The 115,343-nt window shown below is 73.1% G+C and carries 94 protein-coding genes, 3 tRNA genes and 1 pseudogene (1 of these 98 cut by a window edge); 47 read left to right on the top strand and 51 right to left on the bottom strand.

What is annotated here, in order from left to right; genetic code table 11:
• The first annotated feature begins 7 nt into the window (after nucleotides 1-7).
• On the top strand, nucleotides 8-1,231 hold the full coding sequence (locus tag MCM47_RS09615; protein WP_238860367.1) for a sensor histidine kinase: 1,224 nt from the start codon (nucleotides 8-10) through the stop codon (nucleotides 1,229-1,231).
• Nucleotides 1,232-1,267: 36 nt separating this feature from the next.
• Nucleotides 1,268-1,888, top strand: coding sequence for a response regulator transcription factor (locus tag MCM47_RS09620; RefSeq protein WP_238860369.1), 621 nt, complete (start codon nucleotides 1,268-1,270; stop codon nucleotides 1,886-1,888).
• 94 nt (nucleotides 1,889-1,982) lie between these two features.
• Here MCM47_RS09620 and MCM47_RS09625 read toward each other — a convergent pair whose 3' ends face one another.
• The 4 genes from MCM47_RS09625 to purD form a co-directional block, all read right to left on the bottom strand.
• Entirely contained in the window at nucleotides 1,983-2,882 is a 900-nt protein-coding gene (locus MCM47_RS09625) for a phosphoribosylaminoimidazolesuccinocarboxamide synthase (protein ID WP_238860371.1), read from the bottom strand.
• Nucleotides 2,883-3,086: 204 nt separating this feature from the next.
• On the bottom strand, nucleotides 3,087-4,628 hold the full coding sequence (locus MCM47_RS09630) for a N,N-dimethylformamidase beta subunit family domain-containing protein (RefSeq protein WP_238860372.1): 1,542 nt from the start codon (nucleotides 4,626-4,628) through the stop codon (nucleotides 3,087-3,089).
• A 238-nt stretch (nucleotides 4,629-4,866) separates the two neighbouring features.
• Entirely contained in the window at nucleotides 4,867-6,441 is a 1,575-nt protein-coding gene (locus MCM47_RS09635; RefSeq protein WP_238860374.1) for a hypothetical protein, read from the bottom strand.
• A gap of 543 nt (nucleotides 6,442-6,984) precedes the next feature.
• Nucleotides 6,985-8,262 carry a phosphoribosylamine--glycine ligase gene (gene purD / locus MCM47_RS09640; protein ID WP_238860376.1) on the bottom strand — a complete coding sequence of 426 codons (1,278 nt, stop codon included), beginning with the start codon at nucleotides 8,260-8,262 and terminating at the stop codon, nucleotides 6,985-6,987.
• A 457-nt stretch (nucleotides 8,263-8,719) separates the two neighbouring features.
• Between purD and MCM47_RS09645 the strand changes: the two genes are divergently transcribed.
• Entirely contained in the window at nucleotides 8,720-9,505 is a 786-nt protein-coding gene (locus MCM47_RS09645; protein WP_374209101.1) for an SLATT domain-containing protein, read from the top strand.
• Nucleotides 9,506-9,577: 72 nt separating this feature from the next.
• Here the strand turns inward: MCM47_RS09645 and MCM47_RS09650 are convergent, their stop codons facing one another.
• The 3 genes from MCM47_RS09650 to MCM47_RS09660 all read right to left on the bottom strand — a co-directional run bounded on the left by MCM47_RS09650 (nucleotide 9,578) and on the right by MCM47_RS09660 (nucleotide 12,429).
• Nucleotides 9,578-10,225: a hypothetical protein gene (locus MCM47_RS09650; protein ID WP_238860378.1), complete on the bottom strand. Its 648-nt coding sequence runs from the start codon at nucleotides 10,223-10,225 to the stop codon at nucleotides 9,578-9,580.
• Between the two features lie 180 nt (nucleotides 10,226-10,405).
• Nucleotides 10,406-11,437, bottom strand: a complete 1,032-nt coding sequence (locus MCM47_RS09655; protein ID WP_308222308.1) for a GntR family transcriptional regulator — start codon at nucleotides 11,435-11,437, stop codon at nucleotides 10,406-10,408.
• A gap of 194 nt (nucleotides 11,438-11,631) precedes the next feature.
• Nucleotides 11,632-12,429, bottom strand: coding sequence for a carbon-nitrogen family hydrolase (locus MCM47_RS09660; RefSeq protein WP_238860380.1), 798 nt, complete (start codon nucleotides 12,427-12,429; stop codon nucleotides 11,632-11,634).
• A gap of 172 nt (nucleotides 12,430-12,601) precedes the next feature.
• Here MCM47_RS09660 and MCM47_RS09665 point away from each other — a divergent pair, with 172 nt between their 5' ends.
• Both MCM47_RS09665 and MCM47_RS09670 read left to right on the top strand, forming a co-directional pair.
• Nucleotides 12,602-13,423: a maleylpyruvate isomerase family mycothiol-dependent enzyme gene (locus tag MCM47_RS09665; protein WP_238860382.1), complete on the top strand. Its 822-nt coding sequence runs from the start codon at nucleotides 12,602-12,604 to the stop codon at nucleotides 13,421-13,423.
• A 159-nt stretch (nucleotides 13,424-13,582) separates the two neighbouring features.
• Nucleotides 13,583-14,422 (top strand): Bro-N domain-containing protein, encoded by an 840-nt coding sequence (locus tag MCM47_RS09670; protein ID WP_238860384.1) that lies wholly within the window; start codon nucleotides 13,583-13,585, stop codon nucleotides 14,420-14,422.
• Nucleotides 14,423-14,481: 59 nt separating this feature from the next.
• On the opposite strand, the gene MCM47_RS09675 is transcribed toward MCM47_RS09670, so the two are convergent.
• The 3 genes from MCM47_RS09675 to MCM47_RS09685 all read right to left on the bottom strand — a co-directional run bounded on the left by MCM47_RS09675 (nucleotide 14,482) and on the right by MCM47_RS09685 (nucleotide 18,541).
• Nucleotides 14,482-15,828 (bottom strand): nitrate/nitrite transporter, encoded by a 1,347-nt coding sequence (locus tag MCM47_RS09675; RefSeq protein WP_238860386.1) that lies wholly within the window; start codon nucleotides 15,826-15,828, stop codon nucleotides 14,482-14,484.
• 71 nt (nucleotides 15,829-15,899) lie between these two features.
• Entirely contained in the window at nucleotides 15,900-17,078 is a 1,179-nt protein-coding gene (locus MCM47_RS09680) for a M64 family metallopeptidase (RefSeq protein WP_238860388.1), read from the bottom strand.
• A gap of 236 nt (nucleotides 17,079-17,314) precedes the next feature.
• Entirely contained in the window at nucleotides 17,315-18,541 is a 1,227-nt protein-coding gene (locus MCM47_RS09685; RefSeq protein ID WP_238860390.1) for a benzoate/H(+) symporter BenE family transporter, read from the bottom strand.
• An 88-nt stretch (nucleotides 18,542-18,629) separates the two neighbouring features.
• Between MCM47_RS09685 and MCM47_RS09690 the strand changes: the two genes are divergently transcribed.
• On the top strand, nucleotides 18,630-18,980 hold the full coding sequence (locus tag MCM47_RS09690) for an LAETG motif-containing sortase-dependent surface protein (RefSeq protein ID WP_238860392.1): 351 nt from the start codon (nucleotides 18,630-18,632) through the stop codon (nucleotides 18,978-18,980).
• Nucleotides 18,981-19,057: 77 nt separating this feature from the next.
• Here MCM47_RS09690 and MCM47_RS09695 read toward each other — a convergent pair whose 3' ends face one another.
• The 3 genes from MCM47_RS09695 to pdhA are packed head-to-tail and all read right to left on the bottom strand — an operon-like array spanning nucleotide 19,058 to nucleotide 22,604.
• Nucleotides 19,058-20,461: a dihydrolipoamide acetyltransferase family protein gene (locus MCM47_RS09695; RefSeq protein WP_238860395.1), complete on the bottom strand. Its 1,404-nt coding sequence runs from the start codon at nucleotides 20,459-20,461 to the stop codon at nucleotides 19,058-19,060.
• 14 nt (nucleotides 20,462-20,475) lie between these two features.
• Nucleotides 20,476-21,450 (bottom strand): alpha-ketoacid dehydrogenase subunit beta, encoded by a 975-nt coding sequence (locus MCM47_RS09700; protein ID WP_374209102.1) that lies wholly within the window; start codon nucleotides 21,448-21,450, stop codon nucleotides 20,476-20,478.
• Entirely contained in the window at nucleotides 21,450-22,604 is a 1,155-nt protein-coding gene (gene pdhA, locus MCM47_RS09705) for a pyruvate dehydrogenase (acetyl-transferring) E1 component subunit alpha (protein WP_374209103.1), read from the bottom strand. Before pdhA ends, MCM47_RS09700 begins: the two co-directional genes overlap by 1 nt.
• Nucleotides 22,605-22,983: 379 nt before the next feature.
• On the opposite strand from pdhA, the gene MCM47_RS09710 reads away from it, so the two are divergent.
• On the top strand, nucleotides 22,984-23,643 hold the full coding sequence (locus MCM47_RS09710; RefSeq protein ID WP_238860398.1) for a response regulator transcription factor: 660 nt from the start codon (nucleotides 22,984-22,986) through the stop codon (nucleotides 23,641-23,643).
• A 112-nt stretch (nucleotides 23,644-23,755) separates the two neighbouring features.
• On the top strand, nucleotides 23,756-24,844 hold the full coding sequence (locus MCM47_RS09715) for a phosphotransferase (RefSeq protein ID WP_238860400.1): 1,089 nt from the start codon (nucleotides 23,756-23,758) through the stop codon (nucleotides 24,842-24,844).
• Nucleotides 24,845-24,852: 8 nt separating this feature from the next.
• Here MCM47_RS09715 and MCM47_RS09720 read toward each other — a convergent pair whose 3' ends face one another.
• From MCM47_RS09720 to MCM47_RS09740, 5 genes are all read right to left on the bottom strand, one after another.
• Nucleotides 24,853-26,637 carry a protein kinase gene (locus MCM47_RS09720; protein WP_238860402.1) on the bottom strand — a complete coding sequence of 595 codons (1,785 nt, stop codon included), beginning with the start codon at nucleotides 26,635-26,637 and terminating at the stop codon, nucleotides 24,853-24,855.
• 111 nt (nucleotides 26,638-26,748) lie between these two features.
• On the bottom strand, nucleotides 26,749-28,155 hold the full coding sequence (locus tag MCM47_RS09725) for a protein kinase (protein ID WP_238860405.1): 1,407 nt from the start codon (nucleotides 28,153-28,155) through the stop codon (nucleotides 26,749-26,751).
• Nucleotides 28,156-28,479: 324 nt separating this feature from the next.
• Nucleotides 28,480-29,049 carry a bacterial proteasome activator family protein gene (locus MCM47_RS09730; RefSeq protein ID WP_374209116.1) on the bottom strand — a complete coding sequence of 190 codons (570 nt, stop codon included), beginning with the start codon at nucleotides 29,047-29,049 and terminating at the stop codon, nucleotides 28,480-28,482.
• Between the two features lie 313 nt (nucleotides 29,050-29,362).
• Nucleotides 29,363-30,250 (bottom strand): hypothetical protein, encoded by an 888-nt coding sequence (locus MCM47_RS09735; protein WP_238860409.1) that lies wholly within the window; start codon nucleotides 30,248-30,250, stop codon nucleotides 29,363-29,365.
• Nucleotides 30,251-30,572: 322 nt separating this feature from the next.
• Nucleotides 30,573-31,550 carry an NAD(P)H-quinone oxidoreductase gene (locus MCM47_RS09740; protein WP_238860412.1) on the bottom strand — a complete coding sequence of 326 codons (978 nt, stop codon included), beginning with the start codon at nucleotides 31,548-31,550 and terminating at the stop codon, nucleotides 30,573-30,575.
• Nucleotides 31,551-31,706: 156 nt separating this feature from the next.
• On the opposite strand from MCM47_RS09740, the gene MCM47_RS09745 reads away from it, so the two are divergent.
• Nucleotides 31,707-32,816, top strand: coding sequence for a TrkA family potassium uptake protein (locus tag MCM47_RS09745; protein ID WP_374209104.1), 1,110 nt, complete (start codon nucleotides 31,707-31,709; stop codon nucleotides 32,814-32,816).
• Between the two features lie 33 nt (nucleotides 32,817-32,849).
• Here MCM47_RS09745 and MCM47_RS09750 read toward each other — a convergent pair whose 3' ends face one another.
• From MCM47_RS09750 to MCM47_RS09770, 5 genes and pseudogenes are all read right to left on the bottom strand, one after another.
• The gene (locus tag MCM47_RS09750) at nucleotides 32,850-34,055 is read right to left on the bottom strand and encodes a molybdopterin molybdotransferase MoeA (RefSeq protein ID WP_238860414.1); all 1,206 of its coding nucleotides are present in this window, start codon (nucleotides 34,053-34,055) and stop codon (nucleotides 32,850-32,852) included.
• A pseudogene (locus MCM47_RS09755) lies at nucleotides 34,052-34,309 on the bottom strand (DUF6457 domain-containing protein); the annotation flags it as partial. The gene MCM47_RS09750 and the pseudogene MCM47_RS09755, both read right to left, overlap by 4 nt.
• Nucleotides 34,310-34,476: 167 nt before the next feature.
• A complete protein-coding gene (locus tag MCM47_RS09760; protein WP_374209105.1) occupies nucleotides 34,477-35,058 on the bottom strand; it encodes a molybdenum cofactor guanylyltransferase in 582 nt (193 codons plus the stop codon).
• Between the two features lie 61 nt (nucleotides 35,059-35,119).
• Nucleotides 35,120-36,067, bottom strand: coding sequence for an MBL fold metallo-hydrolase (locus MCM47_RS09765; protein WP_238860416.1), 948 nt, complete (start codon nucleotides 36,065-36,067; stop codon nucleotides 35,120-35,122).
• Between the two features lie 190 nt (nucleotides 36,068-36,257).
• On the bottom strand, nucleotides 36,258-37,019 hold the full coding sequence (locus tag MCM47_RS09770; RefSeq protein WP_238860418.1) for a polyprenol monophosphomannose synthase: 762 nt from the start codon (nucleotides 37,017-37,019) through the stop codon (nucleotides 36,258-36,260).
• A gap of 247 nt (nucleotides 37,020-37,266) precedes the next feature.
• On the opposite strand from MCM47_RS09770, the gene manA reads away from it, so the two are divergent.
• A complete protein-coding gene (gene manA, locus MCM47_RS09775) occupies nucleotides 37,267-38,466 on the top strand; it encodes a mannose-6-phosphate isomerase, class I (protein ID WP_238860420.1) in 1,200 nt (399 codons plus the stop codon).
• Nucleotides 38,467-38,537: 71 nt separating this feature from the next.
• On the opposite strand, the gene MCM47_RS09780 is transcribed toward manA, so the two are convergent.
• Nucleotides 38,538-39,959: an acyltransferase gene (locus tag MCM47_RS09780; protein ID WP_238860422.1), complete on the bottom strand. Its 1,422-nt coding sequence runs from the start codon at nucleotides 39,957-39,959 to the stop codon at nucleotides 38,538-38,540.
• A gap of 274 nt (nucleotides 39,960-40,233) precedes the next feature.
• On the opposite strand from MCM47_RS09780, the gene MCM47_RS09785 reads away from it, so the two are divergent.
• Complete coding sequence (locus tag MCM47_RS09785) at nucleotides 40,234-40,800, top strand: dihydrofolate reductase family protein (protein ID WP_238860423.1); 567 nt, start codon at nucleotides 40,234-40,236, stop codon at nucleotides 40,798-40,800.
• A gap of 84 nt (nucleotides 40,801-40,884) precedes the next feature.
• Here the strand turns inward: MCM47_RS09785 and dnaB are convergent, their stop codons facing one another.
• Entirely contained in the window at nucleotides 40,885-42,429 is a 1,545-nt protein-coding gene (gene dnaB / locus MCM47_RS09790; protein ID WP_238861374.1) for a replicative DNA helicase, read from the bottom strand.
• A gap of 529 nt (nucleotides 42,430-42,958) precedes the next feature.
• On the opposite strand from dnaB, the gene MCM47_RS09795 reads away from it, so the two are divergent.
• Nucleotides 42,959-44,287, top strand: coding sequence for an MATE family efflux transporter (locus MCM47_RS09795; protein WP_238860425.1), 1,329 nt, complete (start codon nucleotides 42,959-42,961; stop codon nucleotides 44,285-44,287).
• A gap of 126 nt (nucleotides 44,288-44,413) precedes the next feature.
• Here MCM47_RS09795 and rplI read toward each other — a convergent pair whose 3' ends face one another.
• From rplI to rpsF, 4 genes are all read right to left on the bottom strand, one after another.
• Nucleotides 44,414-44,860: a 50S ribosomal protein L9 gene (gene rplI, locus MCM47_RS09800; protein WP_238860427.1), complete on the bottom strand. Its 447-nt coding sequence runs from the start codon at nucleotides 44,858-44,860 to the stop codon at nucleotides 44,414-44,416.
• A gap of 17 nt (nucleotides 44,861-44,877) precedes the next feature.
• Nucleotides 44,878-45,114 (bottom strand): 30S ribosomal protein S18, encoded by a 237-nt coding sequence (gene rpsR / locus MCM47_RS09805; protein WP_030304537.1) that lies wholly within the window; start codon nucleotides 45,112-45,114, stop codon nucleotides 44,878-44,880.
• 78 nt (nucleotides 45,115-45,192) lie between these two features.
• Nucleotides 45,193-45,789: a single-stranded DNA-binding protein gene (locus MCM47_RS09810; protein ID WP_238860429.1), complete on the bottom strand. Its 597-nt coding sequence runs from the start codon at nucleotides 45,787-45,789 to the stop codon at nucleotides 45,193-45,195.
• Between the two features lie 97 nt (nucleotides 45,790-45,886).
• Nucleotides 45,887-46,177, bottom strand: coding sequence for a 30S ribosomal protein S6 (gene rpsF, locus MCM47_RS09815; protein ID WP_148643846.1), 291 nt, complete (start codon nucleotides 46,175-46,177; stop codon nucleotides 45,887-45,889).
• A gap of 299 nt (nucleotides 46,178-46,476) precedes the next feature.
• On the opposite strand from rpsF, the gene MCM47_RS09820 reads away from it, so the two are divergent.
• The 3 genes from MCM47_RS09820 to MCM47_RS09830 all read left to right on the top strand — a co-directional run bounded on the left by MCM47_RS09820 (nucleotide 46,477) and on the right by MCM47_RS09830 (nucleotide 49,217).
• Complete coding sequence (locus MCM47_RS09820; RefSeq protein ID WP_238860431.1) at nucleotides 46,477-46,773, top strand: hypothetical protein; 297 nt, start codon at nucleotides 46,477-46,479, stop codon at nucleotides 46,771-46,773.
• Between the two features lie 237 nt (nucleotides 46,774-47,010).
• Nucleotides 47,011-48,129, top strand: a complete 1,119-nt coding sequence (locus tag MCM47_RS09825) for a peptidoglycan bridge formation glycyltransferase FemA/FemB family protein (protein WP_238860433.1) — start codon at nucleotides 47,011-47,013, stop codon at nucleotides 48,127-48,129.
• Between the two features lie 53 nt (nucleotides 48,130-48,182).
• Nucleotides 48,183-49,217: an alanine racemase gene (locus tag MCM47_RS09830; protein WP_238860435.1), complete on the top strand. Its 1,035-nt coding sequence runs from the start codon at nucleotides 48,183-48,185 to the stop codon at nucleotides 49,215-49,217.
• Nucleotides 49,218-49,224: 7 nt separating this feature from the next.
• Here MCM47_RS09830 and MCM47_RS09835 read toward each other — a convergent pair whose 3' ends face one another.
• Nucleotides 49,225-50,880: a glycosyltransferase family 87 protein gene (locus MCM47_RS09835; protein WP_238860437.1), complete on the bottom strand. Its 1,656-nt coding sequence runs from the start codon at nucleotides 50,878-50,880 to the stop codon at nucleotides 49,225-49,227.
• Between the two features lie 146 nt (nucleotides 50,881-51,026).
• Nucleotides 51,027-53,690 (bottom strand): transglycosylase domain-containing protein, encoded by a 2,664-nt coding sequence (locus MCM47_RS09840; protein WP_238860439.1) that lies wholly within the window; start codon nucleotides 53,688-53,690, stop codon nucleotides 51,027-51,029.
• A gap of 352 nt (nucleotides 53,691-54,042) precedes the next feature.
• Here MCM47_RS09840 and MCM47_RS09845 point away from each other — a divergent pair, with 352 nt between their 5' ends.
• The 5 genes from MCM47_RS09845 to MCM47_RS09865 all read left to right on the top strand — a co-directional run bounded on the left by MCM47_RS09845 (nucleotide 54,043) and on the right by MCM47_RS09865 (nucleotide 59,322).
• A complete protein-coding gene (locus MCM47_RS09845) occupies nucleotides 54,043-54,744 on the top strand; it encodes a PadR family transcriptional regulator (protein WP_238860441.1) in 702 nt (233 codons plus the stop codon).
• A gap of 129 nt (nucleotides 54,745-54,873) precedes the next feature.
• A complete protein-coding gene (locus tag MCM47_RS09850; RefSeq protein ID WP_238860443.1) occupies nucleotides 54,874-55,956 on the top strand; it encodes an inositol-3-phosphate synthase in 1,083 nt (360 codons plus the stop codon).
• Between the two features lie 134 nt (nucleotides 55,957-56,090).
• Nucleotides 56,091-57,428: an MFS transporter gene (locus MCM47_RS09855; RefSeq protein ID WP_238860444.1), complete on the top strand. Its 1,338-nt coding sequence runs from the start codon at nucleotides 56,091-56,093 to the stop codon at nucleotides 57,426-57,428.
• A gap of 96 nt (nucleotides 57,429-57,524) precedes the next feature.
• Nucleotides 57,525-58,217 carry a hypothetical protein gene (locus MCM47_RS09860; protein WP_238860446.1) on the top strand — a complete coding sequence of 231 codons (693 nt, stop codon included), beginning with the start codon at nucleotides 57,525-57,527 and terminating at the stop codon, nucleotides 58,215-58,217.
• Nucleotides 58,218-58,254: 37 nt separating this feature from the next.
• Nucleotides 58,255-59,322: a hypothetical protein gene (locus MCM47_RS09865; protein ID WP_238860448.1), complete on the top strand. Its 1,068-nt coding sequence runs from the start codon at nucleotides 58,255-58,257 to the stop codon at nucleotides 59,320-59,322.
• A 112-nt stretch (nucleotides 59,323-59,434) separates the two neighbouring features.
• On the opposite strand, the gene MCM47_RS09870 is transcribed toward MCM47_RS09865, so the two are convergent.
• Complete coding sequence (locus MCM47_RS09870; protein ID WP_238861376.1) at nucleotides 59,435-60,859, bottom strand: CCA tRNA nucleotidyltransferase; 1,425 nt, start codon at nucleotides 60,857-60,859, stop codon at nucleotides 59,435-59,437.
• A 636-nt stretch (nucleotides 60,860-61,495) separates the two neighbouring features.
• Here MCM47_RS09870 and MCM47_RS09875 point away from each other — a divergent pair.
• From MCM47_RS09875 to trxA, 7 genes are all read left to right on the top strand, one after another.
• Complete coding sequence (locus MCM47_RS09875; protein WP_238860450.1) at nucleotides 61,496-63,931, top strand: DUF6049 family protein; 2,436 nt, start codon at nucleotides 61,496-61,498, stop codon at nucleotides 63,929-63,931.
• A gap of 58 nt (nucleotides 63,932-63,989) precedes the next feature.
• Nucleotides 63,990-66,509 (top strand): murein biosynthesis integral membrane protein MurJ, encoded by a 2,520-nt coding sequence (murJ, locus tag MCM47_RS09880; protein ID WP_238860452.1) that lies wholly within the window; start codon nucleotides 63,990-63,992, stop codon nucleotides 66,507-66,509.
• Nucleotides 66,510-66,825: 316 nt separating this feature from the next.
• Entirely contained in the window at nucleotides 66,826-68,727 is a 1,902-nt protein-coding gene (locus MCM47_RS09885) for a protein kinase family protein (RefSeq protein ID WP_238860454.1), read from the top strand.
• A 37-nt stretch (nucleotides 68,728-68,764) separates the two neighbouring features.
• A complete protein-coding gene (gene sigM / locus MCM47_RS09890; RefSeq protein WP_374209106.1) occupies nucleotides 68,765-69,556 on the top strand; it encodes an RNA polymerase sigma factor SigM in 792 nt (263 codons plus the stop codon).
• Complete coding sequence (locus MCM47_RS09895) at nucleotides 69,553-70,716, top strand: hypothetical protein (protein ID WP_238860458.1); 1,164 nt, start codon at nucleotides 69,553-69,555, stop codon at nucleotides 70,714-70,716. The genes sigM and MCM47_RS09895 overlap by 4 nt, the downstream gene beginning before the upstream one ends.
• 303 nt (nucleotides 70,717-71,019) lie before the next feature.
• On the top strand, nucleotides 71,020-71,985 hold the full coding sequence (gene trxB, locus MCM47_RS09900) for a thioredoxin-disulfide reductase (RefSeq protein WP_238860460.1): 966 nt from the start codon (nucleotides 71,020-71,022) through the stop codon (nucleotides 71,983-71,985).
• Nucleotides 71,986-72,121: 136 nt separating this feature from the next.
• The gene (gene trxA / locus MCM47_RS09905; protein ID WP_238860462.1) at nucleotides 72,122-72,448 is read left to right on the top strand and encodes a thioredoxin; all 327 of its coding nucleotides are present in this window, start codon (nucleotides 72,122-72,124) and stop codon (nucleotides 72,446-72,448) included.
• Between the two features lie 106 nt (nucleotides 72,449-72,554).
• On the opposite strand, the gene MCM47_RS09910 is transcribed toward trxA, so the two are convergent.
• From MCM47_RS09910 to rpmH, 9 genes are all read right to left on the bottom strand, one after another.
• On the bottom strand, nucleotides 72,555-73,172 hold the full coding sequence (locus MCM47_RS09910; protein ID WP_238860464.1) for a GNAT family N-acetyltransferase: 618 nt from the start codon (nucleotides 73,170-73,172) through the stop codon (nucleotides 72,555-72,557).
• A 121-nt stretch (nucleotides 73,173-73,293) separates the two neighbouring features.
• On the bottom strand, nucleotides 73,294-74,394 hold the full coding sequence (locus MCM47_RS09915; RefSeq protein ID WP_238860466.1) for a ParB/RepB/Spo0J family partition protein: 1,101 nt from the start codon (nucleotides 74,392-74,394) through the stop codon (nucleotides 73,294-73,296).
• A complete protein-coding gene (locus tag MCM47_RS09920) occupies nucleotides 74,391-75,401 on the bottom strand; it encodes a ParA family protein (RefSeq protein ID WP_238860468.1) in 1,011 nt (336 codons plus the stop codon). Before MCM47_RS09920 ends, MCM47_RS09915 begins: the two co-directional genes overlap by 4 nt.
• Nucleotides 75,402-75,618: 217 nt before the next feature.
• Nucleotides 75,619-76,491, bottom strand: coding sequence for a 16S rRNA (guanine(527)-N(7))-methyltransferase RsmG (gene rsmG, locus MCM47_RS09925; RefSeq protein ID WP_238860470.1), 873 nt, complete (start codon nucleotides 76,489-76,491; stop codon nucleotides 75,619-75,621).
• Nucleotides 76,492-76,669: 178 nt separating this feature from the next.
• Nucleotides 76,670-77,200: a R3H domain-containing nucleic acid-binding protein gene (locus tag MCM47_RS09930; RefSeq protein WP_238860472.1), complete on the bottom strand. Its 531-nt coding sequence runs from the start codon at nucleotides 77,198-77,200 to the stop codon at nucleotides 76,670-76,672.
• A gap of 84 nt (nucleotides 77,201-77,284) precedes the next feature.
• Nucleotides 77,285-78,457 (bottom strand): membrane protein insertase YidC, encoded by a 1,173-nt coding sequence (gene yidC, locus MCM47_RS09935; RefSeq protein ID WP_238860474.1) that lies wholly within the window; start codon nucleotides 78,455-78,457, stop codon nucleotides 77,285-77,287.
• On the bottom strand, nucleotides 78,454-78,825 hold the full coding sequence (gene yidD, locus MCM47_RS09940; protein WP_238860476.1) for a membrane protein insertion efficiency factor YidD: 372 nt from the start codon (nucleotides 78,823-78,825) through the stop codon (nucleotides 78,454-78,456). Before yidD ends, yidC begins: the two co-directional genes overlap by 4 nt.
• Nucleotides 78,822-79,250, bottom strand: a complete 429-nt coding sequence (gene rnpA / locus MCM47_RS09945) for a ribonuclease P protein component (protein ID WP_238860479.1) — start codon at nucleotides 79,248-79,250, stop codon at nucleotides 78,822-78,824. The genes yidD and rnpA overlap by 4 nt, the downstream gene beginning before the upstream one ends.
• 18 nt (nucleotides 79,251-79,268) lie before the next feature.
• On the bottom strand, nucleotides 79,269-79,406 hold the full coding sequence (gene rpmH, locus MCM47_RS09950; RefSeq protein WP_030059672.1) for a 50S ribosomal protein L34: 138 nt from the start codon (nucleotides 79,404-79,406) through the stop codon (nucleotides 79,269-79,271).
• A gap of 441 nt (nucleotides 79,407-79,847) precedes the next feature.
• Between rpmH and dnaA the strand changes: the two genes are divergently transcribed.
• The 12 genes from dnaA to MCM47_RS10010 all read left to right on the top strand — a co-directional run bounded on the left by dnaA (nucleotide 79,848) and on the right by MCM47_RS10010 (nucleotide 95,319).
• Nucleotides 79,848-81,704 carry a chromosomal replication initiator protein DnaA gene (gene dnaA, locus MCM47_RS09955; RefSeq protein ID WP_238860480.1) on the top strand — a complete coding sequence of 619 codons (1,857 nt, stop codon included), beginning with the start codon at nucleotides 79,848-79,850 and terminating at the stop codon, nucleotides 81,702-81,704.
• Nucleotides 81,705-82,656: 952 nt separating this feature from the next.
• Complete coding sequence (dnaN, locus tag MCM47_RS09960) at nucleotides 82,657-83,787, top strand: DNA polymerase III subunit beta (RefSeq protein WP_238860482.1); 1,131 nt, start codon at nucleotides 82,657-82,659, stop codon at nucleotides 83,785-83,787.
• Between the two features lie 104 nt (nucleotides 83,788-83,891).
• Nucleotides 83,892-84,818, top strand: coding sequence for a phosphogluconate dehydrogenase (NAD(+)-dependent, decarboxylating) (gene gnd / locus MCM47_RS09965; protein WP_308222309.1), 927 nt, complete (start codon nucleotides 83,892-83,894; stop codon nucleotides 84,816-84,818).
• Nucleotides 84,819-84,892: 74 nt separating this feature from the next.
• Nucleotides 84,893-86,026: a DNA replication/repair protein RecF gene (gene recF, locus MCM47_RS09970; RefSeq protein WP_238860486.1), complete on the top strand. Its 1,134-nt coding sequence runs from the start codon at nucleotides 84,893-84,895 to the stop codon at nucleotides 86,024-86,026.
• A gap of 150 nt (nucleotides 86,027-86,176) precedes the next feature.
• On the top strand, nucleotides 86,177-86,716 hold the full coding sequence (locus MCM47_RS09975; RefSeq protein WP_238860488.1) for a DUF721 domain-containing protein: 540 nt from the start codon (nucleotides 86,177-86,179) through the stop codon (nucleotides 86,714-86,716).
• A 257-nt stretch (nucleotides 86,717-86,973) separates the two neighbouring features.
• The gene (gyrB, locus tag MCM47_RS09980; protein ID WP_238860490.1) at nucleotides 86,974-88,995 is read left to right on the top strand and encodes a DNA topoisomerase (ATP-hydrolyzing) subunit B; all 2,022 of its coding nucleotides are present in this window, start codon (nucleotides 86,974-86,976) and stop codon (nucleotides 88,993-88,995) included.
• Between the two features lie 124 nt (nucleotides 88,996-89,119).
• The gene (gyrA, locus tag MCM47_RS09985) at nucleotides 89,120-91,660 is read left to right on the top strand and encodes a DNA gyrase subunit A (protein ID WP_238861378.1); all 2,541 of its coding nucleotides are present in this window, start codon (nucleotides 89,120-89,122) and stop codon (nucleotides 91,658-91,660) included.
• Between the two features lie 227 nt (nucleotides 91,661-91,887).
• Entirely contained in the window at nucleotides 91,888-92,556 is a 669-nt protein-coding gene (locus MCM47_RS09990) for a DUF3566 domain-containing protein (protein WP_238860492.1), read from the top strand.
• A gap of 287 nt (nucleotides 92,557-92,843) precedes the next feature.
• Entirely contained in the window at nucleotides 92,844-94,232 is a 1,389-nt protein-coding gene (locus tag MCM47_RS09995; protein ID WP_238860494.1) for a cyclopropane-fatty-acyl-phospholipid synthase family protein, read from the top strand.
• A 16-nt stretch (nucleotides 94,233-94,248) separates the two neighbouring features.
• A tRNA-Ile gene (locus tag MCM47_RS10000) sits at nucleotides 94,249-94,325 on the top strand.
• A 601-nt stretch (nucleotides 94,326-94,926) separates the two neighbouring features.
• Nucleotides 94,927-95,055 carry a DLW-39 family protein gene (locus tag MCM47_RS10005; protein WP_014137031.1) on the top strand — a complete coding sequence of 43 codons (129 nt, stop codon included), beginning with the start codon at nucleotides 94,927-94,929 and terminating at the stop codon, nucleotides 95,053-95,055.
• Nucleotides 95,056-95,246: 191 nt separating this feature from the next.
• A tRNA-Ala gene (locus tag MCM47_RS10010) sits at nucleotides 95,247-95,319 on the top strand.
• 92 nt (nucleotides 95,320-95,411) lie between these two features.
• On the opposite strand, the gene MCM47_RS10015 is transcribed toward MCM47_RS10010, so the two are convergent.
• Complete coding sequence (locus MCM47_RS10015) at nucleotides 95,412-96,287, bottom strand: DUF5324 family protein (protein WP_238860496.1); 876 nt, start codon at nucleotides 96,285-96,287, stop codon at nucleotides 95,412-95,414.
• 296 nt (nucleotides 96,288-96,583) lie between these two features.
• Here MCM47_RS10015 and MCM47_RS10020 point away from each other — a divergent pair, with 296 nt between their 5' ends.
• The gene (locus tag MCM47_RS10020; protein ID WP_238860498.1) at nucleotides 96,584-97,489 is read left to right on the top strand and encodes a rhomboid family intramembrane serine protease; all 906 of its coding nucleotides are present in this window, start codon (nucleotides 96,584-96,586) and stop codon (nucleotides 97,487-97,489) included.
• 357 nt (nucleotides 97,490-97,846) lie between these two features.
• On the opposite strand, the gene crgA is transcribed toward MCM47_RS10020, so the two are convergent.
• On the bottom strand, nucleotides 97,847-98,095 hold the full coding sequence (crgA, locus tag MCM47_RS10025) for a cell division protein CrgA (RefSeq protein WP_238860500.1): 249 nt from the start codon (nucleotides 98,093-98,095) through the stop codon (nucleotides 97,847-97,849).
• A gap of 175 nt (nucleotides 98,096-98,270) precedes the next feature.
• On the opposite strand from crgA, the gene MCM47_RS10030 reads away from it, so the two are divergent.
• From MCM47_RS10030 to MCM47_RS10050, 5 genes are all read left to right on the top strand, one after another.
• Nucleotides 98,271-99,029: a DUF881 domain-containing protein gene (locus MCM47_RS10030; RefSeq protein ID WP_238861380.1), complete on the top strand. Its 759-nt coding sequence runs from the start codon at nucleotides 98,271-98,273 to the stop codon at nucleotides 99,027-99,029.
• Nucleotides 99,030-99,169: 140 nt separating this feature from the next.
• Entirely contained in the window at nucleotides 99,170-99,346 is a 177-nt protein-coding gene (locus tag MCM47_RS10035) for a hypothetical protein (RefSeq protein ID WP_238860502.1), read from the top strand.
• Nucleotides 99,347-99,400: 54 nt separating this feature from the next.
• Nucleotides 99,401-100,063, top strand: coding sequence for an aminodeoxychorismate/anthranilate synthase component II (locus tag MCM47_RS10040; RefSeq protein ID WP_238860505.1), 663 nt, complete (start codon nucleotides 99,401-99,403; stop codon nucleotides 100,061-100,063).
• A 14-nt stretch (nucleotides 100,064-100,077) separates the two neighbouring features.
• The gene (locus MCM47_RS10045) at nucleotides 100,078-101,421 is read left to right on the top strand and encodes a class E sortase (RefSeq protein ID WP_238860507.1); all 1,344 of its coding nucleotides are present in this window, start codon (nucleotides 100,078-100,080) and stop codon (nucleotides 101,419-101,421) included.
• 116 nt (nucleotides 101,422-101,537) lie between these two features.
• Nucleotides 101,538-102,335 carry a class E sortase gene (locus MCM47_RS10050; protein WP_374209107.1) on the top strand — a complete coding sequence of 266 codons (798 nt, stop codon included), beginning with the start codon at nucleotides 101,538-101,540 and terminating at the stop codon, nucleotides 102,333-102,335.
• Nucleotides 102,336-102,787: 452 nt separating this feature from the next.
• Here the strand turns inward: MCM47_RS10050 and pknB are convergent, their stop codons facing one another.
• The 6 genes from pknB to MCM47_RS10080 all read right to left on the bottom strand — a co-directional run bounded on the left by pknB (nucleotide 102,788) and on the right by MCM47_RS10080 (nucleotide 111,371).
• On the bottom strand, nucleotides 102,788-104,917 hold the full coding sequence (gene pknB / locus MCM47_RS10055; protein WP_238860509.1) for a Stk1 family PASTA domain-containing Ser/Thr kinase: 2,130 nt from the start codon (nucleotides 104,915-104,917) through the stop codon (nucleotides 102,788-102,790).
• Nucleotides 104,918-105,179: 262 nt separating this feature from the next.
• Nucleotides 105,180-106,634, bottom strand: a complete 1,455-nt coding sequence (locus MCM47_RS10060) for a penicillin-binding protein 2 (RefSeq protein ID WP_238860511.1) — start codon at nucleotides 106,632-106,634, stop codon at nucleotides 105,180-105,182.
• Complete coding sequence (locus tag MCM47_RS10065) at nucleotides 106,631-108,100, bottom strand: FtsW/RodA/SpoVE family cell cycle protein (protein ID WP_238860513.1); 1,470 nt, start codon at nucleotides 108,098-108,100, stop codon at nucleotides 106,631-106,633. Before MCM47_RS10065 ends, MCM47_RS10060 begins: the two co-directional genes overlap by 4 nt.
• A gap of 159 nt (nucleotides 108,101-108,259) precedes the next feature.
• A complete protein-coding gene (locus MCM47_RS10070; protein ID WP_238860515.1) occupies nucleotides 108,260-109,909 on the bottom strand; it encodes a PP2C family serine/threonine-protein phosphatase in 1,650 nt (549 codons plus the stop codon).
• A gap of 52 nt (nucleotides 109,910-109,961) precedes the next feature.
• Nucleotides 109,962-110,492: an FHA domain-containing protein gene (locus MCM47_RS10075; protein WP_238860517.1), complete on the bottom strand. Its 531-nt coding sequence runs from the start codon at nucleotides 110,490-110,492 to the stop codon at nucleotides 109,962-109,964.
• 12 nt (nucleotides 110,493-110,504) lie between these two features.
• Nucleotides 110,505-111,371 carry a DUF3662 and FHA domain-containing protein gene (locus MCM47_RS10080; protein WP_238860519.1) on the bottom strand — a complete coding sequence of 289 codons (867 nt, stop codon included), beginning with the start codon at nucleotides 111,369-111,371 and terminating at the stop codon, nucleotides 110,505-110,507.
• 417 nt (nucleotides 111,372-111,788) lie between these two features.
• Between MCM47_RS10080 and MCM47_RS10085 the strand changes: the two genes are divergently transcribed.
• Nucleotides 111,789-111,872 (top strand) — tRNA-Leu (locus MCM47_RS10085).
• A 132-nt stretch (nucleotides 111,873-112,004) separates the two neighbouring features.
• Here the strand turns inward: MCM47_RS10085 and MCM47_RS10090 are convergent.
• Together MCM47_RS10090 and MCM47_RS10095 are read right to left on the bottom strand one after the other, a co-directional pair.
• Nucleotides 112,005-113,150 (bottom strand): sensor histidine kinase, encoded by a 1,146-nt coding sequence (locus tag MCM47_RS10090; protein WP_238860521.1) that lies wholly within the window; start codon nucleotides 113,148-113,150, stop codon nucleotides 112,005-112,007.
• Nucleotides 113,147-113,797, bottom strand: a complete 651-nt coding sequence (locus MCM47_RS10095; protein ID WP_238861384.1) for a response regulator transcription factor — start codon at nucleotides 113,795-113,797, stop codon at nucleotides 113,147-113,149. Before MCM47_RS10095 ends, MCM47_RS10090 begins: the two co-directional genes overlap by 4 nt.
• A gap of 365 nt (nucleotides 113,798-114,162) precedes the next feature.
• Between MCM47_RS10095 and MCM47_RS10100 the strand changes: the two genes are divergently transcribed.
• Nucleotides 114,163-115,343 carry the 5' portion of a phosphatidylglycerol lysyltransferase domain-containing protein gene (locus MCM47_RS10100; RefSeq protein ID WP_374209108.1) on the top strand. 649 nt of this gene lie beyond the right edge of the window, so only the first 1,181 of its 1,830 coding nucleotides appear in the window; it begins with the start codon at nucleotides 114,163-114,165; the stop codon falls past the right edge of the window.

The following is a 115,343-nucleotide window of genomic DNA, read 5'->3' on the forward strand; positions in this document are numbered from 1 at the left end:
GGGACAGATGGGCGTCGTGAATCCGGTGCGCAAGTGGCGGGGCTACAGCAAGCCGCAGCGCTCCGAGCTCTACCTCCGCTGGTCGCTCTACCTGATGGCGCTCGCACCGCTGCCGATCAGCCTGCTGAGCAACACCTCCACCGCGGAGAACCAGGGGTACGCGGACGCCGCCCGGGTCGCGCTGGTGATCGGCCTCGTCCTGACGCTGACCACCCTGCGCGCCTACCGCACCTCGCTGGACCACTACCTCGCGCGGCCCTCCGACCACCTCCGCTGGCTCGCCCTGAACAGCGGCGTCGCGGTGGCCGGTGGCTGGGCCGTCCTGCTGCTCGGACCGCGGGGGGACGCCGGGGCGGACCCGCTGCCGTTCAGCGCCGCCTACGCGAGCACCATCCTCTTCTCGGCCTTCGGCCCGGTCGCCGTCGGGCTGCCGCCGCGCTGGTCGGCCACGGCCGGGCTGGCCGGGCTGCTGGCCACCGCGCCGCCCATGTTCCTGGTGGGCATCAACCCGGCCGCCGCCTGCGGGGCGCTCACCTTCACCGCGGTCGTCATGGCCTTCGTCGGTTGCAGCTGCCGCAGCTTCGCCTGGCTGCAGTCGGTGGTCTGGGAGCTGGACGCCGCCCGCGAGGCGCAGGCCCGGCTGGCGGTCGCCGAGGAGCGGCTGCGTTTCTCCCGCGACCTGCACGACGTGATGGGCCGCAACCTCGCCACCATCGCCCTGAAGAGCGAGCTCGCCGTCCAGCTGGCCCGGCGCGGCCGCCCGGAGGCCGCCGAGCAGATGGCCGAGGTGCAGAGGATCGCCCAGGAGTCCCAGCGCGAGGTCCGGGACGTGGTGCGCGGCTACCGCACCGCCGACCTGCACGCCGAGGCGATCGGCGCCCGGGCGGTGCTCCGCTCGGCCGACGTGCAGTGCGAGATCGACCTCGGCGAGGACGCCGACCGGCTGCCGCTGCCGGTGCAGTCCGTACTCGGCTGGGTGATCCGCGAGGCCACCACCAACGTGCTGCGGCACAGCGAGGCCGGCCACTGCGCGATCCGGCTCTCCCGGGCGGGCGACCGGGCGGTGCTGGAGCTGGAGAATGACGGGGTGCCCGCCGTGCCGATCCCCTCCCAGGGCAGCGGCACCGGGTTGCGCGGACTGCGCGAGCGGCTCGCCGCCCACGACGGCGAGCTGACCGTCCCGGACGCCGGGCCGGGCCGGTTCCGGCTGCTCGCGACCGTCCCGCTCTGACCCGCCCGCCGCCCGCCCCGCAGGAAGGCCCGCCCGATGACCGACACCGCCCCCGTGCGCGTCCTGCTCGCCGACGACGAGCACCTGATCCGGGGGGCGCTGGCCGCGCTGCTCTCGCTGGAGGAGGACATCACCGTGGTCGCCCAGGCGGCCTCCGGCCCGGAGGCGCTGGCGATGGCGCAGGCGCACCTCCCGGACATCGCCGTACTGGACCTGCAGATGCCGGGGCTGGACGGCATCGAGGTGGCGTCCCGGCTGCGCGGGCTGCTGCCGGACTGCCGCTGCATGATCGTCACCGGCCACGGCCGGCCGGGGTACCTGAAGCGGGCGCTGGAGGTCGGCGTCCGCGGCTTCCTGCCGAAGACCGTCTCGGCGGCCGACCTCGCCGGGATCATCCGGACCGTGCGGGCGGGCGGCCGCTACGTCGACCCGGAGCTGGCGGCGGACGCGATCAGCGCGGGCGAGACGCCGCTGACCCCGCGCGAGACGGACGTGCTGGAGCTGGCCGCCGACGGCACCTCGATCGCCGAGATCGCCGAGCGCGCGTCGCTCTCCCAGGGCACCGTCCGCAACTACCTCTCCTCGGCCGCCGGGAAGCTCGGCGCCGAGAACCGCCACGCGGCGGTGCGGATCGCCCGCGAGCACGGCTGGATCTGAGATCCGCCGCGCCCGCGGGCGGTGCCGGGGTCGGGCCCACGCGGTGCCGGGGTCGGGCCCACGCGGTGCCGGGGTCGGACCCAGGGGGAGCCGGTCAGACCCAGGTGGTGCCCGTCAGCAGCTCGTAGACCTCGATGTACTTGGCCCGCGTCTGCTCGACGATCTCGGCGGGCAGCGCCGGCGGCGGCTCCTCGCTGTAGCGGTCCCAGCCGGAGGCCGGGGAGACCAGCCAGTCGCGGATCAGCTGCTTGTCGAAGGACGGCTGCGAGCGGCCCGGCTGCCACTGGTCGGCGGGCCAGTACCGGGAGGAGTCCGGGGTGAGCACCTCGTCGCCGATCACCAGCTCGCCGTCGAGCAGGCCGAACTCGAACTTGGTGTCGGCCAGGATGATGCCGCGCTCGCGGGCGATGTCGCGGGCCCGGGCGTAGACGTCCAGGGTGGTGCGGCGCAGCTGGTTGGCGAGCTCGGCGCCGATCCGGCGGGCGGTCTCCTCGTAGGGGACGTTCTCGTCGTGCTCGCCGACCTCGGCCTTGAGCGCCGGGGTGTAGATCGGGGCGGGCAGCTCGGAGCTGTTCTCCAGGCCCTCGGGCAGGGCGATCCCGCAGACCGTGCGGCTCTGGTCGTACTCGGTGAGGCCGGAGCCGGCCAGGTAGCCGCGGGCGACGGCCTCGACCGGGATCATCTCCAGGCTGCGGCAGACCAGGGTGCGGCCCTTCCAGTCGGCGGGTGCGCCGGCCGGGACCTCGGTGGAGACCACGTGGTTGGGGACGATGTCGGCGATCCGCTCGAACCACCACAGCGAGAGCTGGGTGAGGATCCGGCCCTTGTCGGGAATCTCGTTCGGGAGCACCCAGTCGTGGGCGGAGGTGCGGTCGCTGGCGACCATCACCAGGTCGCCCGACCCGGTGCGGTAGAGGTCGCGCACCTTGCCGGTGTGCAGGTGGACCAGGCCGGGCACCTGGACCGGCTCGGGCTTGGTGACAAATCCACTCACGGTCGTCTCAGTCCTCAGGGGTCGTTCGCGGGCGCGGGCGGCGCGAAAGGGGAGGTCAGTGTCCGAGTCTGTCATGGCCGCCGGTGCCGGCCGGACCGGGGCGGGTCGCCGTTCCCGCGCCGGCCCTTCCTGCGGGCCCCCCGGGCAGGCCGGTCCCGCCCCGCCGGTCCCGCCCCGGCCGGTCCTCCCCAGCCGTTCCCCGCCTCAGCCGTTCTTGCAGAGGTGGTCCAGCAGATTGGCGGTGGCCCGCTGGATCCGCTCGTCGGTGAGGCCCGGCCGGTCCAGCGCCGGCGACCAGGCGAAGGTGCCGGAGGCGAAGACGTAGGCGCCGCTCGGCGCCCGGTAGAGCGAGGTCTCCTGGAAGCGGGTGCGGCCGGCGAGGTCCCGGTACGGCGAGTGCGCGAGCAGCACCCGCTCGGTGTGCTCGGGCAGGGCCACCCGGGGGTAGTAGCGGTCGGCCTCGCCGGCGACCAGGCCGGGCAGCTCGTCGCCCTCCTGGAGGCCGGTGCCGGCCCAGAGCCAGTGCGCGGTGTGCCGCGCGACCAGCGGGACGGGTGCCGCGACCCGGCCCGAGTACTGCAGCCCGAGCAGGTGCTGCTCGGGTTCGCCCGCGTCCCGCCAGAGCGCGCTGGCGGCGCCGGGCGCGCCGGCCGCCGGGCTGCCGGCCGGGACCTTCTGCCGCTTGCGGCAGTTGAGCAGCCGGTTGGGCTCGCCGGAAGCGGCGGCGGACAGCTCGACCCGCCAGTACATGGTGTTGGCGGACAGGAAGACCAGCGAGGTGCCGCCGTCCCGGGCGCGCTCGGCGGCCCGGCGCATCGGCTCGGACCAGTACTCGTCGTGTCCGGGGAAGATCAGCGCCCGGTGCCGGGAGGCGTCGACCAGGCCGGCGTGCATGTCGGTGGCGGTGGCGTAGGAGAGGTCGTAGCCGTAGCGCTCGGCCCAGCGGATGAAGTCGTAGGCGTGGCCGACGTGCAGCGGCAGCCCGGCGGTGGCGTGCGGGCGGTCGAAGGAGACGGTGACGGCCGCCTCCGGCTCGCCGACCAGCCGGCCCCGGTCGTCCCAGGCGTGGTAGAGGCTGGCGCCGCTGCGGCCGTCCTCGGGGAAGAGGTTGTACGCCTGCCAGGTCACGTCCGGGAGCACCAGGAGCAGTTCCGCGGCGTGCATCCGGTCCTCGAAGTCCCGGACGGTGAAGGGGATGTGGCTGCGGTGCAGCATGTCGCCGGTGGTCAGCACGGCGACGTAGGCGCCGGGGCTCCAGTGGGTGGGGATCTGCAGCCGCCAGGTGTGCCACCAGTGGTGGCAGGAGACGGTCCGGCCGGCCACCAGCGGGGCGGGCTGGACCATGCCGGCGATCAGCGGGCTGGAGGTCATGTGGTGGGCACCGTCGCCGCCGTAGTGGCCGATCCGGAAGACGTCGACGGTGAACTCACGGGGCGGGTTGACGGTGACCCGGAAGTCCACCGAGCCGCCGGGGCGGACCACACCGGCGGAGGCGAATCCCTTGATCTGCTGCACCACGTCGTTGGCGCCCTGCGGGGTGCCGACCGACGGCTTGGGCCTGGCACCCGCGGTCAGCGGCTGCTGCCCCGGGGCGTCGACCGAGACGTACCAGGGGACGGCGCCCCCCGCGCCCGCCAGGTACTGGTCCGGGCTGCGCAGCCAGGGCAGCGGGCCCTGGCCGAAGGGGTCGGAGACGCTGTACGCGTGCGTTCCGGACTCCCATCGGCGGTTGAGTTCCGTCCCCACGCGCCCCTCCCACTGGTGCACCCTCCGCCGGATGGCACGTGCCCACCGGATGTGCGTGCGGTCTAATACACCACAGAGTGCTGGCGCTGCGTCACCCAACGGTAGCAACTAGTGGTGGGAATCTTCCGCTCCGCCTCGGAAGGGCCTCCGGCCTGCGAAGACCTGCCGCCGCCGGTCCGGCCGGGGGCGCGGGCCGGCGGTCGAGCGCCCTCCCCCGCCGGTGCGGTCCGACCGCCGGTCAGAGCCTCACCGGCTTCTCCAGCCGGACGCCGGCCGCGTCCAGCCAGGCCCGCAGCGGGCCGTCCTGGCCCTGCTCGACGGCCTGGGCGACCGGGCCGGCCAGGTCGGTGCGGCGCACCCCGCCGATCAGCAGCACGGGGCCGTCCAGCCAGTCGAGGCCGGGGGTCGCTCCGGCGGTGTCGACGGCCGCGCAGCAGACCATCGCGGTGACGTGGTCGACCAGCAGGTCCCGGCCGGTGCGGACGGGCTCCAGCAACGGCGCGGGGGCCGTGGTACGGGCCAGCTGGGCGGTCAGCGCGGTGGCCAGCTGCTCGCCGTCGCCCTCGGCGAGCCGGACCAGCAGCCGGGTCAGGGTCGGGGCGCCGGGCCGGGCCTGCGGGGCCGGGCCGTCCAGGGCGGACTGCAGGGCCGCGGCCCGGGCCCGCCAGCCGGCGTCCACCACCCCGGCCGGGTAGTCCGACCACTCCAGCTCCTGCCAGCCGCCGGAGGCGGGGCGGCCGAAGAACAGCTCGGCGGCGAGCCGCGAGACCGCCGCGTCGACGGCGCCCGGCTCCTCCAGCAGGTCGCAGGCGGGGCGGTCGCCGAGCCGGCTGCTGTAGCCGTCGGCCAGCCGGTCCCGGCGGGACAGCTCGGTGAGCGCGGCGACCACGCCGGCGTTGAGGTGCGCCGGGTGGCGGCCGAGCCGCCAGGCGGGCAGCGCGACCCGGGTGAGCAGCCGGTCCCACCCGGCGTAGGCCAGGCCGACCTGCTCCTGGGCGGCGATCCGCAGCCCGTAGTCGACCGCCCTGGCCTGCTCGGAGGCCCGGCCGGCCACGGCCCGCTCCAGCTCGGCGGAGTGCCCGTGGCAGGCACGGAGCAGCCGGCGGGTGATCCGGTCGGTGAGGGCGGCCGGGCCGGGGCGGGCGGTGCGCGGCGCGGCGGGCGCCGGGGCGCCGCCCAGGCCCGGCGGCGGGGCGTCGGCGAGGCTGGCGTCCAGGGAGCGCAGGAAGCGGCGGGCGGCGGCGATCTCCGGGTCGGCCGCGGCCGCGGTGCCGGCCACCACGGGCGCCAGCAGGGCGCGCAACTCACCGGCCCGCATCCACCAGAGGAAGGGCGAGCCGATCACCAGCACCGGGGCGGGCAGCTCCGCGCCACGGGCGCGACGGTGGCGGCGGCCCGGCGGGACGGCCGGCGGGACGTCCTCCAGCCAGCTGTCGCAGTCCGGGGTGAGCGCGATCGCGGAGGGCGCGGGCACGTCCAGCCGATCGGCCAGTTCGTCGATCAGCCGGTAGAGCTCGGGCGCCTCGGCACGCTCCAGCGGGACGACCGGGGTCTGCGGCGGTACGGCGCGGCGGTACGTCCGGGCGGCCAGGCCGGCCACCAGGAGGGTCACGGCGGCGACGGCGCAGACCGCCCACCGGACGGCGTCCCAGGCCGCGGCGTCGGCCGCACCCGGTGCGCCGATCCGGCCGGTGATCCGGCCCGCGAGCAGGACCACCGCGACGGCGGCGGGCAGCGCGGCGACGGCCAGGGCGAGGCCTCGGACCCGCAGGACCGCCTGGGCATGAGCGCGCGCGGTGTCGACAGCGGCCATACGGTGCGGCACCCCCTTCGGAGTCCTCGGGCGCCCGGCGACGGGGCCTGAGCCGACTCGAAACGATCAGTTCCGACTGGGAAACGGCGGCGTCCGATCCCCGGTAGTACATGCTGCGTGGCGCTTCTGACATTTTCGACGCCCGTCTCCGGGCGGGTGTTCCGGTTCTCCCGGTTTCCACTCGTCCCGGTGACGGCGCCCGGATTCCGGACGACGCGTCGTGGCCCGCGCGAAGCGGCCCGGGCGTGTCCACCCGGCCGGACGCCGTCCAGCATCCCCCCGCGCGACCGCCGCTACCCGGCGGCGCCCACGGGCGACCCGCCCGTGGCGCTGCGGACCAGCGCACCATAAGGCCGTGCGCCCGGTTACGTCAGCCGGATGCGGGTGCTGTCACTCGATGGGCTGGATTCCGGCCGCCGAACGGTGTGGCGGCCGGTGGAACGGCTCCCCGGCCGCCGCCCCCGGAAACGCCGCAGGGCGCTGCGTCCATGGGGGTTGTTTCCCTCCTGGACGCAGCGCCCTGCGGAACGCTGAACCCGCCTGCTACTGGGCGGCCTTGAGCGCGATGTCGGTCCGGTGCTGGCCGCCCTGGAGGGTGATCCGGCCGACCGCCCGGTACGCGCGGTCGCGGGCCTCGGCCAGATCGGCCCCGGTGGCGGTCACCGAGAGCACCCGGCCGCCGGCGCTCAGCACCCGGCCGTCCTCGCCCGCCCTGGTGCCCGCGTGGAGCACGTACGCGGTGCCGTCCGCGGCCTCGGCCTCGGCCAGGCCCTCGATCGGGTCGCCGGTGCGCGGCGCGGCCGGGTAGCCCTCGGAGGCGATCACCACGGTGACGGCGGCGTCGTCGTCCCAGCGCAGCGGCTCCAGCTGGTCCAGCGTGCCGGTGGCGGCGGCGTGCAGCACGCCCGCCAGCGGGGTGCGCAGCCGGGCCAGCACGACCTGGGTCTCCGGGTCGCCGAAGCGCGCGTTGAACTCGATCACCCGGGTGCCGCGCGAGGTCAGCGCCAGGCCGGCGTAGAGCAGGCCGGAGAACTCGGTGCCGCGGCGGCGCAGCTCGTCCACGGTGGGCTGCAGGACGGTCTCCAGGACCTCCTCGACCAGGCCCTCGGGGGCCCAGGGCAGCGGGGAGTACGCGCCCATGCCGCCGGTGTTGGGGCCCTCGTCGCCGTCCAGTGCCCGCTTGAAGTCCTGGGCGGGCTGGAGCGGGAGGACGGTGGTGCCGTCGGTGATGGCGAAGAGCGAGACCTCGGGGCCGTCGAGGAACTCCTCGATGACCACCCGCCCCCCGCCCTCACGGCCGGAAGGCGTCCCCATGCAGGACGCGGCGTGGGCCAGCGCGGCCTCGCGGTCGGAGGTGACCACGACGCCCTTGCCGGCCGCCAGGCCGTCGTCCTTCACCACGTAGGGGGCCCCGAAGGCGTCCAGCGCCTCGGCCGCCTCGGCCGGGGTGGTGCAGACGTAGGAGCGGGCGGTGGGCACGCCGGCGGCGGCCATCACGTCCTTGGCGAAGGCCTTGGAGCCCTCCAGCTGGGCGGCCCGGCCGGACGGGCCGAAGACGGGGACGCCGGCTTCGCGCAGGGCGTCGGCGACGCCCGCGACCAGCGGGGCCTCCGGGCCGACCACGACCAGCTCGCTGCCGAGCCGCCGGGCGAGCGCGGTGACCTCCGCGCCGTCCAGCTGGTCGACCGGGTGGACCGTCGCCACCTGCGCGATCCCGGCGTTGCCCGGGGCGCAGTGCAGCTCGGTCACGGCGGGATCTTGGGACAGAGAGCGGCACAGGGCGTGTTCGCGGGCGCCGCCGCCGATGACGAGGACCTTCACAGGAGGGAAGGGTAGTCGCTGACCGGTTCGAGCCGTCCTCCGGTCCCGTCGGAACGCACCAACCGGATCCGTCCGTACGCTGCCGGAGCAGGAGGTTCCTACAAAGCGGCCCCCCGATCGGATGCTCCGAGTGTCCGGGTCAGGACGTCGGGTCACCGGGGCCTCGCTCGGACGGGTGAAATCCCGCCGAGCGCCGCAACCCCCTCACCTCGGCGTCCGGTGGCCGAATCAGATAACGATCACTGGCGAAGCGCCCCCACGGTCAGCCATTTGGCGGTAAGAAGTGCTGTTGGACCACCGCCGGCCGCGGCCGGTGCGCCGCCCCGGGTGCCCACACTGCCCGGGGTGTCGCGGGTCCGACCGCGTCGCCCGACGCTCCCCGGCCGGTCAGGCCGACGGCGCGTCAGGGGAAGCACCGTCAGACCAAGCAGTCCGCCCGCCACAGGGAGCCCCACAGGTGAGCCAGCCGGAAATGCAGCCCGAGGAGAGTGCCTGGGGCAAGGAGATCGGCGAGGAGGACCCGCCCGCCGCGACCGTCGCGCGCCGGGCCTCCACCGGGCGCCGGGCCGATCTGAGCACCCGACAGTTCCCGCTCGGGGACTGGGGCGAGCCCGCCGAGCGCTTGGAGGAGCTCTACCGCTGGTCCGAGGAGCGGGCGGTGGAGGCGATCGACTGGTACCGCCGGGACCGGGTCTGGAAGCGCCGCTGGGCCCGCCTGCTGCGGTTCGGCGCGGCGGGCTTCGCGGTCGGCGGCGTCACCGCCCCGCTGGTGGACCTCACCGGTACCGTCGCCCACGCGACCAGCTGGGGCTACGTCGGCCTGTCGCTCGCCGCGGCCTGCTACGGCGCGGACCGGGTGTTCGGGCTGACCTCCGGCTGGATGCGGGACGTCTCCACCGCGCAGGCGCTGCAACGCCGGCTGGAGGCCTTCCAGTTCGACTGGGCGTCGGAGTGCGTGCGCGAGGTGCTCGGGCCCACCGAGGGCACGGCCGGCGAGGCGGCCGAGCGCTGCCTCGGGGTGCTGCGGCGGTTCTGCGAGGACGTCTCGGACATGGTCCGCACGGAGACCTCGGAGTGGATGCTGGAGTTCCGCGCCGGGATGACGCAGTTGCCCACCCAGGCGGCCGGCAGCTGGGGCGGGCGGAGCGAGACGGTCGGCGGGGCGCAGGTACGGGTCCTGCCGCCGCCGGGGACCAGGCCCACCATGCCGCGCCAGCGGCCGCCGGAGGGCCCGCTGCGCTGAGGCCCGCCCTGGGCGGGCCCGTCGCCGCCGCCGGACCCGCCGCCGCACCACCGGGGCGGGCACCCGGTCCGGTCAGGCGAAGACGATCATCGAGCCCTGGGTGACGCTGCGGGTGGCCGCCGCGTACAAGCCCGCCCAGGCGTGCCGTTCCCGGGCGAACGGGTGCAGGTCGTCCAGCGGCGGGCCGAACGGCTGCTCCAGGCCGGTCGGGCCGAGCGGCCGGGTCGGGCTCGGCGGGTTGAGCGGGTCGATGCCCAGCGCCGGTGCCACGGCCTGCAGTTCGCGCAGCAGGCCGTAGCTGGAGCCGAGCGGGCCGCCCGAGGCGAGCAGCACGTCGTCGACCAGCGGCACCGCGAACTCGATCGGCACGTAGGCCCCGGCGTGGTCGAAGTGCCAGACCAGGTGCGACTGCTCGGCGTTGCTCTCGAACATCTCCAGCAGCTGCTCGTAGTCGCCGCCGAGTGCGTCCACCGGCGTGATGTCCAGGCCGGTCAGCCCCAACAGGTAGGCGCGGCGCAGGAAGTGCAGCGAGTCGTAGTCGAAGGCGGCTATCGGCTCGACCGCCCCGCTCAGCCCGGGGACGTACTGGAAGACCGGCACCTCGGGCAGTCCGCGAGCGGTGAGCACGGTGTTGTAGAGCGCGAGGTCGTCCCGGAAGGGGTTCTCGGGGCTGTGGCTCAGGACGTCCACGAGCGGGACGAGCCAGAGGTCGCAGGCCATGGGCCGGCTCTTCCTCTCCGGGCGGCGGAGGTCGCTCGCGGGGCGAACGACGGATGGGCGGGTCGGGTCCGGAACGGTCGGTACGGGAACCGCGGGACGACGAGCGCCCACCCTACCGGCCCGGCGCGCGGTGCGGGTCGGGCCGCCCCTCGGGCGGCCGGCCGGCGCGGGGTCGGCCGGTCAGCGGCCGAAGCGGGTGAAGGCCACCGAGCGCGGCTGCGGTACCAGGCCCAGCCCCAGGCCGAGTTCGCGGCCGAGCTCCCGGCCCAGCTCGCGGTCCCGGAGACGGGCGCGGCCCGCGGTGGTGTCGGCGGAGTGCGGCGGCTCGGCGGGCCGGTCCGGGCCGCCGTTCCCGCCGGCGCCCTCAGCGCCGCTCCCGGCCGTCGGCCCGGCGGCGCCCGCCGCGGGCCCGTCCGGCCCGGCGCCGTCCGCCCCGGGCCCGTCCGGCCTGCTCTCCGGAGCCGGCTCCGCCGGGCCGAGCCCGGCGGTGAGCAGCGGCAGCACGCCCACCGACTCAAGCGGCCGGCCGGTCAGCTCCGCGAGCAGCCGGACGGTGAACAGGTTGTACTCGCAGATGATCCGGTACGCGCCCGGCAGGTCCCGCGCGGCGATCGCGTCGACCAGGTCGAGGTGGCGGTCCCAGCAGACCCCGTCCAGCCTCGGCATCCCGCGCAGGTAGGGCGCGGCGAACATCCAGGACTGCACTCGCAGCCAGTCCAGGTAGTCGCCGATCCGGCGGTTGCCGAGCAAGGCGGCCACCTCCTGCCAGAACCGGCGGTCGCAGCCCACCATCACGTCCAGGTTTCCCGACCGGGCGGCCCGGACGGCCGCGTCCGCCCGCCGCCGCAGCGAGGGCAGCCGGGCGTCGGTGTCCGAGGACTCCGGGCGCAGCGCGAGCTGGCGGACGTAGCTGTCGGTGAGCAGCACCCGGGCCTCGAAGATCTCCACGAAGTCGTCCCAGCCGAGTTCGGGCACGGTGAACCCGCGGTGGTGCTCGGTCCGGAGCAGCCCCTGCGCGCCCAGGTCGACCAGGGCCTCGCGGGCCGGCGTCGCCGAGACGCCGTACAGGTCGGCGATCTCCTTGACGGTGAAGTTCCGCCCGGCCGCCAGCCGGCCGGCCATCATCTCCTCGCGCAGCGCGCCCGCGATCTGCTCGCGGAGGCTGTTGCGGTGGATCACGGGGCGGGTGTCGCCTGCGCCGGTGCCGGACATGCGCGCGACCTCCTCGGGCGGGCTCTACGACCGGCCCCGGGGCGGACCGGCAGGTGAAGGGCGGGGAACACGACGAACGCTCATCTTCTCAAAGATGCCGCCGGACCGCCGCGGCCCGCGTCACCCGGCCCCGGGCACCACCGCGGGTCGCCCGGCGCCCGCCGCCGCGACCGGGCGCCGCCGGGCGAGGCCGGTCACCGCTGGACCGGGGCCGGGATCCCCAGCAGCCGGTCCCGGTGGACCGGGAAGTCGGCGCGGGCCTTGGCCACCTCGGCCGGGTCGAACTCGACCGCGAGCACCTCCTCGCCGTCGCCCGCCTCGGCCAGCACCCGGCCCCACGGGTCCACCACGATGCTGTGCCCGGCCTGCTCCACGCCGCCGTGCGTCCCCGCCGTGTTGCAGGCCAGGACGAACGCCTGCTCCTCGACCGCGCGGGCCCGGGCCAGCAGCGTCCAGTGCTCGCGCCGCCGCGCCGGCCAGGCGGCCGGGACCACCAGCAGCTGGGCCCCGGCGTCCAGCAGCGCCCGGAACAGCTCCGGGAACCGCAGGTCGTAGCAGGTGGCCAGGCCCAGCGTGGCGAAGTCGGTGGCGGCGGTCACGATCTCCTGGCCGGCCCCCATCACCACCGCCTCGCCGCTGTCGAAGCCGAAGCGGTGGATCTTGCGGTAGGTGTGCACCAGCTCGCCGTCCGGGGCGAACAGCAGCGAGGTGTTGTAGATCGGCCCGTCGGGGTCGCGCTCGACGATCGAACCCGCGTGCAGCCAGACCCCGGCCGCCTTGGCGGCCGCCGCCATCACGTCGGAGGTCGGCCCGTCCAGCGCCTCGGCACCGTCCGACCAGAGGTCGTACGCGAATCCGCCCAGCGGCCACAGCTCCGGGAGAACGACCAGGTCGGCGCCCTGCTGGGCGCGGACCAGGGCGGCCGCCCTCGCCCGCCGCTCGGCGGGCGGCTCGGCGTCGGAGACCGCGAGTTGGATCAATGAAGCGCGCACAGTACCACCGTCCACGGCAAGAGTCCTACGATCGTCACCCGAAAGCACTGCCCTGCTCTCACCCGGCAGCGTAACGTGCGGTTAGCGTGCGCGCCCGGAAGCCGGGCAACCCGCCCGGTGCAGGAGCCAGGGCGCACGTGGCAAGGCAGCTGACGGAGGGCCGGAGATTCCCGTGACGGACAACCAGACCGTGCAGGCTTACACCGATGCGTGGACGCAGTCCATCGAATCGATATCGGAACTGGTGGCCCCCCTCCCGGAGGACTCCTGGAACCGGGCCACCGAGTGCCCCGGCTGGTCCGTCCGGGACGTCGTCTCCCACGTCATCGCGATCGAGTCCGAGCTGCTCGGCGACCCGCGCCCGATCCACTCGCTCCCCCGCGACCTGCGCCACGTCACCACCGAGTTCGCCCGCTACATCGAGCTGCCGGTCGACAAGCGCCGCTGCCACACCTCGGTGGAGCTGGTGGGCGAGCTGGAGTACACAGTGATCCGTCGCTCGCGCGCCCTGCGGAACGCGAAGCACACCCCCACCGAGCAGGTCCGCTGGCCCGCCGGACCGCACAGCTGCGAGCTGCCGTACCACGAGCTGCTGCGCCGCCGGGCGTTCGACGTCTGGGTGCACGAACAGGACCTCCGGCGCGCCCTCGGGACGCCCGGCAACCTGGACTCCCCGGGCGCGCTGGTCACCCGGGACGTCCTGCTGGAGCTGCTGCCCAAGGCGGTCGCGCACCGGGCCGGGGCCCCGGCCGGGACGGCGCTGGTCGTGGACGTCACCGGCCCGGTGGAGTTCCTGCGCACCGTCCGGGTGGACGCGGGCGGCCGCGGCACGGTCGACGAGTCGATCAGCCTCGCCCCCGACGTCCAGCTCACCCTCGACTGGGAGACCTACGTCCGTCTCGCCTGCGGCCGCGGCCGCCCGGGCCCGGTGACCGTCGAGGGCGACCAGGAGCTCGCCTCCCGCATCCTGGCGAACTTCTCCGTCACGCTGTAGCCCCGCCCCGGCGTCACCCACCCGGCGTACACGCACCACCGCACGCCGGGTGGCACGCTTCGCGCTCCCGTGCGTCAGCTTGGCACCAGCACCTCACCCGTTCGACCTCGTTGTTCCGGGCAGACCGAGTGTCACCCGGAAGAAGGAGGGACGTCCCCGATGGGCGACGAACAGGAACAGCAGGAACGGATGGTGCTGGTGCGCTCCAGCTTCCCGGTCACGGGGCAGCCGATCAGGGTGGTGATGATCGACGGGAAGCCGTGGTTCGTCACGGCGGACGTGTGCCGGGTGCTCGGCCGGCTCAACCCGAGCCGCGTTCGCCAGGTGCTCGGCGACGCGCAGACCCGGGTCATCAACTCCCGCTCGATTACCCTAACCGCCGGGAAGGTTAATCACGTTTCCGCAGGTGGGAAACCCTACGAGCGCGGGAACCCGATGCTCAACGTGATCAGCGAGGCCGGCCTCTACACACTGATCATGCGGTCGAACAAGCCCAACGCCCGCCCCTTCCAGGAGTGGGTCACACAGGATCTCCTCCCCTCCGTCCGCCGCGGGGACACCGACGTCCCCACCCAGCAGCGGCGGATGGCGGAGACCCTGACCGACGCGATCGGCCAGCAGGTCCGGATCGTCGCGCGGATCGACCACGAGGACTGGCCGGGGGTGACCATCCACTCCGACGGGACGGTGCACTGCCGGCACGGCGAGATGGTCTTCCAGGTGCCCGACCGGGAGGAGGACAGCGGGCCGCCGTTCGGCGGCTACTACTCCTGCCCGGCGGTGGAGCGGGTCGGCATCCGGGGCAGCCGCGTCCTCCCCGGCTGTCCGAAGCTGAGGCTGGTCGACCTGATCCGGCTGCGCCGTGCGGCACGCCCGGAACCCGTCGCAGAGCCGGCGCCGCCGCCCGACCGGGGACTCGTGTACGCGGACCTGCACGGCGCCCGGATCTACGGGTCGCCCCCGCAGATCGCCGAGCTGATGCGCGCGTACGGGGGCTGATGCCCTCGGGTGACCCTCACTTCCGGTGAGGGTCACACCGTTTCGCCTGGTCGGAAACCCTACGGGCCGGCTGCGGCGACCTTCTTCCGCAGGCGGAGGATCATCAGCGTGCCGACCGCCATGGGCACGTACTGCCAGCAGAAGGCCCAGCGGAAGGCCTCCGCGGTGTAGCCGGCGGCGCCGGCCGGGGTGAGGGCGTCGAGGAGGACGCCGATCCCGAAGAGGGTCACCATCGTGCCGATGAAACCGCCCATGTTGACGATGCCGGAGGCGGTGCCGAGGCGCTCGACCGGGTTGAGGGCGCGGGCGTAGTCGAGACCCACCAGCGAGGCCGGCCCGTTGGTGCCCATCACCAGGATGATCCCGACCACCAGCCAGAGCGGCGGACGGCCGCCGGGCCAGGCGAGGACGACCGCCCAGCCGGCCGCGGTGGCGGCGATCACGGTGAGGACGATCGGCATCCGGGCCCGGGCGGTCCGGGAGAGCAGCCGGCCGAAGAGCAGGCCGAAGGACATGTTGGCGAGCACCAGCAGGGTGAGCAGCCCGCCCGCCCCGGCCCGCGACAGGCCCTGGGCCTCCACCAGGTAGGGCAGGCCCCAGAGCAGGCCGAAGGCGTTGCCGGGGAACTGGGTGGTGAAGTGCACCCAGAGCCCGAGGCGGGTGCCGGGCTCGCGCCAGGCCTCCCGCACCTGCCGGCCGACGGCCAGCCGGGGCGCGGCCGCGACCGGGGCGACGGGCGCGCCCGCCGGGGCCTCCCGGAGGAAGAGCGCGACCAGGGCGAAGACCCCGGCGCCGAGCAGGGCGATCGCGGTGAAGGTCGGCGTCCAGCCCTCGCTGTGCAGCGCCTGGGCGAGCACCACCGTGGTGACCAGGTTGCCGCCCATCCCGGCGAGGCCGGTCAGCTGCGCGACGAGCGGGTTCCTGGCGGCCGGGAACCAGCGCGCGGCGATCCGCAGCACGCTGATGAAGGTCATCGCGTCGCCGCAGCCCAGCACCGCCCGGGAGGCCAGCGCGGGGGCGAACGCGGCGGAGAAGGCGAAGGCGAGCTGCCCGGCGCTGAGCAGCACGACGCCGAGCAGCAGCACCCGGCGGGGGCCGAAGCGGTCGACCAGCAGGCCCACCGGGATCTGCATGGCCGCGTAGACCAGCACCTGGAGGATCGAGAAGGTGGAGAGCGCGGACGCCCCGATGCCGAAGCGGTCGGCGGCGTCGAGGCCGGCCACGCCGAGGCTGGTCCGGTGGATGACGGCGAGCACGTAGACATTGGCGCCGATGGCCCAGGCCAGCCAGGCGGCGCGGCCGCCGGGCGGCGGGGCGACCGCGGCGGCCCGGGGGGCGGGCTCGGCGGTGGAACGGGGAGCGGATGCGGACAGGGGACGGGCTGAACGGGCGGGCTCCACGGGCATAGTGACCCCAGACTAGTCATCCCATGATTGGACGCCTAGAGCGGGGCTGCACGGGTCGGGCACGAAGCACCTCAGCCGGTCACCGTCCAGGAGACCGACCTGGTCATGTAGCGGTCGCGGAAGGCCTCGTCCCGGACCCAGTCGGTGGTGTCCCGGACGGTGGCCGTGACGGTGGCGCCGTGCCCGGCGGGCAGGTTGAGCTGAGCGGTGTCGAGCCAGCTGCGGTCCGCCGCCTGCGGCTCCACCGGGACGCCGTCCACCGTCCAGTCGACCTTGAGCTGCCGCGCGCCGGCCAGCGGCAGCGGGCGGACCTCCAGGCGGGGCCGGCCGGACACCTCGCCGGGGGCGGGCACCGGGGCGTCGGTGGGCCGGACCCGGCGGTAGAGCTCCTCGATGATCGCCTCCCGGGAGGGCAGGTTGTACGAGCCGCCGAGGGTGCGCATGACCGAGTCCTGGGTGGGCCGGTAGATCCCGTTCGCACTCCGGTAGGCGCCGATCGTCCCGCCGCCGTCCGGGGACTCCGCGCCGAGCCAGCGCCACCACTTGTTCTGCTTGCGGCGCATCTCGTCGGCGTTCTCGGTGGAGAGGTTGGGGTAGTCGGCGTCGTCCGGGGCGCTGTCGTACTCGTCGCCGAGGTCGCCCACGGTGTGCCCTATCTCGTGCTGGATGATCCGCCCGGCGTCCGGGCTGCCCCCGGCCAGGGTGGTGACGCCGGTGCCGCCCGCACCGCCGTACTCGGTCGAGTTGGCCAGCGCGATCAGGTACTGCGGGCCGTCCCCGTCGCCGGCGAAGCGGGCGGTGGCGGACTCGTCGGCGCACAGCAGCCGCGCGGTGCCCTCGCACCAGAAGTGCATCCCGAGCGGGGTGTCCGGGTGGCGGCCCCGGCTCTCGGTCTCGGCGATGCCGGACACCGGGGAGACCACCTCGACCCGCCTTATGTTGAAGAAGCCCTGGTAGCTGCGGAACGGCTCGATCTCCATCAGCGCCCGCCAGGCCCGATCGGCCTGCTGGCGGAAGAGGTCCTGCTCGTCGGCGGTGTAACCGTCGCCGAGCAGGACCAGGGTGATGCGATTGGCCGGGTCGCCGGTCCGCCTTATGTCGACGGTCGGGGCGGCGCCGTCGGCGCGCAGGTCGGCGTGTTGGGCGGTGTGCGGCGGCACCGCCCGGTCGGCGGGGGCGCCGGGGCCGATCACGCCGAACGGCGAGGGGCCGGCCAGCTCCAGGGCGGCCGGCAGTACGGCGGTGGACACCAGCACGAGCGCGGCCAGACTCCGGACGAGACGGCCAGGGTTGCCAGGCGGCATACGGGTGCGTCCTCGGGGATCCGGTCACCCGGCGTCGCCCGGGTGGTGGACGCGAAGACGTACCCGGCCCGGCGCGCCTCCCCTCCGGTCCGGCGAAAAAGTCACCGACCTGGCCGAACAACAAGGATCACCCCGGTCATACCGATGAGTCCGACCACGTGGACCGCTCACGGACCGTGACCTCAGCCGCCCCGGCGCACCTCCAGCACCAGGTGGGCGGCGAGCCCGAGGAGCAGGCCCCAGAACGCGGAGCCGATCCCGAACAGGCTCATCCCGGAGGCGGTGGCCAGGAAGGTCACCAGCGCGGCGTCCCGCCCGCGCTCCTCGGCGAGCGCGGTGGCCAGGCTGCCCTGCAGCGAGGCCAGCAGCGCCACGCCGGCGACCACCGCTATCAGCTCCTTCGGCAGGCCGGTGAACAGGCTCACCAGCACACCGCCGAAGCTGCCGACCAGTAGGTAGAGCACGCCCGCCGACATCCCGGCGACGTAGCGACGGCGCGGGTCCGGATGGCTCTCCGGTCCGGCGCAGATGGCCGCGGTGATCGCCGCGAGGTTGACCCCCGGCGAGCCGAACGGCGCCAGCAGCACGGAGAGCCCGCCGGTGGCCCCGATCAGCAGCCGGTCGTCCGGCCGGTAGCCGAAGGCCCGCATCACCCCGAGGCCGGGGGCGTTCTGCGAGGCCAGCGCGACGATGGTGAGCGGCAGCGCCAGGCCGACCATGGCCGGTCCGGAGAAGGCGGGCACCGTCAGCACCGGTCGGGTCGGCCCGCCCTGGCCCAGGTGCAGCGGCAGTCCGACGGTGGCCGCGGCCAGCACCCCGCCGGCCAGCAGCGCGGCCGGAACGGCGTACCGCGGCACCAGCCGCTTGGCCAGCAGGAACGCCGCGAAGCTGCCGAGCACCAGGACGGGCGCGCCGTGCACCGCCCCGAAGATCCCGGCGCCGAAGGAGAAGAGGATGCCCGCCAGCATCGCGTTGACGATGCCCGCCGGGATCGCGGCGATCAGCCGCCCGAACAGCCCGGTGACGCCGAAGAGCACCACCACCACCGCGCTCACCAGGAAGGCGCCGACGGCCTCCCGGTACGGGTACTCACCGAGGCTGGTCACCAGCAGCGCCGCCCCCGGGGTGGACCACGCGGTGATCACCGGGGTCCGGGTCCACCAGCTGAGCAGCAGGCAGGTGAGCCCGCTGCCGATCGCCACGGCCCAGATCCAGGACGCGGTGTGGGCCTCGTCCAGCTTCCCCGCGGCGGCCGCCGCGAGCACCACCACCAGCGGCCCGGAGAACGAGACCACGATGCACACCAGCCCGGCCAGCAGCGCCGGGCCGGAGGCGTCCCGGCGCAGCGAGCGGCGTTCGCCCGGGTCGGTGCGGCGGTCCTTCGAACGGGTTATCAGCTCCTCTGCCATCCCGGCAGTATCCCGAAGGGACCTCCTCGACGGGCCGTCCGGAGGAATCTCGAAGAACTTCCGAACCCACCTGCAACCCCCCGCGGGGATGGACGTCTTTGGGGGCTTCCGCACCGTCCAGGTCACCCACCCGAAGGCCGCCGCCGCGGCCAAGCCGACCACCGCCGCCAAGCCGGCGCCCGCCCAGCCGGCCGCCGCCCAGCCGGCCGTCGCCGAGCCCGCGCCGGCCCAGGCGGCCGGCGCCAAGGCCGTGGCCGCACCGGTGATCCCCGCCGCACCCGCCACCGGCGCACCCGCCGCGGCGCCGGCCGGCACCACCGAGCTGGCCCAGACCGGTGCGGACACCCCCACCGGCTTCCTCGCCGCCGCCTCCGCCGCCGTCCTGGCCCTGGGCGCCGGCGTCATGATCGCCGTGCGCCGGCTGCGTCCCCAGCGCTGACCGGACCCGGCAACGGAAGGGGCCCTTCCCCCGCACCACGTGCGGGGGAAGGGCCCCTCCTCGGTCTCCCGGGCCGGTCAGCCCCAGGTGATGAGGCGCTTCGGGTGCTCCAGCAGCGCGGCCACGTCGGCCAGCACCTTGGAACCCAGCTCCCCGTCCACCAGGCGGTGGTCGAAGGAGAGCGCGAGGGTGGTCACCTGACGCGGGACGACCTTGCCCTTGTGCACCCAGGGCAGCTCCCGGACCGCGCCGAAGGCGAGGATCGCCGCCTCGCCCGGGTTGAGGATCGGGGTGCCCGTGTCGACGCCGAAGACGCCGACGTTGGTGATGGTGATCGTGCCGCCCTGCATGTCGGCCGGCGGGGTCTTGCCCTGGCGGGCGGTGTCGATCAGCTCGCCGAGCGAGACCGCCAGGCCCGAGAGCGTCTTGCCGCCCGCGTCCTTGATGTTCGGGACGATCAGGCCGCGCGGGGTGGCCGCGGCGATGCCGAGGTTCACCTGACCGCGGATGACGATCTCCTGGGCGGCCTCGTCCCAGTGGGCGTTGATCTCCGGGTGGCGCTTGATCGCGACCAGCAGCGCCTTGGCGACCAGCAGCAGCGGGCTGACCCGGACGTCCCGGCCCAGCTCACCGCTCTCCTTGAGCCGGCGCACGAACTTCATCGTCCGGGTCACGTCGACCTGGACGAACTCGGTGACGTGCGGGGCGGTGAACGCCGAGGCGACCATCGCCTGCGCGGTCGCCTTGCGGACGCCCTTGACCGGCACCCGGACGTCGCCGGCACCGGACACCGCGACCGGGACGGCCACCGGCGCCTCGGGGGCGGCCGGGGCCTCCACCGCGGCGGCGGGCGCGGCCGCGGCCGCGGCGTGCGCGTGGACGTCGTCACGGGTGATCACACCGGCCGGACCGGTCGGGGTGACGGCCCGCAGGTCGACGCCGAGGTCTTTGGCCAGCTTGCGGACCGGCGGCTTCGCCAGCGGCCGCTCGCCCGAGGGCTGCTCCGGCACCACCGGCGCGGGGGCCGGGGCGACGGGGGCCACCGGAGCGGCGGGAGCCGGGGGGGCGACCTTGGTGGTGGTCGTGGTGCGCCGGGCCCGGCGCTGGGTGCCGCCGGTACGCGGGCCGTAGCCCACCAGCACGGCGCGCCGCTCCGGCTCGGCCGGGGCCGGGGTCGGAGCGGCCGCGGGTGCGGGCACCGCCGGGGCGGCCGCCCCGGCCTCGCCGGCCACCGCGACCGAGATGATCACGGTGCCGACGTCGACCGTCGCGCCCTCCGGGAAGAACAACTGCTCCACGACCCCGTTGAACGGGATCGGCAGCTCCACGGCGGCCTTCGCGGTCTCCACCTCGCAGACGACCTGCCCGTCGGTGACGGTGTCACCGGGCTTGACGTACCAGCTGAGGATCTCGGCCTCGGTGAGGCCCTCGCCCACGTCGGGCATCTTGAACTCGCGGAGCGAGCGGACTTCGGTGGTCATGGTCGCTCCCCGGTTCAGTACGCGAGCGCGCGGTCGACGGCGTCGAGCACGCGGTCCAGGTCCGGGAGGAAGGCCTCCTCGACCCGGGACGGCGGGTACGGCGCGTAGTAGCCGCCGACCCGCAGGATCGGCGCCTCCAGGTGGTAGAAGCACTTCTCGGTGAGGCGGGCGGCCAGCTCGGCGCCCATGCCCAGGAACACCGGTGCCTCGTGCACCACGATGCCGCGCCCGGTCCGCTTGACCGACTCCTCCAGGGTGGCGAAGTCGACCGGGGAGAGCGAGCGGAGGTCCACGACCTCCAGCCGGCGGCCGTCCTCCTCCGCCGCCGCGGCCGCCTCCAGGCAGACCTTGACCATCGGGCCGTAGGCGATCAGCGTGGCGTCGGCGCCGGGGCGGACGATCCGGGCGGCGTGCAGGTCCAGGTCGGCCGCGTCGCCGACCTCGCCCTTGTCCCAGTACCGGCGCTTCGGCTCCAGGAAGATCACCGGGTCGTCCGACTCGATCGCCTGCCGCAGCATCCAGTGCGCGTCGTGCGCGTTGGACGGCGTGACGACCTTCAGGCCGGCCGTGTGGGCGAAGTACGCCTCGTGCGACTCGCTGTGGTGCTCCACCGCACCGATGCCGCCGGCGTACGGGATGCGCACGGTGACCGGCATCTTCACGTGGCCCAGGGCGCGGGCGTGCATCTTCGCCAGCTGGGAGACGATCTGGTCGAACGCGGGGTAGACGAAGCCGTCGAACTGGATCTCCACGACCGGGCGGTAGCCGCGCAGGGCCAGGCCGATCGCGGTGCCGACGATGCCGGACTCGGCCAGCGGGGTGTCGATGACCCGACCGTCGCCGAAGTCCTTCTGCAGACCGTCGGTGATCCGGAACACGCCGCCGAGCTTGCCGATGTCCTCGCCCATCAGGACGGTCTTCGGGTCGTTCTCCAGCGACTTGCGCAGCGCCTCGTTCAGCGCCTTCGCGATGCTGAGCTGACCGGCCATCAGAGGTTCTCCCCCGCCTCGAAGGAGGCCGCGTACTCCAGGTACTCGGCCCGTTCCTCATCGACCAGCGCGTGCGGCTCCGCGTACACGTGGTCGAAGATCAGGGTCGGGTCCGGGTCCGGCATGCTCCGCACGCCCTCGCGCACCCGCAGCCCCAGCTGCTCGCTCTCGGCGTCGATCGAGGCGAAGAACTCCTCGTCGGCCAGGCCCTCCTTCTCCAGGAGCGCCCTGAGCCGGATGATCGGGTCCTTGGCCTTCCAGGCCTCGGTCTCCTCGGCCAGCCGGTAGCGGGTGGGGTCGTCGGAGGTGGTGTGCGCGCCCATCCGGTAGGTGAACGCCTCGATCAGCACCGGGCCGTTGCCGCTGCGCGCGTGGTCGAGCGCCCAGCGGGTGACGGCCAGGCAGGCCAGCACGTCGTTGCCGTCGACCCGGACGCCCGGGAAGCCGAAGCCGGAGGCCCGCCGGTACAGCGGGATCTTGGTCTGGGTGGTGGTGGGCTCGGAGATCGCCCACTGGTTGTTCTGGCAGAAGAACACGACCGGGGCGTTGTAGACCGAGGCGAAGGTGAAGGCCTCGTTGACGTCGCCCTGGCTGGAGGCGCCGTCACCGAAGTAGGCGATCACCGCGTCGTCCGCGCCGTCCTTGGACACACCCATCGCGTAACCGGTGGCGTGCAGGGTCTGCGCACCGATCACGATCGTGTAGAGGTGGAAGTTCTTCTCGTTCGGATCCCAGCCGCCGTGGTTCACGCCGCGGAACATGCCGAGCAGGTTCAGCGGGTCCACGTCGCGGCACCAGGCCACGCCGTGCTCGCGGTACGTGGGGAAGGCGTAGTCGCCGGTGCGCATGGCCCGCCCGGACCCGACCTGGGCGGCCTCCTGCCCGAGCAGCGAGGCCCACAGGCCCAGCTCGCCCTGGCGCTGCAGCGCGGTGGCCTCCGCGTCGAACCGGCGCACCAGCACCAGGTCGCGGTAGAGGGCGCGCAGCTCCTCCGGGGTGGTGGTGAGCGGGAAGTCCTTGTGCTCGACCCGCTCCCCTTCCGGGGTGAGCAGCTGTACGAGCTCCGGCTGGGCGTCCGTACCCGTGGCGCGGAGGGTGTCAGGGACGCCGGGGGCCGCCTTCTTGCGAGCCCTCGCCGTGCTTTTGACGGTCACGTTCACTCCTCGGTCTGTCCGGCCGCCCGGGGTCGCCGGTGACCGGTCCGGTCACCGCCTTGCGGGGCGCGCGTGGGTGTGCGCACCGGCTGCGAGGCTGGTGGTGATCCTGTTCCGACGGCGTCCCTCACGAGAACGTTACCCAGCGGCAGCCCTTGGCGCCCTTGCGCTAGGACGTCCTACTTGTTGGGCTCCGACAACTGCGGGTGTGGCGCAGCTCTCAATTCGGTCGCCTTCAGGACACCAGCGCACGTTATCCGGGCGGAGGCCTCCGCGTAAGGGGGTTACCGGCATCGGTTTTGACCGCTCTGGCCGGATAGCGATCCCGGCCCGGTACAGGCGAGAGGTCTTTTGTAGGGTGATATGGGAGGCTTTGCGCGTGACTGATAACGGACAAATCAGGGTATTCCTGCTCGACGATCACGAGGTGGTCCGGCGGGGCGTCCACGACCTGCTTTCGGTCGAGGACGACATCGAGGTGGTCGGCGAGGCCGGCACCGCCGCCGAGGCCGTGATCAGGATCCCGGCCGTCCACCCCGACGTCGCCGTGCTCGACGTCCGGCTCCCGGACGGCAACGGCGTGGAGGTCTGCCGCGAGGTCCGCTCCCGGCTGCCGGAGATCAAGTGCCTGATGCTCACCTCGTTCTCGGACGACGAGGCGCTGTTCGACTCGATCATGGCGGGTGCCTCCGGCTACGTCCTGAAGGCGATCCGCGGGACCGACCTGATCACCGCCGTCCGGGACGTGGCGGCCGGCCGGTCGCTGCTCGACCCCGTCGCCACGAGCCGGGTCCTGGCCCGGCTGCGCGAGGGCGGGGAGAAGGAGGACGAGCGGCTGGCCCAGCTGACCAAGCAGGAACGGCGCATCCTCGACCTGATCGGCGAGGGGATGACCAACCGGCAGATCGGCAACGAGCTGCACCTCGCCGAGAAGACCGTGAAGAACTACGTCTCCAGCCTGCTGGCCAAGATGGGCATGGAGCGGCGCACCCAGGCCGCGGCCTTCGTGGCCCGGCACCAGGCGGACCAGCAGCACTGACGCGGCGTCGGCCGGGGCGCCGACCGCCACCGCCCCACCGCCGGCCACCTCCTGCATGCACAGGTCTGACGCCTTGTCAAGTACCCTCACCAGCTGGCCCTAACCTCGGGCTGTGACTTTCAGCCAGACCCTCGCCTGCGCCCCGGCCCGCCCCGACCTCTCCGCACCCCCCATAGGGACGCTCAGCCCGCCCGTCCCGCACGCCGCTCTCGCCGAGGTCCTGCGCCGTTACCGGGTGGGGCGGCTGCTGACCGCCGAGCCGGTCGCCGAGGGCCTGTTGAACCGCGGCTACCGCGTCACGACCGAGGCCGGCACGTACTTCCTGAAGTGCTACGTCGACGCCGCCACCGCCAACCGCGGGGCGATCTCCGAGCACCACCGCGCGATGGGCGCGCTGCACGCGCTCGGACTGCCCGTCTCCCCTCCGCTGGGCTGCGCCGAACGCTCCTGCACGGTGGCCGCGTTCGGCGGCCGGCTGTTCGCGCTCTTCCCCTGGGTGAATGGCCGACACCGGCACGGTACCGACCTCACCCTGCCGCAGTGCGACGAACTCGGCGCGCTGCTCGGACACCTGCACGGCGCACTCGACGAAGTCTGCGCCCCGGTCGCACAACCCGCCGGCTACCGCAGCGCCGACCCGCTCGACAGCGCGGCGCTCGCCCGCGAACTGCAGCTGCGCGCCCGCGACCACCGCCCGTACGGCGAGCTGGACGCCCTGGTGGAACGGCGCCTCGACGAACGGCTCGACCTGCTGGCCGAACACGCCCACCGCCGGCCGGAGCCGACGGCCGCGCCGCCCACCGGCTGGACGCACGGCGACTTCCACGGGCTCAACCTGCTGCACGGGGACGCCGGGATCGCGGCCGTCCTCGACTGGGACAAGCTCGGCCCCCAGCCGCGCGCGGAGGAGGCCGTCCGGGCCGCCACGCTGGTCTTCAACGACCGGACCACCGGGGTCCTCGACCTGGTCCGGGTCCGGCACTACTCGCAGGCCTACCGCGCCACGGGGGCCGCCACCGCGGAGCACCTGGCCGCCGCGGTGCACCGGGTCTGGTGGGAGCGGCTCAACGACTTCTGGATGCTCCAGTGGCGCTACCAGCGGGCCGACCACCGGGCCGACCCGCTCTACCCCGCCTCGGCGGGCCAGTTGGCGTGGTGGTGCCAGGAGTACGAACAGGTCCTGGACGCCTTCGCCAACTGACCCGGCGGTCAGCCTCCGGCCGGCGGGGTGGCCGGACCGGTGCCGCCGCCACCGCCGCCACCGCTGGTCGAGGTCGGCTTCGGCGGCGGCTGGGTCGCCGTCGCCCCGCCGGTGGGCGTGCTGGTCCCGCCGCCGGTCGGCGTGCTGGTCGCACCGCCCGTCGGGGTCCCGGTCGCCGTCGCCGTAGCCGTCGGCGTCCTGGTGCCGGTGGCGGTCGCGGTGGAGGTCGGCGTGTGCTTGCCGGAGGGCACGGTGGGCGCCTGGCTCTGGTTGCCGCCGAAGGTGTTGTCGGTCGGCTGCTGCGGCCGCCGCGTGGCCTGCGTGGTCGGCACCGCGGTCGGGGACGAGCCCGTGGTGGGCGTCCCGGCCTCGGTCGTGGGGGCGGTCGACACCGTCGCACTGGGCGTGGGCCCGTGCTTCGTCCCGCCGTCGCCGCCGTCGCCGCTCAGCGCGAACCCGATGCCCGCTCCGGCGGCCACCAGCACCGCCACGGCGCCGGCCACCCAGCCCCAGGGGCCGCGCCGCCGCCCGGAGCCGTTCCCGTCGCCGCCGTGACCGCCCGAGCCGTCGTCGGCCCCGCCGTACGGTCCGCCGGCACCGGGGTAGGACGTGGCCTGGGTCTGCGGCGTCGAGGACGGCGGGAACGGCATCATCGTGGTCGCGTCACCGGACGCACCGGCACCGAGCACGGCGGTCTCGTCCGTGCCGATCACCGGCGTGGCCCCGCTGTGGCCCTGGCCCGCGGCCGCCAGCCCGGCCGCCGCGGCGCCGGCCGCCCAGGCCCCGCCGGCACCGTGCATCTCGCGCAGCGCGTGCTGGACGTGGGCGCGGAACTCGTCGGCGTCCTGGAACCGGTCGTCGGGGTTCTTGGCCAGCGAGCGCAGCACCAGGTGGTCGAGCGCCGCCGGCACCCGTCCGTTGGCCTGCGACGGCGGCACCGGCGGGTCCTGCACGTGCTGGTAGACCACCGAGAGCGGGGTGTCGCCGGTGAACGGCGGGCGCAGCGTCAGCAGCTCGTAGAGCATGCAGCCGGCCGCGTAGAGGTCCGAGCGGTGGTCCACCGGCTTGCCGAGCGCCTGCTCGGGCGAGAGGTACTGCGGGGTGCCCATGACCATGCCGGTCTGGGTCATGGTGCTGGCGGTGCCGGTCAGTGCGCGGGCGATGCCGAAGTCCATCACCTTCACCGCGCCGGTGGTGGTGATGATGACGTTGGCGGGCTTGATGTCCCGGTGCACGATGCCGTGCCGGTGGCTGTAGGCGAGCGCCTCCAGGACCCCGGCGATGATGATCAGCGCCTGGTCGACCGGCGGCGCCTCCTCGTCCACCAGCAGCTCGCGGACGGTGCGGCCCTCGACCAGCTCCATGACGATGTACGGCGTCGACTCGTCGCCGACGTACTCCTCGCCCGTGTCGTAGACCGAGACGATCGAGTGGTGGTTGAGCGCCGCGACGGCGTGCGCCTCGCGCGTGAACCGCAGCCGGGCGATGTCGTCCTGGGCCAGCTCGCCGCGGAGCAGCTTGACCGCGACCGTGCGGCCCAGCCGGATGTCCTGGGCCGCGAACACCTCGGCCATGCCGCCGCGGCCGAGCCGGTGGGTCAGCCGGTAGCGGCCGTCGCCGACCGTGCCGAGCGGGGCCGCGGTGCCCCGGCCGGGCGTCCGGGGGCCGCCGCCGTAGGGCGGGAGCGCGGTGGTGGCACCGTCGCTACCGGCTTCGCCCGCCTTCGGGGGCTCGCCGGCCGGGCCGGCCGTCCAGGCACCCTCGTCGTCGTCCGGCTGATGCGTCTGTGCCATCGCTCCTCGCCCCGGGCCTTCGCTCGGATCGCGGTGCCCTGTCGCTTCGTATCCCCGAACGCTACCGCCTTCGGCCTTCCCCCGTAGCACGCCCGATCCGGGCGGAACGCATCAGAGCAGGCCATTCCGGTCGGTCGGGGCGTCCAGGTACAGGACGCTCGCGGGCCGCTCGGCGCTGCGCGTGGTCTTCTTCGTGGTGCCCTCCTTCTCCGCCTTGGTCACCACGATGGCGATGATGATGATCGCGAGCACGATCACGCCGATGATGATGCCGACGATCACCAGGGCCGTGGAGCAGCCGCCGCTGTTCGACGCCGGAGCCGGCTGGAACGGCGGCGCGGGCATCGGCATCGGCTGCGGCGGCGGGGTGTGCGCCTGCTGCGGGAACGGCTGCGGCGTCTGGAACGCCGGCGGCGGGGTCTGGAAGGCCGGGGGCGGGGTGTGCGCCTGCTGCGGGAACGGCTGCGGCGTCCGGAACGCCGGCGGCGGGGTCTGGAAGGCCGGCGGGGGCGTCTGGAAGCCCGGCTGCCCCTGCTGGTGGAACTGCGGCTGCGGCGTCTGCGGCGCCGCGTGGACCGACCGCGGGCCGTCGGTGATCACCAGCGGGGTGCTCGCGGCCAGCTGGTTGCCGTTGCCGCCCTTCTCCGCGGCGATCAGCCGCTCGGCCTCGTCGCGCATCGCCGCCGCGCTCGGGAACCGGTGCGCCGGGTCCTTGCGCAGCGCCTGGGCGACGAAGGCGTCGACCGCCGGGTTGACCGCGCGGTTGATCGTGGAGGGCGCGACCGGCTCCTCCTGCACGTGCTTGTAGGCGATCGAGAACGCGGAGTCGCCGTCGAAGACCAGCTGGCCGGTGAGCATCTCGAAGAGCATCACGCCGACCGAGTAGAGGTCGGAGCGGGCGTCCACCGGCTTGCCGAGCGCCTGCTCGGGCGAGAGGTACTGCGGCGTGCCGACCACCATGCCGGTCTGGGTCATCGACGTGACCCCGCTGTCCAGCGCGCGGGCGATGCCGAAGTCCATGACCTTGACGGTGCCCTTGCGGTCGAACATGACGTTGCCGGGCTTGATGTCGCGGTGGACCAGGCCCTGGTCGTGCGAGGCCTCCAGCGCGTTCAGCACGCCGACGGTGATCCGCAGCGCCTCGGCGGTGGGCACCGCGCCGTACTGCGCGACCGCCTCGTTGATCACGTCGCGCAGGCCCTTGCCGTCGACCAGCTGCATCACGATGAACGGCGTGCTGGAACCGTCGGCGGCGACGTCCTCGCCGCTGTCGTAGACGGTGACGATGTTGGTGTGCTCCAGCCGGGCCACCGACTGGGCCTCGCGGCGGAACCGCTCCTTGAAGGTCTCGTCGCGGCCGAGCTCGGCGTGCATGCTCTTCAGCGCGACCTGGCGGTCCAGCACGTTGTCGTAGGCGAGGTGCACGGAGGCCATGCCGCCCTCGCCGAGCACCCGCTGCAGCACGTACCTGCCGTTGCCCAGGGAGTGGCCCTCGACCGCGTTGCCGTGCTCGCTCATGGTCCTCTGCTCCCCCTCGGCGCGGCCGTGCCGCCGCGACCGTGACGTTCGGTCTCGTCCTGCGTGTCGCGGGCCGGGCCACCTGGCCCTCGCCCGCCCCTGTCGCGGCGCTCGCCCGGCCTGCGACAGGGGCCCAGGGTATCGGCTCGCGGCGACAGTGATCGGCGCAGGGCCGACACTGTGTCCGGGCCGCAACCCGTCACCCGGTGGTGGTGCGGGCGCCGGTCCGCCCGGCGCCGGGTCGTGGCGGTACGTCCCAACTCCGGCGCCGGAGACCGGGCGGCCGTCCGCCGGGACGCCCCGCCCGGCGCCCCGGGCCGCGGCCTAGAGGTACGGGCCGGACCGGATACCGCGGCCCTCGGCGCCGTCGTCGCCCTCGTGGTCACCGCCGTGCAGACCGGGCGGCAGGGCCCGGCGCATCTGCTCCAACTGCGCCCGCGCCGCCATCTGCTGGGCGAACAGCGCGGTCTGGATGCCGTGGAACAGTCCCTCCAGCCAGCCCACCAGCTGGGCCTGGGCGATCCGCAGCTCGGCCTCGGTGGGGATGGAGTCGTCGGTGAACGGCAGCGACAACCGCTCCAGCTCGGCGACCAGTTCGGGGGCCAGACCGAGCTCCAGCTCCTTGATGGAGCTGGCGTGGATGTCCTTCAACCGGGCGCGGCTCGCCTCGTCGAGGGGCGCCGCCCGGACCTCCTCCAGGAGCTGCTTGATCATGCTGCCGATCCGCATGACCTTGGCGGGCTGCTCCACCATCTCGGTCACCGGGAGCTCGCGCGGGCCTTCGGAGTCGTCACCCGCCGGCGGGGCGAAGCCCTCGCCCACCGGAAGCCCGTCCGGTCCGACGATCAGCACCTTCTGGCCGTCCTGCGGCTGGCCGCCCATGGCCTGGTACATCTCCTGCGACGAGCGCTCGTCCATCGGATTCGTCATGAACCACATTCTCCCTCACTGGGGTTGGTCGGACGGAAGCCCCCGGTTCCGCGAAGCCGCCGTTCGGTCCCCGCCGGCCGCACCGCCCGCCACCACGCACGACGCTACGCCGCCGGGCGGGCTCCGGGTATCCGTACGGATACTCAGTCCGCGCCGCGGCGCAGCGGCGTTCTTCGGCAACGCCGCTCTTCCGCAGCGGGGTCCGCCGGCAGCGGGGTTCTCCCGCAGCGGGGTCCGCGCGGGCCGCCGGGCCGGCGGCGGCAGCGGGTGGGCGGGCTCAGCCCTTGCGCAACCGCAGGCCGATCAGACCGAGGCCGCAACCGATCAGACCGAGACCGGCCCCGAGCGGCAGCTGCCGGGTCGACGCGTCGCCCCAGCGCGCGGGGACGACGAGCGGGACGGCCGCGACGGCCTGCGGGGCGGACTCCCCCGCGGCGAGGGCAGCGGCCCCGGTCCCGGCGCCGTCCTCAGCCGGTCCGGCCCCGGTGGTGTCCGCCGCGGCCGGGTCGGCACCCGACACCGACTGCCCGGCCCCGACCGACGGCCCGGGCTGCGGCTCGACGGGCCGCTCCACCGACTCCCCGGGCTGCTGCCCCAGGGCGCGCTCGACCGGCTGCTGCGGCGTCCCCTCCGGGGCCCGGTCGGGAGCCCGGTCGGGAGCCGCCTCGGCGCGCTCGGGCGCCGAGGCCGGACGGTGCCGGTGCCCCTGGCCCCGCTCGGCCCACGGCCCGCCGGTCATCGCCCGGGGGCGGCCGGCCTGGTGGGGCGCCGCGGACTCCAGGAGCGGACCCGGGACCGGCGCCCCGACCGGCGCGGGCACGACGGACCCCGGCGGCGCGGGCGGGCCGGCGGGCGACGGTTCCGGTGCAGCGGCGGGGAACGACGGGCCGCCGGACGTCACGGCCCCCGCGGTGGGCGAGCCGGGCCGCACCGGCCCGGAGGCGGGGGCGGCGGAGGGGGCGGGCCCGGCCGCACCGGACGGCTCGGCGTCGGCGGACGGCCCGGGGGCGGGCGGTCCGGCGGAGGCCGGCTCGGCGTCCGACGTTCCGGTCGGCGTGGAGGCCCCCGGCCCGACCGACTGCCCGGCGGGAGCGGGGGGCCCCGCCGCGACCGCCACCGCGACGGGGGCGAGGGCCAGCGGGACGACCAGACCGAACACCGCCATCGCCTGCAGCGCCCGCAGTCGTCGAGCGGTACGGCATCGGGTCCGGCATCGGGTCCGGCATCGGGTCCGGCGGCCGGTACGGCTGCGGGACGGGACCGCGGCGGGCAGCGGCCCGAGGAGCGCGTTCGAAGGTGCGGCCACGATCGAGGTCCTTCCGACGGCCGGCCGCGTAGGGGCGCGGTCGGCGGCGGGACAGCTCCCGACCAGCCTCACACAATCCGACAATCCGGGCATTTCGAACGGCTGTGCACCGACCGGCACCACCGGCCGGCGCCCACCGCCCGCCGTGCCCGACCGCCCTCCGCCGGGCGGGACGAGGCCCCTAGGCCCGCAGCACCACCTTGCCGACCTGCTCGCCGTTCTCCAGCACCCGGTGCCCGTCGGCGGCGTCCGTCAGCGGCAGCACCCGGTCGATCACCGGCCGGACCACCCCGGACTCGACCAGCGGCCAGACGTGCTCGCGCACCGCCGCCACGATCGCGGCCTTCTCCGCCAGCGGCCGGCCGCGCAGATTGGTGGCGATCACCGCACCGCGCTTGCGCAGCAGGCTGTTGAGGTCGAGCTCGCCCTTCACCCCGCCCTGCAGACCGATGATCACCAGTCGGCCGTTGACCGCGAGCGCGTCCACGTTCCGCTGCAGGTACTTGGCGCCCATGATGTCCAGGATGACGTCCGCCCCGGCCCCGCCGGTGGCCTCCCGGATCGCCTCGACGAAGTCCTGCTCCCGGTAGTCGATCGCGATGTCCGCCCCCAGCTCGGTGCAGCGGGCGAGCTTCGCGGCGCTGCCCGCCGTCACCGCCACCCGGGCGCCGACGGCCTTGGCCAGCTGGATCGCCATCGTCCCGATCCCGCTCGCCCCGCCGTGCAGCAGCACCGTCTCGCCGGGCCGCAGGTGGGCCGTGAGGAAGACGTTCGACCAGACCGTCGCGACCACCTCGGGCAGGGCCGCGGCCTGCTCCAGGCTCAGCCCCTTCGGCACCGGCAGCAGCTGCCCGACCGGCACCGCCACCCGCTGCGCGTAGCCGCCGCCGACCAGCAGCGCGCAGACCTCGTCGCCGACCGCCCAGCCGGCCACCCCGGCCCCCAGCGCGGTGATCCGCCCCGAGCACTCCAGCCCCGGGTAGGGCGGGCTGCCGGGCGGCGGGTTGTAGAAGCCCTGCCGCTGCAGCAGGTCGGCCCGGTTGACGGCGGTGGCCGCCACCTCCACCAGGACCTCGCCCTCGCCGGGCACCGGATCCGGCACCTCGGCCCAGACCAGCGCCTCGGGGCCGCCGGGTTCGGGAATCGTCATCGCATGCATGCCCCGAAGCTACTCCGCGCCGACCGGCCGCGGGGTGCGCCCCGCGCGGCCCCCGCCCGCGCACCGCCGCCGGTACCGGCGCAATCGCACCCGCCGACACGCCCGGGCCGCCGACCCGGGGCTCCAGGGCCCCGGCACGCGGCCATCCTTGGGTACGTGACGAACGGTGAGCAGCCCGCACAGACCGGCCGATCCGGCCTCCGACCGCGCCTGCCGGGGCGCCGCACCGGGCGGGCGGAGACCGACGTCGAGGCCGGCGACCGGGTCGTCCTCCCGGCGCAGCAGCCGCGCCCGCCGCTGCGTCAGGTGTCCGGGCGGCTGCTGGTCGCCTTCGGCGTCCTGATCGTCACCACCGTGCTGGTCTGGCTCGACCGCGACGGCTACAACGACAACGCCGGCGGCGGGGTGAGCTTCCTCGACGCGGCCTACTACGCCACCGTCACGCTCTCCACCACCGGGTACGGCGACATCACCCCGTTCAGCGACAGCGCCCGGCTCACCAACATCTTCGTGATCACCCCGCTGCGCGTGCTCTTCCTGATCATCCTGGTCGGCACCACGCTCGAAGTGCTCACCGAACGCACCCGCCGGCAGTGGCGGATCGGACGCTGGAGGTCCGCAGTGAGGGAACACACCGTCGTGATCGGCTACGGCACCAAGGGCCGCAGCGCCGTCGACACCCTGATCGGCCAGGGCGTGCGCCGGGACGAGATCGTGGTGGTCGACCCGCAGCGCAAGGTCGTCGAGCAGGCCACCCTGGACGGGCTGGCCGGCGTGGTCGGCGACGCCACCCGCACCGACACCCTGCTCCGTGCCGAACTCCCCCGCGCCGCCCGGGTGGTGGTCGCCCCCGAGCGCGACGACACGGCCGCGCTGATCACCCTGACCGCCCGCCAGCTCAACCGGGGCGCCACCGTCGTCGCCGCCGTCCGCGAGGACGAGAACGCCCCGCTGCTGCGGCAGAGCGGTGCGGACGTCGTGGTCACCAGCTCGAGTTCGGCGGGCCGGCTGCTCGGCATGTCGATGCTCAGCCCGCACGCCGGCGCGGTCATGGAGGACCTGCTCACCTACGGCACCGGCCTCGACGTCCACGAGCGCCCGGTGACCCGGGCCGAGGCCGGGCACAGCCCGCGCGAGTGCGCCGACCTGGTGGTCGCGGTGGTCCGCGGCCGGCGGGTGCTCAACTACAACGACCCGGAGGCCGCCACCCTCCAGCTCACCGACCGGGTGATCACCATCCGCCCGGCCGCCCCGCCGGCCGGCTGACCACCCCCGCCCGTCCCCGGTGGCCGCCGGCCGTCACGGGGCCTCCAGCAGTTCGACCGCCGCCCCCGCCGCCACGCCGCCGGGCGGCACCACGGCCAGCGCGTCCGCCCGGGCCAGCCCGCGCAGCATCGCCGGGCCGTCGAAGGCCAGCGGGACGGCGCCGCACGCGGTGCGGCGCACCGGGAGCAGCCGGGTGTCCGCGGGGTGGCCGGGCAGGTCGACGGCGGCCGGTGCGAGGTCCGGTTCCTCGGCCACCCGCCCGACGAGGGCCTGCAGCAGCGGGAGCGCCAGCGTCACGGTGCCGGCCACGGCGGCCAGCGGGTTGCCGGGCAGGCCCACCAGGTGTCGGCCGCCTGGGAGTTCGGCGAGCAGCATCGGGTGGCCGGGGCGGACGGCGACCCCGTCCACCAGCAGCCGGGCGCCTGCCTCGGCGAGGGCCCGGTGCAGGAAGTCCACCGGCCCGGCCGCCGTCCCCCCGGTGCTGACCACCACGTCGGCGGTGGAGTGCCGGACGGCGTCCCGCAGCAGGCCGAAGTCGTCCCGGACCGCGCGCACCCCGGCGACCTCGGCACCGGCCGCCCGCAGCCACGGCGGCAGCAACGGGCCCAGCGCGTCCCGGACCAGGCCGGGACGCGGCAGCCCGGACTCCAGCAGCTCGTCACCCAGGACGAGCAGCTCGACCACCGGCCGGCGGCGGACGGCCAGCCGGTCGTGGCCGCAGGCGGCGGCCAGGCCCAGCACCGCCGGCCCGACCGGGGTGCCGGCGGGCAGCAACGCCTCGCCCCGACGGCACTCCTGGGCGCGCGGGCGGACGTCCTGACCGGTGGTCAACGGGGCCGGTCCGCGGTCGTGCAGCAGCGCCCCGCTCAGCTCGCCGTGCTCGCGGCGGAGCACGGCCGTGGCGCCGGGCGGCAGTTGGGCACCGGTGGCGATCTCGACGGCGGCTCCGTCGTCCAGCGCCGCAACGGCCGGCCGACCGGCCAGCAGCCGGCCGGCCACCCGCCACGGGCCCGGTCCGGCGACCGCCCAGCCGTCCATCGCCGAGGTGTCGAAGGCGGGCAGGTCGGTGAGGGCGGCGAGCGGCTCGGCCAGGGTGCGGCCGAGCGCCTCGGCGAGGTCGACCGGCTGCGGCGGCAGCGGGCGCAGCCCGGCCCGGCGGGCGGTCTCCCGCGCCTGCGGCCAGGCCGACGGCCCGACGGAGGGCGTGCCGAGCACGGCGGGCTCCTCGACGGTGCTCACCGCTGTTCCGGCTCGGCCGCCGCGGCGGCCCACCGCTCGGCCAGCTCGGCGGTCCGCCGCGACGCCTCGGCGACGGCCTCGGGGCCGCCGCCGCGTTGCGCGGCGGCGTAGCCGACCAGGAAGGCGGTCAGCGGCGCGGCGGGCCGGTCGACGCCGTGCGCCACCACCCGGGCGAGGTCGAGCAGCCCGCGGACGTCGACCTCCAGGTCGACCCCCAGCTCGGCTCCGACCTCGGCGATCCAGTCATCCAGCGTGCGCTCCATGGGCCCCATGCTGCCCGATCGCCGGTTTCCCCGGGGCGTTTGCCCCGTGAGCGGCGCGCGTCGTTTCCCGCGCGCGGGCACGGGCCCCCCGTGAACGCCCGGCCGTACGGGCCCGTACGGACCCATAGCGGACCGCGGCGGATAGGCGCGGCCGCCGCCTACCCGCGGTCGCGGTCGCGGGCCTGTTCCAGGTCCTCCCAGGTGTCGCAGTCGTAGGTGACGCCGTCGGTGTCGGCCAGCCGCAGCGTGCGCAGGCCGCCGGTCAGGCGGCGCAGCGGCAGGCCGGCCGGGTCACCGAGGGAGGCGAGCACCCCTCGCAGGGCGGCGGCGCGGTAGGCGGCGGCGAGCGGCTGGTCGCGGCCGCCGGCGTCGACCAGGACGACCGCCTCGGTCTCCCGGTCCGCCGCGGCGAGGGCGCCGGCCAGCCGCCGGACGGTCCGCTCGTCGAGGAACGGCAGGTCCGCGGCGAGCAGCAGCACGATCTCGGCCGTGGTCGCGGCGAGGCCGGCCGCGACGGCCGCCACCGGTCCGCCGCCGGGCGGGTTCTCGCGGGTCCAGCGCACGTCGGCGGTGGCGGTGGGCCGGGCCGGGCCGACCACCACGGTGGTCCGGGCGCCGGCGCAGGCGGCGAGCACGCGGTCGAGGAGCGACCTCTCACCGACGGTCAGAGCGGGTTTGTCCACCCCGCCGAGCCGCCGGGCGGCGCCCCCGGCCGGCACGATCACGTCGTACGGCGTCATGCCGCCAGTATCCGCCCCGCCCGTGGGCGGCCCGGCCCCGCGCCGGTACCGCCCCGGTGCGTCAGGCCTCGTCGTCCTCCGGCTCGACCGGCACGGCCGCCTCACGCTCGGCCGGAGCCTCCTCGCCGGTCTCCCGGGCGGTGTTGGCGGCGGCGCTCAGCTCCAGGACGGCCGGCAGCGTCAGCTCGCCGTACCGCTCGTTCATCGCGGCGGCCAGCGCCTCCGGATCGGCCGGGTGCTCGGCCAGCAGCCGGTCGAAGTCCTGCAGGTACTCGCCGGTGAAGGCGAGCACCCGGGCCGCGTCGTCGTCCTGGCCGGGCGCCCGGTGGCCGGCGATCACCCGGTCGGCGCCGAGGTCGGCGATCCGGCCGAGGTTGTGCACCCAGGCGGTCCGCTGCTCCGGGGTGGTGTCCGCGGTCCAGACGTGGGTGCCGTTGTAGACGAAGTCGCCGGCCACCACGGTGCGGATGCCGGGCACGTGGACCACGGTGGAGCCGCTGCAGTCGCCCTGGCCGAGCAGCAGCACCGGGACCACCTGCCGGTCGATCATCAGCGGCTGGGGCAGCAGCTGCGCGGGCACCAGCGGATGGTCCGGGATGTCGTCGCCGTAGACCGGCTTCCACTGGGCGACCTTGGCGGCGGCGGTGCGCAGGATGCCCTCCACCACCGGCGGCGCGGCCAGCAGCTGCGCGTCCGGGAAGAGCCGGAGCACCTCCTCGGCGCCGAAGTAGTGGTCCGGGTGGTGGTGGGTGATCACGATGGCGAGCAGCCGGCGGCCCTTGCCGGCCACCCACTCGGCCAGCTCGCGCCCCGCGCTGCGGGTGAGCTGGGCGTCGACCAGGATCGCGGTCCGCTCGCCGAGGATCAGCGTGGAGGTGGCGAAGAAGGCCGATTCGGGGCCGGTGAAGACGGCGGTCTCCAGCGGTCGGGCCGGCGGCGCCCCGTTCGCGCGGTTCGCCCCGTCCGCGCGCTCCGCGCCGGCGCTCTCCTCGGGCGGGGACGGCGTCACTGGCTGCTCCTCCTGGTCGGCGGTCGGACTCCCGGCGCCCTGCGGCGCGGGAGGTACGCCCCACAGCATGGGAGCACCGGCCGCCGAAAGCCCGGAAGGCGCGCCCGGCGGCGTGCCGAAGCGCCCCGGCCCGCCCGTGGAGAACGGGCGTGCCGGGGCGCTTCAAGCGTTCCGGACGGGGTGCCGGCCGTCAGCCCTTGCGGCCGGTCAGCTTGGCGAAGCGGGCGGCGAGGCCCCAGGAGGTGACCCGCCAGAGCGCCTCGACCACGATGTGGCGGCTCATCTTGGAGGCACCGAGCTCGCGCTCGACGAAGGTGATCGGCACCTCGGCCACCTTGAAGCCGGCCTTCACGGTGCGCCAGGCCAGGTCGACCTGGAAGCAGTACCCGGCCGAGGCGACCTCGTCCATGCCCAGCCCCAGCAGCGTCTCCTTGCGGAACGCCCGGTAGCCGCCGGTGACGTCCCGGATCGGCACGCCCAGCATCAGCCGCGAGTACGTCGACCCGCCGCGCGAGAGCAGCAGCCGGGACTTCGGCCAGTTCACCACCCGGCCGCCCGGCACCCAGCGCGAGCCCAGCACCAGGTCGGCGCCGCGCAGCGCGCCCAGCAGCCGGTCCAGCTCCTCGGGCTGGTGCGAGCCGTCCGCGTCCATCTCGACCAGGACGTCGTAGCCGTTGTCGATGCCCCAGCGAAAGCCCGCCAGGTAGGCGGCGCCCAGGCCCTCCTTGCCCCGTCGGTGCATGACGTGCACGTTCGGGTCCTCGGCGGCCAGCTTGTCGGCCAGCTCTCCGGTGCCGTCGGGGCTGTTGTCGTCGGCCACCAGGACGTGTGCCTCGGGCACCGCGGCGCGGACCCGGCCGACGATCCGCTCGACGTTCTCCGCCTCGTTGAACGTCGGAATGATCACCAGCACCCTGCCGAGATCAGCAAAACTCTGCTGGTTCACGGTCACGTACAAACCTCTCGGCCGGTGGCGGGAAGTGCCAGTCACCGTGCCCGCACTCTGAACGCATCCCCGTCGGCAACCCGCCGACCTGGTCACCACGGTGGAAACCACTGCGTCCTGGCATCCTACTACCGCCGCCTCGCGCCCCCGGAACCGCTGGGGCACTCCCGGCCGCCGCCCACCGTTTCCCCTGCGGTGACATCGGTCGGCTAGGGTCGGTCCCCGGCCTTCGAGAAGGAGCAGAACCGCGCGCATGGACAGGCTCGTCAACACAGTCCGCCCGTACGCCTGGGGTTCGGTCACGGCACTCCCGGAGCTGCTCGGACAGGAACCGACCGGAGAACCCCAGGCCGAGCTCTGGATGGGCGCCCACCCGGGCGCCCCCTCCCGCGCCGACCGCGGCGAGGGGCCCCGCGCTCTGGACGAGCTGATCGCCGCCGACCCCGAGCGCGAGCTGGGCGCCGCCGCCGTGGCGCGGTTCGGCCCCGCCCTGCCGTTCCTGCTCAAGATCCTGGCCGCCGGCATCCCGCTGTCGATCCAGGCCCACCCCACCCTCGACCAGGCGCGGGCGGGCTTCGCCGCGGAGAACGCCCTCGGCATCCCGCTGGACGCCCCGCACCGCAGCTACCGCGACGCCAACCACAAGCCCGAACTCATCTGTGCGCTCGGCGACTTCGACGGGCTCTGCGGCTTCCGCCGGCCGGCCGAGGCGGCCGCCCTGCTGTCCGGCCTGGGCGTCCCCGCCCTCGCCCCGCTGATCGCCCTGCTCGGCGTCGAGGACGAGTCCGAGGCCCTGCGCTCCACGCTGGTGGCCGTGCTCACCATGGACGACGCCACCGCCGAGGCCGCCGTCCGGCAGACCGCCGAGGCGGTGGAGAAGGCCGCCGCCGAGGACCCGGACGGCCCCTACGCGCTGTACACCCGGATCACCCGCGAGTTCCCCGACGACCGCGGCCTGATCGCAGGCCTGCTGCTCAACGCCGTCCGGCTCCGGGCCGGCGAGGCGCTCTACCTCGGCGCCGGCGTCCCGCACGCCTACCTGCACGGCGTCTGCGTCGAACTCCAGGCCAACTCCGACAACGTGCTGCGTGCCGGACTCACGCCGAAGCACATCGACGTGCCGGAGCTGCTCAAGGTGGTCGGCTTCACCCCGGGCGCTCCGGACCTGCTGCTCCCGGTCCCCGTCGACGGCACCCCGGGCGAGGAGCTCTACCCCGTGCCGATCGACGAGTTCCGGCTCTCCCGCTTCACCCTGGACGGCCACGAGCGCGAGATCGACGGTCGCGCCCCGCAGATCCTGCTCTGCACCGCCGGCACCGCCCGCCTCACCGCCGCCGACGGCACCGTGCTGGAGCTGACCCGCGGCGAGTCCGCCTTCCTGCCGGCGACCGGCACCGCCACCCGGCTCGACGGCGCCGACGCCACCGTCTTCCGCGCCACCGTCACGCTCTGACCCGGCCGCCGTACGGCGAAGGGCCCGCCCCCCCGACGGGGAGGCGAGCCCTTCCGCATGCGGACCGGCGGTCAGTGGCCCCGGTGCCCGGGGCCGCCCGCACCGCCCGCGCCGACCTCGACCGGCACCGGCGGCTCGGTCCGGTCCGACGCGGCCGCGGTCGCCCCCACCGGCGCCGCGGCGACCACCAGCGGGTCGACGACCGGCCAGCGGCGGTCGACCGCCTTGCTGACCTTCTTGCCCAGCTTCTGCACCGGAAGCTCCACCAGGCGGTACATCAGCCAGCTCGCCAGCATGATCACGGCGAGGTACTCGACCGTCCAGATCACCTTGCCGCCGGTCGTCGGCGGAACCTTGGGCACCTCCAGCAGGTGCTGGAGGGTGTGCACCAGCGGGACGTGCAGCAGGTAGAGCGAGAAGCTGATCGCGCCGAGCCAGGTCAGCGGCTTCGGGAAGCGGCGCTTGCGCAGCGCCATGCCGATGCCGAAGGTGATCCAGGCCGCGAGGTAGGAGCCGGCCCAGGCCCGCCAGCCGGCCGTCCAGGTGTTCTGCTCCATGCCGTCGCGGTTGTACATCCAGGCGACGGCCACGCCCGCCGCGATCACGAAGCCGCAGCAGAGGACCGCCTGGAGGCGGTCGATCTGGCGGTGCTCGGCGCGGTAGAGGACGGTGCCCGCGAACATCGTCGCGAAGATCATCAGGGTCTGGTACATCGGGGCCCGGCTGTTGTTGTACATCAGCACGAAACCCAGCAGGCCGAGCGTGATCGCACCGGTGCGGACCAGGTTCTGGCGGCCGCTGAGGATGCAGGCGAAGGCGAAGACCACGATCAGGACGGAGCCCCAGACCAGGTTCCGGGTCGAGGCGACGTCGTGGGTCAGCGTGTGAGAGGCGATGGAGGTGCCGAAGAGCAGCGCCACCGCGGCGAAGCCGACCGCGAGCGGGCCGCTGCGGCGGTGCTGGCCGATCGCGAAGAGCGCGGTGACCATGTAGTAGAAGACCATCTCGTAGCTGAGGGTCCACATGACGCCGAGGCCGTTCCAGACGCCCATGAAGTCCTGCAGCATGGTCGAGTTGGCGGCCAGGTAGACCAGGTCGTGGTCGGTGGCGAAGAGGGCGACCGATCCGTCCCCCTTCGGGATGATGGCCAGCGCCACCACGATGCCGAAGACGATCGGCGGCCACAGCCGGAAGAACCGGCCGATCCAGAACTGCCGCATGTCCCCGCGCCGCTCCAGCGAGGCCGGGATGATGTAGCCACTCACCAGGAAGAACAGCATCACGCCGTAGAGACCGAGGTCCGCGTGCCACCAGATGAAGGCGGCCATGCGGTCCGGCAGCATCTTCAGGACGTCGAAGTGGTGGAGGGCGACCACCAGGGCGGCCACGCCGCGGAGCGCGTCGAGCCAGCCCAGCCGACTGGCCGGCCGGCCCGCCTGGGCTTTCGTGCTTCCCCCGGCCCGGCGGGCGGACAGCTGTCGTATCGTCTTCACGGCAGGTGACAGTAGTCCATGGCGCCGTGGAGCTCCCCTTCAGACTGCGGCGGTTGACCCCTCCGGAGTGGTCTCCCGGCGCGGCCGGCCGGCCGCGGGGACGGACCGCCCCCGCATCCCCCGAGGTCAGGCGGCGCAGCGGTGGGCTCCCACCGCTTGCGCCGCTCTCCGCGCCCCGAGCCCGGGCACCACCGGCCAGCCCGGATCGCGCACCGATGCGCTCCCGCGCCACGCTGGTCTGGAGGCCGGACACCCACCGACGGAAGGCTGGGCCATGCGGAAGCTGATCTACGGCATGAACCGGACCCTGGACGGCTACATCGCCGCCGCCGGAGACGACATCGGCTGGAGCGGACCACCGAGCCGGGAGCTGTTCCAGTGGTGGCTCGAACTGGAGCAGGCGAGCGGCCTGTCGCTCTACGGGCGCAAGCTGTGGGAGACGATGAGCTCCTACTGGCCGACCGGCGACCAGCGGCCCGACGCCACCCCGGCGGAGATCGCGTTCGCGCGGAACTGGCGGGACACGCCGAAGGTGGTGTTCTCCTCCACGATCGACGAGGTCGACTGGAACGCGCGCCTGGTCACCGGCGATGCGATCGCCGAGATCACCCGGCTCAAGGCCGGGGACGGCCCCCCGATGAACATCGGCGGCGCCACGCTCGCCGGGGCGGCCGTGCGGGCCGGGCTGGTCGACGAGTACGTGATCGCCACCCATCCGGTCCTGGTGGGCGGCGGCACGCCGTTCTTCACCGCGCTGGACGGCTGGGTGGACCTTGACCTGGTCGAGACCCGGACCTTTCCCGGCGGCGTGGTCCTGACCAGGTACGGGACGAGGCGCTGAGCAACCCCCCGCCGTCCGGCGGCTCGGACGGGTCCACCCCCTCGTCGGATCCGGCCACGAACCGGGACCCCACGGCGGACCGGGTCAGTCCCGGGTCATGTCGACGAAGCGCGAGTAGTGCCCCTGGAAGGCGACCGTGATGGTGGCCGTGGGGCCGTTACGGTGCTTGGCGACGATCAGGTCGGCCTCGCCGGCGCGGGGCGACTCCTTCTCGTAGGCGTCCTCGCGGTGGAGCAGGATGACCATGTCGGCGTCCTGCTCGATCGAGCCGGACTCGCGGAGGTCGGAGACCATCGGCCGCTTGTCGGTGCGCTGCTCGGGGCCACGGTTCAGCTGCGAGAGCGCGATCACCGGCACCTCCAGCTCCTTGGCCAGCAGCTTCAGGTTCCGCGACATGTCCGAGACCTCCTGCTGGCGGTTCTCGGCCCGGCGCGAGCCGCCCGACTGCATCAGCTGGAGGTAGTCGATGACGATGAGCTTGATGCCGTTGCGCTGCTTGAGCCGGCGGCACTTGGCCCGGATCTCCATCATCGACAGGTTCGGGGAGTCGTCGATGAACAGCGGCGCCTCGCTGACGTCCGGCATCCGGCGGGCGACCCGAGTCCAGTCGTCGTCCGTCATGTTCCCGGAGCGCATGTGGTGCAGCGCGACCCGGGCCTCGGCGGAGAGCAGGCGCATCGCGATCTCGTTGCGGCCCATCTCGAGCGAGAAGATCACGCTCGGCAGCTTGTTGTGGATCGAGCAGGCCCGGGCGAAGTCCAGCGCGAGGGTGGACTTACCCATGGCCGGACGGGCCGCGATGACGATCATCTGACCGGGGTGCAGCCCGTTGGTCAGCGCGTCGAAGTCGGCGAAGCCGGTCGGGACGCCGGACATCTGGCCGTTGCGGGAGCCGATCGCCTCGATCTCGTCGAGGGCGCCCTCCATGATGTCGGCCAGCGGCGCGTAGTCCTCGTTGGTGCGCTGCTCGGTGACGGCGTAGATCTCCGCCTGGGCGGCGTTGACGATCTCGTCGACGTCGCCCTCGGCGGCGTAGCCCATGCCGGCGATCCTGGTCCCGGCCTCGACCAGCCGGCGCAGCACGGCGCGCTCGTGGACGATCTCGGCGTAGTACTCCGCGTTGGCGGCGGTCGGGACGGAGTTGACCAGGGTGTGCAGGTAGCCCGGGCCGCCGACCCGCTGGAGCTCGCCGCGCTTGGTCAGCTCGCCGGCCACGGTGATCGGGTCGGCCGGCTCGCCGCGGGCGTAGAGGTCGAGGATCGCGCCGTGGATCAGCTCGTGGGCGGGCCGGTAGTAGTCGGCCGGCTTGAGCACCTCGACCACGTCGGCGATGGCGTCCTTGGAGAGCAGCATGCCGCCGAGGACGGACTGCTCCGCGGCGAGGTCCTGCGGCGGGACCCGCTCGAAGCCGTCGCCGCCGTCGGGCCGCTCGTCCTCGCCCTGGCGTCGCCTGCCGTCCCGCTGGAAGCCCCCGGAACCGCCCTTGCCGCCCTTCTGGAAGCCGCCGCCCTGGAAGCCGCCCGGGCCCTGGCCGTTGCCGCGCCCGCGCGAGACCGGCAGCCGGTCGCCGGGGCCGTCGGGGAACGGCGCGTCGGCGAAGGCGCCCGCGGGGAAGGGGTCGTCCGAGATCGGCCAGTCCTCCTCGGGCGGCGGGGCGTCGTGGTCGTCGTACTGGGGGCCGGTCACGCGTGTTCCCCGATCAGCGAGTGGTGCGAGTTGGAGCTGGCCTTGCCGGTGGCTGGGTGGAACGGAGCCGCGCTCCTCCCTCGCCGCGCTCCTCTTTCTACGGCACCGCACCGACGGAACGGACGCCAGGGGGCGGGTGGGAGTGTCGGGCGGAGGGCCCACGCTAAGGCGCCGGACGCCCCCGCGCCAAGGTGGTTATCCACAGGGGGTGTGGACGGTCGCCCCCAGGCTGTGGAGAACTGCCGCAATCCTGTGGACACCCCTGTGGAAAGCCCTGTGGATAACCTGACGATCGCTCCACCGTCAACTCGCTGACCTGCGGTGACCCCTTCCGGGGGCTGTGCATGAGAAATACTTCACACACGCCCGGGTGGCCGTGGACACACACCGCGCCGAAGCCGTCGCTCAGGATTTCGAGTAATGCCCCACTACTACTGGCGGTCATTACCTGTGGATGAGTAGCCTTGTCCGCATGACCGCCCCCACCACCGCCCGCCGCCGGCACGACCGGGAGATCCTCGGGCTCGCCGTTCCCGCGTTCGGCGCCCTGGTCGCCGAGCCGCTGTTCCTGATGGCCGACTCGGCCATCGTGGGCCACCTCGGCACCGCGCAGCTGGCCGGCGTCGGCGTCGCCTCGGCCGCCCTCACCACGGCCACCGGGGTGTTCGTCTTCCTCGCCTACGCCACCACCGCGGCGGTGGCCCGCCGGATCGGTGCCGGGGACCGCCGGGCCGCCGTCCAGCAGGGCATCGACGGCATCTGGCTGGCGCTGGCGCTCTCGGTCGGCGTGGTCGCGCTGACCCTGCTGCTGGCCCCCTGGACGGCCGACGTGCTGGGCGCCTCGGCGACGGCCGCGCCGTACGCCGTCACGTACCTGCGGCTCAGCGCGCTCGGCATCCCGGCGATGCTGGTGGTGATGGCCGCCACCGGCGTGCTCCGCGGCCTGCAGGACACCCGGACGCCGCTGGCGGTGGCGGTCGCCGGCTTCGCCGCCAACCTCGTCCTGAACCTCGGCCTGGTGTACGGCGCGGGGCTCGGGGTGGCCGGCTCGGCCTGGGGCACGGTGCTGGCACAGACCGGGATGGCCGCCGCCTACCTCTTCGTGGTGGTCCGCGGGGCTCGCCGGGAACGGGCCTCGCTGCGGCCGGACGCGGCCGGTATCCGGGCCTGCGCGAAGGCCGGCGGCCCGCTGATGGTCCGCACGCTGAGCCTGCGTGCGGTCCTGATGACCGCCACCGCCGTGGCCGCCGGGCTCGGCGACGACGAGATCGCCGCGCACCAGATCGCCATGACCGTCTTCCTGTTCATCGCCTTCGCGCTGGACGCCATCGCGATCGCGGGCCAGGCCATCATCGGCCGCTGCCTGGGCGCCTCGGACGTGCCCGGCGCCAGGGCGGCCACCCGGCGGATGATCGAGTGGGGCATCGGCTCGGGACTGGTGCTCGGCCTCCTGGTGGTGGTCGCCCGGCCGCTGTACGTGCCGCTGTTCACCCCCGATCCGGCGGTGCAGGCCCAGCTGAACACCGTCCTGCTGCTGCTCGCCCTCTGCCAGCCGGTGGCCGGCCTGGTCTTCGTGCTGGACGGGGTGCTGATGGGCGCCGGCGACGGGCCGTACCTGGCCTGGGCGATGCTCGGCACGCTGGCCGTCTTCGCCCCCGTGGCCCTGGCCGTACCCGCGAGCGGCACCGGGCTGGCCGGGCTCTGGTGGGCGATGAACCTGTTCATGCTGGTCCGCGGCGGCTTCCTGGCCTGGCGGGCCCGCGGCGGCAAGTGGCTGGTCACCGGAGCGGTCCGGGGCTGACCGCCCGCCCCGGCGCCGTGCGGGGGCCCCGGCCCCCGCCCCCGCCCGCGTTCCCGCCCCGGGAAACGACCGAGGGCCGGCCTCCCCGGAAGGGGGAGGCCGGCCCTCGGGCCGCTACTGAGGAACTCAGGCGGCGACGACGGCGACGTCCAGGTTGGCCAGGACATCGGCGTGCAGCTTGACCGAGACCTTGTGGGTGCCCACGGTCTTGATCGGCGAGGCGATCGCGACGGCGCGCTTGTCCACGGCGGGGCCGCCGGCGGCCTTGATGGCCTCGACGACGTCGGCCTGGGTGACCGAGCCGAACAGACGGCCGGCCTCGCCCGAGCGGACGGCCAGCTTGACCTGGACGCCCTCGAGCTTGCCCTTGACCTCGTTGGCGGCCTCGAGGGTCTGGATCTCGTGGATCTTGCGGGCGCGACGGATGGCGTCGACGTCCTTCTGGCCGCCCTTGGTCCAGCGGATGGCGTAGCCACGCGGGACCAGGTAGTTGCGGGCGTAGCCGTCCTTGACCTCGACGACCTCGCCGGCGGAGCCGAGACCCGGCACCTCGTGCGTGAGGATGATCTTCATTATTCGGTCACCCTCTCTTAGCGCGCGGTGCTGGTGTAGGGCAGCAGCGCCATCTCACGGCTGTTCTTCACGGCCGTGGCGACGTCACGCTGGTGCTGGGTGCAGTTGCCGGTCACCCGGCGGGCACGGATCTTGCCGCGGTCGGAGATGAACTTCCGCAGCAGGTTCGTGTCCTTGTAGTCAACGTAGTTGACCTTGTCCTTGCAGAAGACGCAAACCTTCTTCTTCGGCTTGCGAGCAGGCGGCTTCGCCATTGTGTGCTCCATTTGGGGTTCACGCCCCGGCGGGCGTCCTGGGACGCCGGCGGCCGGGCCGCACGAAATCTGTCAGCTCTAGAACGGGGGCTCTTCGGAGAAACCGCCGCCGGACGGGGCACCCCAGCCGCCGCCGCCCTGGTTGCCACCAGAGGGAGCGCTGGACGCCCAGGGGTCGTCGGACGGACCGGACTGGCCGCCGGAGTTGCCACCCCAGCCGCCCTGCTGGCCGCCACCGCCGCCCCAGCCACCGCCCTGGCCGCCGCCCTGCTGGCCGCCGCCGAAGCCGCCGCCACCGGGAGCGCCGGACCGGTTGGCCCGGGTGACCTTCGCGGTCGCCGAACGCAGGCTCGGGCCCACCTCGTCGACCTCGACCTCGAAGACCGTCCGCTTCTCGCCTTCCTTGGTCTCGTAAGACCGCTGGCGCAGCCGGCCCTGCACGATGACGCGCATGCCGCGCTGCAGCGACTCGGCGACGTTCTCCGCCGGCTGCCGCCAGACGTTGCACGTGAGGAAGAGGCTCTCGCCGTCCTTCCACTCGTTGGTCTGGCGGTCGAAGGTGCGGGGAGTGGACGCGATGCGGAACTTCGCGACCGCCGCACCCGACGGGGTGAAACGCAGCTCGGGGTCGTCGACGAGATTGCCGACGAGGGTGATGACGGTCTCGCCTGCCATGGTGGTGATGACCTCTCCGGAAGAGTTCCGTTCACCGCTGTTTCACGTGAAACAGCGGACGCGAGCTACCCGAGGCCCGAGGGCCTCAGCGGGTGGCTCAGTGGGTGTCCGGGCGCAGGACCTTGGTCCGCAGAACCGACTCGCTCAGGCCCAGCTGGCGGTCGAGCTCCTTGACGACCTCAGGCGTGGCCTTCAGGTCGATGACCGAGTAGATGCCCTCGGACTGCTTGTTGATCTCGTAAGCCAGACGGCGGCGACCCCAGGTGTCGACCTTCTCCACCTTGCCGCCGCCGTTGCGGACGACGGTGAGGAAGTTCTCGATCAGGGGGGCGACAGCGCGCTCCTCGACCGAGGGGTCGAGGATGACCATCAGCTCGTAGTGACGCATGAGTAACCCACCTCCTTTGGACTCAGCGGCCACGGTCTCTCCGTGGCAGGAGGGTTGTGCAGCGTCGGCACCGGAGCAGTGACGACACCGGCTCACCGTAGCGGCCGGGTCCGACAATCGGCCCCGCCGACCCTCAAGAGGGCACAAGGGGGCACAACTACACCAGTGCAGACCGCACAGCCTACCCGCACCCGGACGGCCGAACAAAACGCATAGGGGTTGTGAGACCCGCGCAACCGCCGCAATCTGGACGGAACGGGTTTCCTGCTCGTTCGTCTCCTCGCCAGGAGGTAGGACTCATGGCTCTCACCATCCACGGGCTCCCGCTCACCCTGAACACCGACGGCCACCGCCACCCGCGGGAGAACACCCTGGTCGGCATCACCGCCGTCCTGGGCGTGCTGGCCTTCACGACCTCGTTCTTCCACAACTTCCACGTCATGAGCTCGTGGACCGGGCTCTTCGGCATCGTCTCCGGGCTCTGGGGCCAGTTCGTCTCCGTCACCACGGCCGAGCGGTTCGTCCTGGTGATCGCCCTGGCCGCCTCCGCGTGGGGCTTCTACCTGGGAATCGCCAGGGGCGGCCTCTTGGGTTAGGGCGGACCCGCCCCCGGGCCGTACGGGCCCAGCGCCCCCCGGCCCTCGCCCGGTCGGCCGTCCCGGCCGTCCCGGCCGTCCCGCCAGGAACCCCCGGCGCCCCCGTCGCGTACCTACATGCAGGAGACAGGTACGCGACGGGGGCGCTGCCGCGCCCGCAGCCGCAGGGGCACCGGGCGATACAGTCACCCCGAGAACCCGGGGCCCACCGAGCCCGACCGACGAGGAGCACCGAGCATGAGCCTGCGCCTGAGGACGATCACCCGCGAGGAGCACCTCGCCTTCATCAGGAGCCGCGCCTCGGCCAGCCACATGCAGGTGCCGTCCTGGGGCGATGTGAAGGCCGAGTGGCGCTCGGAGTCGATCGGGTGGATCGACGAGGCCAACCAGCTGGTCGGCGCGGGCCTCGTGCTCTACCGCCAGCTGCCGAAGGTCAAGCGCTACCTGGCGTACCTGCCCGAGGGCCCGGTGATCGACTGGTTCGACCGCGACCTGGACCGCTGGCTGCAGCCGATGCTGGCGCACCTGAAATCGCAGGGCGCCTTCTCGGTGAAGATGGGCCCGCCGGTGGTCATCCGCCGCTGGAACGCGCCGACCATCAAGGAGGCCATCGCCGGCAAGCAGGCCAAGCGCCTGCGCGACATCGAGGCCGACTGGTACGAGCCGCGCGCCTTCGAGGTGGCCGACCGGCTGCGCAAGGCCGGCTGGCTGCAGGGCGAGGACGGCGGCGCCGGCTTCGGCGACGTCCAGCCCCGCTACGTCTTCCAGGTGCCGCTGGCCAACCGCTCGCTGGACGACATCCAGAAGGGCTTCAACCAGCTCTGGCGGCGCAACATCAAGAAGGCCGAGAAGAGCGGCGTCGAGGTGGTCCAGGGCGGCTACGACGAGCTGCCGATCTTCCACCAGCTGTACCTGGTGACGGCCGAGCGCGACCGCTTCACCCCGCGGCCGCTGTCGTACTTCCAGCGCATGTGGAAGGCGCTCACCGCCGAGGACCCGAACCGCATGCGGCTCTACATCGCCTACCACGAGGGCGAGCCGCTGGCCGCGACCACGATGCTGGTGGTCGGCGAGCACGTCTGGTACTCCTACGGCGCCTCGGCCAACCACAAGCGCGAGGTCAAGCCGTCCAACGCGGTCCAGTGGCGGATGATGCGCGACGCCTACGCCCTCGGTGGCGGGGTCTACGACCTGCGCGGCATCAGCGACACCCTGGACGAGAACGACCACCTCTTCGGCCTGATCCAGTTCAAGGTCGGCACCGGCGGCCAGGCCGCCGAGTACCTCGGCGAGTGGGACTTCCCGCTCAACAAGCTGCTCCACAAGGCCCTCGACCTGTACATGTCGCGCCGCTGAGCCGCCGCCGAGCAGCGTGCCCGCCGTGACCGACACCCCTGGGAGATGACCCGATGACGCTGTCGCTCTACCTCGACACCGAGCGCTGGCGCGCCCACCAGCGCTCCGTCCTGGCCGAGTTCCCCGGCCTGGTACCGGTGGCGAAGGGCAACGGCTACGGCCTGGGCAACCACCGGCTCGCCGAGGAGGCGACCCTGCTCGGCACCGGGGTGCTGGCGGTCGGCACCGCCTACGAGGCGGCCGACGCGGCCGACTGGTACGGCGGCGAGCTGCTGGTGCTCACCCCGTACCGGATCGGCGAGGAGGTGCTGCCGCTGCCGCACGCGCGGGTGATCCGGACGGTGGCGAGCGTCGACGGGCTGCGTGCGCTGCACGGCGCCCGGGTGGTGGTGGAGTGCATGACCACCATGCGCCGGCACGGCGTGGGCGCCGCCGACCTGGCGGCGGTCGCCGCCGAGCTGGACGGCGTCTCCTTCGAGGGCCTGGCGCTGCACCTGCCGATGGACCGGCCGGACGGCTCCAGCCCGGTGGAGGAGGTGGCGTACTGGGTGGACGCCGCCCGGGCCGCCGGGATCCCGGTGCACACCGTGTTCGTCAGCCACCTCGGCGCGGCCGGGATGGAGCAGCTGGCGCAGCGCTACCCGGACACCGTCTTCCGGGCCCGGATCGGCACCCGGCTCTGGCTCGGCGACCACGGCGCGCTGGAGGTCCGGGCGACCGTCCTGGACGTCACCCGGGTCTCCAAGGGCGACCGCTACGGCTACCGCCAGCACCCGGCGCCGTCCGACGGCCACCTCCTGGTGGTCGCCGGCGGGACCGCGCACGGCATCGGCCTGGAGGCGCCCAAGTACGTGCAGGGCATGTCCTCCCGGGCCAAGGGGATCGCCCGGGCCGGCCTGGCGACGGTCAACAAGACCAAGTCGCCGTTCCACTGGTCGGGCAAGCAGCTCTGGTTCGCCGAGCCGCCGCACATGCAGGTCTCGCTGCTCCTCCTGGACAACGACACCAAGCCGCCGGCGATCGGCGACGAGCTGACCCTTCAGGTGCGGCACACCACCACCCACTTCGACCGGGTGGTGGACCGCTGACGGCGCTCTACTGACGCGCGGTACTTCCGGCCGGCTCCGCGGCGGGTGGCTCGTCCAGCCACTGCTCGGGGCCGGCCGGCGCGTATCCGGCGTAGCTCGCCTCCTCCTGCAGCCGCCGGGCGGTGCCGAGCACGAAGACGTCCGGGGCGTGGTCGAGCACCCCGCCGGACGGGTCGTCGCTGCCGTCCCAGCGCACCGGATCGCGGTCCGGGAAGAGGATGTCGCGGACCACCACGGACACCAGGTAGAGCGTCCCGGCCAGGTGCAGCACGATCGCGAAGTGGTACCAGGACTCGCCGATCCCATGCTGCTTGGGGCCGGTGACGAAGCCCAGGTGGGACCAGATGCCCAGGGTGTAGAGCACCTCGCAGGCCTGCCAGACCAGGAAGTCCCGCCAGCGCGGCCGGGCCAGCACGGCGAGCGGGATCAGCCAGAGCACGTACTGCGGCGAGTAGACCTTGTTGACCAGGACGAACGCGGCCACCACCAGGAAGGCCAGCTGCACCAGGCGCGGGCGGCGGGGCGCCGAGACGCCGAGCCAGGCGATGGCCAGGCAGCAGAGCACCATCAGCACCCCGATGTAGACGTCGAGGTTCTCCAGGCTCGCGCCCCGACCCTGCATCAGGATCAGCCAGAAGGAGCCGTAGTCCTCCTTGCGGTGCTTGCTGAAGACGTAGAAGGTCGACCAGCCCTGCCAGTTGGCCAGCATGATGGGCAGGTTGACCACGAGCCAGGCGCCGACCGCCCCGCCCAGCGCCGCACGGAACTCGCGCCACTTCCCGGCGCGCCAGCAGAGCACCAGGAGCGGGCCGAGCAGCAGCACCGGATAGAGCTTGGCCGCGGTGGCGAGACCGATGAACACGCCGGCCCAGAGCGGCCGCGAGCCGGCCCACCAGGCCAGCGCGACGGCGGCCAGCGCGACCGCCAGGAGGTCCCAGTTGACGGTGGCGTTCAGCAGCAGGCAGGGCGCGAGGGCGAACAGCAGGGCGTCCCAGGGACGGCGGCGGTGGGTCCGGGAGACCGCCACCACGGCGACGACCGCACAGGCCGTCAGCAGGCCCGCGTTGATCGCCCAGAACCACTGCTCCTGGCTCGTGGTCGTCCCGCCGCCCGGCGTCACCCAGGCCGCGATCTGCATGAAGAGACCGGTCAGCACGGGGTACTCGAGGAACTGCAGATCGCCGGAGGTGCCCGGGATCCGGTCCACGTACGGGTGCAGGCCGGCCGCGAAGCCGCGCCCGGAGAACAGGTGCGGGATGTCGCTGTAGCAGGCGTGGATGTACTGCGGCGAGCCCGGCTGGAACCAGGCGCCGTCGTAGCAGGGCAGCTGCCGGACCATGCCCAGCACCGAGACCACGATCACCACCAGCGCCAGGAAGCGCGCCGGGATCCACCAGGAGACGCCCAGCAGGGCGCGCCGCCCGGGCGGCCCGCCGATCACCTCGCTGCCGGCTGCCGCGACCGGGTCCTCGTCGGCCGGGACGACCACCGTGTTGGCCGGCGGCTCGGCCGTCCCGGACCGGCCCGGGGCACCGACGGGTTCCCCGGCGACGGCGGAGGCCGAGGCGCCGGCCGAGGCCGTTCCGGGTGCCGCCGGATCGGGCCCGGCGCCCTCGATGGGCCCGGTCTGGCCGGCGGAATCGTCACGAGCGCTCGACGTCATGCCGGACATCCTGCCGCACCTCCCGCGGCTGGACGAGGAGGACCCCTCGCCGGTCCCGGCGCGATCCGGCGAATCCCGACGAAACGGCGGTGGCGGCCCTCCGAGGAGGACCGCCACCGCCGTGGTGCGTCGGGGACCGGGGCCCGTCAGGGCGCCGCCTGGGCGCCGCCGGCACCGGTCGCGCTGGGCGACGTGGTCGGCTTCGGCGGCTTGCCGCTCGGGCTGGTCGACGACGTGGGCGAGCTCTGCGTCGGCTGCGGCGAGGTGCAGATCCCGAGGATGCAGGTCGGCGAGGGGCCGCTGGTCTGGCCCCCGCCACCGCCGCCGCCACCGCTGCCGCCGCCACCGGGCGTCGGGTGGGTCTTGGTCGCCGACGGCGTGGGCACCGTGCCCGGGCAGTCCACGCCCGGAACGCAGGCCGGCCCCTGGGTGGCGGTCGGCTGCGGCTGCTGCGGGGCACCCGGGTCCGCGGTCTGGGTCGGGGCGGTCTCGGTGGCCGAGGGCGAGGTGCTCGGCGTGGCCGTGCTCGGCGCGCCCGAGGAGTCCACCTGGCTGCCGACCGGCTGCGGGCTGGGGAAGTCCAGCTTCTTCTCGTTGGCCAGGGCGGCCTTCATGTAGCGGGTGAACACGTCGGTCGGGGTGTCACCACCGTGCACCGAGTCCTTGCCGCCGGTGCCGTTGAGCGACAGCCGCTCGTGCTTGGCCGGGTCCTCGCGCCACATCGCGACGCTGGTGGCCAGCTGCGGGGTGTAGCCCACCCACCAGGCCGACTTGTTCTGGTCGGTGGTACCGGTCTTGCCGGCGACCGGACGGCCCAGCGCGTTGGACTTCGAACCGGTGCCGTTCTTGGCCACGTTCACCAGCACGTCGGTGACGTTGTCCGCGACGGCCGGCTCCAGCGCCTGCTTCAGCTCGGGCTTCTTGAACCCCGGGCGCTCGACGCCGTTCAGCTCCACCTTGGTGACCGAGTACGGGTCGGCCTGCTTGCCGCTGGCGGCGAGCGTCGCGTAGGCGTCGGCCATGCGGATCGGGCTGATGCCGGAGGTGCCGAGCGGGAAGGTCGTCGTCTTGGTGTCGACGAAGCTCTCCTTGCGCACGCCCATCTTCTCGGCGATGTCGGCCACGTTCTGGCCACCGACGTCCTGATTGAGCTGGACGAACGGGACGTTGTACGACCACTGCATGGCCTGTCGCAGCGAGACGTAGCCGCGCTTGCCCTTGTCCTCGTTCTTCTGCCGGTAGGGCTTGCCGGTCGTGTCGTCCATGATCAGCGAGCCGTCCGGCCGGCGGATCTCGGACATGTCGTCGGAGAGGTAGCGGCTGTCGGCGTTGATCCGCTTCGGCTTGCCCTTGTCGTCGGTGGCGGTCTGCACGCCGACCTGCATCGCGGCGGCGAGCACGAACGGCTTGAACGTCGAGCCGACCTGGACGCCCTGGGCGTCCGCGTTGTTGTCGAAGTGCTGGTTCTCCACGCCGTCGCCGCCGTAGATGGCGACGATCGCGCCGTCGCCGGGCCGGATGCTGGCCGCGCCGAACTGGACCCAGTTGTCGTTGTCCGGGCGCTTCTGCGGGTTGAGCGTCTCGTTCCGGACGTCGTCGACGGCCTTCTTCAGGGCGTCGACCTTGTCCTTCTCGAAGGTCGTGTAGATCTTGTAGCCGCCCTTGGCGAGCGCCTGCTGGTCGATCTTCGGGTCCTTGGCCGTGACGTACCGGTTGGCGACGTCCACCAGGTAGCTGATCTGGCCGTTCATGTTGGTCGGCGGCACCGGCTTGATCGGATCGGGGAACGTGGTGCACTTGGCCCGTTCCTCGGCGGTGGCGTTCTTGGTCTCCACCATCCGGTCCAGGATCCACTTCCAGCGCACTTCGGCGCGCTCGTGGTTGCCCTTGATGCTCGGGTCGTAGAGCGCGGCGCCCTTGAGCAGACCGGCCAGCATGGCGCTCTGGCAGAGGTCGAGGTCCTTGGCGTTGACACCGTAGTACGCCTGGGCGGCGGCCTGGGCACCGGTGCCGCGGCCGAACCAGCTGGTGTTCAGGTACCCCTTCAGGATCTCTTCCTTCTTCATGTCCTGATTGACCTTCAGGGTGATGAAGAACTCCTTCACCTTGCGGGTGAGGGTCTGCTCCTGGGTGAGGTACGCGTTCTTGACGTACTGCTGGGTGATGGTCGACGCACCCTGGGTCTGGCCGCCCTTGGCCATGTTGTAGACCGCGCGCAGCATGCCCTTGGGGTCGATGCCGCTGTCGGTGCGGAAGCTCTCGTTCTCGGCCGCGATGACCGCGTTCTGCAGGTTGGGGCTGATGTCGGAGAGCTCGACGATCTGACGGTTCGTCTCGCCCTTGCGGGTCATCTCGGTGCCGTCGGCCCAGTAGTAGATGTTGTTCTGTTCCTTCACCAGATCCTTGAGCGGCGGGATCGTGGTGCTCTGGTAGATGAAGAAGACCGTGCCGACGCAGGCCGCGAAGACGATCAGGAACGTGCTGAGCCAGAGCCGCCAGGACGGCAGCCAGCGGCGGAAGCCCTGCTTGCCGAAGCGCGGGTAGTCGATGAAGCGCTTCTTGCCCGGCTTGCCGTCCCGGCCGGCCGCGGACGCGGGAGCGCCCGCGCCACGCTTGCCGCCGCCCTTGGCGGCCGCCTTGCGCATCTCGGCGCGGGTCATCCGGGGCTGCTGGGCCGTCTCCCGGACGCCCGGGGAGCGCCGCCGGAAACCCTCCGAGCTGAGCTCGTCCCGGTCGGCTCCGCCCGTCCCGCCGCCGTCGCCCGGCGGCTGCCCGTCTCCGTTGGGCGACCTGCGCCGTCGTTCGCTCATGTTCCAGCTACTCCTCGCCAGGCGGTCGAAGCCTGAAGGCAGGGTTCACGTCCGATGCCCGCAACCGCCCTAACCCCGGAGGTGGTCCTCGTGCACACGCGACAGCGTACGCAGGACAGAAATACAACTAATCGGGCATCAGCCGCCAATGCCCGCAAATCGGCAGCAGATCATTACACGCCCGTTGCCAAGCACACCCGCGCGTCGCCTTGTGATCACATTCACGCGTGCCCCTCTTGCTCCGCCGGGGGCCCAGGTTTACTGTTCTCGATATATCGAGCCGATACATCGGAGCGGCATACCGCCGGAGACGGCGGCCCGCGACGGGCGGAGGGGAAGGAGGACGACGGCAGTGGGCAGGCGCTCAGGAGTGCTGGAGTTCGCCGTTCTCGGCCTGCTCCACGACGCCCCGATGCACGGGTACGAGCTGCGCAAGCGACTCAACGTCCTGCTCGGATCGTTCCGCGCGTTCTCCTACGGAACGCTCTACCCCTGCCTGAAGAGCCTGGTGGCCCAGGGTTTCCTGGTCGAGGACAACCCGGACGTCGAGTACGTCCCGGCCACCGCACTCAACGGCAAGCGGTCCAAGATCGTCTACCGGCTCTCCGCCGAGGGCAAGCAGCGGTTCGAGGAACTGCTCGCCGACTCCGGCCCCGATGCCTGGGAGGACGAGCACTTCGGCGTCCACTTCGCGTTCTTCGGGCAGACCGACCGGGCGGTGCGGATGCGCGTCCTGGAGGGCCGCCGCAGTCGGCTGGAGGAGCGCCTGGAGCGGATGCGCAACTCGCTCGCCCGGGCGCGCGAACGGTTCGACGACTACACCGTCGAGCTGCAGCGGCACGGCCTGGAGTCGGTCGAGCGCGAGGTCCGGTGGCTCAACGAGCTGATCGAGACCGAGCGGGCCAACCGCACCGGCCGGACCGGACCGGCCGCCGGCGGGCCGGGCTCGGCAGTACCCGACAAGACTTCGGACGGCCGTGGCGAGGAGGCCGGATCCCCGGATCCGCCCGGGCCACCGTACGACCGCCCGGGGCGCTCCGCCCAGGAGCGCTGACCACCGCGTCAGCCCTGTGCCGCGCGGCAGGAGTGGGCGCCTCGCGCGCCCGTCAAGCAGTCATCGAAGAAGCAGGACGAGTGCCGCCGATTCCCGGCGGACCTCATGAGATCACAGGGAGCAACCGGAATGGGTTCGGTTCGCGTAGCCATCGTGGGCGTGGGCAACTGCGCCGCGTCGCTGGTGCAGGGTGTCGAGTACTACAAGGACGCCGACCCGGCCGGCAAGGTCCCCGGCCTGATGCACGTCCAGTTCGGCGACTACCACGTCCGTGACGTGGAGTTCGTCGCCGCCTTCGACGTCGACGCCAAGAAGGTCGGCTTCGACCTGGCCGACGCCATCGGCAACAGCGAGAACAACACCATCAAGATCTGCGACGTGCCGCCGACCGGCGTCACCGTCCAGCGCGGCCACACCCTCGACGGCCTGGGCAAGTACTACCTGGAGACCATCGAGGAGTCCGACGAGGCCCCGGTCGACGTCGTCCAGGTCCTCAAGGACAAGCAGGTCGACGTCCTGGTCTGCTACCTGCCCGTCGGCTCCGAGGACGCGGCCAAGTTCTACGCCCAGTGCGCCATCGACGCCAAGGTCGCCTTCGTGAACGCCCTGCCGGTGTTCATCGCGGGCACCAAGGAGTGGGCCGACAAGTTCACCGAGGCCGGCGTGCCGATCGTCGGTGACGACATCAAGTCCCAGGTCGGCGCCACCATCACGCACCGCGTGATGGCGAAGCTGTTCGAGGACCGCGGTGTCATCCTCGAGCGCACCATGCAGCTGAACGTCGGCGGCAACATGGACTTCAAGAACATGCTCGAGCGCGAGCGCCTGGAGTCGAAGAAGATCTCCAAGACCCAGGCCGTCACCTCGCAGATCCGCGACCGCGAGCTGGGCGCCAAGAACGTCCACATCGGCCCCTCGGACTACGTGGCCTGGCTGGACGACCGCAAGTGGGCCTACGTCCGCCTCGAGGGCCGTGCGTTCGGCGACGTCCCGCTGAACCTGGAGTACAAGCTCGAGGTCTGGGACTCCCCGAACTCGGCCGGTGTCATCATCGACGCCGTGCGCGCCGCGAAGATCGCCAAGGACCGCGGCATCGGTGGCCCGATCCTGTCGGCGTCCTCGTACTTCATGAAGTCCCCGCCGGTCCAGTACTTCGACGACGAGGCCAAGGAGAACGTCGAGAAGTTCATCCGCGGCGAGGTCGAGCGCTGAAGCTCGGGCACTGAGCGCTGAACCGCGGCGCTCACCGCCACCGAACGGGTCCACGGTCCGCCGTGGGCCCGTTCACCTTTTCCCGGCGAATGTTTCACGTGAAACACAGGCCCCTTCCATGGCAGTCTGGGCAGGTGGCGATCACGGAGAACGGCAGCACCCACCAGTCCGCGCACCGCGCCACGCTCCTGGACCTCCTGCGCGGCCGCGACTTCCGCCGGCTGCTGACCGCCCGGGTGCTCTCCCAGCTCTCCGACGGCGTCTTCCAGGTCTCGCTCGCCGCCTACGTGGTCTTCTCCCCGGAGAAGCAGTCCTCCCCGGCCGACATCGCCTCGGTGCTGGCCGTGATGCTGCTGCCGTTCTCGGTGATCGGGCCGTTCGCCGGGGTGCTGCTGGACCGCTGGCGCCGACGCCAGGTGCTCCTCTACGGCAACCTGGCCCGGTTCGGGCTCGGCCTGGTCACCGGGGCGCTGCTCCTGGCCGAGGCGCCGACCCCGCTGTTCTTCGCCTCCGCGCTGCTGGTCACGGCGCTCAACCGGTTCATCCTGGCGGGGCTGTCCGCCGCGCTGCCACGGGTGGTGCGCCAGCAGCAGCTGGTCACCGCCAACGCGCTCTCCCCCACCCTGGGCACCGTCGCCGCGGCCTCCGGCGGCGGTCTGGGCTTCGTGCTGCACCAGGTGATGCCCCCCGGGCCGCGGGCCGACGCGGCGCTGGTCACCGTCGCCGCACTGCTCTACCTCTCGGCGGCGCTGGCCGCCCGGCGGATGCACCGGGACCTGCTGGGCCCCGAGCACCACCCGGACCGCCCCCCGCTGGGCCGGGCGCTGGTCCAGGCCGCCCGCGACCTGCGCGCGGCCGTCACCCACCTGGTCCGGGACTGCCGGCCGGCCGTACACGCGCTCGCCGCCGTCACCGCCGCCCGGTTCTGCTACGGCGTCCTGATCGTCATGGTGGTCATGCTCGCCCGCTACACCTTCAACGACCCGAACGACAGCGCGGCCGGGCTGGCGACCCTGGGACAGGCGGTCGGCCTCTCCGCGGCCGGCTTCTTCCTCGCGGCGGTGATCAGCCCCTGGTGCACCCGGCGGATCGGACTGGCGGGCTGGATGACGCTCTGCCTCGCCGCCCCCGTGGTCTTCGTGCCGGCGCTCGGGCTGGGCTTCTCCCTGGTGCCCTGCCTGATCGCCGCCCTGCTGCTCGGCGTGGTCACCCAGGGCACCAAGATCTGTGCCGACACCGTGGTCCAGGAGTCGGTCGAGGACGACTTCCGCGGCCGGGTGTTCGCCATCTACGACGTGCTGTTCAACGTCGCCTTCGTGGCCGCCGCGCTCGTGACCGCGCTGGTGCTGCCGCTCTCCGGCCGCTCGGTCGCGGTGGTGGCGGGCGTCGCCCTGGTGTACGCGCTCGCCGCCGTGCTCTACCTGGGGGCCGCGCGGCGCAGCGGCCCGCTCCCCGGTGACCAGGCGCTCTGAGAGGCCCCGCACCCTCGAAACCGGCGGCGTCGGGCGGAGTCGCTAAGGTACGTCAGATCTGTCGGAGCGACAGCACTCTGTTTCGGGGGAAATCTGATGAGCACACCGCCCAGCCCTTACGGCCCGCCGCCGCCCCAGTACGGGTACCCGCAGGCCCCGCCGGGCGCGCCCCAGGCCCCCCAGCCCTACGGTGCTCAGCCTCCGCAGTACGGCACGCCGCAGCCGGTCGCAGCCGGTCACGGCCAGCCGCCGGCCTACGGCTACCCGGGTGCGCCGGCCCAGCCGGGCCCGCCCGCGCCCCCGTACGGCCAGCAGCCCCCGTACGGCCCGCCGCCCGGCGGCCAGCCGCCGTACGGCCAGCCTCCGTACGGCCAGCAGCCGCCGTACGGTCAGCCGCCGATGGCGCCGCTGCCGCAGGCTCCGGCTCCGGCTCCGGCGAAGAAGGGCAGTGCCAAGGCCAAGCTCAAGGTCGGCGTGGCCGTGGTCGGCGGCATCGCGCTGATCGTCGGCTACTTCGTCACCGGGCCGAGCGTCAGCAGCGCCTCGGTCGGCGACTGCGTCAAGGCGGGCGGTTCGCGCGACGTCGAGATCGTCAAGTGCACCGACAGCAAGGCGAACTACAAGGTGCTGGCCAAGCACACCGGCACCACCGACACCAACCGCTGCAAGCAGACCGCCGGCACGACCAGCACGGTCTCCGGCAAGAGCGGCCGCCGCTGGAACAAGAAGCGCTACGTGCTCTGCCTCGGCCCGCTGACCACCGGCGTACCGCCGGTCAAGAAGTCCTGACCCCTACGCCAGTCCGACCCTTCCACGGGGGAACCACTTGTCCGTCCCACCTCCCCAGATGCCGTACGGCGCGCCGCCGCCCGCCGACAGCAGCAACCCCTACGCCTCCGGCAACCCGTACGGCGGGCCGGCGCCCGCCCCGGCCGCGCCCGCCCCGGCGCCCGGCTACGGCTACCCGGCCGCGCCGCAGCAGGCCGCGCCGGGTTACGGCGTGCCGCCGCAGGCGGCCCCGCCCGGCTACGGCTACCCGCAGCAGGCCGGGTACGCGCAGCAGGCCCCGCACGGCGGCCCGGTCTGCCGCTTCTGCGGCGGCTTCCCCGCCGTGGAGACCACCGTCCGCGGGCACCAGGGCATCATCATCGTGATGCGGTTCCTGAAGCAGCCAGGCCCGTTCTGCCGCACCTGCGGCACCGCGGTGGTCCGCGACATGTCGGCCCGCACCCTGGTCCAGGGCTGGTGGGGCTACCTGTCCTCGATCATCACGCCGATCACCCTGCTGCGGAACCTCGCGGCCCACAACAAGATCAAGGACCTGCCGCCGCCGGCACCGGGAACCCACGGCCCGCAGCTCGACCCGGGCGTCCCGCTGACCAAGCGGCCGCACATGCTGATGCTGCTGCTGCCGGTCCTGTCGATCACCTCGTTCGTCATCCTGGTGACCACCGGCGCGCTGCTCGGCGCGACCGACCACGACAGCCGGCCGTACCGCCCGATCTCGCTGCCCTCACCGGCCGCGGTGTCCATCCCACCGATGCCGTCGTTCTCGTTCTCGATGCCGCCGATACCCGAGATCACCACCCCGGGCGCGGCCAAGCCGTCCGTCCCGCCCGCAGCCTCCACGGTGCCCAGCGACATCGACCGCGCCAGGGTCGGTGACTGCCTGCGCAACGAGAACGGCACCAGCGCCACGCACGACCCCAACCCGCGGATCACCATGCTGCCCTGCAGCGACTCCCGGGCCCAGTACAAGGTGCTCCGCAAGCTGCTGGCCACCAGCGACGACAAGGGCTGCGACAACGTGCCCGAGTCGGACAGCAGCTACACCCGGACGTCCTCGTCCGAGGCGCTGAGCTACGTGCTCTGCCTGAAGGCGCTCAACGGCTGACCACGGCCGCCCGGCGGGCTCCCGCCGGGCGGTACGCGGATGGGGTGGCCCCGGAGATCTCCGGGGCCACCCCATCCGTCCTCCGGGCCCCCAGGGCCCGGGGCACTGCCGGTCAGCCCTGCTGCGCGGCCCACCAGGCGCGGAGCGCGGCGACGGCCTCGTCGTACTCCATCGGGCCGTGCTCCAGGCGCAGCTCCAGCATGTGCTTGTACGCCTTGCCGACCTGCGGGCCCGGCTTCAGCTCCAACAGCTCCATGATCTGGTTGCCGTCCAGCGCCGGGCGCACGGCGTCCAGCTCCTCCTGGGCCCTCAGCTCCCCGATCCGCTTCTCCAGGCTGTCGTACGTCCGGGAGAGCGTCGCGGCCTTCTTCTTGTTCCGGGTGGTGCAGTCGGAGCGGGTCAGCTTGTGCAGGCGCTCCAGCAGCGGCCCGGCGTCGGTGACGTAGCGGCGCACCGCCGAGTCGGTCCACTCCCCGCCGCCGTAGCCGTGGAAGCGCAGGTGCAGCTCGACCAGGCGCGAGACGTCCTCGGTCAGCTCCTTCGAGTACTTCAGCTCGCGCATCCGCTTGCGGGTCATCTTGGCGCCGACCACCTCGTGGTGGTGGAACGACACCCGGCCGTCCGACTCGAAGCGACGGGTACGCGGCTTGCCGATGTCGTGCAGCAGCGCGGCCAGCCGCAGCGTGAGGTCGGGGCCGTCCTGCTCCAGGTCGATCGCCTGCTCCAGGACGGTGAGCGAGTGCTCGTAGACGTCCTTGTGGCGGTGGTGCTCGTCGCGCTCCAGCCGCAGGGCCGGCAGCTCGGGCAGCACGTGGCCGGCCAGGCCGGTGTCGACGAGCAGGCGCAGGCCCTTGACCGGGTGCGCGGCCAGGAGCAGCTTGTTCAGCTCGGCCTGGACCCGCTCGGCGGAGACGATCGCGATCCGGTCGGCCATCGCGGTCATGGCGGCGACGACCTCGGGGGCCGGGTCGAAGTCCAGCTGTGCGGCGAAGCGGGCGGCCCGCATCATCCGCAGCGGGTCGTCGGAGAAGGACTCCTCGGGAGTGGCGGGGGTGCGCAGCACCCGGGCCTCCAGGTCCTCCAGGCCGTGGTGCGGGTCGACGAAGCCGCGACCGGGCAGGTCGACGGCCATCGCGTTGACGGTGAAGTCCCGGCGGACGAGGTCCTGCCCGATGGTGTCGCCGTAGGTCACCTCGGGCTTGCGCGAGGTGCGGTCGTACGCCTCGGAGCGGTACGTGGTGATCTCGATCAGGAAGGAGCCCTGCGGGGTGTCCTTGCGGGCGCCGACCGTGCCGAAGGCGATGCCGACGTCCCAGACGGCGTCCGCCCAGCCCTTGACCAGCTTCAGGACCTGCTGCGGGCGGGCGTCGGTGGTGAAGTCGAGGTCGTTGCCGAGCCGGCCCAGCAGGGCGTCCCGGACCGAGCCGCCGACCAGCGCGAGCCGGTGCCCTGCAGCCTGGAAGCGGCGGGCGATCTCGTCGGCGACCGGGGAGACCCGCAGCAGCTCCTGCAGGCCCAGCGTCTGCGCCTCGCTCAGGCCTGGTACGACCTGGGTGGCAGTGCTGGAATGATGGACGCCGGACTCGTGGGCGGTGGGCTCATTGGCAGTGGACACGGCTCACAAGGGTACGTGTCCCGAAGGCCCCCCTGCCCGCGCGTTTTGCGGCGCTCACCCCAAGCCCGCAACACTGCACCCTCGGCTGCATCGTTACCATGCCGGTGGAGCGGGTCGCGGGCACCGACGAGGGCCTGCGGTGCCGCGCGCCGTAACGGCCTCCCGGATCGCGGGCGGCCGCATCTTCTTCACCGCTGATCCCCACGGCCGGCAGGTTCGGCCCGCAGGGCTTCCGCGGCGTCACAGCAGCACAGCAGCATCAGCAGCGAGCGATCGAGAACGGCGAGGGCGGAGCGCGTGAGCGAGCGTAGCGAGCGAGCCGACGAGAAGTGCGCGTTTCGCGAAGCGCCGGCCGAGCGCAGCGAGGTCGGCCGCGTCAGCGAGCGTAGCGAGCGAGCCGACGAGAAGTGCGCGTTTCGCGAAGCGCCGGCCGAGCGCAGCGAGGTCGGCCGCGTCAGCGAGCGTAGCGAGCGAGCCGACGAGAAGTGCGCGTTCCGCGAAGCGTCCACCGGACGGGATCGTGGGCGGGGCCGCTCCGGGAGGCGCACCGTGCGACGGGTGGCGGCCGCGCTGGGCGCCGCGCTGGCGCTGCTGCCCGCCCTGCCGGCCGCCGCGACGCCCGCCGGGGGCCCGCGCCCGGCCTCCGAGTCCGGCGCCTCGGCCGAGGCCCCGGTCGTGATGACCATCGAGTCGGTCAACAAGCCGGTGGCCGTCCCCAACGGCACCGTGACGATCAGCGGGCACATCACCAACGCCGGCAAGTCGGTCCTCAAGGGCGCCCACGCGGCGGTCCGCAAGCCGTGGTCGGGCAAGCCGCTCACCACGCGCAGCGAGCTGGCCGGCGTCGCCTCCCGGACCAGCCCGGTCAACCAGGACGGCATCGAGCTGGACAGCCCGCAGTACGCGCTGAACGAGCTGGCGCCGGGCCAGAGCCAGCCGTACACCCTGAGCGTCGCCGTGAACGACCTCGGGCTCTCCACCGAGGGCGTGTACGAGCTGGCGGTGGACACCTGGGGTTCGACCGGGGACAACCAGCGTGACCGCGCGCTCGGCATCGCCCGCACCTTCCTGCCCTACGACCCGACGCCGACCGAGGCGCAGCCGTCGAAGGTCACCACGCTCTGGCCGCTGGTGCACGCGCCGGTCCTGGTCGCGCAGACCATGTCCGACAACGACCAGACCGTCCCGGTGCTGCGTGACGACAGCCTGGCCGCGGAGTTCGCGCCGGGCGGCCGGCTCTACGAGCTGGTCGAGACGGGTTCGTCGCTGTCCGGCCTGACCTGGGTGATCGATCCGGACCTGCTGGACACCGCGTTCGCGATGACCAAGCCGTATCGGGTGCAGAAGCCGGGCGCCGAGAAGGGCGACCGGAACGGCAAGAAGAACAGCAAGCCCAAGCAGGCGGCGAAGGAGGAGAACACCGTCCTCCGCAACGGCTCCGCCGCCGCCACGGCTTGGCTGAACAAGCTGCGGGCCGCGGTGGCCAAGCAGGGCAGCCAGGTGGTCGCACTGCCGTACGCGGACCCCGATCTGGCCTCGATCGCGCACAACGCGGCCGAGCTCGCGGGCGTGGACACCGCCCTCGACAAGGCGGCCGTGGCGGGCCGGCTGACCGTCGAGTTCCGGCTGTCGGTGGACACCCGCTCGGACGTCGCCTGGCCCTACCAGGGCTACCTCGACCAGCAGATCGCGGCGCTGGCGCACCGCACCGGCAGCGGCACCGTGCTGGTGAACGGCGCGAGCCTGCCGGAGCCGGACGCCCTCAAGTACACCCCGACCGCGGTGCGGCCGATCGGCAACGGGCAGACCGCGGTGGTGGCCGACGAGGAGGTCTCCGCGCTCTTCCAGACGGACCTCGACACGCCGCAGGCGCAGACCCTGGCGGTGCAGCGCTTCCTCGCCGAGACCTTCGTGATCTCCCGGCAGGAGCCGCAGAACCCGCGCGGCCTGCTGGTGATGCCACCGCGCGAGCTGACGGTCAACACGGCCAAGGTGCTGGCGACCGCCGTCCAGGCGGCGGAGGCCGGCAAGTGGGCGGAGCCGGTGAAGCTGGACGTGCTCACCCAGGGGTCGGCCGACCCGAAGGCCAACGGCGCCGTGCCGCCCGCCGTCGACTACCCCGCGCCGGCGCGCTCCTCGGAGCTGCCGGCCGTCGACCTGAGCAGGACCATCGACATCCAGCACCGGCTGGAGACGCTGATGCGGGTGCTCACCCTGCCGCAGCGGGTGCGCGGTCCGTTCAGCGCGGCGATGGTCCGCTCGTTGTCGACCGAGTGGCGGACCCAGGCGCCCGCGGGGTCGGTCTACCGCACCGGCGTGTCCGACTACCTCGACGAGCTGACCAACGCGGTGTACGTGCCGCACAAGAACGTGATCACCCTGGCCGGTGACACCGGCGTGCTGCAGGTCAGCGTCCGCAACGACCTCACCCAGGCGGTCACCAACCTCAAGCTGGTGGTGACCCCGACCCAGGCCAACCGGCTCCAGATCGGCCCGTCCGAGGAGCTGGTGCTCCCCGCCGCGCAGAGCGCCACCCTGCGGTTCCCGGCGCAGGCGCACAACAACGGGCCGGTCACGGTGACCGCCCAGCTCATGACCACCGGTCCCAACCCGGAGCTGTACGGCGAGCCGCAGACCTTCCAGGTCGAGGTCACCTCGGTGACCAACGGCGTGCTCTACGTCTTCGGCGGCGCCCTGCTGCTGCTCCTGCTGGCGGCGCTGCGCTTCTTCCGGCAGCGCAAGCGGCGGGTGGCCAACGACGACGAGGGCGACGCGCCCCTGGACGCCCCGCCCGCGGCCGCCCCGGCGGACGGCCCCGCGGACGGCCCGGCCGAGGGCCGTACGGGCGCCCCGGCCGACGGCGACGAGGCCGAGGAGGACGGCGGAGCGTCCGCCGGCGGGCTCCCGGAACGCGACGGAGCTGCGCGGACACCGCGCGGCAGCGGCGCCGATGGCCGGGATCGGGCCGCCAGTGATGAGAAGGTTGGTCCTTGATACCGCCGATACCCGCCCGACGCCGGGACGGCCTCCCCCACGACAGCGAAGAGGTGACATGACCGGGCGCAGCGAGGAGCGGCCGCCGGGCCGCGGTGAGGGCCGGCCGGGCGCCGAGTCGCCGTCCGGCGACTGGTACGTGGCCGACACCTACGCCCAGGACCCGTACGCCGCCGAGGCGTACCAGGGCCCGCAGGACGGTCAGGACCCGTACGGCCTGCGGGCCGACCGGCCCGCCGCGCCGCAGCAGCCGGCCGCCGCGTACGACGTGCCGCCGCAGCTGCCCCCGCAGGGCGGCGACTACCCGACGCCGGTGCCGCCGGCCACCCCGTTCTCCCCGCCGGTGCCTCCGGTGCAGCCCGGTTGGGACACCCCGGTGCAGCAGCCGGCGGCGCCGGACGAGCCCTGGCAGGGGGACCGGGCCGGCTGGGAACAGCCGGCGCCGGTCGGCGGCCAGTGGGCCGGGCCGCACGAGGAGCAGCAGTGGCAGCCCGGCCCCGCACACTCCGCCTGGGACTCCGAGACCACCGAGTACGTGGGCGTGGACGCGCTCTTCGGCGGGACGCGGACCGAACAGGCCGCCCCCGCCGGTCCGGTCGCCGAGGCCCCGGCCCCGCCGCCGGCCCAGCAGCCGCTGCGGCCCGCCGCACCCCAGCCACCCGCCGCGCCCGCCGCGTTCGCCCCGGCCGCGCCGTTCCCCCCGGCCGCCGGGTACCAGGGCGGTGCGGGCGGCCCCGGCGGCGGCCACCGGAACGGCCCGCAGGAGCCGGACGGGCAGCGCCCGTTCGTGCCCCCGATCGAGTTCGACCCGCCGCTCTCCGAGGAGGAGGCCACCATGCAGGTGGCCGCGGTGCAGGTGCCGCCGGCGGTGGAGCCGCTGGACGAGCTGGCCGCCGAGGAGCACGCGCCGAAGGCGCCGCCGGCGGGCGGCGGCGGCAAGGTCGCCAGCCTGCTCAACTCCAGCGCCATCATGGCGGCGGGCACCCTGGTCTCCCGCGGCACCGGCTTCCTGCGCACCATGGTGATCGCCACCGCGATCGGCATCGGCGTGATGGGCGACTCGTACAACGCCGCCAACACCCTGCCGACGCTGCTGTACATCCTGATCGGCGGCGGCGCCCTGAACGCCGTCTTCGTGCCGCAGCTCGTCCGCAGCATGAAGAACGACGCCGACGGCGGGACCGCCTACGCCAACCGGCTGCTCACCCTGGTGATGGTCGGCCTGGCCGGCGTCACCTTCGTGGCCGTGCTGGCCGCCCCGCTGCTCGTCCAGCTGATCGCCCATCCGCTGATGAAGGACCAGGCGAACGCGGACACCACCGTGGCGCTGGCCCGGTACTGCCTGCCGACCATCTTCTTCATGGGCATCCACGTGGTGATGGGCCAGATCCTCAACGCCCGCGGCCGCTTCGGCGCGATGATGTGGACCCCGGTCCTCAACAACATCGTGGTGATCTTCACCTTCGGCGCCTACATCTGGGTCTTCGGGTCCTTCGGCGACTCCGGCGTCACCCCGAAGACGATCTCCCCCGAGGGCGTCCGGCTGCTCGGGATCGGCACCCTGGTGGGCCTCGCCGTCCAGGCGCTGGCGATGATCCCGTACCTGCGGGCGGCCGGCTTCCACTACCGGCCGCGGTTCGACTGGCGCGGCCACGGCCTCGGCAAGGCCGCCCGGCTGGCCAAGTGGACGTTCTTCTTCGTCCTCGCCAACCAGGCCGGCTACCTGGTCATCACCCAGGTGGCCACCTGGGCCGGCATCGCCGCCCACGACGCCGGCCACGACGGCGTCGGCCTGGCCGCCTTCTCCAACGCGCTGCTGATCTGGCAGCTGCCGCAGGCCGTCATCGTCGTCTCGCTGATGAGCGCGGTGCTCCCCCGGCTCTCCCGGGCCGCGGCCGACGAGGACGCCGGCGCGGTGCGCGACGACCTCTCGTACGGGCTGCGCACCACCGCCGTGGCGGTCGTCCCGGCCGCCTTCCTGTTCCTCTCGCTCGGCCCGGCGATCGGCCGCTCGATCTACGCCGTGGGCGGCAGCGAGAGCGTCCTCAACGACGCCACCAACGTCGGCCTGATGCTCTCCGCCTTCGCGCTGGGCCTGATCCCGTACTCGGCGCAGTACGTGATGCTGCGCGGCTTCTACGCCTACGAGGACACCCGGACGCCGTTCTCGAACACCGTCTGGGTGGCGGCCTGCCAGGCCGCCTTCTCGCTGGTCTGCTGGCTCGTGCTGCCCGCCGAGTGGGTCGTGACGGGCATGGCGTTCGGCTACGGCGTCGCCTACGCCGTCGGAGTGACGGTCGCGGTGCCCAAGCTGAAGAAGAAGATCGGCGGCCTGGACACCAAGCGGATCGGCAAGACCTACACCCGGCTGGCCCTCGCCAGCGTGCCGGCCGCGCTGGTCGGCGTGGGCGTCAGCCTCGCGGTCCAGCAGGTCGTCGGCGGCTGGCTGGGCAGCGTGCTCACCCTCGTGGTGGCGGGCGGCCTCCAGCTGGCGGTCTTCGTGCTCGTCGCGAAGAAGCTGCGGATCGAGGAGTTGAACGCCATGCTGGGCATGGTCCGCGGCCGACTCGGCCGCTGATCCACCGTTCCGGCCGGCCCACCGGCGGACTCCCTGACCGGGCGTCAACCGGGGGCCGGAGCCTTCCGCCCCTTCGGGCGAGGGCACACGTCAGTACTGGGCCGCCCTCCGCATCCCGGGTCCTCCCGGGCCGGAGATGGCGGCCCAGTGTCGGATCTGCACCACATCTCTCCACCATCACGCAACCGACCGCCCCTTCCAGCGGTCGTACCCGGTGGAGAAGAGTGGGCACAATTGTCCTGGAGCGCCGAGCCTCGGCCCGTCCGCTCCAGCGACTCTCTCAGGCCGGGGCGACACAAGGGGAGGCAGGACCACGGTGGCTGATGGCACCAAGGCGGTCGTCGACACGTCAGCAGCTGACGGGGCGGCGGACGAGGCCGCACTGGCCGCGGCGATCGACGAGCTCGCCGGCGAGACGGACCAGCAGTCCCCCGAGGCCGCGCGCACCGGGACCGCACCGGACGACGAGCCTTCTCCCGCACCCTCCTCGGAGGAGACCTCCGAGATCACCGCACCGCTCTCCGCGGCCGAGATCCGCGCCGAGCTCGCCGCCGGCGGGGCGAAGGCGGCCGCCCGGGCCGCGGCCGCGCGTCCGGCGCGCCCGCCGCAGGACCCGCAGCCCACGCACGACCCGCGCGACACCGGCACCCTGCCGCAGACCCTGCCGGCCCCGATGCGGCACAGCGGGGACAAGATCGGCAACCGGTACCGGCTGGAGGAGTGCATCTCCCAGACCGAGACCTTCAGCAGCTGGCGGGCGGTCGACGAGAAGCTGCGCCGCGCCGTCGGCGTCCACCTGATGGCCTCCGGCCACCAGCGGGCCCGCCGGGTGCTGGCCGCCGCCAAGTCCGCCGCGCTGCTCGGCGACCCGCGCTTCGTCCAGGTGCTGGACGCCGTGCAGGAGGGCGAGCTGGTCTACGTCGTGCGGGAGTGGCTGCCGCACGCCTCCGACCTCGCCAAGCTGCTCGCCAACGGCCCGATGGAGCCGCACGAGGCGTACCAGATGGTCCGCCAGGTCACCGACGCCGTCGCCGCGGCCCACCGGCGCGGGCAGGCCCACCTGCGGCTCACCCCGCGCTGCGTGCTGCGCACCGACAGCGGCCAGTACCGGATCAACGGCATCGCGGTGGACGCCGCACTGCGCGGGCTGCCCGCCGACGACGGCGCCGAGGACGCCGAGCGGACCGACACCAGGGCGATCGGCGCCCTGCTGTTCGCCGCGCTCACCCACCGCTGGCCGTACCCGGAGGACCGCTACGACCTCCAGGGCCTGCCCCGGAACCTCCACGCGGTGCCGCCGGACCAGGTCCGGGCCGGCGTCCACAAGGGCCTGTCCGAGCTGGCCGCGCGCGCTCTCTACGACCACCCCCCGCACCACGCCGAGCCGATCCGCACCCCGGAAGAGCTGGCCAAGGCGATCGCGCTGATGCCGCGCATCCGGCAGCCCGAACCGGAGCTGCCCGCCTTCGGCGCACCGCCGCGCCACAACACCCACGCGCTGCCCACCGCGCCCAACCCGACCCGGGTGGTCGCCGCCCCCGGCACCGCTCCGGCCCCCAACCGGCTCGCCCCGGTCCGGCGCACCCGCCGGCGGCTGCGCCGGGCCATCAAGGCCACGGCGTGGACCGTCGCCCTCGGCGCGATCGGCGTCGCCTCCTGGCAGCTGGTCGACAGCCTGCGCCACACTGGGCCGGCCGTCACCGCCGCCAGCCCCGCGCCGTCCAGCGCCGCGCCGACCGTGCACGCCGCCACCCACACCCCGGTGCCGATCCCGGTCAAGGACGCCCAGTCGTACAACCCGCTGGGCGACTCCCCGGAGTCCACGTACCTGCTCCCGAAGTCCTTCGACGGCGACCCCGGCTCGGCCTGGACGACCAAGGGCTACAACGACCCGTTCGGCACCAAGCCCCCGCTCAAGGAGGGCACCGGTCTGCTGCTCGACCTGGGCTCCCAGCAGTCGGTCAGCTCGGTGAACGTCCAGTTCGTCGGGAACACCAGCGCCGAACTCCGCATCCCGGGCGCCCAGGCCGCCGCCAACCCCGGCGCCGCCCAGCCCGAGGCCTTCACCGTGGCCGGGCGGAAGAGCGGCTCCAGTGCCGAGTTCACCCTGGAGAACCCGGTCACCACGCGCTACCTCTTGATCTGGCTCACCAACCTGCCGAAGGATACGGACTCGAAGTTCCGCGGCTACGTCGCCGAGGTGAAGGTCTTCGGCTGACCGGCCGCCGGCCAGGGCAACGACGGCACCACGAGGGGTGGCAGTGACGGACGGCGCGGACCGGGCGGACGACGACGCGACGCTGCTCGCCCGGCACGTCGCCGGCGACCGGGAGGCCTTCGGCCTCCTGGTGAACCGCCACCGCGACCGGCTCTGGGCGGTCGCCCTGCGCACCCTCGGCGACCGCGAGGAGGCCGCCGACGCCCTCCAGGACGCCCTGGTCTCCGCGTTCCGCAACGCGCACACGTTCCAGGGCCGCTCGGCCGTCACCACCTGGCTGCACCGGATCGTCGTCAACGCCTGCCTGGACCGCGCCCGGCGCACCGCCACCCGCCGCACCAACCCGCTGGACGACGACCCGCAGCGGCTGGACGCCCTGGTGGGCTCCGCCGAGCCGGCCGACTCCCCGGTGGTCCGGGCCGAGGTGCACCGCGAACTGGCGGCGGCGCTGGCCGAGCTGCCGGCCGAGCAACGGGCCGCGCTGGTCCTGGTCGACATGCAGGGCTACCCCGTCGCGGAGGCCGCCGAGGTGCTGGGCGTTCCCGTGGGGACGGTGAAGAGCCGCTGCGCCCGGGGCCGGGCCCGGCTGCTGCCGCTGGTCCGCCACCTCCGCGAGGACGGCGCCGCCGCGGACGCCGGCCGCGAGGACCGCGCGGCACCGGCGGCGGGCGCTGTTTCACGTGAAACCGGGCGGGGCTCCGGCACCGCCGCCCCCGCACCCCGGGGCGGAGGCTCCCCACCGGGGAACCCGACCGGCGCCCGTACCGTCAGAAGGACAGGCCCGGACACCGCCCGGCCGGTCCTGGAAGGAGATGCGAGCACGCGATGACGGCCCACCTCTCCTCCCCCGAGCCCACGGCGGCGCACCCCTCCGTCGACGAGCTGGCCGACCTGGCCGAGGGGCTGATCGAGTCCGCCGCCGACACCGCGGCGCTCCGGCGGCATCTGGACGGCTGCGCCGAGTGCCGCGGGACGGCCGAGGCCCTCGACGAGGTCCGGGTGCTGCTGGGTGCCGTCGAGCCGCCGGCGGTGCCGACCGACGTGGCCGCCCGGCTGGACGCCGCCCTCGCGGCGGCGGTGGCCGAACGCGACGCGATCGGGCGGGGGACGGCCGAGCACGACGCGGCCGAGCGTCGTGCCACCGACGCCACCGACGCCACCGCTGCCGCCGCTGCCCCCGCTGAAGCCGACGCCACCGACGCCACTGCTGCCGCCGCGGCCGCCGACGCCACCGACGCCACCGATGCCGCCGACGGGCCCGCCGCGGCCCCGCAGACCGCCCGGAACACCCCGGCGGGCCCCCGGGCGGGCGCCGCCCCGGCCGCCCCCTCCAGGCCCGTTCCCGGCCCCTCCTCGGCGCCCCTCGCCGCGCCCGGGCGCCCCTCCGGACACCCGCCCCGCCCGTCGGCGGCCACCGGACCAGGCCGCGCCCACCCGCGGCGGCGCCGGTTCGCCCTGCTGATCGGTGCGGCCGCCGTCCTGATCGGGGCCGGCCTCGGCGGCTCGCTGCTGCTCTCCGTGCCCGACCGGACCGCCTCGGACACCGCCGCGGTCTCGGTCGGCGCCCCCGCGGCCGGCGCCGCGCCGAGCGCCGCCGCGAGCGCCGGGCCCGCCCGGAGCCCCAAGGCCGAACAGGCGGGCGGCGGCACCGTCTACCGGGACGACTTGCTGGCGGACCAGGTCCGGCAGCTGCTCGCCACCGCCGGCCCCACCACCGACGGCCCGGTCAAGCCAGGGTCCCCCTCCGTCCTGACCGGCGGTGCACCGCCCGCCGACGCGCAACCGGGGATCGCCGGCGGCCAGAGCTCCCCGGCCTGCCCGGCGCCCACCGACGCCCCGCTGCTCGCCACCGACCGGGGCAGCTACGCCGGTGCCCCGGCCGAGGTGCTGGTGTTCGCGGTGCCCGGCCGGTCCGACCAGGTCGACGTCTACCTGCGCTCCCCCGACTGCGGGCCGGTCCTGGTGCATCGCACCGTCGGGGCCCGCTGAGCCCGCCGACGAGCCCTCGGCGGCCTCGCCCACCGGCACGGGCGCGCCGCGGCCGGAATCCCGCCGCCGGAATCCCGCCCGCCGGAATCCCGCGGCGGGCATTCCACGGCGGGCATTCCACGGCGGATCGGCGGACCGGCCCCGTGCGATCAAGCCCCGGGGCTCCCGGCGCTCCCACACTGCGGGCGCCTGGTGCGGATCCGCCTGGGAATGCGGGAGACTGGTCAGTCGTTGTCCCGGGCGGCGGAGCAGGACCGCCCTCCCCGCACCTAGCGCGGGTCGCGATGCGAACCAGGAGATGCAGTGAGCGACGTCCGTAACGTGATCATCATCGGTTCCGGCCCGGCCGGCTACACGGCTGCGCTCTACACCGCCCGTGCCTCCCTCAAGCCGCTGGTCTTCGAGGGCGCCGTCACCGCCGGCGGTGCGCTGATGAACACCACCGAGGTGGAGAACTTCCCCGGCTTCCGGGACGGCATCATGGGCCCCGAGCTGATGGACAACATGCGGGCCCAGGCCGAGCGGTTCGGCGCCGAGCTGATCCCCGACGACATCGTCGCGGTCGACCTCACCGGTGACGTCAAGACCGTCACCGACTCCGAGGGCAACGTCCACAAGGCCCGCGCCGTGATCGTCACCACCGGCTCGCAGCACCGCAAGCTGGGCCTGCCGAACGAGGACAAGCTCTCCGGGCGCGGCGTCTCCTGGTGCGCCACCTGCGACGGCTTCTTCTTCCGCGACCAGGACATCGCCGTGGTCGGCGGCGGCGACACCGCCCTGGAGGAGGCGACCTTCCTCTCCCGCTTCGCCCGCAGCGTCACGATCATCCACCGCCGGGACACCCTGCGCGCCTCCAAGGCGATGCAGGAGCGCGCCTTCGCCGACGAGAAGATCCGCTTCGAGTGGGACAGCGCGGTCGAGGCGATCCACGGCGACCCGAAGCTGACCGGCGTCACCCTGCGCGACACCACCACCGGCGAGACCCGCGAGCTGGCCGTCACCGGCCTGTTCATCGCCATCGGCCACGACCCGCGCACCGAGCTGTTCAAGGGCCAGCTGGAGCTCGACGCCGAGGGCTACCTCAAGGTCGAGTCCCCCTCGACCCGGACCGGCATCCCGGGTGTCTTCGGCGCGGGCGACGTCGTCGACCACACCTACCGCCAGGCCATCACGGCCGCCGGCACCGGCTGCGCCGCCGCGCTGGACGCCGAGCGCTACCTGGCCTCGCTGGCCGACCTGGAGGCGCAGGCCGCCGCGGTCGCGGTCTGAGCCCCTCCGATCCACCCCGCGGGGTGTTTCACGTGAAACACCCCGCGTCACCCCGCCCCCGGCCAGGCGAAACAGAACGGGCCCATCCGTTGTTCACCTGGCAGCAGCCCTCACCGTTCGATCCCGAGGAGTCCCCGTGGCCGGCGCCACCACCACCGTCACCGACAAGACGTTCGAGACCGACGTCCTGAAGAGCGAGAAGCCCGTACTGGTCGACTTCTGGGCCACCTGGTGCGGCCCGTGCCGCCAGGTCGCCCCGATCCTGGACGAGATCGCTGCCGAGCACGGCGACAAGCTGACCATCGCCAAGCTGGACGTCGACGCCAACCAGGCGACCGCCGCGCAGTACGGCGTCATCTCGATCCCGACCCTGATCGTCTACAAGGGCGGCGAGCCGGTGAAGTCGATCACCGGCGCCCGGCCGAAGGCCGCGCTGCTGCGCGAGCTCGCCGAGTTCATCTAGGTCCCGGCCCGGCTGCGACCGGGACGGACCGTCAGCGCCGCGAGGGCGGGGCTCCCCACCGGGAGCCTCGCCCTCGTCGCGTACCCACCCGCTCGCCCTCCTGGAGCTAGAACGGCCGGAGCGCGGGCTCCTTGCGGCCCCCGCCGAGGAGCCGCTCCAGCGCGACCTCCACGTCCCCGCGCCAGGAGAGCGTGGTCCGGGCCTCCAGCCGCAGCCGCGGGTAGCGCTGGTGCGGACGGACCGTCTTGAAGCCCACCGCGAGCAGGTGCTCGGCCGGGAGGACGCAGCTCGTGGGCTGCCGGCCGACCGCGCCGAACGCCTCGATCGCCTTCACTCCGCGGCCGACCAGATCCTTGGCCACGGTCTGCACCAGCACCCGGCCGAGCCCCTGCCGCTGATAGCCCGGCACCACCCGGCTGATCATCAGCTGAACCGCGTCCGGCGAGACCGGACTGGTGGGGAAGGACTGCGAGCGCGGTACGTACGCGGGCGGGGCGTAGAGCACGAAACCCGCCGGGACGTCGTCCACGTAGACGATCCGGCCGCAGGAGCCCCACTCCAGCAGGACCGCGGAGATCCACCCCTCCTTCTCCAGCTCGGGCTTGCCGGACTCCACGGCCGCCCGTCCGCTGACCGGATCCAGCTCCCAGAACACGCAGGAGCGGCAGGTGGTCGGCAGATCCGCGAGGTTGTCCAGTGTCAGCGGAGCGATCCGGCGTCCCATGCCCCGTACCTCCTCGTCCACTCCACAGTCGAGCATTCCCCCCAACGCCGATGGGTGCATGTTTCACGTGAAACACCGCTCACGTGGAACATGCACCCATCGGGTAGCGCCCTCGGCCCGATCAGCCCTGCGACAGCCGGAGCCCGTCCTCGCCCGGGGCCAGGCTGTCCAGGATCCGGTTGAGGTCCTCCACCGAGCCGAACTCCAGCACCACCTTGCCCTTGCCCAGCTTGCCGCCGCGCTGCGAGACCTCCACCTTGACCCGGGTGTCGAAGCGGTCGGAGAGCCGGCTCGCCAGGTCGTTGAAGGCCGGGGAGAGCAGCTTGCCCGCCTTCGGCCCGGCCGCCCGCGCCGGCTTCTCCTCGCGGTCCATCAGCGCGACGATCTCCTCGGTGGTCCGCACCGAGAGGCCTTCGGCGATGATCCGCCGGGCCAGCTGGTCCTGCCGCTCACCGTCCGGCACGCCGAGCAGCGCACGGGCGTGGCCCGCCGTGAGCACCCCGGCGGCGACCCGCCGCTGCACGGCCGGGGACAGCTTCAGCAGCCGCAGCGTGTTGGAGACGTGCGAGCGGGAGCGGCCGATCCGGTCCGCCAGCTCGTCATGGGTGCAGGAGAAGTCCCGCAGCAGCTGGTCGTAGGCGGCGGCCTCCTCCAGCGGGTTCAGCTCCGCCCGGTGGAGGTTCTCCAGCAGGGCGTCCAGCAGCAGCTTGTCGTCCTCGGTGGCCCGGACGATCGCCGGGATGCGCTCCAGCCCGGCCTCCCGGGAGGCCCGCCAGCGCCGCTCGCCCATGATGAGTTCGAAGCGCTCGGCCGAGACCTGCCGCACCACGACCGGCTGCAGCAGACCCACCTCCTTGATGGAGGCGACCAGCTCGGCCAGCTTGTCCTCGTCGAAGACCACCCGCGGCTGGCACGGGTTGGGCGTGATCGCGTCCAGCGGCAGCTCCGCGAAGCGGGCGCCGTCCACCGGGGCGAGCTCCGGCCCGGCGGACTCGGCCGCCCGGTCGGCCTGCTCCCGCAGGCTCTCCGCGGCGACCTTGGCGGCCACCGTGCCCCGTCCGGTCGGCAGCACCGGCACCGCGGCCGGCGACACCGTCACGGCCGGCGCCGTCGCGCCCGGCGCGGGCGTGGCGGTCGCGGGCTGCGCCGCCCCGCCGGCCGCCGGTGTGGCGGCCGGGATCAGCGCCCCGAGCCCACGTCCGAGACCCCTGCGACCACTCACCGATTGCCCTCCGTCGTACCGTGCTGTGCCATCGGGGCTCCGTGCCCCGTCTCGCCGCCGCCCTGCGGCCGGCCGTTCTGCTGGCCGTCGCGCTGCTGGCCCACCAGCGAGCCGGTGGTCCCGCCGACGCCCACCGCGCGCATCGCCAGCTCCCGGGCGGCCTCCAGGTAGGAGAGCGCCCCGGTCGAACCCGGATCGTAGGTCAGCACCGTCTGCCCGTAGCTCGGGGCCTCCGAGATGCGGACCGAACGAGGGATCGCGGTGTGCAGCACCTCCTGCTGGAAGTGTGTCCGGACCTCCTCGGCCACCTGGGCGGCCAACCGGGTGCGCGCGTCGTACATGGTGAGCAGGATGGTGGAGACGTGCAGCGCGGGGTTGAGGTGCGCCCGTACCAGCTCGACGTTGCGCAGCAGCTGGCCGAGCCCCTCCAGCGCGTAGTACTCGCACTGGATCGGGATCAGCACCTCCTGGCCGGCCACCAGGGCGTTGACCGTCAGCAGACCGAGGGAGGGCGGGCAGTCGATCAGGATATAGTCCAGCGGCTGCTCGTAGGCGGCGATCGCGCGCTGGAGCCGGCTCTCCCGGGCCACCAGCGAGACCAGCTCGATCTCCGCACCGGCGAGGTCGATGGTGGCGGGGCAGCAGAAGAGCCCCTCGACGTCCACCACCGGCTGCACGACGTCGGCCAGCGGCTTGCCCTCGACGAGGACGTCGTAGATCGACGGCACCTCGGCGTGGTGGTCGATGCCCAGCGCCGTGGAGGCGTTGCCCTGCGGGTCGAGGTCGATCACCAGGACGCGCAGTCCGTGCATGGCGAGCGAGGCGGCCAGGTTGACGGTGGTGGTGGTCTTGCCCACCCCGCCCTTCTGGTTGGCGACGACGATCACCCTGGTCGCGGCGGGCCGGGGCAGCCCCTCGCCCGCCCGGCCGATCGCCTGGACCGCAGCCTGGGCAGCACGCGCGATGGGCGTGTCATCGATCTGGTCGATGGTCTCCGAGTCCTGCATGAGGGTCAGTGTTTCACGTGAAACCGGAGCGGCAACAGTCGCCGCCCGGCTGCGAGAGAGGATTCCGGAAAGCAGGGAGCGACGTTTCACGTGAAACACCATGCCCGCAATGTCGGATTTCTGACGGTGCGACACTCCGATTGCCGGGTTGTCCCCCGAAACGACCAACGGGCGGGCGGTCCGGAGGACCACCCGCCCGTGTCGAGCATCACCCGCCTCAGCGGCCGCGGCGCCGCCCGCCCCGACCGCGCTCGGCACCCCGGGCGGCGCCGGCGGTGCGCCCGGCCCGGGCCGCCTTGGCCCGCCGGGTGGCGGCCTTCACGCCGCCCGGGCTCTCCCCGGCCTTGACCTGGACCACCCGGGTCGAGGTCTCCAGGGTGCCCTCGCCGACCGAGATGACCGACCACTCCACCGCGCCGAGCTTGGCCAGGCCGGCCCGCGACTCCGCCAGCTCCTGCTCGGCGCTGTCGCCCTTGAGCGCCAGCATCTGACCGTGCGGACGCAGCAGCGGCAGGCCCCAGCCGGCCAGCCGCTCCAGCGGCGCCACCGCGCGGGCCGTCACCACGTCCACGGCCAGCTTGCCGACCATCTCCTCGGCCCGGCCGCGCAGCACCGTGACGTTCTCCAGCCCCAGCTCGCGGACGACCTCCTCCAGGAAGGTGGTCCGGCGCAGCAGCGGCTCCAGCAGCGTCACCGACACGTCCGGACGGGCCAGCGCGACCGGGATGCCGGGCAGGCCGGCCCCCGAGCCGACGTCGCACAGGGTGGAGCCGGGGGGCAGCAGCTCGGCCAGCACCGCGCAGTTCAGCACGTGGCGGTCCCAGAGCCGGGGCACCTCGCGGGGGCCGATCAGCCCGCGCTGGACGCCGGCCGTGGCCAGCAGCTCGGTGTAGCGGACCGCGGCGTCGTAACGGTCGCCGAAGACCTCCCGTGCCACCGGTGGGGCTTCGGTCAGCTCCGCGGCCGCCGCGCCGTCGGCGACCTGGCCCTCACCGGGCCGGTCCGCCTGGGCGGAACCGGCCGGGCCCTCAGCGGCCGAACCGCCGACGCCCGTCACCGGCTCACCGGCAGCCGCGCTCTCCGTGTCCATCTCGACCTCTCCGCTCCCCGGATCCACCGACCCGCTCTTCACACCGTTTCACGTGAAACATCTCCCGCCGGGCCGTGACACCCGGCGAAGGGACCGCGACCCCGCCCGCACGAAGCGGACGGGGTCGCGTCCTCTTGAAGACCGCCGACCGCCGAGGCGGCCGTCGTCGACTCCGGGCTCAGGCCGGCAGCACGACCACGCACCGCTGGGGCTCTTCGCCCTCCGACTCGCTGCGCAGACCGGCCGCGGCCACCGCATCGTGGACGACCTTGCGCTCGAACGGCGTCATCGGCCGCAGCTTGACCTGCTCCCCCGTGCTCTTCGCCTGCTCGGCCGCCTGGGCGCCGAGCGTGGCCAGCTCCGAACGCTTGCGGGCCCGGAAGCCGGCAATGTCCAGCATGAGGCGGCTGCGCTCGCCGGTCTCCCGGTGGACAGCCAACCGGGTCAGCTCCTGCAGGGCCTCCAGCACCTCGCCGTCCTGGCCGACCAGGCGCTGCAGCGCGCGGTCGTTGCCGTCACTGACGATGGAGACCAGGGCACGGTCACCCTCGACGTCCATGTCGATGTCACCGTCGAGGTCGGCGATGTCGAGCAGACCCTCCAGGTAGTCCGCCGCGATGTCGCCCTCCTGCTCCAGACGGGCGATGAGGCCCTCGTCGGCGCTGGCAGCGGCCTCGACCTCGACGGCGGAGGTGGTGCCTTCCGTCACTGATGGACTCCTTCGGGGATGGGCCCGGGTGGTGGGCCGGGAACGAGGTTCGTGGGCCGCCGGGACGGTCCGGGTCCGGTCGGGTCAGGACTTCTTCTTCGGGCGCTGGCCGCCCTGACCGCCACGCCGGGGCTGCTGCCGTCCGCTCTGGCGGGCCGGGCCCGGCTTGCCACCGGCGGGTCGGGCGGCGGCGGGCTTGCTGCTGCCGGACTCGGCGGGGACGGCCTGGCCCGAGTCGGCCGGAACGGCCTGGGCGGACTCGGCGGGGGCGTCCTTGGTCAGACTCGCGGTCTGACCGCCGGCGTGCTGGCGCTGCGACTTGGTCTGCTTGCGCGGCTGCTGGCGGCGCACCTGCACCGCGTCCTCGACGACGGCCTCGGCCGAGGCGGGGGCCGTCTTCTTCGGGGGCAGCAGGCCCCAGAGGGCACCCTTGATCACGGTGCCGTCCGGGTTGAGCCGGCCGGCCTTCTTCAGCCGCGCCTGGCGCTCGTCCCAGGCCTTGCTGCCCGGAGTCGGGTTGTTGCGGATGACGATCAGCTGCTGGCCCATCGACCAGACGTTGGTGGTCAGCCAGTAGACCAGCACACCGACGGGGAAGTTGATGCCCATCACGGCGAACATGATCGGGAAGACGTACATCAGCATCTTCTGCTGCTGCATGAACGGCGTCTTGACCGTGAGGTCCACGTTCTTGGTCATCAGCTGGCGCTGCGTGATGAACTGCGACAGCGACATCAGGACGATCATCACGGCGACGACGATCTTGACGCTGAGCTCGGAGCTGCCGACGAAGGTCGCGGAGAGCGGCGCACCGAAGATGTGGGCCTGCTGGGCGCTGTCCAGCGTGGCGCCGTCGATGACACCGATCGGCTTGCCGTCGGCGACCTTGGCGAGCACGCCGTAGAGGGCGGTGAAGAACGGCGCCTGGACGAGGATGGGAAGGCAGCTGGAGAACGGGTTGGTACCCGCCTCCTTGTACAGCTTCATCATCTCTTCGGACTGGCGCTGCTTGTCGTTCTTGTAGCGCTCCTGGATGGCCTTCATCTTCGGCTGGATCGCCTGCATGGCCCGGGTCGCCTTGATCTGCTTCACGAAGAGCGGGATCAGGCAGATCCGGATGACGACCACCATCGAGGCGATGGCCAGACCCCAGGCCCAGCCACCGTTCGGGTCGAAGACGTGGCTGTACAGCGAGTGGAACTGGACGATGATCCAGGACACCGCTGTGTACAGGGGATTCAGGAAGGAGAAGGTCACCGGTCAGGCTCCTTGGACATTGGGATCGGCCCCACGGGACCAATGGTCGCCGGGCCCTCGGGGTCCGGACCGGCGGGGGGCGTGGTCACCGGCTGTTCGACGGCGGACCGGCTGCTCAGCAGGTCGCGCAGTCGACGGTGCCACACCGGGTGCTTGCGCGGCGGGACGTGATCGACCCCGCCCGGCGTCCACGGATTGCAGCGCAGGATGCGCCAGACGGTCAGGCCGCCGCCCTTGACCGCCCCGTGCACCCGCACGGCCTCGTAGCCGTAGTGCGAGCAGGAGGGGTAGTAGCGGCACACCGGACCGAGCAGTGGGCTGATGGTCCACTGGTACACCCTGATCAGACCCATCAGCAGGTACTTCATCGCCCTGCTCCCGTCGGCGCCGCAGCGGCGGGCTCCGCCTTCAGCAATCGCTTCAGCGCCGCGTCCAGGTCACGTTCCAGGTCCTGGTACGAGGCGGACGCGGCCTGGGGCAGCGCACGCACCACTATCAGGCTACCGGCGGGCAGCCTGGACAGGCGATCACGGACGAGGTGGCGCAGCCGGCGTTTGACCAGGTTGCGGACGACCGCCGGACCGACGGCCTTGCTCACGACGAAACCCGCACGCGCCGAAGGAGTCCCCTCGGCGACGTGCGGGCGGGAGTCGCTCGTCCGGTCGGCCTGCGCCCCGGGGTCACCGTCTCTGCTGAGATGGACGACCAACAGGGGCCGGCCGGCCCGGCGACCGCGTTTCACCGCGGTCGCGAAGTCCTGGCGCCGCCGCAGCCGATTCTCGGAGGGCAGCACAACAGACTCTGACGCGGATCAGGCGGACAGGCTGGCGCGGCCCTTGCCACGGCGGGCGGCCAGGATGGCGCGGCCGGCGCGGGTACGCATCCGCAGCCGGAAGCCGTGGGTCTTCGCGCGACGACGGTTGTTCGGCTGGAAGGTGCGCTTGCTCACTCGGGGGCTCCTGAGGTGAATCGTAGGATGACGGGGAGTCGCTTGGCCGTCACCGTGCGTCCGCGTGATCTCCCCTGTTACGGAAATCCGGCCCATCGCCCCAGTTCGGCTGGGGTCTGAGGCAATCCACGGCGCCCGTGCTGCGCGCCTTATGGAGCGGGTGGACCCGCGGACATGCGGCAGCGGCCATCGACAACTCGACCTCGATACGGTACGCGGGACGGGGCGCGAGGGTCAAACCAGCCGTCCGTGCGCGGCGGCTCGTACCCGCCCGATCCCCCCGTCGCCCACAGCCTGTGGACAACGACTTGATCCGGCTCAGTTCGCTGACTACCGTTGCAGGACTTGTCTGGTTTGTTCTGCGTAGACGGCCCCCGATCCACAGTCTCCTGATCCACCACCCCCTGCTGGAGCCGCGGGGAACCGAGAAAGCGTGCACCAGTGGCTGATGTCAACAGCGACCTCGTCCCGGTCTGGGCGAGGGTCGTCGAGCGGCTGGTCAGCGACCCGGACGTCGGGGAGATGGACAAGCAGTGGGTGCAGCGCACCCAGCCGATGTGGATGATGCACGACACCGCCCTGCTGGCCACCCCCAACGAGCGGGCCAAGCAGGTGCTGGAGGGTCGGCTGCTGCCGCAGCTGACCGAGGCGCTCAGCCGCGAGCTCAGCCGGCCGGTCCGGATCGCCGTGATGGTCGACGCCAACGCCGCGCCCACCACCCCCGCCCCGGCACCCGCCGAGCCGCCGGCCGCCGAGCCCTACCCGCGCTCCGAGGGCGGCCCCGAGTACGGCGCCCCCGGCCACCAGAACCACCAGGGCTACGGACGGCCCTACCCGTCCGACTACTCCGAGCCCGACTACACCGAGTACGAGCAGGAGCCGTACGGCGGCCCCGGCGGTTACGGGGAGCGCCCGGCACCCGCGTACGGCTCGGGCCAGCCGGCGCCCTACGGCGGTCCGGCCCCGCAGCCGTCCTGGGAGGACCACGACGGCTACGGCGAGCCGGAGCCCGCCCCGCGCCCGCACCGGCCGGTCCCCGGACCGCCCGCGACCACCCAGGGCGACCTCTTCGGCGGCGCCTACGGACCCGGCCCCGGCGAGCACCCGCGCACCGGCTCCGGCCGCCGCTCCACCGGCGCCCGCCCGTCGGCCGGCCGCGCCGCGGAGAAGGCGCCGACCGAGCGCGCCACCGACCGGCCCGCGGTGCCGGGTGTGCCCGCCCCGCCCGGAGCTCCCCCGGCGGGCGGCTCGCGCAAGGACGAGCCGGCCGCCCGGCTGAACCCCAAGTACCTCTTCGACACCTTCGTGATCGGCGCGAGCAACCGCTTCGCGCACGCCGCGGCGGTGGCGGTCGCCGAGGCCCCGGCCAAGGCGTACAACCCGCTCTTCATCTACGGCGAGTCCGGGCTGGGCAAGACCCACCTGCTGCACGCCATCGGGCACTACTCGCGCAGCCTCTTCCCCGGGACCCGGGTGCGCTACGTGTCCTCGGAGGAGTTCACCAACGAGTTCATCAACTCGATCCGGGACGGCAAGGCGGACACCTTCCGCAAGCGCTACCGGGACATGGACATCCTGCTCGTGGACGACGTGCAGTTCCTGGCGAGCAAGGAGTCCACGCAGGAGGAGTTCTTCCACACCTTCAACACCCTGCACAACGCCAACAAGCAGATCGTCCTCTCGTCCGACCGGCCGCCCAAGCTGCTGACCACGCTCGAGGACCGGCTGCGGAACCGCTTCGAGTGGGGGCTGATCACCGACGTCACCCCGCCGGAGCTGGAGACCCGGATCGCGATCCTGCGCAAGAAGGCGATCCAGGAGCAACTGAACGCCCCGGCGGACGTGTTGGAGTTCATCGCGTCCCGGATCACCCGCAACATCCGGGAGTTGGAGGGCGCCCTGATCCGGGTCACCGCCTTCGCCAACCTCAACCGGGCGCCGGTGGACCTGGAACTGGCCGGCATCGTCCTCAAGGACCTCATCCCGGGAGGGGACGAGGACGCCGGCCCGGAGATCACCGCGCAGGTCATCATGCAGCAGACCGCCGCGTACTTCGGGCTGGGCGTGGACGACCTCTGCGGATCCTCGCGCAGCCGGGTTCTGGTGACGGCCCGCCAGATCGCCATGTACCTCTGCCGCGAGCTCACCGACCTCTCGCTGCCGAAGATCGGTGCGCAGTTCGGCGGCCGCGACCACACCACGGTGATGCACGCGGACCGCAAGATCCGCTCGCTGATGGCCGAGCGGCGCTCGATCTACAACCAGGTCACCGAGCTGACCAACCGCATCAAGAGCTAGGCCGGCAGGGCCCCGGCGCGGCCCTGCGGAGGACCCCGGAAAGGGCGTCAGGAGCGATCCTGACGCCCTTTCCGCGTATCCACGGGTGTAGGTCCGGGATCCGGTGGGCAGAGTCGTCCACGACGGACGCTCCGCCAGCCCGCGCTCCGCGCCGAACATCTGACCGGGTATTCGAACCCGATCGGCGCAGCGGGCCGTTGTCCACAGCCGGATGCCCTTCCCCGTCGTCCACAGGCCGGGGAGCCCGGAGTTATCCAGAATTCCTCCACAGACCGCCCGCCGCTACGCTCTTCCGCGCAGGTCAGGTGCCTGTGGACTTGTGCACAACGGTTATCCACAGGGTGTGGACAATTGGCACCCCGTCAGTGGGCCGTTCGGGTTGTCCACCGGTTGTCCCCAGGGCCGACCGGGTTATCCCCAGGTTGTCCACAGGAGCGTCCACAGTTCGACAACCGTGGGGCGTCGTTCATGCTCCGGTGTGAAAGGCGTCACGAAATGTTGACCGGCTCCCGTGGATAACCGTGCCAGGATCTGGGGACAGCGCTGGGGATAACCTGTGGATACCCACGGTGGGCTGTGGGTAACGCTCCGCTGTCCACAGCGGGCCCTGTCCGTCCACAGCCCCCGTCCACACCCGCTGTGGACAAAAAACGAGGTCTGACCTGCGAAAACGGGGTTATCCACGGTTTCCACAGGCCCTACTACTACCACTACACCTATAGACCCATCGCCTCGTTCAAAAGCGGCTGGGGGCGAAATCTGTGGACAACCGCGACCCGACATCCGTTCGGGTTGCTTCCGCCCGTCTGCCCCGTCTGTCGGTGGAGTACGTCAGACTGTCCTCGGCGACTGGAAGCGGAGCGGCAGAGCTCGACGGACAGCCGCAGCGACGATCAAGATCAGAAGAACCAGACGTGCGAGCGGGAGCGCTCGATCCAGGAGGCGGTTACCGGTGAAGTTCCGGGTGGAGCGTGACGTCCTCGCGGAGGCGGTGGCCTGGGCTGCCCGCAGCCTCCCGGCACGGCCGCCGGTGCCGGTGCTGGCCGGCCTGCTGCTGACGGCGCAGGACGGCACCCTGGCGCTGTCCGGCTTCGACTACGAGGTCTCGGCGCGGGTCGAGCTGGAGGCGGACATCGAGGAGGCCGGCACCGTGCTGGTCTCCGGCCGGCTGCTCAACGACATCTCGCGCAACCTTCCCAACAGGCCTGTGGAGATCTCCACCGACGGCCAGCGGGTCAGCGTGGTGTGCGGCAGTTCCCGGTTCACCCTCCCCACCCTCCCGGTGGACGAGTACCCGGCCCTGCCCCAGATGCCCACCGCGACCGGCACCGTCCCGGGCGACGTCTTCGCCTCCGCGGTCAGCCAGGCCGCCGTGGCCGCCGGCCGCGACGACACCCTGCCGGTGCTCACCGGTGTGCGGGTCGAGATCGAGGGCGACCGGATCACCCTGGCCGCCACCGACCGCTACCGCTTCGCCGTCCGCGAGCTGCTCTGGAAGCCCGAGCAGCAGGACGTCTCCGCGGTCGCCCTGGTGCCCGCCAAGACCCTGCAGGACATCGCCAAGTCCCTCGGCAGCGGCGACAGCGTCTCGATCGCGCTCTCCTCGGGCGGAGCGGGCGAGGGCCTGATCGGTTTCGAGGGCGCGGGCCGCCGCACCACCACCCGGCTGCTGGAGGGCGAGTTCCCCAAGTTCCGCAGCCTCTTCCCGACCGAGTTCAGCGCGGTCGCGGCGATCCAGACCCAGCCCTTCCTGGAGGCGCTGAAGCGCGTCTCGCTGGTCGCCGAGCGCAACACCCCGGTCCGGCTCAACTTCGAGCAGGGCGTGCTGACGCTGGAGGCCGGCTCCGGCGACGACGCCCAGGCCACCGAGCGCATCGACGCCGACCTGGAAGGCGACGACATCTCGATCGCCTTCAACCCGGGCTACCTGGAGGAGGGCCTCAAGGCCATCGACTCCGCGTACGCCCAGCTGAGCTTCACCACGCCCACCAAGCCGGCCCTGCTGAGCGGCAAGGCCGCGGTGGACAGCGAGGCGGACGAGGCCTACCAGTACCTGATCATGCCGGTCCGCCTCTCCGGCTGATCCCCTCCGCGTTACCCACAGGCTGTGCACAGCCTGTGGACGGCCTCCCCCGGTCGGGCTCCGACCGGGGGAGGCCCTCGTACTTCAGCGCGTAGGCTCAGGCTGTGCGGCAACGGCGCCGCCGGCAGGCACGTCACCAAAGTAAGGACTTGGTCATGGAGCTCGGCCTCATCGGTCTCGGCAAGATGGGCGGCAACATGCGCGAGCGGATCCGCCGCGCCGGCCACACCGTCATCGGCTACGACCGCAACCCGGACATCTCCGACGTCGAGAGCCTGCAGGAGCTGGTCGCCAAGCTGCAGGGCCCGCGCGTGGTCTGGGTCATGGTCCCGGCCGGCGCCGCCACCCAGGCGACCGTGGACGAGCTGGCCGAACTGCTCTCCCCCGGCGACGTGGTGGTCGACGGCGGCAACTCCCGCTGGACCGACGACGTCAAGCACGCCGAGGCGCTGGCAGCCAAGGGCATCGGCTTCGTCGACTGCGGCGTCTCCGGCGGCGTCTGGGGCCTGGAGAACGGCTACGCGCTGATGTACGGCGGCAAGGCCGAGCACGTCGCCCGCGTGAAGCCGGTGTTCGACGCGCTCAAGCCGGAGGGCGACTTCGGCTCGGTGCACGCCGGCGCCGTCGGTGCGGGGCACTTCGCCAAGATGGTCCACAACGGCATCGAGTACGCCATGATGCAGGCCTTCGCCGAGGGCTGGGAGCTGCTGGAGGCCGCTCCCGAGGTGACCGACGTGCGCGAGGTCTTCCGCAGCTGGCAGGAGGGCACCGTCATCCGTTCCTGGCTGCTGGACCTCGCCGTCCGCGCCCTGGACGACGACGAGCACCTGGCCAAGCTCAAGGGCTGGGCCGCCGACTCGGGCGAGGGCCGCTGGACCGTCGAGGCCGCGATCGACCACGCCGTCCCGCTGCCGGCGATCACCGCCTCGCTCTTCGCCCGGTTCGCCTCCCGCCAGGAGGACTCGCCGCAGATGAAGATGATCGCCGCGCTGCGCAACCAGTTCGGCGGCCACGCGGTCGAGTCGAAGTAAGTCCACAACCGGCCGGGGGACGGCCTCCGTCCCCCGGCGGGCACCGTCACAGAAGGCGAGCGCAGTCCACAGCCATGCACGTCGCGCACCTGTCGCTCGCCGACTTCCGGTCCTACGCCGGGGTCGAGGTGCCCCTCGACCCCGGGGTGACGGCCTTCGTCGGTCCCAACGGCCAGGGCAAGACCAACCTGGTCGAGGCGATCGGCTACGTCGCCACCCTGGGCAGCCACCGGGTGGCCACCGACGCGCCGCTGATCCGCCTCGGCGCCGAGCGGGCGGTGATCCGCACCTCGGTGGTGGCCGGCACCCGGACCACCCTGGTCGAGCTGGAGATCACCCCCGGCAAGGCCAACCGCGCCCGCATCAACCGCTCGGACAACGTCCGCCCGCGGGACGTGCTGGGAGTGCTGCGCACGGTGCTCTTCGCCCCCGAGGACCTCGCCCTGGTCAAGGGCGACCCGGGGGAGCGGCGCCGCTTCCTGGACGAGCTGCTGACCGCCCGCGCCCCCCGGCTGGCCGGGGTCCGGCAGGACTACGAGCGGGTGCTCAAGCAGCGCAACGCCCTGCTGAAGACCGCCGCGATGGCCCGTCGGGCCGGCGGCGGCAAGGGTGCCGACCTCTCCACCCTGGAGGTCTGGGACGGCCACCTGGCCCGCGCCGGGGCCGAGCTCACCGCGTTCCGGATCCAGCTGGTGTCCGCCCTCCAGCCGCTGGTGGCGGCCGCCTACGGGCAGCTCGCGCCCGGTGGCGGGGAGACCGTGCTGGAGTACCGCAGCTCCTTCGAGGGCGAGCTGCCGACCAGCCGCGAGCAGGCCGAGGAGCAGCTGCTCCAGGCCCTCCAGGCGGTCCGCCGGCAGGAGGTCGAGCGCGGGCTGACCCTGGTCGGCCCGCACCGCGACGAGCTGGTGCTCAAGCTCGGCCCGCTGCCCGCCAAGGGCTACGCCAGCCACGGCGAGTCCTGGTCGTACGCGTTGGCGCTGCGGCTGGCCTCGTACGAGCTGCTGCGCGCCGACGGCGGCGAGCCGGTGCTGATCCTCGACGACGTCTTCGCCGAGCTGGACGCCACCCGGCGGGACCGGCTGGCCGAGCTGGTGGCCGACGGCGAGCAGGTGCTGGTCACCGCCGCGGTCGCGGAGGACGTCCCGAAGGCGCTGGCCGGCGCCCGCTACGCGGTGTCCGACGGCGCCGTGCGCCGCGTCGACGCCTGACCGCCGCCGGCCGGCGGCCCCCCTCCTTCCCACACCCCTTCCACACCGGCTCCGCCCGTGCCCCGCTCGCGCCCGGGCCGCCCGCCATCCGTCCGCTCCCGTACGCTGGACGGCTCACCGTTGTCCACAGCCTGGGGATAGGAGATCGCCGTGAGCGAGCCGGCCGAGCAGCCCCCGCAGCCGGGCGCCGCCGAGCCGACCGGGGCCGACCTGGCCCGCTCGGCGCTGCGGGCGGCCCGGGCGCAGGCGCGACAGCGCGGCGAGCAGGTCCGGGAGAAGCGCGAGGCGAAGCGGACCGGTCTGCGCAGCGGGGCGCGGTCGGACGGCCGTGACCCGGTGCCGCTGGGCGCCGCGCTGAACCGGCTGCTGACCGAGCGCGGCTGGGAGTCCTCGGCGGCGGTCGGCGGGGTGATGGGCCGCTGGCCGCAGATCGTCGGCCCGGACATCGCCGCGCACTGCTCGCCCACCTCGTACGACGAGACCGCAGCCGTGCTCACCGTGCAGTGCGACTCCACCGCGTGGGCCACCCAACTCCGCTGGTTGGCAAGGCAGTTGGTGGCCCGTCTGAATCACGAGCTGGGGCACGGCACGGTGCGGACCATCAAGGTGCTGGGCCCGGCGGCGCCGGTCCGCGGCTACGGCCGGCTGCGCGCGCCGGGGAGCAAGGGCCCGGGTGACACCTGGGGCTGAGCGGAGCCGGCCGGGCGGCGAGCGGACCGGAACCCTCCGGAACCGCTGACGGCCCTTCCAGGCGCCCTGGGCCCCCGGGTCGAGTATCGGGACATGTGCAGAGGGGATTCAGGGCGGCATATCTGCCCTCAGGGGCTGCCAAACGCCCATCTCTGTCAGTCGTACCGGTAGACTGAGAGCCAAACACTGTTGCTAGTGGCAACCGAGTCGAAACGCCGTGGTCGCACGCCCGCCCACACGGGGCGGGAATGCGGCCCGTGCTGTGCCAGAGAGGGCGCTTCGTGGCCGATTCCGGCAACCCCAGCCAGACCCCAGACCAGACCGACCAGGGCGAGAAGTCCTACAACGCCAGCAACATCCAGGTGCTGGAGGGCCTCGACGCCGTCCGCAAGCGTCCCGGCATGTACATCGGCTCGACCGGTGAGCGTGGCCTGCACCACCTGGTGCAGGAGGTCGTGGACAACTCCGTCGACGAGGCCATGGCCGGGCACGCGGACACCATCGACGTCACGATCCTCGCGGACGGCGGCGTACGGGTGGTCGACAACGGCCGCGGCATCCCGGTCGGCATCGTCCCCGGGCAGGAGAAGCCGGCCGTCGAGGTCGTGCTCACCGTCCTGCACGCGGGCGGCAAGTTCGGCGGCGGCGGGTACGCGGTCTCCGGCGGTCTGCACGGCGTCGGCGTCTCGGTGGTGAACGCGCTCTCCACCCGGCTCGCGGTGGAGATCCACACCGAGGGCCACCGCTGGACGCAGGACTACAAGATGGGCGCGCCGACCGCGCCGCTGGCCAAGAACGAGGCCACCGACCGGACCGGTACCAGCGTGACCTTCTGGGCCGACCCGGACATCTTCGAGACCACGGTCTACTCCTTCGAGACGCTCTCCCGGCGGTTCCAGGAGATGGCGTTCCTCAACAAGGGCCTGACCATCGCGCTGACCGACGAGCGCCCGGAGCACGCCGACGAGGAGGGCAACCCGCTCTCCGTCACCTACAAGTACGACGGCGGCATCGCCGACTTCGTCACCCACCTCAACTCCCGCAAGGGCGAGGTGATCCACCCCTCGGTCATCGACTTCGAGGCGGAGGACAAGGACAAGTCGATCTCGGTGGAGATCGCGATGCAGTGGAACTCCTCCTACACCGAGAGCGTCTACAGCTTCGCCAACACCATCCACACGCACGGCGGCGGTACCCACGAGGAGGGCTTCCGCGCCGCGCTGACCGGTCTGGTCAACCGCTACGCGCGGGACAAGAAGCTGCTCCGCGAGAAGGACGACAACCTCTCCGGCGAGGACATCCGCGAGGGCCTGACCGCGATCATCTCGGTCAAGCTCGGCGAGCCGCAGTTCGAGGGCCAGACCAAGGACAAGCTCGGCAACACCGAGGCGAAGACCTTCGTCCAGAAGGTGGTGCACGAGCACCTGAACGACTGGCTGGACCGCAACCCCAACGAGGCCGCGGACATCATCCGCAAGTCCATCCAGGCCGCCACCGCGCGCGTCGCCGCCCGCAAGGCCCGCGACCTCACCCGCCGCAAGGGCCTGCTGGAGTCCGCCTCGCTGCCGGGCAAGCTGAGCGACTGCCAGTCCAAGGACCCGGCCGAGTGCGAGATCTTCATCGTCGAGGGTGACTCCGCCGGCGGCTCCGCCAAGCAGGGCCGCGACCCGCGCACCCAGGCCATCCTGCCGATCCGCGGCAAGATCCTGAACGTCGAGAAGGCCCGGATCGACAAGGTCCTGCAGAACACCGAGGTCCAGGCGCTGATCTCGGCCTTCGGCTGCGGCATCCAGGAGGACTACGACGAGTCCAAGCTCCGCTATCACAAGATCGTCCTGATGGCGGACGCCGACGTCGACGGACAGCACATCCGCACCCTGCTGCTCACCCTGCTGTTCCGCTTCATGCGGCCGCTGGTCGAGGCCGGGTACGTCTACCTGGCCATGCCGCCGCTGTACAAGATCAAGTGGGGCAAGGACGACTTCGAGTACGTCTACTCCGACCGCGAGCGCGACGCCGTGATCGCGGCCGGCGTGGCCGCCGGGCGCCGGCTGCCGAAGGACGACGCGATCCAGCGGTTCAAGGGTCTCGGCGAGATGAACGCCGAGGAGCTCCGGGTCACCACCATGGACCAGGCCCACCGCCTGCTGCTCCAGGTCACCCTGGAGGACGCCGCCCGCGCCGACGACCTGTTCTCCGTCCTGATGGGCGAGGACGTCGAGGCCCGCCGTTCCTTCATCCAGCGCAACGCCAAGGACGTCCGCTTCCTGGACGTGTGACGACGCCTGCCCGCAGGCCCCGCACGTACCAGTCCGCGTGAAAGGAAACTGACCACCAGTGGTCGACGACAACCGTCCCGAAGGCGAGCAGCCCGAGACCCCCGAGGCCGCCGCCGCGGTCGCCATGCGGGTCGAGCCGATCGAGCTCGAGACCGAGATGCAGCGCTCGTACCTCGACTACGCGATGAGCGTGATCGTGAGCCGCGCGCTGCCCGAGGTGCGCGACGGCCTCAAGCCGGTGCACCGCCGCGTGCTCTACGCGATGTACGACGGCGGGTACCGCCCCGAGAAGGGCTACTACAAGTGCGCCCGCGTCGTCGGCGACGTCATGGGCAACTACCACCCGCACGGTGACACCTCGATCTACGACACCGTGGTCCGGCTGGCCCAGCCGTGGTCGCTGCGGATGCCGCTGGTGGACGGCAACGGCAACTTCGGCTCCCCGGGCAACGACCCGGCCGCGGCCATGCGCTACACCGAGTGCAAGATGATGCCGCTGGCCATGGAGATGATGCGCGACATCGACGAGGAGACCGTCGACTTCGCGCCCAACTACGACGGCCGCTCGCAGGAGCCCACCGTCCTGCCGGCGCGCATCCCCAACCTGCTGATCAACGGTGCCACCGGCATCGCGGTCGGCATGGCCACCAACATCCCGCCGCACAACCTCCGCGAGGTCGCCTCCGGTGCGCTCTGGGCGCTGGAGCACCCGGACGCCCCCAACGAGGAGCTGCTGGAGGCCCTGATCGAGCGGATCAAGGGCCCGGACTTCCCGACCGGCGCCCTGATCGTCGGCCGCCGCGGGATCGAGGAGGCGTACCGCACCGGGCGCGGCTCGATCACCATGCGCGCGGTGGTCGAGGTCGAGGAGATCCAGGGCCGCCAGTGCCTGGTGATCACCGAGCTGCCGTACCAGGTGAACCCGGACAACCTCGCGCTGAAGATCGCCGACCTGGTCAAGGACGGCAGGATCGCCGGCATCGCCGACGTCCGCGACGAGTCCTCCTCGCGCACCGGCCAGCGCCTGGTGATCGTGCTCAAGCGCGACGCCGTCGCCAAGGTCGTGCTGAACAACCTCTACAAGCACACCGACCTGCAGACGAACTTCGGCGCCAACATGCTGGCCCTGGTCGACGGCGTGCCCCGCACCCTGTCGCTGGACGCCTTCATCCGCCACTGGGTCAACCACCAGGTCGAGGTCATCGTCCGCCGCACCACCTTCCGGCTGCGCAAGGCCGAGGAGCGGGCGCACATCCTGCGCGCGCTGCTCCGCGCCCTGGACGTGATCGACGAGGTGATCGCGCTCATCCGGGCCTCGGAGAGCGCCGACGCCGCCCGCACCGGCCTGATGGGCCTGCTCTCGATCGACGAGCTCCAGGCCAACGCCATCCTGGAGATGCAGCTGCGCCGCCTGGCCGCCCTGGAGCGCCAGCGGATCACCGACGAGCACGACGAGCTGCAGCGCAAGATCGACGAGTACAACGCGATCCTGGTCTCCCCGGAGCGCCAGCGCGCGATCATCGCCGAGGAGCTCACCGCGATCGTCGAGAAGTACGGCGACGAGCGGCGCTCCACCCTGATCCCGTCCGACGGCGACCTGTCCATCGAGGACCTCATCGCCGAGGAGGACATCGTCGTCACGATCACCCGTGGCGGCTACGTCAAGCGGACCCGCTCCGACCTCTACCGCTCGCAGAAGCGCGGCGGCAAGGGCGTTCGCGGGGCCCAGCTGAAGCAGGACGACATCGTCGACCACTTCTTCGTGACGACGACCCACAACTGGATCCTGTTCTTCACCAACAAGGGCCGGGTCTACCGCGCCAAGGGCTACGAGCTGCCGGACGCCGGGCGCGACGCCCGCGGCCAGCACGTGGCCAACCTGCTGGCCTTCCAGCCGGAGGAGCACATCGCCCAGGTGATGGCGGTCCGCACCTACGAGGACAAGCCCTACCTGGTGCTCGCCACCCGGGCCGGCCTGGTGAAGAAGTCCCCGCTGAAGGACTACGACTCCCCGCGCTCCGGCGGCCTGATCGCGATCAACCTGCGGCAGGACGAGGAGGGCCGGGACGACGAGCTGATCGGCGCCGAGCTGGTCTCCGCCGAGGACGACCTGCTGCTGGTCTCCAAGAAGGCCCAGTCGATCCGGTTCACCGCCACCGACGAGGCGCTGCGGCCCACCGGCCGCGCCACCTCCGGCGTCAAGGGCATGGCCTTCCGCGAGGACGACGAGCTGCTCTCGATGAACGTGGTCCGGCCCGGTACCTATGTCTTCACGGCCACCGACGGCGGGTACGCCAAGCGCACCGGCGTGGACGAGTACCGTGTCCAGGGGCGCGGCGGCTACGGCACCAAGGCGGCGAAGATCGTCGAGGGCCGGGGCTCGCTGGTCGGCGCCCTGGTGGTCGACGACACCGACGAGATCATGGCCATCACCCTCTCGGGCGGGGTGATCCGCACGAGGGTTTCCGAGGTTCGTGAAACCGGACGTGACACCATGGGCGTCCAACTGATCAACCTCGGAAAGCGCGACGCGGTCGTGGGCATGGCCCGCAACGCCGAAGCGGAGGCCGAGGACGAGGAGTCGGCGGAGGACGAGGTGGCAGTCGCCGAGTCCCCCGTGGCCGAGGGTACGGAGACGGCGGACGGCGAAGAGGCCCAGGCCTGACCGCTACGCCGTAGGCCGGTACCGTCGCGTCCGTAACGGCGCGCCGGTACCGGCCGCCGACCAGTTCCGGGCAATCCCGCCGGGCGCTGGATGACGAGTGACGACGCAGGGCGGCGCCGCCGCCCTGGCGGGAAGTGCGGGAGGACCAGGTGAGTGGAGCCACGGGTGCTGCGGGAGGAGCCACCGGCGGCCGTCCGGGCGCAGCACAGGGCGGCGGGGGGTACGGGGTGCCGCAGCCCCCGGCCGAGCACCCCTCCGCGTCCACCTCGCTGATGCCACCGGTCGGTGCGGCGGGCCAGGGCGGCGGGGCGACCTACGGCGGCCAGTCGACGCCGCCGCCGCCGCCGAGCGCGCCGGCGCCGGGCACGGGCGGCTTCTCGCAGCCGACCACGTACGCGAAGGGCCAGCCGACGCCGGCCCGCGGCACCCGGGTGAGCGGCAACACGCCGCCCGGCGGCACGCCCGTCGCGGGCGGCGCCGCGCGGCGGCCTGCGCCGAGCTCCGGCGGCGTGGGCCTCGGCCGGACCCGCAAGGCCCGGCTGCGGGTGACCAAGGCCGACCCGTGGTCGGTGATGAAGGTCAGCTTCCTGCTCTCGGTGGCGGTCGGCATCATCATCATCGTGGCGGCCGCGGTGCTGTGGATGACGCTGGACTCGCTCGGCGTCTTCGACTCGCTGAGCAAGACCCTCCTGGAGGTCACCGCCGGCGAGGCCCCGAACAGCGGCGTCAACCTGATGGACTACGTCGGCTTCGGCAAGGTGATGACCTTCACCTCGCTGATCGCGGTCGTCGACATCGTGCTGCTGACCGCGCTGTCCACGCTCTCGGCGTTCATCTACAACGCGGCGGCCGGCTTCACCGGCGGCATCGAGCTGACCCTGGCCGAGGAGGACTGACCCCGGCCACCGCACGACCGGCTCCGGCCGCCCCGACGGGCGGCTGACCCCTGGTCAGTTCTCCGTCCCCGGACGGAATGGGCGGGCCCCGCAGGCTGTTGCAGCCTGCGGGGCCCGTCGGCATTCGGGTGACAGCCGGCCCCCGCGGCGCGCCGCCCGGATCGGCCCCCGCCGCGGTGGGATTAGCTGGGTGCGCTCGTTCCGAGCTTCCGACTGCCGCGGGCCGCTCCGGTCCGCCGGGCCGGGGCAGGTACGGCTGTGCTGGTACGGCTGGACGGAGGCGCGCGATGGCTCAGCTCGCAAGGCAACTGGTCGAGGCCCTGGAAGGCCTCCTGGGGGTCCCGGTGCCGCTGCGGGTACAGGCGTGGGACGGCAGCGTGGCCGGCCCGCCCGGGGCACCGACCCTGGTGCTGCGCAACCGCCGCGCGCTGCGCCGCCTGCTCTGGCAGCCGGGCGAGCTGGGCCTGGCCCGGGCCTACGTCTCCGGGGACCTCGAACTGGCCGCCGACACCGACCTGTACGAGGTGCTGACGGCCGTCGCGCACTTCGCCGAGCGCCCGGAGATCCGCCGGCTCCGGCTGGGCCCGGCGGACGTCGTCGGCCCCCGGGGCCGGCGGGCGCTGAAGGCCCTGCTGCGCGCCGGCGCGCTGGGCCCGGACCCGGTCCCGCCGGCCGAGGAGGTCAGGACGGCCCCGGGGCGGCGGCACAGCCGCAGCCGCGACCGCGCGGCCATCAGCCACCACTACGACGTCGGGAACGACTTCTACGGCTTCGTCCTGGGTCCGTCGATGGTGTACTCCTGCGCCTACTGGGAGCCCGCGGCCAAGAGCCTGGAGGCCGCCCAGGAGGCCAAGCTCGACCTGATCTGCCGCAAGCTGGGCCTGCGGCCCGGCATGCGCCTGCTGGACGTCGGCTGCGGCTGGGGCTCGCTGGTGCTGCACGCGGCCCGGCACTACGGCGTCACGGCGGTCGGCGTCTCGATCTCGGCCGAGCAGGTCGCGCTGGCCCGCGAGCGGGTCGCGGCGGCCGGGCTGGCCGACCGGGTGGAGATCCGGCTCCAGGACTACCGGGAGGTCCAGGACGGCCCGTTCGACGCGATCTCCAGCGTCGGGATGGCCGAGCACGTCGGCACCGAGCAGTACCGGGTCTACGCCGAGGGCCTGTACCGGCTGCTGGCGCCCGGCGGCCGGCTGCTCAACCACCAGATCGCCCGCCGCCCCTCGCGCCCCGGCGAGGCGTACAGCCCCAGCCCGTTCATCGACCGCTACGTCTTCCCGGACGGCGAGCTCTCCCCGGTCGGTTCCACGGTGGCCAGGCTGGAGGAGGCGGGGTTCGAGGTCCGCGACGTCGAGTCGCTGCGCGAGCACTACGGGCTGACCCTGCGCGAGTGGGTGGCCAACCTGGAGGCGCACTGGACGGAGGCGGTCCGGCTGGTCGGCCGCGGCCGGGCCCGGGTCTGGCGGCTCTACATGGCGGCCTCCGCGCTCGCCTTCGAGGAGAACCGGATCGGGGTGAACCAGGTCCTCGCCGTCCGGACCGGTCCCGACGGTGCCTCCCAGCTGCCCGCCAGCCGCGAGGAGTGGCTGCTGCGGCGCTCCGCCACCACGCCCCACCAGCAGGGCCCCGCCGCCGCCCCGGCCGATTCGGATTTTGGAGATCGGCCGTCGGTCCGCTAATCTTTCAGTGCGGCAAGGGCCTATAGCTCAGACGGTTAGAGCGCTTCCCTGATAAGGAAGAGGCCACAGGTTCAAGTCCTGTTAGGCCCACCACCGCGAAGGGCCCGGAGCGATATCGTTCCGGGCCCTTCGGCGTTCCCGGCGCCCGCCGGCGGGACCCTGCCCGTCGCCCGGGGGTCGTGGAAGTGGGGGCACCGGCGGAGAAGCGGTGGTGTGACGGCGGTCTTCCGGGCGGTGAGCGTTCCCGGCCTGGTCTGCGCGCCGGTCGCGCCGGCCTTCGTCGACCGGCCGGCACTGCGGGCGCGGACGTCCCGATTCCTCCCCTGGCGGGGACCGGCCGGGAGGGGCGGATCTCGGCGACCGGCTTCGAGCAGCTGCACGCACAGTTCGCGGCCGGAAAGGCCGTCGTGCTGCGCCCGGGGCCGTGACCGGCCCGGGAGCTCCGGCCGCCCGGTCCGAACCGGGCCGACCGTACGACAGAAGGTGTGGCGTCAATCCTTCGACCGGACGGCTTGGTTGGAGGCAGCGGTGGGCTGGTCACGATTGGGACACCGGTGTGTATCATCGGCCGCAAGGGCAGTCTGGCACCCGGCAGCCCGTTTGTGCTCGAAACAATTCATGGACTCGTCGGCCCGGCCAATCCGGCCGGAGCACGGCTGCTGAGTCCGCTACGCAAGAAGGACGAGGTCCCGCGGTGAAGAAGCTTCTCCTGGTCGCCCTGGTCGCCCTCGGCGGCTTCTTTGTCTACCGTCAGGTCCAGGCGGACCGCGCCGAGCAGGACCTGTGGACCGAGGCCACCGACCCGGTTCCGGCCGGTCGCTGAGGCCCCCGGACGATCTGACGATCGACGATCTTCGGAGGCGCCGCACGGCGTCTCCCGGGCCCGGTGGGCCGGTCGAGCGGCCGGTCCACCGGGTTCCCGCGCGCCGTCCGGGCGGCAGATGCCGGATCGGGCGTGGGAATTCCGCCGGAACCCGGTACGCTAGTGCCCGGCGGTACGCGTGGTGCCGCCCCGGGGCTTTAGCTCAGTTGGTAGAGCGCTGCCTTTGCAAGGCAGATGTCAGGAGTTCGAGTCTCCTAAGCTCCACAGTTCGAACGGCGATCGGCCGCTGACCTGAATCCGGGTCAGCGGCCGATCGCCGTTCTGCGTGCCGGGTGCGCCCGGGGCGGGCGGACCGGTCAGTGCGGCTTGCGCGGGTCGTGCGGCTTGGGTCGGTCGTCGTCCGGGGCGGGCTTGCCGGGCGGCGGTCCCGGCTTGGGGGCGGTGGTGCCGGCCTCCGGTCCGGGAGCAGCCTCGCCGCCCGCGGTCTCCTCGCCCGCCGTCTCGGGGGCGGAACCGGCCGGGGAGCCGTTCACCGAGCCGCCGGCGTCGCCCGGGCCGCCCGGGCCGGTGGCGTGGGCTCCGGTGGGGCGGGGCGGGGCGGAGGTCTCGGCCGGGGGCTCCACCAGCCACTCGGGATTGCTGTGGTGGCGCCACCACTGCCAGGCCACGATGCCGCTGCCGATCGCGACGGCGCCCGCCACGGCCAGGCCGGTGGCCCAGGCGCTGCGGTGCTCCCTCCGGGCGTTCTTGGCGGCGAGTTCGTTGATCTCGGCGGCGGTCACGTGGCCCTGCAGGGCGGCCACCGCGGCGGCGCCGCGGGTCTGCGCCTCCTGGGCGACCGGCACGACGGCGGAGCGGGCGTCGTCGACCGCCTGGGCGATCCGCGGGCCGACGGTGGAGCGGGCCTGCTCGGTGGCGCGGGCCGCGTTGAGCTTCGCCGCCAGTGCGGCCTCCTGGGCGCGGTGCAGGGTCTTCAGGACGTTCTGCTGGGCGTCCGGCGGCAGGCTGGCGAACGCGTGACCGAGCTGGGGGGCGATGTGCTTGTCGTACTGGACGCGGGCGCTTTGGGCGGCATGGGCGGCCTTCGGGCCCAGGGCCTCCACGGTGGGGCCCAGGCGCTGCCGCGCGCCGTCCGCGAAGTGCACCGCGGTCTCCTTGGCGGTGACGGCGTAGGGCGCGAGGGTGTCCCGGGTCCTGCCGGCCGTCTCACGAGCTGTGTCCAAACGGGTCACGAGTCTCTCCTCCTGGTGGCGTCCTTTATGCACATATCCCACCTGAATGCTGATCATGCATCCTGATTTGTCCAACAGCACGCGGGAGTGGGCCGTCCGCGGGGCCGCGGGTGGTGCGGAAGCGATTGCGGCGGGGCGGGGAGCAGGCCGGGCGGGGCGCCCCCGCCGCCGATCGCGCCGCAGTACGCTGGCGATCCCGGTGGTCTCCCGTTCGGCGGAGCGCCGCCGTGATCGCGATGCAGGCGCGCGGGACCGAGCGGATCTGTGCGAGACCGTGCGAGAAGGGGAAACCGCTGATGCTCCCGGACGAGCCCAGGCCGCCGACGGACCACACCCCGCGGCCGGACGGCGGGGCCGGCCCGGCGCGCTGCTACCGGCACCCGGACCGGGAAACCGGCATCGGCTGCTCCCGGTGCGGCCGGCCGATCTGTCCGCAGTGCATGGTGAGCGCGTCGGTGGGCTTCCACTGCCCGGAGTGCGTCCAGGGCGCCGGCCGCGAGGTGCGGAAGGCGACCACCCGGTTCGGCGGGCAGCTGACCGCGGACGGCGCACTGGTCACCAAGGCCCTGATCGGCATCAACCTGGTGGTCTTCCTCCTCGCCGCCTACGTGCTCAAGCCCTGGCTGGCCGAGGACCTCTCGCTGTTCAGCGTCGGTCCGCAGATCACCGGCTACCCGTACGGCGTCGCGGCGGGCCCCGACCAGTGGTACCGGCTGCTGACCGCGACCTTCCTGCACGTCCAGCTCTGGCACATCGGCACCAACATGGTGATGCTCTGGGTGATCGGCCCCTCGCTGGAGGCGGCGCTCGGCCGGATCCGCTTCCTCGCCGTCTACCTGCTGTCCGGCCTGGCCGGCAGCGCGTTCGCGTTCCTGGTGGCCGGCGACTTCATGAACTCGCTGGGGGCCTCCGGCGCCCTCTTCGGCCTGCTCGGCGCCACCGTGGTGATGTTCAAGCGGACCAGGACGCCGCTCGGCCCGGTGGTCGCGCTGCTGGTGTTCAACCTGGTCATCACGTTCTCGGTGGCCGGCATCGACTGGCGCGCGCACGTCGGCGGACTGGTGGCCGGGGCGCTGACCGCGGTCGGGCTGATGTACGCCCCGCGGGAGCACCGGACGCTGGTGCAGTCGCTGACGGTGGCGGGGATGGCCGGCCTGGTGCTGCTGATGGTCCTGGTGGGGATGGCCCGCTACGGCGGCTGAGCCTCGGACGTTTGTCCACAGCGGGTGGGGTGCTGTGCACAGCCGGTTGGGGTAACCGCCTGCGGACCGCCGTTCTACGCGTGTCCCGCTGTGCGTATTCGGCATTCGGGGGACGGCGCGCGAGGGTGTGGAAAGCGCCCGGGGCGCAAGTTATCCACAGGCCGCGGCGACTTTTCCCCAGTGTGGATAACCGTGTGGATAAGCGGGATAGCGGGATAACCGGCCGGCGATATCCACGCATAACGGGCGGTTCCGGTCCGCGGCGGACCGGCAGCCGCGCCCGGACACGGCGGAGCGCCGCCCCGGGGGGAGAACCCTCCGGGGCGGCCGAATGCGCTCAGGGGTGGAGCCCCGGCGTCACTTCCACTGGGTGGAGACGCCGAACCCCGCCGCGATGAAGCCGAAGCCCACCAGGATGTTCCAGTTGTGCCAGCTCTCGACCGGCCAGCTGCCACTGGTCACGTAGTAGGTGACGATCCACACCAGGCCGACCAGGAACAGGGCCAGCATCAACGGGGCAACCCAGCCGCGGCCCGAACTGATCTTCACCGCGGCCGTGACCGGCGGGGTGTAGTCGGACTTCTTGCGGAGTCGAGACTTCGGCACGAGGGGCTCTCCTGTCGATGCGCTGTGAGACCGCGCAGGGGTTCAGCGGGGTGCGGCGGCCGGCGGCGGTCGTGGAGAACGCTATGGGGTCCGCCCCCGCACATGCCACCGGCGTCCGTTAGCGTAGTGGCTCGGCGGGTCTGAAGTAGATAAGGGTACGGTGCCTAATTTGTCGATTCCCCCTCAGCCGTCCCGCACCCCTGCCACCGGCACCCGAATTGTCGGCCGTGCCCTGACCTGCGCCGTCTTCGCCCTCGCCGGTCTGCTCTTCTACGTCAGCGCGCAGACCGCCCGCGGCACCGACCTGCGCACCGACAACTCGCTGCTCAGCCTCAGCGACGTGATACGTCAACGCAGCTCCCAGAACCAGCAGGCCCAGGCGCAGCTCGCCGACCTCCAGGCCCGCTCGCAGGAGCTCACCGAGCAGCAGGGCGGCAACCCCGCCGACACCGCGCGGCAGGACGCCCTCCGGGACGCCGCCGCGCTGGAGCCGCTGCAGGGCCCCGGCCTGACCGTCACCCTCAACGACGCCCCGCCGAACGCCACCGCGCGCATCCCCGGGGTCCCCGAGCCCGGCGTCAACGACCTGGTCATCCACCAGCAGGACATCCAGGCCGTGGTGAACGCGCTCTGGCGCGGCGGCGCCGAGGGCGTCCAGGTGATGGACCAGCGGCTGATCTCCACCAGCGCCGTCCGCTGCGTCGGGAACACCCTGCTGCTGCAGGGCCGGGTCTACTCGCCGCCCTACGTGGTCAAGGCGGTCGGCCGGACCGACGCACTGCGGTCGGCCGTGGAGGCCGATCCGACGATCCGCAACTACCTGCAGTACGTCCAGGCGTACGGGCTGGGCTGGAAGGTGCAGGAGAGCGGCGACCTCACGGTGCCCGGCTACTCCGGCACGGCCGACCTGCGCTCGGCGGGCGGGCAGCCGTAGGGCGTGCCGGGCGCGTCCGACGATGCGCGACGGATCGGGTCGGATCGGGGCGGATCAGGACGCCGGAAGGGGGAAGCCCGCCCCACGGCCCGCGACCGCCGGTCTACTCTTACCCCAGTCCGTCACGTAGAGGGAGCACCATGTACGGCTGGATCTGGCGTCACCTCCCGGGGAACACCCTGGTCCGGGCCCTCATCTCGCTGCTCCTCGTACTGGGCGTGGTCTACCTCCTGTTCACGTACGTCTTCCCGTGGGCGGAACCGCTCCTCCCCTTCGGCGACGTCACAGTGGACGGCGGCGAAGGCGCCGCGGGCTGATCCGTCGGCCCCGTTCCTCCCTCCAGCCCCGCACCCCACGGAGACCGCACGCTCATGAGCTCCCAGCCCGGCCCGCCCCGCATCCTGGTCGTCGACAACTACGACAGCTTCGTCTTCAACCTGGTCCAGTACCTGTACCAGCTGGGCGCCACCTGCGAGGTGGTGCGCAACGACGAGGTGACGGTCGAGCACGCGGTGCGCCGTGACGGCGGCACGGGCTTCGACGGAGTGCTGCTCTCCCCCGGTCCGGGTGCGCCCGAGGAGGCCGGGGTCTGCATCGAGATGGTGCACCACTGCGCGCGGATCGGGCTGCCGGTCTTCGGCGTCTGCCTCGGCCTGCAGTCGATCGCGGTCGCGTACGGCGCGGTGGTCGGCCGGGCGCCCGAGCTGCTGCACGGCAAGACCTCGCTGGTGGAGCACGAGGACGGCGGGGTCTTCGAGGGCCTGCCCTCCCCGCTGACCGCCACCCGCTACCACTCGCTGGCGGTCGAGCCGGCGACCGTGCCCGAGGAGCTGGTGGTCACCGCCCGGACCGAGAGCGGCGTGATCATGGGGCTTAGCCACCGCGAGCTGCTGGTCGAGGGCGTGCAGTTCCACCCCGAGTCGGTGCTCACCGAGGGCGGGCACCGGATGCTCGCCAACTGGCTGGCCGAGTGCGGTGATCCGCAGGCCGTCGGCCGTTCGGCCGGGCTCGCCCCGGTGATCGGCCGGGGCTGAGCGAGGTGACCGCGGTGCGTCCGGAGGGGCGCTTCCAGCCGGGGGCGGACCCACTGGGCGGCGGGGGGTACGGCAGGGACGGGGCGTACGGCCAGGCCGGGCAGCCCGGTGAGTACGACCAGTACGACCAGTACGGCCAGTACGGCCAGGCCGTGCACGAGGGCCGGTCCGCTCAGGGTGCCCGGTCCGCCCGGGGTGCCCAGGACGGCGGCCACCCGCAGCAGCAGGAGCACCGGCAGGGCCGGCACGCCGCGGACAACGCGTACCTGCAGCACGGCCAGTACCAGTACCAGGAGCAGTACGCCGGCTATCCGGCCCAGCAGGAGCAGCCGACCGGGCCCGTCCAGCAGGGGCAGGCCGCGCAGCGGCCGGGCCGCGGCGCCGACGACGGCTGGGGCGTCTACGAGCAGGCCGAGCAGCCGCTCCGGGCGGGCCCGGACGACACCGCCGCGGCCGCGGAGCAGCCGGACGCCTCCTGGCCGGCCGACCGGACCATCCAGCTGCGCGTGCCGCCGCCGGCCGTGGACGAGCCGCCGACCGGCGGCCGCGCCGAGCGCCGCCGGGCCGCGCAGGGCCGGATGTCGGTGCGCTCGGGCAGCGGACGCCGCCGGGCGAACGGTCGCGCGGCGGCGGGGGAGCGGGGGGCGCGGCCCAAGGAGTCGGCGCTCGTCGTCGGCGCCCGGTTCGTGGGTGAGTTCTGCATCACGCTCGGCGTGGTGATGCTGCTGTTCGTGTCGTACCAGCTCTGGTGGACCAACGTGCAGGCCGATGCGGCCGCCGACGGCGCCCGCAACCAGCTGGAGCAGCAGTTCGACTCGGCCCAGCCGGCGCCCGGGGCGTCCGGGCAGCCGGCGCCGGACCCGGCCAAGCCGGAGACCTTCGAGCCGGGCAAGGGCTTCGCGATCATCCACCTGCCGAAGCTGGGCCTGAAGTTCCCGATCGCCGAGGGCACCGCCAAGACCTCGGTGCTCGACAAGGGCCTGGTCGGCCACTACACCGGCACCGGCATGCCGGCCGACAAGCAGGGGAACTTCGCGCTGGCCGCGCACCGCAACACCCACGGCGAGCCGTTCCGGCACATCAACCAGCTCGGCAAGGGCGACAAGATCGTGGTGGAGACCGCGACCTCGTACTACACGTACGAGGTCACCGGGGGCATCCCGGAGACCCCGCCGTCGAACGTGAGCGTGATCAAGCCGGTGCCCAACGGCTCCGGGTTCACCCAGCCCGGCCGGTACATCACGCTGACCACCTGCACGCCGGAGTTCAGCTCGAAGGCGCGCTTGATCCTCTTTGGGAAGATGATCGAGGAGCGGCCGCGCAGCCAGGGCAAGCCGCCCGCGCTCACGGCCGGCTGACGGCCGACCGGCAGCAGGGTCCGGGCAACCGGCCCGGGCGGTCGGACGGCGTCGGGCCGGGCGGGCACGCGGCGCCGCCGTCGGACGGTGTGGACAGGCCACGAGGGGGAGCAGCAGTGCAGCAGCAGGACGAGACGGCGGAGCCCACGGCGGACGAGGCCTTCCCGCGGCCCGAGCCCGCGCGCCGCGGGCGCGGCGCGGTGCTGGCCGTGGTCGGGTTCGTCGGCGAGCTGCTGATCACCCTGGGGCTGGTCCTCGGTCTCTTCGTCGCCTACTCCCTCTGGTGGACCAACGTCGAGGCCGACGCCGCGGCGGCCCGGGCCTCCGACCGGCTGCGCGACTCCTGGGCGGCCGGCCCGAGCGCTCCCCCCGGCGGCCCGGCGGCCACGCCGTCCCCCGGCGCGTCCGGCCCGGCCTACGCGGCGGGTGACGGGGTGGGCTTCCTGCACGTCCCGGCGATGGGCCGGGACTACCAGGTGCTGATCCGCATGGGCACCGACCCGGACACCCTGGCCGAGGGCGTCGCCGGGGTGTACGAGCAGCCGTACCGCGCGGCGATGCCGTGGGACGCCGCGGGCAACTTCGCGCTGGCCGCGCACCGGGACGGCCACGGGGCGAAGTTCCACGACCTGGACGCGGTGCAGAAGGGCGACGCGATCGTCGTCGAGACCAAGGACAAGTGGTACGTCTACCGGGTCGACAGCACGCTGGCCGAGACGTCCAAGTACGACACCGGCATCGTCGCGCCCGTCCCGAAGGGTTCCGGCTACCAGTCCCCCGGCCGCTACATCACGCTGACCACCTGCACGCCGGTCTACACCTCGCGCTACCGGATGGCGGTCTGGGGCAGCCTGGTCCGGGTGGACGACGTGGACGCCGGGCGCACCCCACCGCCCGAGCTGCGCCACTCCTAGCGCGAGCCCGACGGTTCCCGCCGGGCGCGGCGCGAACGGTCGGTCCCGCCACGGCCACCGGCAGGACCTCTCGCCGGCCCGGCTCCCGCCCGCGCTCCCTTCATCCGCCGAGCCGGGGCTACCGGCGGGCCCAGGGCGGCCGTCCGGTCCCCGGGGGACCCCATCAGGCCCAGCGGCCCCGCCAGGCCCTGGGGCGGGCCCTCCAGCCCTTCTCGGGGCCGTCCCGTGCCCGTTCGGCCCCGTCCGGGCCCCGGACATCCCCTCCGGACCTCGTCCGGAACTCGTCCGGACCTCGTCCGGACCCCGGCCGGGACGGCCGGAGCCGGCGGAGGCCGCCCCGGGGAACGTCCGGGTTACGCCCGAGGGGCCCGTCGCAGCGGTGTGAACCGCTTCGACGGGCCCCTCGGGCCGGGTCCGGAGCCTCACCGGCTCAGAGCCACGGGAACCACGGATTAGGGGTTGCCCCCTTTGGTGTTGGAGGGCGAGGGGTTGGGACCGTCGTTGCCCCCTTTGGTCGGCTCGGGCGCCCTCGTCATCAGGGTCACCGAGGTGTTCGGGTCCACCTGGGAGCCGGCACCCGGCATCGAGCCCGTCACCAGTGCGTTCGGGTCCTGCGGGCCGAGCAGCGTGTAGCCGAGGCCGAGCGCCTGGAGCTGCTTGGTGGCCTCCTTGACCGTGACGTTCTGCAGCGGCGGGACGGTGACCTTGTCCGGCGCCTTGAAGACGGTCAGCACGATCTTCGTGTTGGCCGGGACCTTGCCGCCCGCCGGCTGCTGCGAGGCGACAGTGTTGATCTTGCTCGGGTCGTTGGTCGGTGTGGTCTTCGACGCGTCGACCTGGAAGCCGGCGGTCTCCAGCGCGGCCTGCGCGGCCTCCTTCTGCTGGCCGACCACGTTCGGCACGGAGATCTTGGCCTTGCCCTGCGAGACGGTCAGCTTCACCGGGGCGCTCGGGTCGGCGGGCGCGCCGGCGGCCGGGTCCTGGGCGAGGACGGTCTCCTGCGGAGCGTTGTCGTCGTCCTTGTACTCCGGCTGCGCGATGTTGGTGAAGCCCGCGTCGGTGAGCGCCTTGGTGGCCTGCTCCTTGGTCTTGCCGGTCACGGTCGGCATGGTGGCCTTGGCCGGGCCGGAGGAGAGCTGCACCGTGATGGTCCCGGCTTCGGCGACCTGCTGGCCGGCCGCCGGGCTCTGGACGCAGATCTGGTCCTTCTTGATGTTGGTGTCCGGGCAGGCGATCTTCTCGCCCTCGGTCACCACCAGCTTGGCCTGCTGGCCGGCGGTCTTGGCTTCCGCCAGCGTCCTGCCCACCAGGTTCGGCGCGCTGACCTTGACCGCGTCCTTCTTGTCGTCCTTCTTGTCGCTGAACATCGCCTGGGCGACGAAGAAGGTGCCGACCAGGACCAGCACGGCGGCCACCGCCAGGACGATCCAGGAGGTGTTGCTCTTCTTCGGCGGCTCCTCGCCGCGCCGGGCGGCGCGGCCGTAGCCGTCCTCGCCCCCGCCACCCGGGCCGCCCGCATAGGTCTGGCCGTAGCCGTCGTCGGAGTAGCCGGGCTGCTGGCCGTAGCCGGGCTGGCCGCCGGCCTGCGGCAGCACCGTGGTCGGACCGCCGCCGGGCTGCTGCGGCAGCACGTTGGTCTGGCCGTACGGGTCGTGCTGCTGCGGGTAGCCGTTCTGGTCGTAGCCGTACCCGGCCGCACCGCCCATGCCGTAGGCGGCGGCCTGCTGGGCGGCGGCCACCGGCAGGCCGTCGAGGAAGCGCTCGATGTCGTCGCGCATCTCGTCGGCGGTCTGGTAGCGGTAGTCGCGCTCCTTGGCGAGCGCCTTCAGGACGATCGCGTCGACCTCGGGGCGCACCTCGGGATCGAAGACGGACGGCGGCTGCGGCTCCTCCCGGACGTGCTGGTACGCCACGGCCACCGGCGAGTCGCCGACGAAGGGCGGGCGCACGGTCAGCAGCTCGTACAGCAGGCAGCCGGTGGAGTAGAGGTCGGAGCGGGCGTCGACCTGCTCGCCCTTGGCCTGCTCGGGGGAGAGGTACTGGGCGGTGCCGATGACGGCCGAGGTCTGCGTCATGGTCATCCCGGCGTCACCCATCGCCCGGGCGATGCCGAAGTCCATGACCTTGACGTTGCCCTGCCGGGTCAGCATGACGTTGGCGGGCTTGATGTCCCGGTGCACGATGCCGGCCCGGTGCGAGTACTCCAGGGCCTGCAGAATGCCGATGGTCATCTCCAGCGCCCGCTCCGGCAGCAGCCGGCGCCCGGAGTGCAGCAGCTCGCGCAGGGTCGAGCCCTCGACGTACTCCATCACGATGTACGGGATCGAGATGCCGTCGATGTAGTCCTCGCCGGTGTCGTACACGGCGACGATCGCGGGGTGGTTCAGGGATGCCGCGGACTGCGCCTCACGACGGAAGCGGGCCTGGAAGGACGGGTCGCGGGCCATGTCGGCCCGGAGCGTCTTCACTGCGACGGAACGGCCGAGCCGGGTGTCATGGGCGAGGTACACCTCGGCCATGCCGCCGCGCCCGAGGACGCCGCCGAGCTCGTACCTGCCGCCTAGGCGACGAGGCTCTTCCATAGTTCCGACCCTCTCCCTCACCCGCCGGTGAGGTTGTGACGTAGGTGTCCCCGCACGCCTTGAGCGACGCCGGCCCGGCCCCGGGTGGTTCTCGCGGTCAGGACCCTGCGGCGCCCCGCGGGCGGCAACGGGCACACCCGCTGCTTGCGGATACGCTACCGGTCGCACCGCGCCGGACCGGAGTCAGCTCTCGGCCGATACCAGACCGGTATCCGTTCGGGGGTGCCGATCGTGACATATCACTCACTCGTGGCGGCCGCTGCTACTTGCCGAGGGCGGCCTGCATCACCGCCTTGGCGATCGGCGCGGCCAGCCTGCCGCCGCTGATGCCGTCGCGGTTGTTGGAGCCGTCCTCGACCACCACCGCCACCGCGACCGACTGGCCGTCGGCGGTCTTGGCGAACGAGGTGAACCAGGCGAACGGAAGGCCGGCGTTGTCCTCGCCGTGCTGGGCGGTGCCGGTCTTGCCGCCGACCTGCAGGCCGGGGATCCGGGCGTTCTTGCCGGTGCCGTTCTCGACCACGGAGACCATCATGTCCTGCAGCTTCTGCGCGGTGGCCGGGCTCATCGGCTGGGAGAACTGCTTCTCGGTGTGCTTGGAGACGGTGGTCAGCGAGGCCGACCGCTCCTGGTCCACCAGGTACGGCTGCATCAGCGAGCCGTTGTTGGCGATCGCGGCGGAGACCATCGCCATCTGCAGCGGGGTGGCCCGGGTGTCGTGCTGGCCGATCGCGTCCATCGCCGTTCCGTCCGGGGTGGAGGCGTTCGGGTAGAGGCTCTTCTCGGAGCGGACCGGGGTGTCCACCGTGCTGTTGAAGCCGAACTTCTCGGCCTGGGCCCGCATCTTGTCCCGGCCGAGGTCCACGCCGATCTTGCCGTAGACGGTGTTGCAGGACTGGTCCATGGCCGACTTGAGCGTGGCGTTCTCGCAGCGCTCGTTGGGGCTCTCGTTCTTCAGGTCGGTCTTGGTGCCCGGCAGGGTGTACGGCTCGGGGGTCTGCGTGGTGTCGTCGATGTTCTGGAACATCCCGTTCTCGAACGCCGCGGTCGCGGTGACCAGCTTGAACGTCGAGCCGGGGGGGTAGGTCTCGCGCAGCGCGCGGTTGAGCAGCGGCTTGTTGGTGTCGGCGTTGAGGTTGTTCCAGGCCTCGCCGTCGGACTTCTCGAAGCCGGAGAAGGTGCTCGGGTCGTAGGAGGGCGTGGAGACCAGGGCCAGGATGGCGCCGGTGCGCGGGTCGAGGGCGACCACCGCACCCTTCTTGTTGCCCAGGCCGTCGAAGGCGGCCTTCTGCGCCTTGGCGTTGATCGTCGTGACGACGTCGCCGCCCTTCTTCGGCTCACCGGTCAGCATGTCCAGGGTGTTGCGGAAGAACAGCCGGTCGTCCGTCCCGGAGAGGATGCCGTCCTCCAGGTTCTCCAGCCCGGTGCTCTGGAAGGCCGAGGTGTAGCCGGTGACCGGCGCGTACATCGGGCCGTCGATCCAGGTGCGCTTGTACTTGTAGCGCAGGCCGTTGACGAACTCGGAGGAGGTGACCGGCTGCCCGCCGACGATGATGTTGCCGCGCGGGTGGGCGTAGCGGTCGAACTCCTGGCGCTTGTTGTTCTTGTTGGTGGCCCAGGACTCGGCCTGGACCCCCTGCACCCAGTTGGTGCGGACCATCAGGGCCAGGATCAGCACGAGGCAGAAGATCGAGACCCGGCGGATCGGCTTGTTCACGAGACGGGTCCTCCCTGGACCTCAGGGGTGGGCGACGGCTCGACCCCCGGTCGGCGGGCGTTGTCGCTGATCTTCAGCAGGATCGCGACCAGGGCCCAGTTGGCGACCACCGAGGACCCGCCCTGGGCGAGGAACGGCATGGTCATACCGGTCAGCGGGATCAGGCCGGTGACGCCGCCGGCGACCACGAAGACCTGGAGCGCCATCGCCGAGGAGAGGCCGACGGCGAAGAGCTTGCCGAACGGGTCCCGGGCGGCGACCGCGGTGCGCAGGCCGCGCTGGACCAGCAGGGCGTAGAGCATGAAGATCGCCATCAGGCCGGTGAGGCCGAGCTCCTCGCCGAACGAGCCGAGGATGAAGTCGCTCTTGGCGGCGAAGTCGATCAGCCAGGAGCGGCCCTGGCCGAGGCCGGAGCCGGTGACCCCGCCGGAGCCCAGCGCCATCAGCGACTGACCGATCTGTTCGGTCGCGCCGGGGGGCGGCTTGGGGGCGAAGGCGGCCATCGGGTCGAGCCAGGCGTCGATGCGGACCTTGACGTGGCTGGCGGTCGAGGCGACCGCGACCGCGCCGCCCACGGACATCAGCAGGCCGAAGATGATCCAGCTGGTGCGCTCGGTGGCGACGTACAGCATCACCACGAAGAGGCCGAAGTACAGGAAGGACGAGCCGAGGTCGTTCTCGAAGATCAGGATCAGCAGGCTGAGCAGCCAGATCACGATGATCGGCCCGAGGTCGCGGCCGCGCGGCAGGTAGAGGCCCATGAAGCGGCGGCTGGCCAGGGCCAGTGCGTCCCGCTTCACCATCAGGTAGCCGGCGAAGAACACGGTGAGGATGATCTTGGCGAACTCGCCGGGCTGGATCGAGAAGGCGCCCATCCGGATCCAGATCTTGGCGCCGAAGTCCTCCTTGCGGGCCGGGAAGAAGGCCGGCGCCGCGAGCAGCACCAGGGCTGCCGCCATCGAGATGTAGGTGTAGCGCTGGAGGACCCGGTGGTCCTTCAGGAAGATCATCACGAAGATGAAGAACGCCACCCCGAGGCCCGACCACATCAGCTGGTTGGCGGCGGCGGGGTAGTTGTTGTGCAGCAGCTTCCCGGCCTTGTCGAGGCGCCAGATCATCACCACGCCGAGCCCGTTGAGCAGGGTGGCGATCGGCAGCATCAGCGGGTCGGCGTACGGGGCGAAGCGGCGCATCAGCAGGTGCGCGATCAGGGCCAGCGCACCCATGCCGAGGCCGTAGCCGAGCATGCCGGCGGGCAGCGAGTCGTCCATCGCGAGGCCCACGTTGGCGTAGGCGAGGACCGGCAGCACCACCGCGAAGGCCAGCATCGCCAGCTCGGTGTTGCGCCGGTTCGGCGTGCCCGGGGCCGAGATGGTGGTGTTGCCCCGGCGCCGGGAGGACGCGCGGTCCGCCGGTACGCCGTTGGACCGGCGGTTGGCGCCGTTGCTCACGTCGAAGGTGCTCATGCTCCCGCCTCTCCCCCGGCCGCCGACCGGGAGGAACCCGGTCGCGCGGCAGGGGCAGGCGCCCACGCGCGCCTCTCGATCATTAGCTCGCTCACTTGGGGGCCGCTCCCTGACGGCCGGCGGGCCCGCAGCGGGCGGGCCTATGTCGGGTCACGGCCGTCACGGCTTCGGGCAGGAGTCGGCCTTCTGCCGCTCCTCGTCGGAGAAGCCGGGCAGGTCGCCCTGCGGCCCGGTGGCCGGGGCGGCGGCGCTCTGGCTGGGAGCCGCCGTGCTGGGCGTCTGGGTCGCGCTCGGGGTGGGCGCGGCCGCGGCCGGGGCCCGGCCGGTCGCGGACGGGCTGGGCGAACCGGCCGCCAGGAACCCGGCGTGCGCCACCGCCGCGGTGGGCGCCGCGGTGGGCTGGCCGGCCGCCGGCGTGCCCGCGGCGGCCTGGCCGTTCGCGTTCGCCCGGGCGTCGGCGACCCGGCGGCAGAAGGTGGCCTGCTCGGCCAGCTTCTTCACCTTGTCGTCGGCGTCGCCGAAGCTGCTCGCCGTGATGGTGTTCGTCACGTGGGTGCGCTGGTCCTGCGGCAGGTACTTGAGCTCGATGTCCTTGTACGAGGTGTGCACCGAGGACAGGTTCAGCCCCACCAGGTTCTGGTTGAGGCCCTGGTAGATGGCGACGTGGTCGCCGTCGGCACCGACGTAGTACTGGCCCTGCGTCCACTTGTAGCCGAAGAAGCCGGCACCGCCGAGCAGGCCCAGGGTGACGAGCGCCACCACCGAGAGCTTCAGCGCCTTGCCCTTGCGCTTGCGCGGCGGCTCGTCGTCGAAGTCCTCGGTGCCGTAGACGGACGGCTCGGCGGCGCCGTAGCCGCCGTCGTAGCCCTCCGCCGGGCCGAAGCCGCCCGGGGCGGCGCCGTACCCGGCGTCGTAGCCCTCGGCGGGGCCGAAGGCGCCCTGCGGGGAGCGCCCGAGGCCGGCCGCCCGGCCGGCCGGGGTGTCGGCGATCGAGCGGTCGGCCGCGGCCGAGGACGGCGGGGTGTCGGCGACCGCGCCGACGACCACCGGGACGTCGTTGAACTGCCCGCTCATGGTGTCGGTGGCGCCGACGTCGATGACGTCCGCCACGATGCAGGTGATGTTGTCCGGACCACCGCCGCGCAGCGCGAGCTGGATCAGCTCCTGCACGGTCTGCTCGGGCGAGTAGAAGCTCCCGAGGGTGTCCTGCAGGGTCTGGTGGCTGACCGGACCGGAGAGGCCGTCGGAGCAGATGAGGTAGCGGTCGCCGGCCCGGACCTCGCGGATCGACAGGTCCGGCTCGACCTGGCCGCGGCCGTCCAGCGCCCGCATCAGCAGCGAGCGCTGCGGGTGGGTCTCGGCCTCCTCGGGCGTGATCCGACCCTCGTCGACCAGGCGCTGCACCCAGGTGTGGTCCTGGGTGATCTGCACCAGCGAGCCGTCCCGCAGCAGGTAGGCGCGGGAGTCGCCGACGTGCACCAGGCCCATCCGCTGGCCGGTCCACAGCATCGCGGTGAGGGTGCAGCCCATGCCCTCGAGCTGCGGATCCTCCTCGACCATCTGCCGGAGGCGGTCGTTGGCGCCCTGGACGGCGTCGCCGAGCAGGGTCAGCAGGTCGGCGCCCGGCACGTCCTCGTCCAAGCGGACGATGGAGCCGAGCACCTCGGAGGACGCGACCTCACCGGCCGCGGCGCCGCCCATGCCGTCGGCCACGGCAAGCAGCCGCGGGCCGGCGTAGCCGGAGTCCTCGTTACCCTCCCGGATCAGCCCCTTGTGGGAGCCGGCGGCGAAGCGCAGCACCAGGGTCATGCGACCTGAGCCCCCCTCTGGGTCATGGACGGGATGCTGTCCCTCATGCGCTCTACTTCCGCAGTTCGATGACGGTCCTGCCGATACGGATCGGCATGCCCGGCTGGAGCGGTGTCGGCGCGGTCAGGCGCTGCCGGTCCAGATAGGTGCCGTTGGTGGAGCCTAGATCCTCGACCGTCCACTGCCCAGTCTGATCGGGATAGATCCTGGCATGCCGGGAGGACGCGTAGTCGTCGTCCAGGACGATGGTGGAGTCGTGCGCGCGGCCCAGCGTGATGGTCTGGCCCTGCAGCGCGACGGTGGTCCCGGCCAGCGAGCCCGCGACGACGACCAGCTGCGTCGGGGCACCGCGGCGACGGCCGCCGCCCTGGGTCTGCTGGGTGGCCGGCTGCCCCTGCGGGGCGCGGCCGGGGGCCGTGGCGGCCCCGCCGGTCGCGGTCGCGGCGCCCCCGCGGCGCGAGGGCCGGGGGTTCACCCTGGTGCCGAAGAGGTCGCTGCGGATCACTTGGACCGCGACGATGACGAAGAGCCACAGCACGGCGAGGAAACCCAGCCGCATGACCGTGAGGGTCAGTTCAGACATAACCGCGCCGCTCTACCCTTCGACCTGTCGGTAGACGATGGTGGTGGAGCCCACGACGATTCGCGAGCCGTCGCGGAGCGTAGCGCGCTGGGTGTGCTGTCCGTCCACCACGATGCCGTTGGTGGACCCGAGGTCCAGCACCATCGAGGGGGTGCCGGGGCGGATCTCGGCGTGCTTGCGGGAGACACCGGGGTCGTCGATCCGCACGTCGGCCTCGGTCGAGCGGCCGAGCACGCAGGCGTTCCCGGAGATCTGGTGGCGGGCGCCGTTCACCTCGATCCAGCGGCGGACGGAGGTGCCGTGGCCGGCGCCCGGGAACGGGCGCACGTTGCCGCCCGCGGGCGGGGCGCCGGCGGGCATGGCGGGGGGCGCGGCCGGCGGCGGGGGCGCACTGTACCCGGCGGCGCCGGGCTGCTGCCACGGTGCGCCGGGGGCCGGGGCGGCCGGCGGGCGGCCGTAGCCGCCGCCCTGGGTGGGCTGCGCCGGGGCCTGCTGCTGCGGCTCCTCGGCGGCCAGGGTGCGGCTGCGCACCCGGTACAGGCCGGTGTCCAGGTCGTCGGCCTTCTCCAGGTTCACCTGGAGCGGGCCCATGAAGCTGTACCGCTGGGCCTCGGCGTACTCGCGGACCATGCCGGCCAGCTCGTTGCCCAGCTGGCCGGAGTAGGGGCTCAGGCGCTCGTAGTCGTGCGGGCTCAGCTCGACGATGAAGTCGTTGGGCACGACGGTGCGGTCGCGGTTCCAGATGCTCGCGTTGTTGTCGCACTCGCGCTGCAGGGCGCCGGCGATCTCCACGGGCTGGACCTCGGACTTGAACACCTTGGCGAAGGTGCCGTTGACGAGACCCTCAAGTCGCTGCTCGAACTTCTTCAGCACTCCCATGGGGCACCCCCTTCCAGGGTTCGTTCGCCTGCCTGCCGACCGGATCCCGGGGAGCCGGTCGCGCCTACTTGCGGTACTTCCGTACTGATCGTATCCACGCCGGGGCCATCCGTACGGTTCCCGGACCGCGTGGTGCCCGGGGGTGGGCTCGGACACACAGGGTGACGCATCCCCGCGGCAGCATGCCAGGGCTACCCCTCCGACAGGTGCCTCATCCCTCGCTCGCCAGTTCGCCGGGCATCCGTTCGGATGCGCTCGGCCGCTCCGGGAAACGGATTCGGAGGTGGCCCGCAGGTCGTGCTACTGTTTTCCACGTCGGAAGGGGCGCCCGCAAGGGAGCCGGATCGAAGAGCCGCGAAGGTCCACATGGTACCGGGCGGATCGGCTGGTCGGCTGGCAACCACGACAAACACCCATGCGCGGGTGGCGGAATAGGCAGACGCGCTGGATTCAGGTTCCAGTGCCCGAAAGGGCGTGGGGGTTCAACTCCCCCCTCGCGCACAGCGAAACCCCGCAGGTCTTCGGATCTGCGGGGTTTTCTCGTTTCTCCGCGGTTCCGCCCCGGCCCGTCGGGGGAGTCCGCGGCCCGTCGGGGCGGTCCCGCGGTGCGTCGCCGGAGGCCGCGCGGCCGGCTCAGCCCCCGCCGGCCGGCAGGTCGGCGCGGACCTCGAAGCCGCCCTCGGGGGTCGGCCCGGCCGTGAGCGTGCCACCGAGCAGCTGGGCGCGCTCCCGCAGGCCGACCAGCCCGTGCCCGCCGCCCGGCAGCGTCTCGGCCGGCCGCACCGGCGGGGCGTCGTTGCGGACCTCGACCCGCAGCCGGCGGCCGCGGGCGCTGACCCTCACGTGGACGGCGGCCTCCGGCGCGTACTTGGTGATGTTGGTGAGCGCCTCCTGCACCGTCCGGTAGGCGGCCCGTTCGACCGCCTCCGGCCAGGGCCGGTCGCCGGGCGCCAGCTCGGCCTCGGCGGTCAGACCGCTCTCCCGGATCAGCTGCGGCAGGTCGGCCAGCCGGGGCTGCGGGGCCAGCGGGGCGTCCGGGCGCAGGCCTGAGGTGCGCAGCACCCCGACCATCTGCCGCAGCTCCTCGAGCGTGCGCACGGAGAGCTCCCGGATGGTCCGGGCGGTGGCGGCGGCGGCCGGATCGGCGGTGCTGACCTGGAGGGCCCCGGCCTGGATGCTGATCAGGCTGACCTGGTGCGAGACCACGTCGTGCATCTCCCGGGCCAGCCGGCCGCGCTCGCTGATCAGGACCCGCTCCGCGAGCAGCCGGCTCTCCCGCTCCTGGCCCCGGGTCAGCTCGTCCAGCCGGGCGGCCAGCTCGCGCCGGGTGCGGGAGAGCAGCCCGGTGGCGGCCGGACCGGCGGCCAGCATGACCGACTGGATCGCGTACAGGGCGGTGTCCCGGTTGAGCGCGAAGGTCTGCTCGGACAGTGGCCAGTGGAAGAACTCGACCAGGGCGAAGAGGGTCGCGGACGGCACCACCACGCGCGGGGAGGGGCGCTCGGCGGCCACCGTGTAGACGGCGGTTATCGGGGCGAGCCAGATGTCGTCGACGTAGCTGCCGGGCATGGTCAGCAGCAGCACGGTGACCGGGAAGCGCCGGCGCCAGAGCAGGGCGACGGCGGCGAGCGTCGAGAACAGGACCTGCCACCAGGGTGCGTCCCGGGCCACCAGCGCGGCGTCCACCAGGGAGTAGAGGGTGGGCAGCAGCAGCATCAGCCAGGGCGCCGTGTACCAGGGCCCCGCCGGTCTGGCGGGGGGCGGTCCGTCCGTGCTCATGCGCCGTCGCCGGGCTTGGGCCGCACCAGGCCGGCCCGGTGGGCGATGACGGCGGCCTGCACCCGGTTGGCGGCGCCGAGCTTCCCGAGGATCGCGCTGATGTGGTCCTTCACCGTGCCGGTGCCGAGGAAGAGCCGGTCGGCGATCTCGGCGTTGGACAGGCCCTCGCCGAGCAGCGCCAGCACGTCGAGCTCGCGGCCGGTGAGGGAGCGGGCCAGGCCGGCCGCCTCGGCGTCCGGCCCGCCGCCGTCCACGTAGCCGCCGATCACGGTGCGGGTGACGGTCGGGGAGAGGATGTTGCCGCCGGCCGCCAGCACCCGGACGGCGTGCACCAGCTGGTCGGGGGCGGTGTCCTTGAGCAGGAAGCCGGCCGCGCCGGCGCGCAGGGCGGTGCCGATGTACTCGTCGGTGTCGAAGGTGGTCAGCATCGCCACGGCCGGGGGGTCGGGGAGGGCCCGCAGCCGCCGCAGCACGGAGATCCCGTCCAGGTCGGGCATCCGGATGTCGAGCAGCACCACGTGCGGGCGCAGGCGCAGGACGCACTGCTCGGCCTGCCCCCCGGAGCAGTCGCCGACCACCTCCAGATCGGGGGCGGAGCCGACGATCAGGCCGAGGCCGGAGCGGACCAGGATCTCGTCGTCGACGATCAGCACACGGGTGGTGGTGATGGTCCCCTCCTCGGTTCGGGCGCCCGGGCCCGCCGGTCCGCGCTCGATGTGGTCTGTTTGCGCGGTTTCGAGACTAGTGCGTGGCCGGCGATCCGTGCCGGGCCGGCGTGCGCGGGGGCGGAACGCACGACGGGTGTGCACCCCCGCCGTTCGGCGGGGGTCGGAATCGCCTACCGGGTTCACGCAATTCTCATCCGGGGTGGGGAACCATGGAATTGGCTGCCCCTTTGCCGGTTCTTCCGGCCTCGGCGAGGGCCGCTGGTCAGTCCGTCGGGCCCGTGCGGGCGCCCGGCGCCGGGCCGTGTGCGGATGCGCCCCATCATCTGATCGTTTGGAATTGAGCTGTGTCGTCCACTGTGAAGTCGGAGCCGTCCGCCGCCTCGACCGGGTCCCGGCCGGGGTCCCTGCTGGACCGGTGGCGCCCGCGCGCCGCGACGGCCACCGTCTGGTACCTGCGCCTGATCGCGCTGCTGAACCTGGTGACCGTGCTGCTGGCGCCGTTCCGGGACCAGGTCGAGACGCACAACGAGGGCGAGTACTTCACCCCCTACCTGATGACGGCAGGCCTCAGCAGCGCCGTGCTGTCGGTGTTCCTCGCCATCGCGATGCGGCGGCGCAAGCGGGCCGCGTGGATCTTCAACACCGCGCTGGCCGGGCTCTTCGCGCTGCTCTACCTGGTGGCCATGGCGCTGCCCGGCGAGGGTTTCGACCGGCACCCGCTGAACTACGTCTCCACCGTGCTGACCTGCTCCTTCGTGCTGGCTCTGCTGGTCGGGCGGAAGGAGTTCACCTCCAAGGGCGACCGCTCCAACCCGAAGACCGCGGCGGCCACCTTCGTCGGCGGCCTCGCCTTCGGCGGCGTCGTCGGCGCCCTGCTGGTCTGGCTGGCCAACGACCGCTCGGGCGCCGACTTCTGGGACCTCTTCCGCTACTCGGTCGGCCGCATGATCACCATCACGCCGTCCGAGCACCTGCGCTCGGTGATCTCCGCGCCGACCTGGGTCAACGCGGTGATCAACGCGATGGGCGCGGTGCTTTTCCTGCTCGTCCTCTACGTGGCCTTCCGTAGCCCCCGGGGCAAGGAGCTGCTGACCCCGGAGGACGAGGAGCAGCTGCGCGGGCTGCTGGACAAGCAGGGCGAGCGGGACTCGCTGGGCTACTTCGCGCTGCGCCGGGACAAGGCCGTGGTGTTCTCCCCCAGCGGCAAGGCGGCGGTGACCTACCGGGTGGTCGGCGGGGTCTCGCTGGCCTCGGGCGACCCGATCGGGGACCCGGAGGCCTGGCCCGGCGCGATCGACGCCTGGCTGGCCGAGGCCCGCGAGCACGCCTGGGCGCCGGCCGTGATGGGGGCCTCCGAGGAGGCCGGGGTGATCTACGCCCGGCACGGGCTGGACGCGCTGGAGCTGGGCGACGAGGCGATCGTCGAGCTGGACGAGTTCTCGCTGGACGGCCGGGCGATGCGGGTGGTGCGCCAGGCCTACAACCGGGTCAAGCGGGCCGGCTACACGGTGCGGATCCGGCGGCA

It is taken from the genome of Kitasatospora sp. A2-31, assembly GCF_022288725.1.
Lineage (GTDB): Bacteria > Actinomycetota > Actinomycetes > Streptomycetales > Streptomycetaceae > Kitasatospora.

Coding starts and splice junctions, on each gene's coding strand:
- MCM47_RS09615 (WP_238860367.1), top strand. CDS start 8: ATGGGCGTCGTGAATCCGGTGCGCAAGTGGCGGGGCTACAGCAAGCCG.
- MCM47_RS09620 (WP_238860369.1), top strand. CDS start 1,268: ATGACCGACACCGCCCCCGTGCGCGTCCTGCTCGCCGACGACGAGCAC.
- MCM47_RS09635 (WP_238860374.1), bottom strand. CDS start 6,441: ATGGCCGCTGTCGACACCGCGCGCGCTCATGCCCAGGCGGTCCTGCGG.
- MCM47_RS09650 (WP_238860378.1), bottom strand. CDS start 10,225: ATGGCCTGCGACCTCTGGCTCGTCCCGCTCGTGGACGTCCTGAGCCAC.
- MCM47_RS09655 (WP_308222308.1), bottom strand. CDS start 11,437: ATGTCCGGCACCGGCGCAGGCGACACCCGCCCCGTGATCCACCGCAAC.
- MCM47_RS09670 (WP_238860384.1), top strand. CDS start 13,583: ATGGGCGACGAACAGGAACAGCAGGAACGGATGGTGCTGGTGCGCTCC.
- MCM47_RS09675 (WP_238860386.1), bottom strand. CDS start 15,828: ATGCCCGTGGAGCCCGCCCGTTCAGCCCGTCCCCTGTCCGCATCCGCT.
- MCM47_RS09685 (WP_238860390.1), bottom strand. CDS start 18,541: ATGGCAGAGGAGCTGATAACCCGTTCGAAGGACCGCCGCACCGACCCG.
- MCM47_RS09690 (WP_238860392.1), top strand. CDS start 18,630: ATGGACGTCTTTGGGGGCTTCCGCACCGTCCAGGTCACCCACCCGAAG.
- MCM47_RS09695 (WP_238860395.1), bottom strand. CDS start 20,461: ATGACCACCGAAGTCCGCTCGCTCCGCGAGTTCAAGATGCCCGACGTG.
- MCM47_RS09700 (WP_374209102.1), bottom strand. CDS start 21,450: ATGGCCGGTCAGCTCAGCATCGCGAAGGCGCTGAACGAGGCGCTGCGC.
- MCM47_RS09720 (WP_238860402.1), bottom strand. CDS start 26,637: ATGGCACAGACGCATCAGCCGGACGACGACGAGGGTGCCTGGACGGCC.
- MCM47_RS09725 (WP_238860405.1), bottom strand. CDS start 28,155: ATGAGCGAGCACGGCAACGCGGTCGAGGGCCACTCCCTGGGCAACGGC.
- MCM47_RS09730 (WP_374209116.1), bottom strand. CDS start 29,049: ATGTACCAGGCCATGGGCGGCCAGCCGCAGGACGGCCAGAAGGTGCTG.
- MCM47_RS09735 (WP_238860409.1), bottom strand. CDS start 30,250: ATGGCGGTGTTCGGTCTGGTCGTCCCGCTGGCCCTCGCCCCCGTCGCG.
- MCM47_RS09740 (WP_238860412.1), bottom strand. CDS start 31,550: ATGCATGCGATGACGATTCCCGAACCCGGCGGCCCCGAGGCGCTGGTC.
- MCM47_RS09760 (WP_374209105.1), bottom strand. CDS start 35,058: ATGACGCCGTACGACGTGATCGTGCCGGCCGGGGGCGCCGCCCGGCGG.
- manA (WP_238860420.1), top strand. CDS start 37,267: ATGGACAGGCTCGTCAACACAGTCCGCCCGTACGCCTGGGGTTCGGTC.
- MCM47_RS09785 (WP_238860423.1), top strand. CDS start 40,234: ATGCGGAAGCTGATCTACGGCATGAACCGGACCCTGGACGGCTACATC.
- MCM47_RS09795 (WP_238860425.1), top strand. CDS start 42,959: ATGACCGCCCCCACCACCGCCCGCCGCCGGCACGACCGGGAGATCCTC.
- rplI (WP_238860427.1), bottom strand. CDS start 44,860: ATGAAGATCATCCTCACGCACGAGGTGCCGGGTCTCGGCTCCGCCGGC.
- rpsR (WP_030304537.1), bottom strand. CDS start 45,114: ATGGCGAAGCCGCCTGCTCGCAAGCCGAAGAAGAAGGTTTGCGTCTTC.
- MCM47_RS09810 (WP_238860429.1), bottom strand. CDS start 45,789: ATGGCAGGCGAGACCGTCATCACCCTCGTCGGCAATCTCGTCGACGAC.
- rpsF (WP_148643846.1), bottom strand. CDS start 46,177: ATGCGTCACTACGAGCTGATGGTCATCCTCGACCCCTCGGTCGAGGAG.
- MCM47_RS09820 (WP_238860431.1), top strand. CDS start 46,477: ATGGCTCTCACCATCCACGGGCTCCCGCTCACCCTGAACACCGACGGC.
- MCM47_RS09825 (WP_238860433.1), top strand. CDS start 47,011: ATGAGCCTGCGCCTGAGGACGATCACCCGCGAGGAGCACCTCGCCTTC.
- MCM47_RS09830 (WP_238860435.1), top strand. CDS start 48,183: ATGACGCTGTCGCTCTACCTCGACACCGAGCGCTGGCGCGCCCACCAG.
- MCM47_RS09835 (WP_238860437.1), bottom strand. CDS start 50,880: ATGACGTCGAGCGCTCGTGACGATTCCGCCGGCCAGACCGGGCCCATC.
- MCM47_RS09840 (WP_238860439.1), bottom strand. CDS start 53,690: ATGAGCGAACGACGGCGCAGGTCGCCCAACGGAGACGGGCAGCCGCCG.
- MCM47_RS09850 (WP_238860443.1), top strand. CDS start 54,874: ATGGGTTCGGTTCGCGTAGCCATCGTGGGCGTGGGCAACTGCGCCGCG.
- MCM47_RS09860 (WP_238860446.1), top strand. CDS start 57,525: ATGAGCACACCGCCCAGCCCTTACGGCCCGCCGCCGCCCCAGTACGGG.
- murJ (WP_238860452.1), top strand. CDS start 63,990: ATGACCGGGCGCAGCGAGGAGCGGCCGCCGGGCCGCGGTGAGGGCCGG.
- MCM47_RS09895 (WP_238860458.1), top strand. CDS start 69,553: ATGACGGCCCACCTCTCCTCCCCCGAGCCCACGGCGGCGCACCCCTCC.
- MCM47_RS09910 (WP_238860464.1), bottom strand. CDS start 73,172: ATGGGACGCCGGATCGCTCCGCTGACACTGGACAACCTCGCGGATCTG.
- MCM47_RS09920 (WP_238860468.1), bottom strand. CDS start 75,401: ATGCAGGACTCGGAGACCATCGACCAGATCGATGACACGCCCATCGCG.
- rsmG (WP_238860470.1), bottom strand. CDS start 76,491: ATGGACACGGAGAGCGCGGCTGCCGGTGAGCCGGTGACGGGCGTCGGC.
- yidD (WP_238860476.1), bottom strand. CDS start 78,825: ATGAAGTACCTGCTGATGGGTCTGATCAGGGTGTACCAGTGGACCATC.
- recF (WP_238860486.1), top strand. CDS start 84,893: ATGCACGTCGCGCACCTGTCGCTCGCCGACTTCCGGTCCTACGCCGGG.
- gyrA (WP_238861378.1), top strand. CDS start 89,120: ATGCGGGTCGAGCCGATCGAGCTCGAGACCGAGATGCAGCGCTCGTAC.
- MCM47_RS09995 (WP_238860494.1), top strand. CDS start 92,844: ATGGCTCAGCTCGCAAGGCAACTGGTCGAGGCCCTGGAAGGCCTCCTG.
- MCM47_RS10020 (WP_238860498.1), top strand. CDS start 96,584: ATGCTCCCGGACGAGCCCAGGCCGCCGACGGACCACACCCCGCGGCCG.
- MCM47_RS10035 (WP_238860502.1), top strand. CDS start 99,170: ATGTACGGCTGGATCTGGCGTCACCTCCCGGGGAACACCCTGGTCCGG.
- MCM47_RS10040 (WP_238860505.1), top strand. CDS start 99,401: ATGAGCTCCCAGCCCGGCCCGCCCCGCATCCTGGTCGTCGACAACTAC.
- pknB (WP_238860509.1), bottom strand. CDS start 104,917: ATGGAAGAGCCTCGTCGCCTAGGCGGCAGGTACGAGCTCGGCGGCGTC.
- MCM47_RS10065 (WP_238860513.1), bottom strand. CDS start 108,100: ATGAGCACCTTCGACGTGAGCAACGGCGCCAACCGCCGGTCCAACGGC.
- MCM47_RS10070 (WP_238860515.1), bottom strand. CDS start 109,909: ATGACCCTGGTGCTGCGCTTCGCCGCCGGCTCCCACAAGGGGCTGATC.
- MCM47_RS10075 (WP_238860517.1), bottom strand. CDS start 110,492: ATGTCTGAACTGACCCTCACGGTCATGCGGCTGGGTTTCCTCGCCGTG.
- MCM47_RS10080 (WP_238860519.1), bottom strand. CDS start 111,371: ATGGGAGTGCTGAAGAAGTTCGAGCAGCGACTTGAGGGTCTCGTCAAC.
- MCM47_RS10090 (WP_238860521.1), bottom strand. CDS start 113,150: ATGAGCACGGACGGACCGCCCCCCGCCAGACCGGCGGGGCCCTGGTAC.